At 71.2% G+C, this 115343-nt stretch carries 96 protein-coding genes, 3 pseudogenes and 1 riboswitch (1 of these 100 running past the window's edge); of the genes and pseudogenes, 44 read left to right on the top strand and 55 right to left on the bottom strand.

What is annotated here, in order from left to right; all coding sequences use genetic code 11:
- Together AB0E85_RS16395 and AB0E85_RS16390 are read left to right on the top strand one after the other, a co-directional pair.
- Positions 1-173, top strand: a pseudogene (locus AB0E85_RS16395) (RHS repeat-associated core domain-containing protein); its annotated part reaches 1660 nt to the left of the window's first position; the annotation flags it as partial.
- Positions 174-689: 516 nt separating this feature from the next.
- On the top strand, positions 690-1019 hold the full coding sequence (locus AB0E85_RS16390; protein WP_053674111.1) for a hypothetical protein: 330 nt from the start codon (positions 690-692) through the stop codon (positions 1017-1019).
- Positions 1020-1111: 92 nt separating this feature from the next.
- Here AB0E85_RS16390 and AB0E85_RS16385 read toward each other — a convergent pair.
- A pseudogene (locus AB0E85_RS16385) lies at positions 1112-1224 on the bottom strand (YjbQ family protein); the annotation flags it as partial.
- A gap of 426 nt (positions 1225-1650) precedes the next feature.
- Between AB0E85_RS16385 and AB0E85_RS16380 the strand changes: the two are divergent.
- Positions 1651-1884, top strand: a pseudogene (locus tag AB0E85_RS16380) (polymorphic toxin type 30 domain-containing protein); the annotation flags it as partial.
- Between the two features lie 20 nt (positions 1885-1904).
- Positions 1905-2225: a hypothetical protein gene (locus AB0E85_RS16375; RefSeq protein WP_361927041.1), complete on the top strand. Its 321-nt coding sequence runs from the start codon at positions 1905-1907 to the stop codon at positions 2223-2225.
- A 538-nt stretch (positions 2226-2763) separates the two neighbouring features.
- Here AB0E85_RS16375 and AB0E85_RS16370 read toward each other — a convergent pair.
- Both AB0E85_RS16370 and AB0E85_RS16365 read right to left on the bottom strand, forming a co-directional pair.
- Positions 2764-4092, bottom strand: a complete 1329-nt coding sequence (locus AB0E85_RS16370) for a class I SAM-dependent RNA methyltransferase (RefSeq protein WP_361927038.1) — start codon at positions 4090-4092, stop codon at positions 2764-2766.
- A gap of 121 nt (positions 4093-4213) precedes the next feature.
- Positions 4214-6265 carry an APC family permease gene (locus AB0E85_RS16365; protein ID WP_361927035.1) on the bottom strand — a complete coding sequence of 684 codons (2052 nt, stop codon included), beginning with the start codon at positions 6263-6265 and terminating at the stop codon, positions 4214-4216.
- Positions 6266-6448: 183 nt separating this feature from the next.
- Between AB0E85_RS16365 and AB0E85_RS16360 the strand changes: the two genes are divergently transcribed.
- Positions 6449-6586, top strand: coding sequence for a hypothetical protein (locus AB0E85_RS16360; protein WP_361927075.1), 138 nt, complete (start codon positions 6449-6451; stop codon positions 6584-6586).
- Here the strand turns inward: AB0E85_RS16360 and AB0E85_RS16355 are convergent.
- Entirely contained in the window at positions 6583-7503 is a 921-nt protein-coding gene (locus AB0E85_RS16355) for a PfkB family carbohydrate kinase (RefSeq protein WP_361927033.1), read from the bottom strand. The genes AB0E85_RS16360 and AB0E85_RS16355 overlap by 4 nt on opposite strands.
- 97 nt (positions 7504-7600) lie before the next feature.
- Positions 7601-8290, bottom strand: a complete 690-nt coding sequence (locus AB0E85_RS16350; protein WP_361927069.1) for a TetR/AcrR family transcriptional regulator C-terminal domain-containing protein — start codon at positions 8288-8290, stop codon at positions 7601-7603.
- Positions 8291-8579: 289 nt separating this feature from the next.
- Here AB0E85_RS16350 and AB0E85_RS16345 point away from each other — a divergent pair, with 289 nt between their 5' ends.
- From AB0E85_RS16345 to AB0E85_RS16320, 6 genes are all read left to right on the top strand, one after another.
- Positions 8580-10073 carry an MFS transporter gene (locus AB0E85_RS16345; protein ID WP_361927031.1) on the top strand — a complete coding sequence of 498 codons (1494 nt, stop codon included), beginning with the start codon at positions 8580-8582 and terminating at the stop codon, positions 10071-10073.
- A 34-nt stretch (positions 10074-10107) separates the two neighbouring features.
- A complete protein-coding gene (locus tag AB0E85_RS16340) occupies positions 10108-11121 on the top strand; it encodes a 2-oxoglutarate and iron-dependent oxygenase domain-containing protein (RefSeq protein WP_361927029.1) in 1014 nt (337 codons plus the stop codon).
- A gap of 167 nt (positions 11122-11288) precedes the next feature.
- Complete coding sequence (locus AB0E85_RS16335) at positions 11289-12410, top strand: 2-oxoglutarate and iron-dependent oxygenase domain-containing protein (protein WP_361927026.1); 1122 nt, start codon at positions 11289-11291, stop codon at positions 12408-12410.
- Positions 12411-12443: 33 nt separating this feature from the next.
- The gene (locus tag AB0E85_RS16330; protein WP_361927024.1) at positions 12444-13205 is read left to right on the top strand and encodes a class I SAM-dependent methyltransferase; all 762 of its coding nucleotides are present in this window, start codon (positions 12444-12446) and stop codon (positions 13203-13205) included.
- A 75-nt stretch (positions 13206-13280) separates the two neighbouring features.
- Positions 13281-13997, top strand: a complete 717-nt coding sequence (locus AB0E85_RS16325) for an NAD(P)H-binding protein (RefSeq protein WP_361927066.1) — start codon at positions 13281-13283, stop codon at positions 13995-13997.
- A gap of 372 nt (positions 13998-14369) precedes the next feature.
- Positions 14370-15368: a hypothetical protein gene (locus tag AB0E85_RS16320; RefSeq protein ID WP_361927022.1), complete on the top strand. Its 999-nt coding sequence runs from the start codon at positions 14370-14372 to the stop codon at positions 15366-15368.
- Positions 15369-15561: 193 nt separating this feature from the next.
- Here the strand turns inward: AB0E85_RS16320 and AB0E85_RS16315 are convergent, their stop codons facing one another.
- From AB0E85_RS16315 to AB0E85_RS16300, 4 genes are read right to left on the bottom strand one after another with little or no spacing between them, the layout of a single operon-like run.
- Entirely contained in the window at positions 15562-17238 is a 1677-nt protein-coding gene (locus tag AB0E85_RS16315; RefSeq protein ID WP_361927019.1) for an FAD-dependent monooxygenase, read from the bottom strand.
- Entirely contained in the window at positions 17235-18827 is a 1593-nt protein-coding gene (locus AB0E85_RS16310; RefSeq protein WP_361927017.1) for a class I adenylate-forming enzyme family protein, read from the bottom strand. The genes AB0E85_RS16315 and AB0E85_RS16310 overlap by 4 nt, the downstream gene beginning before the upstream one ends.
- 45 nt (positions 18828-18872) lie before the next feature.
- Complete coding sequence (locus AB0E85_RS16305; protein WP_361927014.1) at positions 18873-19427, bottom strand: SRPBCC family protein; 555 nt, start codon at positions 19425-19427, stop codon at positions 18873-18875.
- A 56-nt stretch (positions 19428-19483) separates the two neighbouring features.
- Positions 19484-20524: a beta-ketoacyl-ACP synthase 3 gene (locus tag AB0E85_RS16300; protein ID WP_361927012.1), complete on the bottom strand. Its 1041-nt coding sequence runs from the start codon at positions 20522-20524 to the stop codon at positions 19484-19486.
- Positions 20525-20746: 222 nt separating this feature from the next.
- On the opposite strand from AB0E85_RS16300, the gene AB0E85_RS16295 reads away from it, so the two are divergent.
- Both AB0E85_RS16295 and AB0E85_RS16290 read left to right on the top strand, forming a co-directional pair.
- Positions 20747-21736, top strand: a complete 990-nt coding sequence (locus tag AB0E85_RS16295; protein WP_361927010.1) for an amidohydrolase family protein — start codon at positions 20747-20749, stop codon at positions 21734-21736.
- A gap of 13 nt (positions 21737-21749) precedes the next feature.
- The gene (locus AB0E85_RS16290) at positions 21750-22550 is read left to right on the top strand and encodes an arylamine N-acetyltransferase (protein WP_361927008.1); all 801 of its coding nucleotides are present in this window, start codon (positions 21750-21752) and stop codon (positions 22548-22550) included.
- A gap of 54 nt (positions 22551-22604) precedes the next feature.
- Here the strand turns inward: AB0E85_RS16290 and AB0E85_RS16285 are convergent, their stop codons facing one another.
- Positions 22605-23000: a nuclear transport factor 2 family protein gene (locus tag AB0E85_RS16285; RefSeq protein ID WP_361927004.1), complete on the bottom strand. Its 396-nt coding sequence runs from the start codon at positions 22998-23000 to the stop codon at positions 22605-22607.
- Positions 23001-23198: 198 nt separating this feature from the next.
- Here AB0E85_RS16285 and AB0E85_RS16280 point away from each other — a divergent pair, with 198 nt between their 5' ends.
- On the top strand, positions 23199-23867 hold the full coding sequence (locus AB0E85_RS16280) for an NAD(P)H-dependent oxidoreductase (protein ID WP_361927001.1): 669 nt from the start codon (positions 23199-23201) through the stop codon (positions 23865-23867).
- Positions 23867-24667, top strand: a complete 801-nt coding sequence (locus AB0E85_RS16275) for a VOC family protein (protein WP_361926999.1) — start codon at positions 23867-23869, stop codon at positions 24665-24667. Before AB0E85_RS16280 ends, AB0E85_RS16275 begins: the two co-directional genes overlap by 1 nt.
- Before the next feature lie 21 nt (positions 24668-24688).
- On the opposite strand, the gene AB0E85_RS16270 is transcribed toward AB0E85_RS16275, so the two are convergent.
- Complete coding sequence (locus AB0E85_RS16270) at positions 24689-26308, bottom strand: carboxylesterase family protein (protein ID WP_361926997.1); 1620 nt, start codon at positions 26306-26308, stop codon at positions 24689-24691.
- A gap of 285 nt (positions 26309-26593) precedes the next feature.
- Between AB0E85_RS16270 and AB0E85_RS16265 the strand changes: the two genes are divergently transcribed.
- Genes AB0E85_RS16265 through AB0E85_RS16250 form a run of 4 tightly spaced genes read left to right on the top strand, consistent with a single transcriptional unit; the run spans position 26594 to position 31215 of the window.
- Entirely contained in the window at positions 26594-27811 is a 1218-nt protein-coding gene (locus tag AB0E85_RS16265; RefSeq protein ID WP_361926995.1) for a 3-deoxy-7-phosphoheptulonate synthase, read from the top strand.
- Positions 27812-27815: 4 nt separating this feature from the next.
- Positions 27816-28604, top strand: a complete 789-nt coding sequence (locus AB0E85_RS16260) for a 2,3-dihydro-2,3-dihydroxybenzoate dehydrogenase (RefSeq protein WP_361926992.1) — start codon at positions 27816-27818, stop codon at positions 28602-28604.
- A 14-nt stretch (positions 28605-28618) separates the two neighbouring features.
- The gene (locus AB0E85_RS16255) at positions 28619-29299 is read left to right on the top strand and encodes an isochorismatase family protein (RefSeq protein WP_361926990.1); all 681 of its coding nucleotides are present in this window, start codon (positions 28619-28621) and stop codon (positions 29297-29299) included.
- A complete protein-coding gene (locus AB0E85_RS16250; protein ID WP_361926987.1) occupies positions 29296-31215 on the top strand; it encodes an anthranilate synthase family protein in 1920 nt (639 codons plus the stop codon). Before AB0E85_RS16255 ends, AB0E85_RS16250 begins: the two co-directional genes overlap by 4 nt.
- A gap of 35 nt (positions 31216-31250) precedes the next feature.
- On the opposite strand, the gene AB0E85_RS16245 is transcribed toward AB0E85_RS16250, so the two are convergent.
- Positions 31251-32228, bottom strand: a complete 978-nt coding sequence (locus tag AB0E85_RS16245) for an NADPH:quinone reductase (RefSeq protein WP_361926985.1) — start codon at positions 32226-32228, stop codon at positions 31251-31253.
- Between the two features lie 189 nt (positions 32229-32417).
- Here AB0E85_RS16245 and AB0E85_RS16240 point away from each other — a divergent pair, with 189 nt between their 5' ends.
- From AB0E85_RS16240 to AB0E85_RS16220, 5 genes are all read left to right on the top strand, one after another.
- Entirely contained in the window at positions 32418-34403 is a 1986-nt protein-coding gene (locus AB0E85_RS16240) for an FAD/NAD(P)-binding protein (protein ID WP_361926982.1), read from the top strand.
- Entirely contained in the window at positions 34400-35818 is a 1419-nt protein-coding gene (gene pcaB / locus AB0E85_RS16235) for a 3-carboxy-cis,cis-muconate cycloisomerase (protein WP_361926980.1), read from the top strand. The genes AB0E85_RS16240 and pcaB overlap by 4 nt, the downstream gene beginning before the upstream one ends.
- A 620-nt stretch (positions 35819-36438) precedes the next feature.
- Positions 36439-37662, top strand: coding sequence for a transposase (locus AB0E85_RS16230; protein ID WP_361926978.1), 1224 nt, complete (start codon positions 36439-36441; stop codon positions 37660-37662).
- A 300-nt stretch (positions 37663-37962) separates the two neighbouring features.
- A complete protein-coding gene (locus AB0E85_RS16225; RefSeq protein WP_033308364.1) occupies positions 37963-38634 on the top strand; it encodes a TrkA family potassium uptake protein in 672 nt (223 codons plus the stop codon).
- Positions 38634-39308 (top strand): TrkA family potassium uptake protein, encoded by a 675-nt coding sequence (locus AB0E85_RS16220; protein ID WP_107459969.1) that lies wholly within the window; start codon positions 38634-38636, stop codon positions 39306-39308. Before AB0E85_RS16225 ends, AB0E85_RS16220 begins: the two co-directional genes overlap by 1 nt.
- 76 nt (positions 39309-39384) lie before the next feature.
- On the opposite strand, the gene AB0E85_RS16215 is transcribed toward AB0E85_RS16220, so the two are convergent.
- From AB0E85_RS16215 to AB0E85_RS16180, 8 genes are all read right to left on the bottom strand, one after another.
- Entirely contained in the window at positions 39385-40116 is a 732-nt protein-coding gene (locus AB0E85_RS16215) for a DUF3159 domain-containing protein (protein WP_161361303.1), read from the bottom strand.
- Between the two features lie 3 nt (positions 40117-40119).
- Positions 40120-40518 (bottom strand): OB-fold nucleic acid binding domain-containing protein, encoded by a 399-nt coding sequence (locus AB0E85_RS16210; RefSeq protein ID WP_361926973.1) that lies wholly within the window; start codon positions 40516-40518, stop codon positions 40120-40122.
- Positions 40519-40582: 64 nt separating this feature from the next.
- Positions 40583-41266, bottom strand: a complete 684-nt coding sequence (locus AB0E85_RS16205; RefSeq protein ID WP_361926971.1) for a response regulator — start codon at positions 41264-41266, stop codon at positions 40583-40585.
- Positions 41263-43806 carry an ATP-binding protein gene (locus AB0E85_RS16200; RefSeq protein ID WP_361926969.1) on the bottom strand — a complete coding sequence of 848 codons (2544 nt, stop codon included), beginning with the start codon at positions 43804-43806 and terminating at the stop codon, positions 41263-41265. Before AB0E85_RS16200 ends, AB0E85_RS16205 begins: the two co-directional genes overlap by 4 nt.
- 177 nt (positions 43807-43983) lie before the next feature.
- Positions 43984-45159, bottom strand: a complete 1176-nt coding sequence (locus AB0E85_RS16195; RefSeq protein WP_361926967.1) for an alginate lyase family protein — start codon at positions 45157-45159, stop codon at positions 43984-43986.
- Positions 45160-45319: 160 nt separating this feature from the next.
- Positions 45320-46069, bottom strand: a complete 750-nt coding sequence (locus AB0E85_RS16190; RefSeq protein WP_361926964.1) for a DUF3710 domain-containing protein — start codon at positions 46067-46069, stop codon at positions 45320-45322.
- 1 nt (position 46070) lies between these two features.
- Complete coding sequence (dut, locus tag AB0E85_RS16185) at positions 46071-46649, bottom strand: dUTP diphosphatase (protein ID WP_361926961.1); 579 nt, start codon at positions 46647-46649, stop codon at positions 46071-46073.
- Between the two features lie 59 nt (positions 46650-46708).
- Entirely contained in the window at positions 46709-47293 is a 585-nt protein-coding gene (locus AB0E85_RS16180; protein ID WP_361926958.1) for a hotdog fold domain-containing protein, read from the bottom strand.
- Positions 47294-47351: 58 nt separating this feature from the next.
- Here AB0E85_RS16180 and AB0E85_RS16175 point away from each other — a divergent pair, with 58 nt between their 5' ends.
- Positions 47352-47810 carry a DUF3093 domain-containing protein gene (locus tag AB0E85_RS16175; RefSeq protein WP_361926955.1) on the top strand — a complete coding sequence of 153 codons (459 nt, stop codon included), beginning with the start codon at positions 47352-47354 and terminating at the stop codon, positions 47808-47810.
- Positions 47811-47854: 44 nt separating this feature from the next.
- On the opposite strand, the gene AB0E85_RS16170 is transcribed toward AB0E85_RS16175, so the two are convergent.
- The 4 genes from AB0E85_RS16170 to AB0E85_RS16155 all read right to left on the bottom strand — a co-directional run bounded on the left by AB0E85_RS16170 (position 47855) and on the right by AB0E85_RS16155 (position 51423).
- Positions 47855-48814, bottom strand: a complete 960-nt coding sequence (locus tag AB0E85_RS16170; protein ID WP_361926952.1) for a hypothetical protein — start codon at positions 48812-48814, stop codon at positions 47855-47857.
- Positions 48815-48827: 13 nt separating this feature from the next.
- Complete coding sequence (locus tag AB0E85_RS16165) at positions 48828-49124, bottom strand: DUF4193 domain-containing protein (protein ID WP_003993510.1); 297 nt, start codon at positions 49122-49124, stop codon at positions 48828-48830.
- Positions 49125-49530: 406 nt separating this feature from the next.
- On the bottom strand, positions 49531-50763 hold the full coding sequence (locus AB0E85_RS16160) for a HAMP domain-containing sensor histidine kinase (RefSeq protein ID WP_161361320.1): 1233 nt from the start codon (positions 50761-50763) through the stop codon (positions 49531-49533).
- Between the two features lie 6 nt (positions 50764-50769).
- On the bottom strand, positions 50770-51423 hold the full coding sequence (locus AB0E85_RS16155; RefSeq protein WP_003993508.1) for a response regulator transcription factor: 654 nt from the start codon (positions 51421-51423) through the stop codon (positions 50770-50772).
- 415 nt (positions 51424-51838) lie between these two features.
- Between AB0E85_RS16155 and AB0E85_RS16150 the strand changes: the two genes are divergently transcribed.
- Entirely contained in the window at positions 51839-52009 is a 171-nt protein-coding gene (locus AB0E85_RS16150) for a hypothetical protein (RefSeq protein ID WP_184565584.1), read from the top strand.
- Positions 52010-52164: 155 nt separating this feature from the next.
- Here AB0E85_RS16150 and AB0E85_RS16145 read toward each other — a convergent pair whose 3' ends face one another.
- Together AB0E85_RS16145 and AB0E85_RS16140 are read right to left on the bottom strand one after the other, a co-directional pair.
- On the bottom strand, positions 52165-52980 hold the full coding sequence (locus tag AB0E85_RS16145; RefSeq protein ID WP_361926948.1) for an inositol monophosphatase family protein: 816 nt from the start codon (positions 52978-52980) through the stop codon (positions 52165-52167).
- Between the two features lie 8 nt (positions 52981-52988).
- A complete protein-coding gene (locus AB0E85_RS16140) occupies positions 52989-54116 on the bottom strand; it encodes a ferrochelatase (RefSeq protein WP_361926945.1) in 1128 nt (375 codons plus the stop codon).
- Positions 54117-54271: 155 nt separating this feature from the next.
- On the opposite strand from AB0E85_RS16140, the gene AB0E85_RS16135 reads away from it, so the two are divergent.
- The 3 genes from AB0E85_RS16135 to sepH all read left to right on the top strand — a co-directional run bounded on the left by AB0E85_RS16135 (position 54272) and on the right by sepH (position 58326).
- Positions 54272-55510: an MFS transporter gene (locus AB0E85_RS16135; protein WP_361926942.1), complete on the top strand. Its 1239-nt coding sequence runs from the start codon at positions 54272-54274 to the stop codon at positions 55508-55510.
- A complete protein-coding gene (locus AB0E85_RS16130) occupies positions 55470-56789 on the top strand; it encodes a D-arabinono-1,4-lactone oxidase (RefSeq protein WP_361926940.1) in 1320 nt (439 codons plus the stop codon). Before AB0E85_RS16135 ends, AB0E85_RS16130 begins: the two co-directional genes overlap by 41 nt.
- 505 nt (positions 56790-57294) lie before the next feature.
- Positions 57295-58326: a septation protein SepH gene (gene sepH / locus AB0E85_RS16125; protein WP_361926937.1), complete on the top strand. Its 1032-nt coding sequence runs from the start codon at positions 57295-57297 to the stop codon at positions 58324-58326.
- A gap of 63 nt (positions 58327-58389) precedes the next feature.
- Here sepH and AB0E85_RS16120 read toward each other — a convergent pair whose 3' ends face one another.
- Positions 58390-59241 (bottom strand): sulfurtransferase, encoded by an 852-nt coding sequence (locus AB0E85_RS16120; protein WP_361926935.1) that lies wholly within the window; start codon positions 59239-59241, stop codon positions 58390-58392.
- Positions 59242-59491: 250 nt separating this feature from the next.
- Between AB0E85_RS16120 and AB0E85_RS16115 the strand changes: the two genes are divergently transcribed.
- Positions 59492-60295, top strand: coding sequence for a VOC family protein (locus AB0E85_RS16115; RefSeq protein ID WP_361926932.1), 804 nt, complete (start codon positions 59492-59494; stop codon positions 60293-60295).
- A gap of 22 nt (positions 60296-60317) precedes the next feature.
- Here AB0E85_RS16115 and AB0E85_RS16110 read toward each other — a convergent pair whose 3' ends face one another.
- The 4 genes from AB0E85_RS16110 to AB0E85_RS16095 are packed head-to-tail and all read right to left on the bottom strand — an operon-like array spanning position 60318 to position 65720.
- Positions 60318-60968: a thymidine kinase gene (locus tag AB0E85_RS16110; protein WP_361926930.1), complete on the bottom strand. Its 651-nt coding sequence runs from the start codon at positions 60966-60968 to the stop codon at positions 60318-60320.
- 46 nt (positions 60969-61014) lie between these two features.
- Positions 61015-62211 carry a nucleotide pyrophosphatase/phosphodiesterase family protein gene (locus AB0E85_RS16105; protein ID WP_361926927.1) on the bottom strand — a complete coding sequence of 399 codons (1197 nt, stop codon included), beginning with the start codon at positions 62209-62211 and terminating at the stop codon, positions 61015-61017.
- Entirely contained in the window at positions 62211-62798 is a 588-nt protein-coding gene (locus AB0E85_RS16100; RefSeq protein WP_181361612.1) for a DUF5998 family protein, read from the bottom strand. Before AB0E85_RS16100 ends, AB0E85_RS16105 begins: the two co-directional genes overlap by 1 nt.
- Before the next feature lie 51 nt (positions 62799-62849).
- Positions 62850-65720 (bottom strand): GNAT family N-acetyltransferase, encoded by a 2871-nt coding sequence (locus AB0E85_RS16095; protein ID WP_361926922.1) that lies wholly within the window; start codon positions 65718-65720, stop codon positions 62850-62852.
- A 179-nt stretch (positions 65721-65899) separates the two neighbouring features.
- Between AB0E85_RS16095 and AB0E85_RS16090 the strand changes: the two genes are divergently transcribed.
- Positions 65900-66181, top strand: coding sequence for an HPr family phosphocarrier protein (locus AB0E85_RS16090; protein WP_003993478.1), 282 nt, complete (start codon positions 65900-65902; stop codon positions 66179-66181).
- 168 nt (positions 66182-66349) lie between these two features.
- Here AB0E85_RS16090 and AB0E85_RS16085 read toward each other — a convergent pair whose 3' ends face one another.
- The 4 genes from AB0E85_RS16085 to AB0E85_RS16070 form a co-directional block, all read right to left on the bottom strand.
- Entirely contained in the window at positions 66350-67045 is a 696-nt protein-coding gene (locus tag AB0E85_RS16085) for a GntR family transcriptional regulator (protein ID WP_361926918.1), read from the bottom strand.
- Positions 67046-67233: 188 nt separating this feature from the next.
- Positions 67234-68022 (bottom strand): M23 family metallopeptidase, encoded by a 789-nt coding sequence (locus tag AB0E85_RS16080; protein WP_361926916.1) that lies wholly within the window; start codon positions 68020-68022, stop codon positions 67234-67236.
- A 12-nt stretch (positions 68023-68034) separates the two neighbouring features.
- Positions 68035-68199, bottom strand: a riboswitch (cyclic di-AMP (ydaO/yuaA leader).
- Between the two features lie 190 nt (positions 68200-68389).
- Positions 68390-69778: a pitrilysin family protein gene (locus tag AB0E85_RS16075; RefSeq protein ID WP_361926914.1), complete on the bottom strand. Its 1389-nt coding sequence runs from the start codon at positions 69776-69778 to the stop codon at positions 68390-68392.
- The gene (locus AB0E85_RS16070) at positions 69775-71118 is read right to left on the bottom strand and encodes a pitrilysin family protein (protein WP_361927063.1); all 1344 of its coding nucleotides are present in this window, start codon (positions 71116-71118) and stop codon (positions 69775-69777) included. The genes AB0E85_RS16075 and AB0E85_RS16070 overlap by 4 nt, the downstream gene beginning before the upstream one ends.
- A 381-nt stretch (positions 71119-71499) precedes the next feature.
- Between AB0E85_RS16070 and AB0E85_RS16065 the strand changes: the two genes are divergently transcribed.
- Positions 71500-73953, top strand: a complete 2454-nt coding sequence (locus tag AB0E85_RS16065) for a DNA topoisomerase IV subunit A (protein ID WP_361926911.1) — start codon at positions 71500-71502, stop codon at positions 73951-73953.
- Here the strand turns inward: AB0E85_RS16065 and AB0E85_RS16060 are convergent.
- Entirely contained in the window at positions 73950-75014 is a 1065-nt protein-coding gene (locus tag AB0E85_RS16060; protein ID WP_361926908.1) for a GTP-binding protein, read from the bottom strand. The genes AB0E85_RS16065 and AB0E85_RS16060 overlap by 4 nt on opposite strands.
- Positions 75015-75333: 319 nt before the next feature.
- Between AB0E85_RS16060 and AB0E85_RS16055 the strand changes: the two genes are divergently transcribed.
- Positions 75334-75648, top strand: coding sequence for a DUF6082 family protein (locus AB0E85_RS16055; protein WP_361926905.1), 315 nt, complete (start codon positions 75334-75336; stop codon positions 75646-75648).
- 251 nt (positions 75649-75899) lie between these two features.
- Positions 75900-76061 (top strand): hypothetical protein, encoded by a 162-nt coding sequence (locus AB0E85_RS16050; protein WP_361926903.1) that lies wholly within the window; start codon positions 75900-75902, stop codon positions 76059-76061.
- An 82-nt stretch (positions 76062-76143) separates the two neighbouring features.
- Here AB0E85_RS16050 and AB0E85_RS16045 read toward each other — a convergent pair whose 3' ends face one another.
- Entirely contained in the window at positions 76144-77304 is a 1161-nt protein-coding gene (locus tag AB0E85_RS16045) for a citrate synthase (RefSeq protein WP_361926900.1), read from the bottom strand.
- Between the two features lie 110 nt (positions 77305-77414).
- Here AB0E85_RS16045 and AB0E85_RS16040 point away from each other — a divergent pair, with 110 nt between their 5' ends.
- The 4 genes from AB0E85_RS16040 (at position 77415) to AB0E85_RS16025 (ending at position 82137) form a co-directional block, all read left to right on the top strand.
- The gene (locus tag AB0E85_RS16040) at positions 77415-78674 is read left to right on the top strand and encodes a citrate synthase (protein WP_361926897.1); all 1260 of its coding nucleotides are present in this window, start codon (positions 77415-77417) and stop codon (positions 78672-78674) included.
- Positions 78675-78727: 53 nt separating this feature from the next.
- Entirely contained in the window at positions 78728-79672 is a 945-nt protein-coding gene (locus tag AB0E85_RS16035) for a sucrase ferredoxin (protein WP_361926894.1), read from the top strand.
- Positions 79673-79783: 111 nt separating this feature from the next.
- Complete coding sequence (locus tag AB0E85_RS16030; RefSeq protein ID WP_361926891.1) at positions 79784-81457, top strand: sensor histidine kinase; 1674 nt, start codon at positions 79784-79786, stop codon at positions 81455-81457.
- Positions 81457-82137 carry a response regulator gene (locus tag AB0E85_RS16025; RefSeq protein WP_361927060.1) on the top strand — a complete coding sequence of 227 codons (681 nt, stop codon included), beginning with the start codon at positions 81457-81459 and terminating at the stop codon, positions 82135-82137. Before AB0E85_RS16030 ends, AB0E85_RS16025 begins: the two co-directional genes overlap by 1 nt.
- A gap of 73 nt (positions 82138-82210) precedes the next feature.
- Here the strand turns inward: AB0E85_RS16025 and AB0E85_RS16020 are convergent, their stop codons facing one another.
- From AB0E85_RS16020 to AB0E85_RS16010, 3 genes are all read right to left on the bottom strand, one after another.
- Positions 82211-83803, bottom strand: coding sequence for a cation acetate symporter (locus AB0E85_RS16020; RefSeq protein WP_361926888.1), 1593 nt, complete (start codon positions 83801-83803; stop codon positions 82211-82213).
- A complete protein-coding gene (locus AB0E85_RS16015; protein WP_361926885.1) occupies positions 83800-84360 on the bottom strand; it encodes a DUF485 domain-containing protein in 561 nt (186 codons plus the stop codon). The genes AB0E85_RS16020 and AB0E85_RS16015 overlap by 4 nt, the downstream gene beginning before the upstream one ends.
- Positions 84361-84698: 338 nt before the next feature.
- On the bottom strand, positions 84699-86822 hold the full coding sequence (locus AB0E85_RS16010; protein WP_361926883.1) for a DNA topoisomerase IV subunit B: 2124 nt from the start codon (positions 86820-86822) through the stop codon (positions 84699-84701).
- Between the two features lie 441 nt (positions 86823-87263).
- Here AB0E85_RS16010 and AB0E85_RS16005 point away from each other — a divergent pair, with 441 nt between their 5' ends.
- Positions 87264-87494, top strand: a complete 231-nt coding sequence (locus AB0E85_RS16005) for a hypothetical protein (RefSeq protein ID WP_053671005.1) — start codon at positions 87264-87266, stop codon at positions 87492-87494.
- Between the two features lie 120 nt (positions 87495-87614).
- On the opposite strand, the gene AB0E85_RS16000 is transcribed toward AB0E85_RS16005, so the two are convergent.
- The 7 genes from AB0E85_RS16000 to AB0E85_RS15970 all read right to left on the bottom strand — a co-directional run bounded on the left by AB0E85_RS16000 (position 87615) and on the right by AB0E85_RS15970 (position 99183).
- On the bottom strand, positions 87615-88463 hold the full coding sequence (locus tag AB0E85_RS16000; RefSeq protein WP_361926879.1) for a serine protease: 849 nt from the start codon (positions 88461-88463) through the stop codon (positions 87615-87617).
- A gap of 137 nt (positions 88464-88600) precedes the next feature.
- Entirely contained in the window at positions 88601-90142 is a 1542-nt protein-coding gene (locus tag AB0E85_RS15995; RefSeq protein WP_361926876.1) for an RNA polymerase sigma factor, read from the bottom strand.
- Between the two features lie 427 nt (positions 90143-90569).
- The gene (locus tag AB0E85_RS15990; protein WP_361926874.1) at positions 90570-91457 is read right to left on the bottom strand and encodes a FadR/GntR family transcriptional regulator; all 888 of its coding nucleotides are present in this window, start codon (positions 91455-91457) and stop codon (positions 90570-90572) included.
- Between the two features lie 161 nt (positions 91458-91618).
- Entirely contained in the window at positions 91619-93943 is a 2325-nt protein-coding gene (locus AB0E85_RS15985; RefSeq protein ID WP_361926872.1) for an ATP-binding cassette domain-containing protein, read from the bottom strand.
- A 130-nt stretch (positions 93944-94073) separates the two neighbouring features.
- Positions 94074-94832, bottom strand: a complete 759-nt coding sequence (locus tag AB0E85_RS15980) for an NUDIX hydrolase (RefSeq protein WP_361926869.1) — start codon at positions 94830-94832, stop codon at positions 94074-94076.
- 129 nt (positions 94833-94961) lie between these two features.
- Positions 94962-96881 (bottom strand): glycogen debranching N-terminal domain-containing protein, encoded by a 1920-nt coding sequence (locus AB0E85_RS15975; RefSeq protein WP_361926867.1) that lies wholly within the window; start codon positions 96879-96881, stop codon positions 94962-94964.
- 622 nt (positions 96882-97503) lie between these two features.
- A complete protein-coding gene (locus tag AB0E85_RS15970; RefSeq protein ID WP_361926865.1) occupies positions 97504-99183 on the bottom strand; it encodes a DUF4192 domain-containing protein in 1680 nt (559 codons plus the stop codon).
- Between the two features lie 141 nt (positions 99184-99324).
- Here AB0E85_RS15970 and AB0E85_RS15965 point away from each other — a divergent pair, with 141 nt between their 5' ends.
- Positions 99325-101490, top strand: coding sequence for a RecQ family ATP-dependent DNA helicase (locus AB0E85_RS15965; RefSeq protein ID WP_361926862.1), 2166 nt, complete (start codon positions 99325-99327; stop codon positions 101488-101490).
- A gap of 311 nt (positions 101491-101801) precedes the next feature.
- A complete protein-coding gene (locus AB0E85_RS15960; protein WP_361926860.1) occupies positions 101802-102413 on the top strand; it encodes a hypothetical protein in 612 nt (203 codons plus the stop codon).
- 314 nt (positions 102414-102727) lie between these two features.
- On the opposite strand, the gene AB0E85_RS15955 is transcribed toward AB0E85_RS15960, so the two are convergent.
- The 3 genes from AB0E85_RS15955 to AB0E85_RS15945 all read right to left on the bottom strand — a co-directional run bounded on the left by AB0E85_RS15955 (position 102728) and on the right by AB0E85_RS15945 (position 104886).
- Positions 102728-103357: a hypothetical protein gene (locus AB0E85_RS15955; protein ID WP_361926857.1), complete on the bottom strand. Its 630-nt coding sequence runs from the start codon at positions 103355-103357 to the stop codon at positions 102728-102730.
- Between the two features lie 68 nt (positions 103358-103425).
- A complete protein-coding gene (locus tag AB0E85_RS15950) occupies positions 103426-104127 on the bottom strand; it encodes a ribonuclease HII (RefSeq protein WP_361926855.1) in 702 nt (233 codons plus the stop codon).
- A gap of 138 nt (positions 104128-104265) precedes the next feature.
- Positions 104266-104886 (bottom strand): TetR/AcrR family transcriptional regulator, encoded by a 621-nt coding sequence (locus AB0E85_RS15945; protein ID WP_361926853.1) that lies wholly within the window; start codon positions 104884-104886, stop codon positions 104266-104268.
- A gap of 188 nt (positions 104887-105074) precedes the next feature.
- Here AB0E85_RS15945 and AB0E85_RS15940 point away from each other — a divergent pair, with 188 nt between their 5' ends.
- Complete coding sequence (locus AB0E85_RS15940) at positions 105075-106622, top strand: MFS transporter (protein ID WP_361926851.1); 1548 nt, start codon at positions 105075-105077, stop codon at positions 106620-106622.
- A 289-nt stretch (positions 106623-106911) separates the two neighbouring features.
- On the opposite strand, the gene AB0E85_RS15935 is transcribed toward AB0E85_RS15940, so the two are convergent.
- The 3 genes from AB0E85_RS15935 to AB0E85_RS15925 form a co-directional block, all read right to left on the bottom strand.
- The gene (locus AB0E85_RS15935) at positions 106912-107817 is read right to left on the bottom strand and encodes an ADP-ribosylglycohydrolase family protein (protein ID WP_361926848.1); all 906 of its coding nucleotides are present in this window, start codon (positions 107815-107817) and stop codon (positions 106912-106914) included.
- A gap of 12 nt (positions 107818-107829) precedes the next feature.
- Entirely contained in the window at positions 107830-108489 is a 660-nt protein-coding gene (locus tag AB0E85_RS15930; RefSeq protein ID WP_361926846.1) for a histidine phosphatase family protein, read from the bottom strand.
- 205 nt (positions 108490-108694) lie between these two features.
- The gene (locus AB0E85_RS15925) at positions 108695-109300 is read right to left on the bottom strand and encodes a YdbC family protein (protein ID WP_361926843.1); all 606 of its coding nucleotides are present in this window, start codon (positions 109298-109300) and stop codon (positions 108695-108697) included.
- Positions 109301-109455: 155 nt separating this feature from the next.
- Here AB0E85_RS15925 and AB0E85_RS15920 point away from each other — a divergent pair, with 155 nt between their 5' ends.
- The gene (locus tag AB0E85_RS15920; RefSeq protein WP_361926841.1) at positions 109456-109989 is read left to right on the top strand and encodes a TerD family protein; all 534 of its coding nucleotides are present in this window, start codon (positions 109456-109458) and stop codon (positions 109987-109989) included.
- 103 nt (positions 109990-110092) lie between these two features.
- Here AB0E85_RS15920 and AB0E85_RS15915 read toward each other — a convergent pair whose 3' ends face one another.
- Positions 110093-112984, bottom strand: a complete 2892-nt coding sequence (locus AB0E85_RS15915; RefSeq protein ID WP_361926838.1) for a vitamin B12-dependent ribonucleotide reductase — start codon at positions 112982-112984, stop codon at positions 110093-110095.
- Between the two features lie 160 nt (positions 112985-113144).
- On the bottom strand, positions 113145-113705 hold the full coding sequence (gene nrdR / locus AB0E85_RS15910; protein WP_361926835.1) for a transcriptional regulator NrdR: 561 nt from the start codon (positions 113703-113705) through the stop codon (positions 113145-113147).
- A 621-nt stretch (positions 113706-114326) separates the two neighbouring features.
- On the opposite strand from nrdR, the gene lexA reads away from it, so the two are divergent.
- Positions 114327-115106 carry a transcriptional repressor LexA gene (gene lexA, locus AB0E85_RS15905; RefSeq protein ID WP_031108030.1) on the top strand — a complete coding sequence of 260 codons (780 nt, stop codon included), beginning with the start codon at positions 114327-114329 and terminating at the stop codon, positions 115104-115106.
- The last annotated feature ends 237 nt before the right edge of the window (positions 115107-115343 follow it).

Raw genomic sequence — 115343 nt, 5'->3', positions numbered from 1 at the left:
GGTCCCGCTCCAGCACGACCTACACCCCCCTTCGCTTCCCCGGCCAGTACTACGACCCAGAGACCGGCCGGTACACGTCTCCGGACCCTCTGGGGCTCTCGCCGGCGCCGAACCCGGTCGCCTACGTGACCAACCCGCACACCGTTTGCGACCCAGTCGGCCTGTCGCCGTACCCGAACGGCGACGGCCCGGCCATCGGCGAGTACACCTCCAAAGGCGAGGGACAGGATCTCAAACGCTCCGCCATGGTGGGCGACGACCAGTGGCACTTCAACACCGGCCACGGCTACGACCGAGCCCACACCGGCCCGGACGGAACCACGAACGATCTGCGGACCACCAACTTGAAACCCAACCAGATTGAACAAGCAATTGTCTCCGATGTGTACGCGTACATGAGGGACGGCGGGGTCGTTCCCCGCGCCAGGACCCCCGAGTTCAGCGGCCCGCTCGACAGGTCGGTGCAGATCGACGGGCACGACGTCGGCTACCGGGTCATTCAGCGGCCCGACGGCGCCTACCAACTGTCCACCTACTGGCTAAATCCGTAGGGACGGGGTCCCCCGAGCTCGGCACCGCACGGGCTGCCCGGGCAGCGCCGGGATCGACTGCTAGGGTCTGGGCGCCCATTCCGTCCACCACCACGGCGCTCCGGGGCGCCGAAAGTAATCCGTCTGGAGAAGCGCGCCATGCCCGATCCGACCCCTGCGGCCAGGAGTCTCAGCCAGGCGATCGACGGCGGTGACAGCCAGCAGGTCAACGAAACGACCCGTGAGTTCATCGAGAAGCTCACCTTCGCGACGGCGGACGAAATCCTCGCCATGCTCGAGGACGTCCTCACCGAGGACTGGATGGCCCTGCCGCCCTGGGCCCGGAACCTCGCCTACCGTCTGGCCTGCCTGCAACGTCCCGACGACCCGCAATTGCTCCGGGAAGCAGCCTCAGATCTGCTGTCCTTCGGACCCGACTGGGACACGTTCGCCGAGGACCTCAAGAGGCGCGCGGCGGAACTGGAATAGAGCCTGGATTCCGGAGAGGCCTTGCCAGATGCACTGTCCGAGCCCATCCGTGGCGCCACGAATGCGGCCCCGCAGTTGTGGCGTGCCCTGGACTACCCGAGGAACGACAGCCGGACCCGGCGGCAGGAGTTGTCGACACGGTGGTCCACCAGACACACCGACCGCCAGTACCGAGTTCCAGGCGGCTGCCGCCGACCGAGGGAAGAAGATCGACCGCGGTTCTTCGCCATAGCCCCCGCCCTGATCGATAGACCCACCGAACTGATCGGCGAGTCCGACGACATCGCGTGACGCTCCCGGATCACGGCACGGCTCCTCCGACCTGGAGATTTCGCAGAAGCCGGAGGCGGAGTCCCAGCCGACGGGCACGTCCGTCTCATTTTCCGGCACCGCGAGGACGTCGTCGTGACCAAGGGGTCGGCTCCCAAGTCGGCCAGGGCATCACGGCGTACGGGCCGTCGGGGATCTGGGGCGGCCACTCCGGTGTGACGGCAATCGGCGGCAAGCCCACGGACCCCGGGGGGCCGACCAGCACCTGTTCTACGAAGGCGGCTGAATGCCGTGGGGTCCGACGAAAGGTCCGGAATCATGAACGACCGGCAGGCGCCGGAGTGGCTGGTGGGAAGACCCCAAAACGGGCAATATGGTTCGCCTTCGAGTGCACGACAAGGACGGAACCGCCCCCGTCGGCTCCAACGCGGCAAATGGGGATATCTACCGCATATCGGTCGGCGGGAAATACCAGGACGACGCGGGGAACCTGTATCACCGACAGGTCCACAACCCGAACAGTCCCCATTACAATCCGGACGCGGCCCATGCCACACACATCCCCTGGCCGGCTCAATTTCCACTTCCGTACTAGTGACGAACGGGTGTTTCGCATTGAAGTCTCACGACTTCATCGGTATCGCGCGAATGATTTCGGAGGCAGATGCACAGACACGAGAACGCGCGGCCGACGAAGTGACCGACCACCTGGGTGCGTACACACCCGCCCAGGCGTCAGCTCTGGCGACACTGCTGGCGGCAGCCGCTGTCTGCGAAAAAGAAAACTCCGCCCTAGAAGCCGAACTGCACGCTCTCATCGAACTGACGTCCACCGGCCATGTCGGCCTTGAGCACATCGCACCTCTGCGGGAGATCGTTCTCGCCGACCTTCCTCCTCAACTCCGCGACTATGTCAGCGACCTACTGGAAGGATGAAGACCCAGGACGGGCAGGCACAGCTACCGGCATGGACCTGGTCCAGCACGGCGGTGTAGTGGGCTGAAGCCTCACCGACGCCGCGCACCCCGTGCCCACGGCTTTCGCCGCTCGACATCGCACCTGCGTCCGAGGCCGCGCGTCAACTGCTCACCGAGCACCAACCAAATCGGTTGGCGCCGCTCGAGGCCGAGCAGGACGCAGGGCTTGCCGCTCGGCGACGTCATCTCCTTCACTCACGACGAGCCGGGCCGTGCCACCTTCAGGAAGCCGCCGGACGGACGACCAGAGGCGGGGCCGGGCGAGGCGACTGACCGTTCCCCTTTGACACATCATCAGGTACAGCGTCAGCCGAGCGTCAAGACAATGCACCACGAGCTGCTCCTGGCGTGCCCGATCCAGGAGAGCCAACTGCTGGACGTGACGAAACCGCAGGTCACCGATGCCGCGAGCTGGAATTGCCAGCTCCATGTGATGTATTCCGGGAAACAGGTCGAGCCCACCTGGCAGTGCCTGAGCAACTCAGAAGAACCGCAGGTCAGAGTCCTTTCTCAGCAGGCTCAAGAATCGCCACGCACTCCACATGATGCGTCATCGGAAACAGATCGAACGCCCGAAGCGTCCGCACCCGGTACCCGCCGTCCCGGAAATACCCCAAGTCCCGCGCCAGCGCGGCCGGATCGCACGCCACGTACGCGATCCGCCGTGCGCCCAGCGCGGCCAGCTGGTGGACCGTCTTCCGGCCCGCCCCCGCCCGCGGCGGGTCCAGGACGATCAGGTCGACCTCCGTGATGCCCGTGCGGGGCAGCACGCTCTCGACCTTGCCCTGCTCGATCCGTACGCGCTCGAAGTCGGCGAGGTTGTGCCGTGCGTCCTCCACCGCGCGCTTGCCGGACTCGATGCCGAGGACCGCGCCCTGGTCGCCGACGCGGTCGGCGAGGGCGCCGGCGAAGAGGCCGACGCCGCAGTAGAGGTCGAGGGCCATGTCGCCCTTGCGCGGGAGCAGGCCCTGCATCACGGCCGTCACGAGTGTGTCGGCCGCCTTCGGGTGGACCTGCCAGAAGCCGCCGTTCCCGACCCGGTGCGTGCGGCCGTCCGCCCGCTCGCGGACGAAGGGGCGGCCGTGGACGCGGTGGACACCGCCGGAGCGCTCGTCCACGCGCAGGACGGAGACGGGGCGGTCGAGTTCGACCAGCGGGAGGCGCGCGCCCGGCTTGGGGGTGAGGATCACCTGGCGGTCCTGGGAGCCCGTCGCCGCGATCGCCTCGACGGAGTCCATGCCGGTCCAGGACCGCTTCTCGATGCCCAGCTCGCTGACGCCCTCCGCGGCGATCATGCAGTGGTCGATCGGCTCCACCTCGTGCGAGCGGTGCCGGCGCAGGCCCGCCCGGCCGTCGGCGGTGACGGCGTACTGGACGCGCGTGCGCCACGCGGGGACCTGGCCCGCGGGCACCTTGTCGCCCTCGGCGGGCAGCACCGTGCCGTCCCAGCCGGCCTCCTCGGGGGTGAGCCCGGCGAGGTGCTGGAGCTGTTCGGCGATGACGTCGGCCTTCAGACGCCGCTGCGCGCCCGGCTTGGCGTGCTGCCAGTCACAACCGCCGCAGCGGCCGGGGCCCGCGAACGGGCAGGGCTCGTCGATCCGGTCCTTGGAGGCGTCCAGGACCGTCACGGCGTCCGCGCGCAGGAACCGCGCGCCCTCCTCGCCCTCCGTCACCCGCGCCACGACCCGCTCACCGGGCAACGCGTGCCGTACGAAGAGCACCTGGCCCTCGGAGGTGCGGGCGATGCAGTGACCGCCGTGGGCGACGGGGCCGACCTCGACCTCGTACTCCTCCCCCACCAGCGACTTCCTCGGTTCTGCCTGCATGGCGGGGTGACTCCAAAACGCGTGAGGGGGAAGGGCCGAACAAAAACGGCCGGACAACAGCCCACCAGTCTACGTGGCTGCCGCCCGGCCGTTTCACACGAGCCGTCGCCCAGGGGAATCCTCAGGACTTGTGCTCGGAGGACTCCTTCGACCGCACCTGCGCGGGACCACGCCGCACCGACCCCGGCGCGTTCCAGTCCTGCTGCCTGCGGGCCCGCCTCTTGGCCGCCTCGGAGGACTGGAGCTGGTACGGCACCGAGGTCACCATGATGCCGGGCGTGAACAGCAGCCGGCCCTTCAGCCGCAGGGCGCTCTGGTTGTGCAGCAGGTGCTCGTACCAGTGGCCGACGACGTATTCGGGGATGATCACGGACACCGCGTCGCGCGGCGACTCCTTGCGCAGGCTCTTGACGTACTCGATGATCGGCCGCGTGATCTCGCGGTAGGGCGAGTCCAGGACCTTCAGCGGTACGTCGATGCCGCGCCGTTCCCACTCCTCGCGCAGGGCCTTGGTCTCCGCCGGGTCGACGTTGACGCAGAGGGCCTCCAGTGTGTCCGAACGCATCAGCTTGGCGTAGGCCAGGGCGCGCAGGGCGGGGCGGTGGATCTTGGAGATCAGCACGACCGAGTGGACGCGGGAGGGCCGCACGCTGTCGTCGCTCGGGCCCTCGGGGGCGGCGATCTCTGCGGCGACGCGGTCGTAGTGCTTACGGATGGCCGTCATCGTCGCGTAGAAGATCACCATGCCGAGCAGGGCGACCCAGGCACCGTGCGTGAACTTGGTGAGGAGGACGACGACGAGCACGAGGCCGGTGAAGAAGGCGCCGAAGGCGTTGATCGCGCGGGAGCGGATCATGTGGCGGCGCTTGGCCTGGTCCCTCTCGGTGGCCAGGTGGCGGTTCCAGTGCCGGACCATGCCGGTCTGGCTGAGCGTGAAGGACACGAACACGCCGACGATGTAGAGCTGGATCAGGCGGGTGGAGTCGGCGCCGTAGATCCACACCAGCAGTCCGGCGGCGCCCGCGAGGAGCACGATGCCGTTGGAGAAGGCCAGCCGGTCGCCGCGGGTGTGCAGCTGGCGTGGCAGGTAGCGGTCCTGGGCGAGGATCGAGCCGAGCAGCGGGAAGCCGTTGTAGGCGGTGTTGGCGGCGAGGAACAGCACCAGCGCGGTGGCGGCGGCCAGGACGATGAACAGGATGCTGTCCGCGCCGAAGACGGCCTCGGCGACCTGCGCGATCACCGGGTGCTGCACGTAGTCCGGTCCGAGCGGGACGCCGTTGTGGACGAGGTCCTTGGCCGGGTTCTCGGCCATGCGGACGTCGGTCGCGGCGGCCAGCGCGATGATGCCGCAGAACATGGTGACGGCCAGCAGGCCCATCATCGCGAGGGTGGTCGCGGCGTTCTTCGACTTGGGCTTGCGGAAGGCCGGAACGCCGTTGGAGATCGCCTCGACGCCGGTGAGGGCGGCGCAGCCGGAGGAGAAGGCGCGCAGCAGGAGGAAGACGAGGGCGAAGCCGGCCAGGCCCTGGTGCTCGGGCTTGATGACGTAGTCGGCGGTCGGCGCCCGCATCGTGTCGTCCAGGACCAGTCCGCGGAAGGCGCCCCACGCGATCATGGTGAAGACGCCGAAGACGAAGACGTACGTCGGGATCGCGAACAGCGAGCCGGACTCCTTCACCCCGCGCAGGTTCATCAACGTCAGCAGCACGATCACGCCGATCGCGCAGAGCACCTTGTGCTCGACGACGAACGGGATCGCGGAGCCGAGGTTCTCGATGCCGGAGGAGATCGACACGGCCACGGTGAGGACGTAGTCGACGAGCAGCGCGCTCGCGACCGTCAGGCCGGCCTTGGGGCCGAGGTTGGTGGTCGCCACCTCGTAGTCGCCGCCGCCGCTCGGGTAGGCGTGCACGTTCTGCCGGTACGACGCCACCACGGTGAACATCAGCACGACGACCGCGACGGCGATCCAGGGGCTGAAGTGGTACGCCGTCACGCCCGCGATCGACAGGACCAGCAGGACCTCGCCGGGCGCGTACGCCACGGAGGAGAGCGGGTCGGAGGCGAAGACGGGGAGTGCGATGCGCTTCGGCAGGAGCGTTTCGCCCAGCCGGTCGCTGCGCAGTGCGCGCCCGATCAGGATCCGTTTGGGCACGTCGGTCAGTTTGGACACAACAGAGGATCGTAGGCGTTCGATTGCGGGGGCGCCCACCCGCCACCCCCCATCGGCGTTCCCTCTGCTCTCCGAGTGAATTCAGAGGCCAGTGCGGCTGGGGATTCCGCAGGTCACCCGTTTCCCATGCCTATATGACTGAGCCCCGTCCGTCTCCCGGCCGTCGCCGCCCCTGGAGGTCCCATGCACACGCCCGCCCAGCTGATCGGCGCCGCGGCCACCCTCGTCGCCCTCGGGATCCTGACGCTGGCGAGCGTCCGCAGCATCAGCCGCCGCAAGGACGTGTCGCCGGTCACCGACGGCCCGGGGCGACACACCTAGGGGGTTTCAGGCCGCCCAAGCCGCGCCACCCCCGCGCTCAGTTCCTCGCGTCCGATGGCGGCGGCCCGGGTCGAGGGGATCGTGCAGGCGAAGGCGCCGGCCACCGCGCCGTGCAGGGCGCTGCGGCGGGGCGGGGTGCCGTCGAGCCAGGCGTGGAGGAACGCGGCGGCGAAGGCGTCGCCCGCGCCGTTGGAGTCGACGACCGGGGCCGGGGGCGGGGCGGCGGGTACGTGGGTGAGCTCACCGTCGGCCAGCAGGAACGCCCCCTCCGCCCCGGCCGTGGCGACGACGATCCGGGCCCTGCCCCGCTCGGTGATCCGCCGCATGGTCCGCTCCGGGTCGCTCAGGGCCGTGCTGGACAGGAAGACCAGGTCCGCCTGGTGGGCGAAGGGCTCGTGGTAGGGGTTGGAGCCGTCCCAGTCGTGCAGGTCGGTGGAGATCGTGACGCCGGTCTCGCGCAGGGCGGGCAGTGCCTGGGCGCACGGCTGGGTGATGACGACGTGGGCGTGCCGGCTGACGGCGGCGAGTGTGCGCACCGTGTCCTCGGGCAGCCGGTCCGTGTCGGCGGCGCGGGTGGCGTCGTAGAGGGAGGAGCGCCTGCCGTCGGGGCCGACGAGGTTGACCGCGCGTTTGGTGCCGAGGGGCTGCGGGACGGCGGTGAGCCCGATGCCGTGCTCCCGGTGCAGCGCGCGGACGAGGTCGCCCTCGGGGTCGTCGCCGAGCAGGTCGAGGTGGTGTGTGCGCAGGCCCAGCGCGCTCGTGCCGAGCGCCACGAAGTCCCCGCTCTGTCCCGCCCGCGTGACGATCCCGGGGCGGATCATGTGGCTGTCCGCGAACGGCACGGGCAGTTCGGGCACGTGCACGATCGTGTCCACGCCCGCGCCGCCCAGGACGAGGACGTCGATCTCATGAGTCATGCCGGTCCGTTCCCTCGTACGTCGTGGGCCGAGAGCCGCCGAAGGCTCATGGCCTGATTGCACCGGTGCCCCGGGAGGTGCCCCGGGGCGCCCGGCCTCAGCTCCCGGTCTGCGCGTCGATGCCGTCGAGCAGCAGTTCCAGTCCGACGGTGAAGCTGGTGTCCCAGTCGACGTCGGAGATGTAGTTGTTCGCCGCGACGGTCGGGTACTGGTCGCGCCGGCTCTCCAGGTACTCCTGCCCGAGCCTCGCCTCATCGGCGGAGAGCTGGAGGCTGGACTGTGTGGCGGTGGCGCCCATCACGTGGTTGTACAGCGCCCACGTCGCCGCGTTGAGCCGCTTGTCGGTCAGTCCGGCCCGCGCCAGACCGGACTGGAGGAACTCCATCCAGGCCAGGAAGTTGGGGCCCATCAGGGGGCGTTGCCGCGCGGGCAGGGTGGCCGCCCAGGGGTGCCGCAGCATCGCCTGCCGCCAGGTGTTGACCAGGACCACGATGTCGTCCCGGGGATTGTCGGCACGCTGGTCCGGGAGCGAGGTCTCGCCGAAGATGGCGTCGACGGCCAGATCGATGACGTCGGCCTTCGTCGCCACGTGCCAGTACAGGGTCGTGGCACCCACCTGAAGCCGTTCGGCCAGGTGGCGCATGGTGAGCCGGTCCATCCCCTCCTCGTCCAGCAGGGCGACGGCCGCCTGGACGATGCGCTCCCGCGTCAGCGGGGGTTCTCCCTTGTTGCCCCGCGCGGAGCGCAGCCAGACGTTGCCGATCCCGGCACCGGCCTGCCCCCTCATGCGTTCCTTGCCCGCTATGACGTCCACCTCCGGATCCATGCGGCTCACCCCCGAGGGTGCACATCGCGTCACTGAGTGTTCGGGGCGAGTCTCGCACGCCCGGGCCCGCTCCCCGCGGCGAGGCCGTCGGGGCCGTCGTCGCCGTCTTTCATTTTTCTACCAACTCCCCTTTGTCATAGGCCACTTGAGGCTCCTCGGGCTGGTGCGGCCGGTGCTTCCGTAATGGCACGGCTGCACAGAGTTGTAGTAGGGTCGTCCACTAGACCAACGTTCGAGTCACCCGACCATAGTGCGAGTAGACGTGACAGACATCAAGCAAGAAGCCCCGCCACCCACTCGGTCCACCAAGCGCTGGTGGACCCTCCCGGTCGTGAGCCTTGCCCAGTTGATGGTCGTGCTGGACGCGACCATCGTGAACATCGCGCTCCCCTCGGCCCAGGAGACCCTGGGCATGACCGACACCGACCGCCACTGGGTGATCACGGCCTACGCCCTCGCCTTCGGCGGTCTCCTGCTCGTGGGCGGACGCGTGTGCAGCGCGATCGGCCACCGGCGGGCCTTCACCATCGGCCTGGCCGGTTTCGCGCTGGCCTCGGCGCTCGGCGGCGCCGCGGGCAACGCCGGCACCCTCTTCGCGGCGCGAGCCGGGCAGGGCGTCTTCGCCGCGCTGCTGGCACCGGCGGCGCTGTCCCTGCTGATCCTCACGTTCACCGACGGGCGCGAGCGCGGAAAGGCCTTCGGCGTCTTCGCCGGTGTCGGCGCGGGCGGAGCGGCCCTCGGCGTCGTGGCGGGCGGGCTGCTGACCGAGTACGCCAACTGGCGCTGGTGCCTCTACATCAACATCCCCATGACCGCGATCGCCCTGCTGGGCGTCCCGCTCATCCTGCGCGACCGCCCGGGCGGCAGCCTGCGCAATCTGGACGTCCCCGGGGTGCTGCTGAGCGCCGCCGGCCTCGTCTCACTGGTCTACGGCTTCACCCAGGCCGAACCCCACGGCTGGGGTGACCCGACGGTGCTGGCCCTGCTCATCGGCGGTGTGCTGTTACTCGCCTTGTTCGTGCTGGTGGAGGCCAGGACACGGCATCCGCTGCTGCCGCTGCGGATCCTGCTCCACCGCGTCCGCGGCACCGCGTTCGTCTCCGTGTGCCTGATGTTCGCGGCGATGTTCGGCTTCTACCTGTTCGTGAGCTACTACACGCAGACCATCCTCGGCTACTCGCCGGTCAAGGCGGGCATGACGCTGCTGGTGAACGCGGTGAGCACGACCGTCGGCGCGATGCTCATCGCCGGCAAGCTGCACCGCCGGGTCGCCCCCCACGTACTGATCGCGGGCAGCCTGCTGTCGTCGGCCGCCGGGATGCTGATCCTCACGCAGCTGGAAGTGGACAGCTCCCATGTCTTCCCGGCCTATCTCACGCCGTCCATGATCCTCACCGGCATCGGACTCGGCTGCCTGCTCGCCACGGCGACGAACACGGCGACGGTCCAGCTCGACCCCGCCGAGGCGGGTGTCGCGTCGGCGGCGTACAACACGGTGCAGCAGGTGGGGGCCGCGTTCGGCACCGCGCTGCTCAACTCCATCGCCACGAGTGTCACCGCGTCCTACCTCAAGGACCACGGCAACGGCACGGACGCCGTCAACACCGGGACGGTGCAGGGCTACACCGTGGCGCTCTGGGTGGCCTTCGGCATCCTCGTGGGCGGCGCGCTCCTGGTGGGCCTGCTCTCACGAGGCGGACAGCGAACTCCCCGTCCGGAAGCGGTAGTCGAGGCGACCGGCTGAGTCCGGCCCCGCCACGAATGAGGAGGGATCAGTCATGCACATCGACCGAGCGGCCGCCACCGTCGCCGAGGGGTTCGTCCCCGTCATCGACCTGTCGTCGAGAAGCACGGCCGAAGGGCGCGCGGCCCTCGCCCGGGCCATCGACGCCGCCTGCACGGACTCCGGGTTCTTCGTCATCGTCGGTCACGGAGTTCCCCAGGAACTCATCGACCGCATGTTCAAGGTGACGTACGCGTTCTTCAGGCTGCCGGACGAGGAGAAGGACCTGGTCGCACACGGCCCGGGTGTCTCCGGTTACCGCCGGACCGGCGGGTCGACCGCCCACAGCCTCGATCAGCAGACTCCCCCGGACCTGTGCGAGGCCTTCTCCGTCCATGCGACCGGCGAACTGAGTGACGAGGAGCGCCGGGCACTCGGCAACGAGTGGGCGACCTGGACGCTGGCCAACATCTGGCCGGAGAATCCGCCGGAGTTCCGGGAGGTCTGGCAGGAGTACATGGCGGCCATGGGCGAACTCGCCGCCGACCTCATGCACCTGTTCGCCATCGCCCTCGACCTCGACGAGAAGTTCTTCGACGACAAGTTCGACCACCACGGCTCATCCATCGCCGTCAACTACTACCCGCCCCAGCTCACCCCGCCCCTGCCCGGCCAGTGGCGACGAGGACCCCACACCGACTTCGGCAGCCTCACCATCCTCTACCAGGAGGACAACCGCGGCGGCCTCCAAGTCCTCCAGGACGAAGACCACTGGCGCGACGTCAGCGCCATCCCCGGCAGCTTCGTCGTCAACATCGGCGACCTCATGGCCCTGTGGACCGGCGGACGCTGGGTCTCCACCATGCACCGCGTCGTCACCCCCCACCCCGACGACACCTCCTCCCGCCTCACCATCCCCTACTTCTACCTCCCCAACCACGACGCCTCCATCGAACCCCTGCGCCCCTTCACCGACTCCCCCACCGTGCAGCGGTACGACAACGGCGTGATCGCCGGGGATTGGATGTCGCGCAAGATAGAGAAGCTGTTCACCGGAGCCACCTCGTAGCAGGGAGCCCGGCACCCGTCTCGGCCGATCCACCGCCGGCCCGCCTCCCCCCGTGCGGCGCGCGGTCGGTGGATCGGCCGTTCTCCTGCGCCGCCTGCCGCACGGACGTGGGAAATCCATGAGATATGCGCTCGAATACGGTGAGTTGACAGATTCCTTCACAGAGCATGGAAACCGCCCTTCGGCCACACTTAGTGTCGGGGCGAGGCGCCGCTGAACTGGACGAACATTCCAGCGGATACTCACCGCCCAACAGATCCCCGAAGAACTTCGGGGAGAGAGGGAAAGCCGTGAGCAGCGATCAGTCCACCGTCATGGTGACCGATGATTTCGTACCGGTCATCGATCTTTCCGCCAGAAAAGAACCGGGCAAGCGCACAGAAATCGCGAAGGCGATCGGAACCGCGTTACGCCGGTCCGGCTTTTTCATCATCGTCGGTCACGGAATACCGAAAGACCTCACGGACCGCATGTTCACGGTGACCAACGGCTTCTTCAAACTGCCGGAACCGGAGAAGGACCTCGTCGCGTCCCGTCCGGGTGTGTCCGGGTACCGCAGGGCCGGCGGCACCCTCGCCCGCAGTCTCGACCAGAAGACTCCCCCGGACCTGTGCGAGACGTTCGCCGCTCATGTGACGGGCGAGATGGACGACGAGGAGCGCCTCAAACTCGGCAACGAGTGGGCCAGCTGGACCCACAAGAACATCTGGCCGGAGAACCCGCCGGAGTTCCGGAAGGTCTGGCAGGAGTACATGGCGGCCATGGGCGAACTCGCCGCCGACCTCATGCACCTGTTCGCCATCGCCCTCGACCTCGACGAGAAGTTCTTCGACGACAAGTTCGACCACCACGGCTCATCCATCGCCGTCAACTACTACCCGCCCCAGCTCACCCCGCCCCTGCCCGGCCAGTGGCGACGAGGACCCCACACCGACTTCGGCAGCCTCACCATCCTCTACCAGGAGGACAACCGCGGCGGCCTCCAAGTCCTCCAGGACGAAGACCACTGGCGCGACGTCAGCGCCATCCCCGGCAGCTTCGTCGTCAACATCGGCGACCTCATGGCCCTGTGGACCGGCGGACGCTGGGTCTCCACCATGCACCGCGTCGTCACCCCCCACCCCGACGACACCTCCTCCCGCCTCACCATCCCCTACTTCTACCTCCCCAACCACGACGCCTCCATCGAACCCCTGCGCCCCTTCACCGACTCCCCCACCGTGGAGCGATACGACACGGTGACGGTCAGCGAGTGGGTCTCGCGCAAGGTGCAGAAGATTTTCAGCTGAGTCCGCCCCTGCTCCGGAGAAAGGCACCTGATCATGCAGAAGAGCGTCCATCACGACAGGATCAGTGAGCAGTACCAGGCCTCGAGCACGCAGTACGACAACGTGAAGAACCTCCCTTACGCGTTCGTCGAACGGGAGACCCTGCTGTCCGGCATGCCCGACCTCACCGGGAAGCGGGTCCTGGACGTGGCCTGCGGTACGGGGTTCTACTCGCGCATCTTCAAGCGCCTCGGCGCCGAGGCGGTCGTCGGCATCGACATCGAGTCGAGCATGGTGGACGTGGCCCGCCAGATAGAGGCGGAGCAGCCGCTCGGCATCACCTACGAAGTGGGGGACGCGGCCGAGCTCCCGGTGCTCGGGACGTTCGACGTGGTCGCGCCCATCTGGGCGTTCGTGCACGCCAAGGACACCGCCGAGTACCACGAGATGGTGGCGCGCTGTGCCGCCAATCTGGTCTCCGGCGGGACCATGGTCGCCCTGTGCTCCAACCCGGACATCGACCTGGAGCGGATGTCCGTCTATCCGCGCTACGGCCTCTCCATCACCCCCAAGGAGAAGCACGGTGAGCGCCAGGTCATCCACATCGAGATGGACGTCGAGCCGCATGTCGGTTTCGACGGCTTCTTCTGGCCGGCGGGCACCACGGAGGCGGCGATGGATAAGGCCGGTCTCACCGACGTCCGCCGGCTGCCGAACCGTGCCCCCGGGCACGCGGCCGGACTGTCGGAGAAGGGCTACTGGGCCGACTTCGTGGCGAACCCGCCGTTCGCCCTCTACACGGCCACGAAGCCGTAGCCGCAGCCGCAGCCGCAAGCAGCCGGAACAGCACGGTGGTAACTGTCGAGACGGAGAAGTCCATTGAAGCTCGCTGTGTTCGGAGCGAACAGCTCTACCGGACGGCATCTCACTGACCAGGCGCTCGCCGCCGGGCATACGGTGACCGCGGTCGTGCGGCGGCCCGGGGAGTTCCCCCTGTCCGATGCGCACCTTCGGACCTGCGGTGCGGACGTGACCGACCGGGACGCGGTCGAGCGGGCGATCGCCGGGCAGGACGCGGTGGTGTCCATCCTGGGCGTGCCGTACGGGCGCCGGCCGGTGACCGTGCTCTCCCGCGGCATCACCCACATCACGGACGCGATGGCCCTGCACGGCGTCAAGCGACTGGTCACGGTGACCTCACGGCTGCTCGCCGTGCATGCCGACCGTGCGGCCGGAGAAGAGCCGCTCCGCGAACGGTTCATGTACCGCAGGGTGATCTACCCGTTCCTCACCACCCTCGGCCGGACGCTGTACGACGACATGGTGCGCATGGAGCAGATCGTGCGCGCGACGGATCTCGACTGGACGATCGTCCGCCCCTCGGCGCTCTTCAACACCGACACCGTGAGCCCTTACCACTTCGGTCCGCCGCAGTCTCCGGGGCTTTATACCTCGCGCATCGATCTGGCCCATTCCCTGCTGACGGAAGTGAACGGGAACGAACACGTCCGCTCCGTCGTCGCGGTCTTCACCACGCAGGGAGTCCCGACCTTCGGCGACGTGCTGAAGAAGGAGGTCATGCGCATCGGCTCCTGGGACCACAAGTAGCGTCTTCAGGCCATGTCCGATTGGCGACACCACCCGTAATGGGCGGTGTCGCCATCGGCGCGTTTTCGTATGCACTCACAAAACCCCGATCCCGCGATCGTCTCAATCTGGACGCAGCAGTTTTGCATAGTGGAGATGCCGGAACAGGTGTGACAATCTGAATTCAGCGAGACACCCGCCCCGATACTCGAAGGGGAGCTCCAAGGGGGAGATGCACCCGTGCACAAAGGTTCGCAGCTCGCAGTATTCCTCGAAAACCTGCGTTGGTCGCCCGAGCGGCTGGCACGTGAAATCAATCGACGATACGGCGAGGGCACGGTCAGTCTGAAAGCTCCGTACGGCTGGACGAAGGGGGCCTACCCGCGCGGAAAAGTGCCTGGTTTCGTCGCCTCGATACTCTCCGACCAGCTGGGCAGACCGATCGAAATAGGCCAGATATGGCCGGAGCGCTCGTCCGGCGCCGAGCACGGTGCCGACGGACCGGCCATCGGGGTTCCCTGGTCCGAGGAACACATCGACCACGTCCTGCAGCTCCTTCTCGACCAGGAGGAGCACGGCAGTGGACCGTCTCCGCGCTCCGGGGAACCGGTGTCCGGACTCGAGCTGGTGTCGCTGACCGTCGACTGGCTCACAGCCGACACCAAGATGGCCTCGGCGCGTTCGGGCGGTCCCGAGCTCTCCCCGGACATGGTGGAGGTGCTGGTCGGCCGGATCACGCGACTGCGCGGGCTGAGCGCCTCGCACAACAGCGCCCTGATCAGGAAGTGGGTGGTGCACGAGCTGCACTGGGCCCGTGACCTGGCCAGGAACACCGCGTACGACGCACCGACCGGCAGACGGCTGTACGGCGCGATCGCGGAACTGGCCCAGCTCGCCGGCTGGCTGGCGCAGGAGAAGGGCCGGTACGCCCAGGGGCAGCAGTACCTCCTGGTGGCCCTGCATGCCTCAGGTCTCGCGGGCGACCGCAATCTGGGCGCGTACGTCCTGTCCTGCCTCAGCTATCACCTCACGAAGTGCGGCAACGGACGGGACGCCCTGCGTCTGATCAAGCTCGCCGACATCGGCATGGAGGACGCCGGGCCCGGCGTTCTGCGCTCGCTCCAGGCCTCACGCGAGGCGGTGACGCGCACCGAGTCCGACGACCGGTCGAAGCGGGTGGATCCGGCGGCCCCGGACGACGGCACGGTCCGCCTCCTCGCGCTGGAGGAACGTATCGCCGCGGCGTTGCTCAGCCAGGAGGACGACAGCCTTCTGCCGGGGCGGGCCGAGCGCCCGCGGTCCCGGGCGGACCTGCGCACGGCCGCCTCACGGACCGAGTTGAGCTGTTGCGGCGGACCCGCCGGAGTCCGTGGGCTGGGCCGGAGCGGGTGATCCGGGAACCCGGGCCCGGCCCGGGCCGGGCGCGGAGCTCTGGTCCGCCGCCCGGGCCAGGCCACCGGGCCCGCTCACCGCGGCCGCTCCGGCGGAGCCGGACAGCTCCGCTCAGCCAGGCCACCGGGTCAGCTCACCGCGGCCGCTCGGGCGGAGCCGGACAGCTCCGCCCGGGCCAGGCCACCGAGCCCGCTCACCGCGGCCGCTCGGGCAGAGCCAGATAGCCGCCCAGGGTGTAGGCCCCGGGCGGCGCGCCCCGGAGGTCGCCGGAGCCGGTGCCGGCGGCATCCAGGACACCGGCCAAGGTGTACGTGTCCACCGAGCCAGAAACCGCGGGGTCCGGCGGCACCGGGCCCGGCAGCGCGTCGGGGCCTGGCCGCACCGCGGGCTCCGGCAGCGCGTCGGGGCCCGGCGGCAGCGCCTCGGGATCCGGCAGCACCGCGGGGCCCGGCAGCACCGCGGGGCCCGGCAGCGCGTCGGGGCCCGGCGGCAGCGCCTCGGGATCCGGCAGCACCGGGGGGCCCGACCGCGGGTCCCGCAGCGCCTCGGCATCCGGCAGCACCGGGCCCGGCAGCACCGCGGGGCCCGGCCACACCTCGGGGCCCGGCCGCACCGCGGGATCCGGCCGCACCGCGGAGCCCGGCCGCACCGCGGAATCCGGCGGCACCGCGGAGCCCGGCCGCACCGCGGAGCCCGGCGCGGCGAAGTCCCGCGCACCGTGCAGCCAGGCCACGTGGTCGTGGAGCTCGGTGAGCGACATGGCGGTCAGCGCCTTGTCGCGGGCGACGGCCGCCGGACCCGCGGCGTGCCACAGGCCGATGCTGTCCCGGGCCAGCCGGTGCACCCTCGTGGTGCGTTCCCTGCGCGCCGCGTTGTACCGGCGCAGCCGCTCGGCGAACTCGGCGGACGTGCAGTCCAGCAGGTCCCCGAGCACCACCGCGTCCTCCAGCGCCATGCAGGCGCCCTGCGCCGCGTAGTGGAGCATCGGGTGGGCCGCGTCACCGAGCAGGGCGACCCGGTCGTCGGTCCAGGTGTCCACGGGGGCGCGGTCGACCAGCACCCATGCCTTCCACTCCGTGGCCAGTTCCAGGAGCCGTTGTGCGGTGTCGCAGAGCACGGCGAACTGCTCACGGACCTCAGGGGCGGCCACCGGCACGCCGGAGAAGGTCTCGGCGGGCTGGTTCTCGACGCTGGGGGCGAGGTTGAGGCTGCGTCCGCCGGCGATCGGATAGTGCACGAAGTGCCGGCCGGGGCCCGCCCACCACGTGACCGACCGGTGCCGCAGGTCCGGGGGCACGCGGTCCATGGGCACGATCGAGCGGTAGACGGTGATGCCCGCGTTGCGCGGGCTGCCGTCGCCGACGAGCCGGGCACGCACGGCGGAGTGCAGCCCGTCGGCGCCCACCAGGGCGTCGGCGGTCAGCGTCCGGCCTCCCGCGAGCAGCACCCGCACGGCCCGCCCGGCGTGTTCGTAGCCGACGACCTCGCTGGAGGGCCGCAGCTCGATCCGGTCGCCGGCCTTGCACGCCTTCAGCAGCAGCCGGTGGAGCTCGCCGCGGTGCACGACGACGTAGGCGTTGCGGAAGCGGGCGCGGTAGCGCTCCCCCAAGGACATGCTCACGACGTGTTCGCCGGACACGCCGTCCATGAAGCGCAGTTCGCGGACCGGTACGGCGATCCGGCGTACGGCCCCCGCCAGTCCGAGCCGGTCGAGCGCGTGCATGCCGTTCGGGGCGAGCTGGATGCCCGCTCCGAGTTCGGCGAACTCGCTGTTCCGCTCGCACAGCACCACCCGGTGCCCCCGGGCGGAAACGCTCAGTGCCGCGGCGAGACCGCCGATGCCGCCGCCGGCGATGACCACCGTCGTCATGCCGGTGCTCCCGCCCGGCCCTGGTCCGGGTGCTCCGTCCGGGCCAGCAGGCGGGCGAGTTCGAGCCGTTTGATCTTGGCGGTGGCCGTCTGGGGCAGATCGGCCTGGCGCCACTGCACCGGGGCCGCCATGTCCGGCAGGTCCGCCACCGCCGCCCGCCAGGCCCGCTGGTCCAAGGGCCGGTCGTCCCGGGTGCAGACCACCGGGCGGGGAAGCCCGTTCTCCGAGGGAACGATCACGACCTCGGTGATGTCGGTGAGGCGCGAGAACAGCCGGTCCTCCACCGACAGGGTGCTGCCGAAGCCGGGGATCTCGTCCACTTCCCGGTCCATCAGGTGCAGGCAGCCCCAGCGTGTGCGGTATCCCAGGTCGCCCATGCGCCACCAGCCCTCGTCCGCCTGCCGGTCGAAGCGCTCCTGCTCGCCGAGGTAGGTGCGGATCCGGCCGTCGCTGCTGACCTCGATGTACCCCGGCGAGGACGACGTGGGCCGCTTGCCGTCGCGGCTCACCACGCGCACCCCGGTCATGCCCGGGAACGGTATGCCCACACAGCGTCCGTCCGCCTCCGGCGAGCGGTGCCGTCCGTACGAGCGGGCGACGGTCGGTCCGATCTCGCTCTGCCCGTAGATCTGGCCGAACTTCGGGGAGCGGCGGCGGGAGGCACCGATGAGGGTGCGTACCGTGCGCGGGTGCAGAGCGTCGAAGGTGCTGCTGAAGAGCTTGACGTTGGCCAGGGGCCGGAGGGGTTCGCGGGCGAGCTGCTCCCAGCTCATGTACGTGTTCGGGTGTGCTTCGAGGACGGCGGGGCGCAGCCGGGCGAACAGCCGCGCCACCCGCTGCGGATCGGCGTCGGCGAGGACCGCCACCGGGAAGCCCCGCAGCAGCGCGATGGCGAGCGCCGTGAAGAGCCGGGAGTGCACGAACGAGACGTGGATGGCGACCGGTTCCCGCCGCCGCATCATCGCGGTGGCCAGCGCCTGCGGCCGGTACCTGGCCTGGAGGCTGAACGCCGTGTGGACGGCCAGCTTGGGGATGCCCGTGGTGCCGGAGGTGTGCGTGACGAGGGTCGGGTGATCGGCGGGCAGTTCCAGCGCGGGTATGCGCGGGGCGCCGGCGAGTTCGGCCAGGGTGGTGGCGCGGTCGTGGGTGCCGGACGCCAGCAGCACGCGCCGGGAGAGGGCGAAGACCGCGTCCGGCAGGGAATCGGTGAGCCGGGCCGCGTCGGTGATGAGGTACGGCCGGTCGACCCGGCGCAGGAGGGCGGTGACGGTTTCGCCGTCCAACTGCGGTGACAGCAGGACCGGTACCGCGCCGATCCGGGTGGCCGCGACAGCGAGCAGGGTGATGTCGAACGCGTTGCTCTTGTGGATCACCACGTGATCGCCGGGCCGGAGCCCCGCCCTCCACAGGCGCGAGCCGAAGTCGCCGACGAGATCGGCGACGTCCGTCATCGTCATGGTCCGGCCGCGGTCCGGTGCGATGTCCAGGTCGTGGTCCAGGAGCAGGACGTTCGTCGGGTAGCGGGCGGCCGCCCGGTCGAACAGCGCACCCAGCCTGATGCCGCGATTTCCTACGCGCTGGAGAAACATGCGTCAACCTCGATCTGCTCGGATGTCCAGGAACGGAACGCCGTGTCAGTCGCTTTCGATGATCTTCTTGAGCCGTCCGAGAGTGGCGGCCATATCGCTTTCCACCTTGGCCCCCCACTCGTGGAAGAACCTTTTCCGCTCGTCCTCGTCCATCTCCGCGGTGATCTTCCGGATTCCCTCGGTGGCGGTGCCCATCCGGAAGTGGTGGACGAGCTCGGTGGTACCGCCTCCGGCGGCACGCAGGGTGAAGCCCCAGACGCTGTCCTGGGCCCGGCCGGACAGGGTGCGCATGGCCCAGGCGAAGCGGTGGGCCGGTTCGGCGGTCACGATCTCGGCCGTGGTGGTCCAGGAGCCGCGGACCACCGGTGCCCATGCCACGACGTCGTCGGGCCGGACGTTGTGCCCGCGGAAGACCGAGCCCGGGGCTCCGGGTTCGCCCTCGATCCATTCACCGCCCGTGCATTCCTCGCTCCACTGGTGGCTGCGCGGCAGATCGCTGACCATCGCGTAGACGAATTCGGGAGGCCGGGCGACATGGGTTTCCACCGCGACGTCGAAGAGGGGGGTCTTTTCGTTGTCCGTATTCTTTTCCACGTCCATGGGGACATGGTCGTCACGCGGCTGAGGGCCGGGCAATGCGACCGCTGCCGGATTCGTCAGGTCGCGTCCGGCTGCGTTCGCCGCCCTTGCGGTGGCTGCCATTCGACGAGTGCCAGCCCGGCCGCCATGCCGCCGCCGAATCCGGCCAGGACCACCAGGTCGCCGGGGGCGATCCGGCCGGCGGCCCGGTCCAGCGTGATGGGGACGGACGCCGCTCCCGTGTTGCCGAACGAGGTGACGGTCGTGTGCGTGTGCTCGGGTGGGAATCCGAGGTCCGCGGCGAGCGTCTCGATCATCCGGCCGTTCGCCTGATGGGGGACGAAGTGCAACGGCCTTGTGCGGTCCGGAAGATGGGCGTCGAGGAAGGACCGGATCAGCGGTGCGACACGGCTCTGGACGAAGTGTCGTACCGCCGGCCCGTCCATCGTGAAGTAGTGCAGGCCCTGCTCGACGGAGGCCGGCGAGGCGGGGATCCGGGAGCCGCCCGCGGGCACCCGGATGAGGCCGCGTTCCTCGGGAAAGGTGGCGAGGCGCGTCGCGAGCACACCCTCACGGCGGGTGGGCCCCAGGACCACGGCGCCTGCACCGTCGCCGAAGAGGATGACCGTGCGCCGGTCGTGCGGGTCGAGCGAGCGGGAGTAGATGTCGGCGCCGATCACCACGGCGTGGCCGCCGGTACCGCGGATCATGCGTTCCGCGGTGGCCAGCGCGAAGACGAATCCGCTGCACACCGCGTTGATGTCGAAAGCCGGCGTTCCGGCGGCGACGCCCAGTTCCGCGGCGACGGCCGTGGCGGTGGGGGGCTGGGGCGAGTCGGGTGTCGACGTGGCCAGGACGATCAGCGTGACGTCCTCGGCCCGCACCCCGGCGTCGTGGAGCGCCATGCGCGCGGCTGCCGCCGCCAAGTCCGACGTGGCCTCGTCGGACTTGGCCCAGCGACGTTCCCGGATGGCGGTCTTCCGCCTGATCCATTCGTCCGTCACGCCGGCGGGGGGCCCGACGTCGTCGTTGGTGACGACGTTGCCGGGGAGGCACGAACCCGTGCCCAGGATTCCGACCGCACCGGTGTCACGGACCGCTGTTGCACGACTGGCCATGGTGACTCATTTCAGGTCGTCCGCTACTTGAGTTCCCGTCGGAAGATAGCCAGTTCGGAAGAGGGGCCCCAGATTCCGGGACAATGAGTGTCACCTTCGACGTGCACGCACCGGGCGAGCGCAGGGGAGTTGACAGACTTCGGGCCCGGTTCGTCGACGCCCCCGGTCGGAAATCGTAGCGTTGGGCCGCGATATGCCTGTCCGTCCGACAAGGGACACCGCATGGGGAGAAGCGACCCGGCACCGCGAGAATCGCCTTGGTCCAATGCCATCGACGTACATCACCACATCATTCCGGACTTCTATGTGGAGGAACTCCGGAAAATCGGATTCGCCTCCACTCTGCCCGGTGTCGACAAACCCGAATGGCGGGTGGAGACCAGCCTGTCGATGATGGACCGGCAGGGCATACGGGCGGCCGTGGTCAACGTGTGGCCCGGCGTACCGGCCGTCGACGCCGTCACCGGTGCGCGGTTCGCCCGCCGCGTCAACGAGTACCTCGCGGAGCTCGTCGCGGCGCACCCGGGCCGCCTCGGGGCGTTCGCCGTGCTGCCGCTGCCGCACCTGGACGCCTCGCTGGAGGAACTCGCCTACAGCACGGACGTCCTCGGTCTCGACGGGGCGGGCCTGGTCACCAACTACGGCGGCGTGTACGTGGGGGACCCGTCACTCGACGCGTTCCACGCCGAGGCGGCCCGGCGCGAGATCCCGCTGTTCGTCCATCCGACGGCGCCCCCGGTCGACCAGCCGGCCTTCGGTCTGCCGGTCTCGCTCTGCGAGTTCCCCTTCGAGACGGTGCGGCTGGCGGCCCAGCTGCTGTACAACCGCACCCTGGACCGCCATCCGGGGCTGCGCATGATCCTGTCCCACGGCGGCGGCGGTATGGCGTACTACGCCGCCCGGCTCGCGTGCGGGCCGCTGATCCGGGCCGATCTCGCCGAGCGGCTGCCCGCCGACCCGATCGCGTATCTGCGACGTCTCTACAGTGACACCGCCATGATCGGTGACCCGCATGCCTTCCCCGCGGTGCGTTCCTTGGCCTCGCCGGACCGGATTCTGGTCGGTTCGGACTTTCCTTTCATGCCGGAGTCGTTCAGCGGTCAGGGCAGCCGCTACATCGCCGATCACGGCGGGTTCTCCGCGGAAGAACTGGAACGCATCGAGGCCGGTAACGCCTCGGACCTTTTCCCTCGATTGGCGAAGTACCAGTAGAAGGGCTGTCAGCGTGCTCGAAGAACCTGTGATCGCCGCGTATCTGGACCGCATTTCCGCCGCGCGCCCCGCTCGGGCCGACCTGGATTCCCTGCGGGACCTGCAGATGCGTCATCTCCTCTCGGTGCCCTTCGAGAACCTGGGTTACCACCTGGGCGAAGAGATCCACATGGACGAGAGGGTCGTACAGAAGATCGTCAGGGAGCGGCGCGGGGGCGGCTGCTACGAGGTCAACCCCGGGCTCGCCTATCTGCTGCGCGGCCTCGGCTACGACGTCTCGTTCATGCCGGGCCGGGTGTGGATCAAGGACGAACTCACCGCTCCCCTGTGCCACCTGGCGCTCAAGGTCCGGGTCGACGGGCACGCGTGGCTGGTCGACGTCGGGTTCGGGCGCAACAGCCGCTACCCGCTGTCGATGGAGACGGACGGCGTTCAGCCGGACCCGCACGGCGCCTACCGGCTGGAGACCGCCGACGACGGCGGCATCGACGTGCGCGTGGACGACTCGCTCCTGTACCGGGTGTACGACGTGCCCTGCCTCGTCACCGACTTCGGGCCCACCCTGTGGTGGTACCGCACGGCACCGGACTCGCCCTTCCTCCAGAACCTGTTCTGTTCGCTGCCGACGGAGAACGGCCGCGTCACGCTGAAAGAGGACCAGCTGACGCACATCACCGGCGGCGAGCGCGAGAGCCGGCAGCTGACGAGCGACGACGAGATCCGCGCCGCGTACGACAAATGGTTCGGCATCAGGCTGGAGCGGCTGCCGGTGAAGGCGGACGGGGGCACGAGCGTGCCGATGTCGTTCGACTGAGCCCGGCCGGGACGGGGCGGGCGGACCGGCTCGTGAGGCGGTCCGCCCGCGGCGTCAGGCCGTACCGGACGGATTGGAGATGAGGTATCTCCAGTGCCCGTCCGGGCCCCGGCGGGCGATGTCCGTGGCCGTGCCCTCGGCGTGCACGGGGGTGCCGTCGGGCCCGACGCCCTCGTGCACGTAGTCGTTGATGAGGAGCGCGGTGTCGCCCACGACGTAGACCTGGCGCAGCGAGACGGTGATCGGGACCCGGTCGCGCACCACCGTCGGCAGTGCCGCACGCCGCCGCGCGCCCGAGGACATCAGGCCGGGCCGCACCACGTGCGCCGCCTCCGGTTCGAACAGGGCGTCCAGCAGCTCCAGATTCCGCGCGTTGAAGGCGTCGGCGAAGACATAGGGAAGGTCGGCCGGATCGACGGGCAGACCGGTGCTGTCAGGTGTCTCGGACATGGGACCGAGTACAGCAGCCGGGAATGCGGGCGGGCAGTCCGCGGAGCGGATATCTGTCACCTCCGCCTGCGGTGCGAGGAGAAGGAGGGGACCTGACAGATCACGGCGGCAGACGTGGTCGGGCGTCTTCGGACACTGACACGATGCCGATGGAATGCGCAGCCATGAACCCGCATGAGCCGGCAAGGAGCATTTCCTTTGACGAACCTCACCATTGTCTTCCATTCCCGCAGCGGCAACACCTATCAGCTGGTGGAAAGGGCGGCGAAAGCAGCGCTCGACGCGGGTGCCGACGTCCGCGTGCGCAAGACGCCCGAGCTCCCCGACCCCATGGTCCTGGACCAGGACGCCTACGCCGACCTGGCGGCGGCCACCCAGGACGTACCCGCGGCGGACCTCGACGACCTGGTCTGGGCCGACGCGATCATGGTCGGGACCCCGGTCCACTACGGCCTCCCCGCCCCGCAGATCCTGAACTTCATCGACCACACCGGTCCTGTCGCCATCCCGGGCAAGCTGATGAACAAGGCGGTGTCCGCGTTCGCCTCCGGCTCGATGCCGCACGCGGGGCAGCAGGCGGCGATCCTGGCGCTGCACAACGCGTTCTGCCACTGGGGCGCGGTCATCGTGCCCAACGGCTCCGCGGCGGCCGTGCTGCACCAGCCGGGCAACGGCGCTCCCTACGGCACGGGGACCATTTCACGCCACCGGGCGAACAGCGTGACCGAGGACAACTTCGACGCGATCGAGTACCAGACGCTGCGCACCCTCCAGGTCGCCCGGGCGCTCTGCGAGGGCCTGCGGCCCGAGCCGAAGATCGCCCTGGTGAGCGAGGAGCGGCTGCGTACGTTCGGCCTGGACATCTGATGCGCCCCGAGAAGGTGTTGCGTGACTCGCCCTGGCCGCACGGCCACCCGTGCTGGGTCGAGGTACAGGTCGAACACGTCAGACGGGCGTCCGTCTTCTACGGGCAGCTGTTCGGCTGGACCTACCTCGACCACGGCCCCGACTACCAGCACTATCTGACGGCACGACTCGGTGGCCGGGCCGTCGCCGACATCGGGCCGCGGCCCGCCACGGACACCACGGGAGAGCCCTCCGCGTGGCTCGTCTGCTTCGCGGTCGACAGCACCGACGCGGCGGCGGAGCAGATCACCCGGGCGGGAGGCACCGTGCTGCTCCCCCCGCTCGACGTCGGTACGCACGGCCGGTTCGCGGTCGCCGCCGATCCGGCCGGCGCCGTCTTCGCCGTCTGGCAGGCCCGGGCCTACGCCGGCACCCAGATCGCCGGCGTCGCCGGTTCGGTGGTGTGGCACCACTGCCTGAGCACGGACCTGGAAGCATCCCTGGCCTTCTACGCCGACGTGTTCGGCCACAGCGTGAGCCGGTCCTCCGGGCCGGACGGCGAGAAGCACCTCCTGCTGGAGCTCGACGGGCGACCGGTGGCCGGCATCGGCGAGGCCGGCGCGGACGGATCCGCCGAGCAGTCCTCGCACTGGCGGGTCCGGTTCGGCGTCGCCGATCTGGACGCCGCGCTGAAGACAGTCGCGGAACTCGGCGGCACCCTGCGCGAGGGCCCCTTCGGCACTGGGCAGGGGCGCTGCGCCCGCGTCGCCGACGAACAGGGCACGCCGTTCGAGGTGCTGGAGGTCGGTGAGCCGGCCTGACCCCGCCGTGTGCGGCCCCGGTCACCGGCCGGGGCCGCTGCGGGCGTCCGGGGCCGGATGCCATCCGGCCGTGTCCCAGAACTCCAGCTGGGCCGCCTTGGGCAGGGCGGCGATCCGCGGCCCCGCCGGGCTCCCCAGGCACAGGACCCGCGGATCCGCGGGTGTGAAGGCGGGCCAGTACGGGACTGCCTCGCTTCGGGGGACCGAGTCACGCGCAAACGACGACACCAGGTCCATGAGGGTGTGCGAGACCTCCCGCTCGACCGGTCCGTCGCCGAAGATCTCCCGGTGCCAGGGGATGCCATGGGTGCCGAACAACAACGGTGCGGTCGCCTCGTGGGGGGTGCCGAAAGCCGGCGGGCGCACGGCGTACTCGAAGTGCATGAAGAACCTCGGCGTCCCGCTCCGTACGGCACCCCGCTCGGTCAGGCGCACGATCTGATGGCGGAACAGGCTGTCCCCGACGATCTCCGCGTAGAGCGAGACGGCGTCGTCCGCGCGTCCCTCCTCGCGGGCCCGGGCGCGGTAGTGCCGGACGGCCGCGGCGGCGGTCCGCTCGGGGTCGCCGGCCCGCCCGTGGAGCAGGTGGGCGCGGACCATGCCGAGCAGTTCCGTGTCGTCGGCAGGGTGCGGCAGCGCACCGGCGGTGTAGAACGAACCCTCGGTGTCGGTCGTCACGGTCAGCGTCGGCAGGTCCGGCACGGGCCGGTGGACGTCGTATCCGGGCACCAGGTCGCCGTCCGGGACGGGCCCCCGGTAACAGCGGCCGGAGGCCACCGGCCTTCGGTCCGGGCTGCCGCCGAAGTACTCCTCCCAGGCGGCCAGCAGCTTGTCGGCGTCCACGGTGCGCAGGCCCGGGACGTCGACGCCGAGCCGGTCGGCGAGGGCGTCGAACGCCGTGCGGGCGTCGTCCGGTTCCAGGGCGTAGGCGGGGGCCCAGAGGTGTGCCGCGCTGACCAGGACCAGGCGGCGGACCGTGCCGCGCAGCCGGGGGAGGAGCGCGAGCTGCCAGACGGCGGCACCGCCCGCGGACGTACCGCAGAGGGTGATGTTCTCCGGGTCCCCGCCGAAGGCGGCGACGGCGGAGCGCACCCACTCCACGAGCGCGGCCTGGTCCTGGAGGCCCCAGTTGGCGCACCGTCCGGTGTCCGGATCGGCCAGCTGCTCGTGCCGCCCGTACCCGAACGGCCCGAGCCGGTGGTTGAAGGTGACGACGACGAGGTCCCCGCGGCCGGCGAGTCGGGCACCGTCGAAGGTCGGGCTGGAGGCGGAGCCCGCCCGCCAGCCGCCGCCGTGCACATAGACCAGGACCGGGCGGGAGCCGTGGACGTCCGGCGTCCAGATGTTGGCGTGGACAGCGTGCTCGGCGGAGACCGGGGCAGGGGCCGGTGCGCCGATCGGTCCCGGGCCCTCGGGCTGGAGGAAGGCCGGTGGCGTCACGGCCGCCGGCCGGACACCGGTCCACGGCCGGGCGGGGCGCGGCGAGGCGAACCGGAGCGGCCCGACCGGCGGGGCCATGAAGGGCACTCCCAGGAACGCGTGGACGGGTGCGGCCCCGCCCGCCGGACCGGCCGCCGTTCCCCGCAGCGCACCGGCCGGGATCCGTACCACCGGCGGCCGGGTCTGCCACGTCTGCGCCATCGGAACCCCTCTGCCGCTCTGCCGGTGTGCGCAGCACGTTCGCAGACCCGGCCCAACGCCGCCAAGGGGCGGGGAAAGCATCTGTCAAGTGCGTCCAATTGACAGACTTCGACCGACATGACGAACCGGACCGGCGCATGTTGGCCACCTTCCGGGGAGGCGCGAGGGTGGTGGCGTGCCTCCTTTACTCATTTCGGATCGATATCCAGATGACTTTCCACGCCGGGCCATTGTTTCGAGCACCTTCGACCGTCCCGGATCGGCATGTGAGGGATGGAGTCGGAATTGACTGGCGATTTGGTTTCCGTTCCGTTGGAAAGGGCGGGGCAGCAGCCGGCCTGGGAGGACCTGTCGCGCCTTCAGCGTGCGCGGGAGACCCTGGCCGGCCGCCCCGGGCTCGTCGAGGTGCACGACGTCGAGGTGCTGCGCGGGCAGCTGGCGCGGGTGAGCGCGGGTGCGGCGGAGGTCGTTCAGGCCGGTGACTGCGCCGAGGACCCGGCCGAGTGCTCGGCTTCGGACGTCGCCCGCAAGGTCGCGGTGCTCGATCTGCTGGCGGGTGCGATGAAGCTGGCCGGTCGGCGCCCGGTGTTGCGTGCGGGCCGGATCGCGGGTCAGTTCGCCAAACCCCGGTCACGGCCGACCGAGCGCCTCGGCGACCTGGAACTTCCCGTGTACCGCGGCCACTTGGTGAACGGTCCGGCTCCGGAACCGGAGGAGCGCAGCCCGGACCCGCTGCGGCTGGTCACCGGTTACATGGCCGCCGCTGACATCGTGGGCCACCTCGGCTGGGGCCGCACCGGCCATATGGAGCACCCGGTGTGGACGAGCCACGAGGCGCTGGTCCTCGACTACGAGCTTCCTCTGCTGCGCCGCACCGCCGACGGCAGGCTGCTGCTCGCCTCGACGCACTGGCCGTGGATCGGGGAGCGCACCCGCCAGGCCGACGGCCCCCATGTCGCCCTGCTCGCCCAGGTGCTCAACCCGGTGGCCGTCAAGGTGGGGCCGGGCATCGGCACGGACGAACTCCTCACGCTGTGCGGGCTGCTGGATCCCGAGCACCGTCCGGGCCGGCTCACCCTCATCGTCCGGATGGGGGCGCGGACCGTGGCCGAGCGCCTGCCCGCGCTGGTCCGCGCGGTCCGCTCGGCCGGGCACCCCGTGGTGTGGCTGGTCGATCCCATGCATGGCAACACGGTCGTCACGCGCGGTGGTTACAAGACCCGTTACGTACGGACGATGCAGCGTGAGGTCCGTGAGTTCCGCGCCGTTCTGGCCCAGGAGGGCGCGTTCCCCGGCGGCGTCCATCTGGAGACGACGCCCGACCAGGTCACCGAGTGCGTGCTCGACGAGTGGGAGGCCGACCGGGTCGGCAAGGTGTACACGAGTTTCTGTGACCCCCGGCTCACCGTGGACCAGGCACTGGAAGTGCTGGAGGCGTGGACGGGAGTCCCCCCGCCCGCGATGACGACCGCGGCCGGCCGGCGGCCCACGACAGGAGGATGACGCGATGTCGGAAGTGACCGGGCAGCGGGGCGCAGTCGCCCTTGTCACCGGAGCCGCCGGCGGAATCGGCCGGGCCGTGGTCCGCGCGCTCGCCGAGCAGGGCACGGTGGTGGCGGCCGTCGACCGCGACGAGGGCGCCCTGCACCGTTGTGCCGCGGAGCTGAGCGGTTCGGGACTGCCCGTGACGGCGTGTCCCGCCGATGTCACCGACGCCGACGAGGTCGAGGCGGCGGTGGCGACGGCGGAGGAGCGGCTGGGACCGGTGGAGTACCTGGTCAACGCCGCCGGGCTGCTGCGCATGGGCCCGGTCCGCGAACTGAGCCCGCGGGACTGGGCGGAGATGTTCGCGGTCAACGCCGCGGGCGTCTTCCACGTGTCCCGTGCCGTGGTGGACCGCATGGTGCCGCGGGGCCGGGGCGCCGTGGTCACCGTGGCCTCGAACGCCGCCGCCACGCCCCGGGCGAGCATGGCCGGTTACGCCGCGTCCAAGGCCGCGGCCACGATGTTCACCAAGTCGCTGGGCCTGGAGGTCGCCCGTCACGGCATTCGCTGCAACGTCGTGGCACCGGGGTCGACCGAGACACCGATGCTCTGGTCCATGTGGGCGGACGACAGCGGACGCGCCCGCACGCTCCACGGCAGCGCCGCCGACTTCCGCGTCGGCATCCCGCTGGGCAGGATCGCCCGGCCCGAGGATGTCACCGCCGCGGTGCTCTTCCTGCTGTCCGAGCAGGCCCGGCACATCACGTTGCACGACCTCACGGTCGACGGCGGCGCCTCGCTCGGCGCCTGAGAGGACACCTGACCATGCCCGGGATCCCCGACATAGCCGCGTACCCCCTGCCAGGCGAGGACGACCTGCCGGCCAACACCGCGCGGTGGACGGTGCGTGCGGACCGCGCCGTGCTGCTCGTGCACGACATGCAGCGGTACTTCCTCAGACCCTTCGCCGAGGACCAGCGCCGTGCGCTGATCGGCAACGTCGCCCTGCTCCGGGAGCGGTGCGCGCGCCTCGGCATTCCTGTCGCGTTCACGGCGCAGCCCGGCAGCATGACCAGGCAGCAGCGCGGGCTCCTCATGGACTTCTGGGGCCCGGGGATGCGGCCGGCCCCCGAGGACCGTGCCGTGACCGAGGAGTTGGCCCCGCGCCCGGGCGACTGGTCGCTCACCAAGTGGCGTTACAGCGCCTTCGTGCGCTCCGGCCTGCTGGAGCGGCTCCGCGAGAGCGGCCGCGACCAGCTGATTCTCTGCGGGGTCTACGCCCATATCGGTGTCCTCGCCACCGCCGTCGACGCGTTCGCGCACGACATCCGGACGTTCCTCGTCGCCGACGCCGTCGCCGACTTCTCCGCCGAGGAGCACCGGCTCGCCCTCACGTACGCGGCCCGCCGCTGCGCGTTCGTGACCACCGCGCGGCGCCTCCCCGTCGAGGGCGGCACGCTGCTCGGCGGGGACCGCGCCGAGCCCGGGAAGCGAGCCGTCGCATGAGCGCCGAGCCGATGGCGGCAGGGACGGCCGAGGCCCTCCTGGACCGCGTCCTGTCCTCCCCCACGACCGAGCCGTTCGCCCTGCTCTACCGCCCTTCGGTCACCGGCACCGACCGGGTGGAGGTCCTGACCGGCCCGGTCGCCCCTGTGGACCGGGTCGCCGATCTGCCGCTGCCCGGCTCCCCGCAGGGGCCCGCCGGTGCGGACGTCCTGGCCCTGCTGCCGTACCGGCAACTGGCCGAGCGAGGGTTCCCCGTGCCCGACGACGGGCGGCCGCTGCTCGCCATGACCGTGCGGGAGCAGGCCTCGCTGAGCCGGGCCGCGGTGCTCGACCGCGTCCCGGACGTGCCGATCCGGATGACGGGCGAACACTTCGACATCGGCGACGACGCGTACGCGGACCTGGTGCGCCGCGTGCTCGCCGACGAGATCGGCGTCGGCGAGGGCGCGAACTTCGTCATCAAGCGCCGGTTCCTCGCGGACATCGCGGACTACTCACCGGCGACGGCCGCCGCGCTCTTCCGGCGGCTGCTGGCGCGGGAGTCCGGTGTCTACTGGACGTTCCTGGTGCACACCGGCGAGCGCACCCTGGTGGGGGCCACGCCGGAGCGGCACGTCAGCCTGCGGGACGGCACCGCCGTGATGAACCCGATCAGCGGCACGTACCGCTACCCCGCGTCCGGGCCGACCCTGTCCGGCGTCATGGACTTCCTGGGGGACCGCAAGGAGAAGTACGAGCTGTTCATGGTGGTGGACGAGGAGCTCAAGATGATGTCCCGGGTCTGCGACCGGGACGTGCGCGTGGTGGGCCCGTTCCTCAAGGAGATGGCCCGTCTCGCGCACACCGAGTACGTCATCGAGGGGCGCACGGAGCGCGACGTGCGGGAGATCCTGCACGGCACCCTGTTCGCCCCGACCGTCACGGGCAGCCCGCTGGAGAACGCGAGCCGCGTCATCAACCGGTACGAGCCGGAGGGCCGCGGCTACTACAGCGGCGTGGTCGCGCTGGTCGGCAGGGACGGCCGGGGCCGCCGCACCCTGGACTCGTCGATCCTCATCCGCACCGCCGACATCGACTCCTCGGGCCGGCTGGCGATCGGGGTGGGCGCCACCCTGGTGCGCGACTCCGACCCGGCGGCGGAAGTGGCGGAGACCCGGGCGAAGGCGACCGGCCTGCTCACCGCGCTGCGGGCCGAACCGCAAGGACCACTGGGCCGTCATCCGTCGGTGCTGTCCGCGCTGCGCGCCCGCAACGAGGACATCGCGCACTTCTGGCTGCACGGCCCCGGCCCCGCCGCGACGGCCGGCGCGGTGCCGGCCGGGCGGCGGGTCCTGGTCGTCGACGCCGAGGACACGTTCACCTCGATGATCGCCCATCAGCTGGGGGCGGCCGGGCTGAGGGTGACCACCCGCCGTCACGACGAGCCCTACTCCTTCGCCGAGCACGACCTGGTGGTGATGGGCCCCGGCCCGGGCGACCCGCTGAACACGGACGAGCACCGGATCGCGCGGCTGCATGACGGCATCGGCAGGCTGCTCGCCGAGCGCCGGCCCTTCCTGGCCGTGTGCCTGAGCCACCAGGTGCTCTGCCATCGGCTCGGTCTGCCCGTGCACCGCCGGGCCACACCGCACCAAGGGGTGCAGCTGGACATCGACCTCTTCGGACGCCGCGAACGCGTCGGTTTCTACAACAGCTTCGTGGCACGGAGCGGGTCGGACCGGGTCGGTGCGCCGGACGTCGGTGAGGTGGAGGTCAGCCGGGACGCCGTCACCGGCGACGTCCACGCCGTGCGCGGCCCGTGGTTCGCCGGGGTGCAGTTCCACGCCGAGTCGGTGCTCACCCGGGACGGGGTGCGCATCCTCGGCACGCTCCTTGCCGGCGTACTCGAGGAGACCCAGCGCCCCGTCCGGTCCTGATCCCCGCCCGCCCCCGGCTTCCGGTACCCGGCCTCTCAGGCCGTGGCCAACGCCACCCGCCGGCCGTGCAGTCGGTTCGCCTCCAGCATGCGGTGGACCTCGGCGGTGGCACTGAGCGGCAGGACGCGCACCTCCCGGGGCCGCAGGCGGCCCTCCGCCAGCAGGTCGTTGACGCAGCGCGCCGCTTCGGCGAGTTCGGCGGCGGGGGCCCCGGTGATGGCGAAGCCGACGACGGAGCGGTCCCGCACGTAGAGCGGCCCGGCCGGCAGCACCGGTGTGGTGCGCAGCCCGGCGAGCAGGACGATCCGGCCCCGCCAGGCGAGCAGATCCACCGCGGTGGACAGGTCGTTGACGCCCGCGGCGTCCGCGTAGAGGTCGACACCGTCGGGGCAGGCCCGGGCCAGCCGCGTCCCGAGGTCGGCGCCCCTGCGGTCGACCACGGTGTGGGCGCCCAGGGCGCGGCAGTGGGCGGCGTCGCGTTCGTGGGCCACGGCGACGACACGGGCCCCCGCCCGGGCCGCGACGGTCACCATGGCGGAGCCGACGTTGCCGGCGGCCCCGATCACGACCACGGTCGCCCCCGCACGCAGTCCCCCGTGGGTCACCAGGCCCAGGTAGGCCGTGGCCGCGGGATGCAGCTGGGTCACCGCGGTCTCGGGGGCGACGCCGTCCGGGAGCCGGTAGAGCCGCTCGGCCGGCACCACCGCGCGCTCGGCCGCCGCGCCCTGCCGGCCGTCGTGGCCGAGGCTGTTGCACCACACCCGGTCGCCCACCCCGAAGCCCGTCACCCCCGTCCCCAGGGCGGCGACCCGGCCGACCAGATCGCGGCCGACGACGAAGGGGAACTCCACGGCGGTGCGTACCGCACCGGCGCGGATGAAGGTGTCGACGTGGTTGGCGGTCGTCATCTCGACGTCCACCAGCACCTCGTGCGTGCCCGGCCGGGGGTCGGGCAGCACGCCGAAGCGTATGGAGTGCGCAGGGCCGAACTCGTCGATATAGGCAGCACGCATACCGAACTCTTGCCCCGCGGGACCCCGGCCCGGCCGGCTTCCCGGCCGACCGGCCACGGAGTGTGTCAACTTCGGGCCGGATCCGCCGCTTTCCACAGCCGCACCTGACGGACTGTCGGAACCGCCGTTGCCCGCGCGAGGCCCCCGTCCGACGATCGGAGCGTCCGGAGTGGAGAAGGGGTGCTCGGCTTGAACAGGACAGCGCACGAGATCGCGGTCATCGGTGCCGGCCCGCGGGGACTGGCGGTGCTGGAGCGGCTGTGCGCGCACGAGCGGGCGCGGCCGTCGCACCCACGGGTGCTCATCCACGTCGTCGACGACTCACCGCCCGGCGCGGGTGCCGTGTGGCGCACCGGCCAGTCGCGGTTCCTGCTCGCCAACACCGTCGCTTCCCAGATCACCGTCTACTCCGACGCGGCATCCCGCATCGACGGGCCCGTCGAGCCGGGGCCCAGCCTGTACGAGTGGGCGGTGTCGCTCTCCGGCCGGTCCGCCCGGGACGGGGCCGAGGGCCCGGTGCCCGACGCCGCGACACTGGCCGAGGCACGTTCGCTGGGACCGGACTGCTACCCGTCCCGCGCCCTGTGCGGCCAGTACTACGCCGACTGTTTCCGTCGCGTCCTGGCCGGCGCCCCCGGCCACGTCCGGATCCGGGTGCACCGCTCGCGTGCCGTGGCCATGGCCGACACCCACGGATTCCCGGGCGGGCCGCAGGGGGTCCGGCTGGCGGACGGTACGCGGCTGAACCGTCTGGACGGCATCGTCCTGGCCCAGGGACACGTGCCCACCCGGCCGTCACCGCAGGAGGAACGCACGGCGAGCCTGTCCCGGATCCACCACCTGACCTACCTGCCGCCCGGCAACCCGGCCGACGCGGACCTGGACGGCGTCCCGGCCGGGCAGCCGGTGCTGCTGCGCGGCCTGGGGCTGTGCTTCTTCGACTACATGGCGCTGTTCACCCTCGGCCGGGGCGGCCGGTTCGAGTCCGCCGGCGACGGGCTGGTGTACCGCCCCGGCGGCGACGAACCGGTGCTGTACGCCAGTTCACGGCGAGGGGTGCCGTTCCATTCCCGCGGCGCGAACGAGAAGGGCGCGCACGGCCGTCACCTGCCGCGTCTGCTCACCGCCGAGCGGGTGTCGGCCCTGCGCCGGCGGGCCGCGGCGGGCGGCCCGCCGCTGTCCTTCACGAAGGACCTGTGGCCGCTCATCGCCCGCGAGGTGGAGACCGTCTACTACGAGACGCTGCTGGCGGGCCGCCGGGGGGACACCGTGCGGGCGGAGTTCGCCGAGCGGTACCTGGCGTGCGCGGATCCCGCCGGGTGCGACGCCGTGCTGACCGCCTTCGGCGTCCCGGCCGGAGACCGCTGGGACTGGGAGGCGGTCGCCGACCCAGCGGGGCAGCGGACCTTCGCTGACCGTGACGCCTTCCGGGCGTGGCTGCTCGGCTGGCTGCGCGACGACGTCCGGCACGCACGGCAGGGCAACGTGAGCGGTCCGCTCAAAGCCGCCCTGGACGTACTGCGGGACCTGCGCAACGAAGTGCGGCTCGCGGTCGACCACGGTGGGCTGGACGGAGCGTCGCACCGCGACGAACTGGAGCGCTGGTACACCCCGCTCAACGCGTTCCTCTCCATCGGTCCCCCACCCCGGCGCACGCAGGAGATGATCGCGCTGATCGAAGCGGGGGTCCTGCACCTCACCGGGCCGGGCACCCGGATCCGGATCGACACGGGGAGCGGTTCGTTCGTCGCCGGCTCCGACACCGTTCCGGGACCCACCGTGCGGGCGCGGACCCTCATCGAGGCGCGGCTGCCGGTGTCCGACCTGCGGCGTACCGCCGATCCGTTGCTGCGGCACCTGCTGAGCACCGAGGCCTGCACCGCCTACCGCGTCCCCGCCGGGGAAGGCGACACGTACGAGACCGGCGGCCTGGCGGTGACGCCACGGCCCTACCGCCTGGTCGACGCCCACGGGCGGGCCCACCCGCGGCGCTTCGCCTACGGCGTGCCGACCGAGGCGGTCCACTGGGTGACGGCGGCGGGGATCCGGCCGGGGGTCGACTCGGTGACCATCGCCGACGCCGACGCGATCGCCCACGCGGTGCTCGCCCTGGGCTCCAGCCGGGCGCACCCGGACGAGGCCGCCGAGCACACCCCGGTCGAGGTGACGGTATGACCGCCTCTCCCCCACAGGGCGGCGCCGGGGCGCACACGACGGACGCCGGTCTGCTGTCCCCGGTCCGCGCCGGCGCACCCGTCGAGCGGGCCGTGTCCGACCACGCGTGGCTCCAGGCGATGCTGGACGCGGAGGCCGCGCTGGCGCGCGCTCAGGCGGCGATCGGGGTCGTGCCGCCGTCGGCGGCGGAGGTCGTCCGGCGGGCCGCGCGGGCCGACCGGCTGGATCTGCGGGCCCTGGCCGTGGACGCGCGGGAGAGCGCCAACCCGGTGGTCGCGCTGGTCCGGGAGTTGACCCGGGCCGTGGCCGCCCTGGACCCCGCAGCGGCCGAGTACGTGCACCTGGGGTCGACCAGTCAGGACATCTTCGACACCGCCGCGATGCTCGTCGCCCGGGACGCGCTGGGCCTGCTGCGCACGGACCTCGCGCGGGTCGCGGGCGCGTTCGCGGTGCTCGCACGCGAGCACCGCGACACCGTGCTCCCGGGCCGCACCCTGGCGCTGCACGCCGTTCCCACCACCTTCGGGCTGAAGGCCGCCGGCTGGCGCGGACTGGTGCTCGACGCGGACGCCCGCGTGGCCGGAGTGCTCGCGGCCCTGCCCGTCTCCCTGGGCGGGGCCGCGGGGACCCTGGCCGGGTATGTCGAGCACGGCGCCGACGCCGGACGTCTCCTGGCGGCGTTCGCGGCCGAGACGGGCCTGCGCGCGCCCGTCCTGCCCTGGCACTGCCTGCGGACGCCGGTGGCCGATCTCGGCGCCGCCCTGGCACACACCACCGGTGCCCTCGGCAAGGTGGCGGTCGACGTACTGTCGCTGACCCGGACCGAAGTCGGTGAGGTCGTCGAGCCGGGTCCTCCCGGGCGCGGCAGTTCCTCCGCCATGCCGCAGAAGCGCAATCCGGTGCTGGCGACGCTGATCCGCAGCGCCGCGCTCCAGGTGCCGGCGCTGGCCGCCGTGCTCACGCAGTGCCTGGTCACGGAGGACGAGCGGTCGGCCGGGGTGTGGCATGCGGAGTGGCAGCCGTTGCGTGAGTGCCTGCGCCTGGCCGGGGGCGCCGCCCACACGGCGGTGGAGCTGGCCGAGGGCCTGGTGGTGCGGCCGGAGCGGATGAGCGCCGGTCTCCGGCTCACCGGCGGGCGGATCGTCTCCGAACGCCTCGCGGCCTTCCTCGCTCCGCTCGTGGGCAAGGGCACCGCGCGTGAGGTTCTGGCACGGGCCGCCGAGGCGTCGGACCGGCTCGGCAGGCCGCTGGCCGAGCAACTCGGTGAGGAACCCGAGCTCGCGGGTCGGATCACACCGGCCCAGATCGCGCAGCTGTGCGATCCGGGTGCCTATGTGGGCGCCGCCGCCGAGCTGGTGGAGCGGTCCCTGCGGGAGGACGCGGGACCGGTCCTGACCGCTGACGGACAGCGCTGACCAACCTGACCTTGCTCATGACGAGCTGACCCCTCGACGACCTTGCGCGGCGCGGGGGCCCTGGGCTTGAATTCAGAAAGTCCGAGACCACTGAGGGGCAAAAAAGCCACTTGAAATATCGGTGGCACTTCGACCCCAGTTCATGGGTGCTCGAAAAAGGGGGACGTGATGGATGGTCCATGCGTGACACGGAGAAACCGCCTCACGATGTGCGCCGCCGCTCCAAGAAGGACCTACTGAGCCAGCGGCCACCGGCGCTGTGATCTGTTCGGGAGCTCTGCGCCGTTCCCTTTCGCCCTGACACCCAGGGGTTCGCCGCGAGCACGCGGCCGGGTGCCCCTCATCCCCGTGGACCGACGCGCCCTGCTGCGCCGTGCGGCCCGGCTCCCGCAGCCGTGCACCGGCACGCTGGCCGTCGCCCGCCACTCCGACCCCCTTCCCATGCCGTGCGGTGATGGCACGTGCCACCGCGCCCTCTGCGGCTCCGCATGCGCGTCGCGGGGTGGGCGGCACGCCCCGCACGGCCGTCGCGCGGCGGGGCACCCGCCCCGGCCGGACGCATGCCCGCCACGCGAGGCGAAAAGCCGCCCGCTGCCACCACACCCAGCGAGGAGACCGGTATGACCATGATGAGCGGTGTACCCGACGACACCCGGATCCGGCACCCGTTCGCGGACCGGCCCGACCCGGACGCAATGCGCAGAGCAGCCCTCGACAGGACGGTGGCCGAATTATCTCCCATCGTTTTCTCGTCACTTCCGCGGGCCGATCAACGGCGTAAAGGGATGATGTATCTGCGGGGTTTGCTGGGAGCCACCGGACGGAAATCGATAAGGAATATCGCGTCCTTCCTCGGGGATCAGGTCAACGACCAGGGCCTGCACCACTTCATCAACGACTCGACCTGGGAGTGGGCTCCCATGCGCGAGACCCTCGGCCGCTACCTGGTCCATCACCTGCCGCTCCAGGCATGCGTGCTGCATCTCATGGTCATACCGAAGTCCGGGCCCCACTCCGTCGGTGTCGCCCGGACCTTCTCGTGGGAGCGCGGCCAAGCCGTCACCGCTCAGCAGGTGATAGGCGTCTGGGGAGTGTCCGCGCGCACGGCGAGTCCGCTCAACTGGTGGATCCACCTGCCGCCGGAGGGGGCCCGGGGCGCTCCCCGGGACAGCCGGGCTCCGTCCGCCCCGGAGGGACCGGGTCCGGCGACACCCGAGGACTCGATGGTGAGCGCCTATCTGGAGACGGTGTCGCGTCTGCGCCTGCCGCACTGCCCGGTGACCCTCAACGCCGAGCGGCTGGACGCCATCAGGATCAGCTCCAGGCTCAGCGCCGCGGGCCTGAACCACATCTCCCGGATCGCCGGCGACACCTGGCTGCTGCCCGACGACCCCGCACTGCCCGGCTGGGGGGAGAGCCCGTTGCAGGCGAGCCAGATCGCCCACCTGGCCAAGGCGGGCCGCAGACGTGTGGCGGTGTTCCCCACGGGCGCACCGGGCGCCATGGAACTCGTCGCCGCGGTGCGGGTCCGCCTCCCGACCGTGCTCGACCCTGCCCACCGCGGCCGGGGCCGTCCGGAGTTCCTGCTGCTCGCGGTCGGCCGCGGCGGATCCCGCTGGCCCGAGGAGCTGTGGCTGACCGATGTGCGGGCGGCCGATCCGGCTGCCCTGCTGCGGCTCGTGGGGCACAGCCGGCGCGTGGAGGGCCGCGGTGTGCCGCGCGCCGAGCGCGTGGGCATCCGGGACTTCGTCGGCCGTTCCTTCGCCGGCTGGCACCGCCACGCCACCCTCGCGTCCGTCGCGCACGCGGCCACGGAACTGGCGGAGCGCAGACTGGTGGCATAGCCGCCGCCCGCGTCCGCACGAGGCGGCCGGTGCACACGCCGTTCGGCGACGCCCACCGGACCTCGGCCCGCACGCACCCGAGGGTCCTGGTGGGCTCCGCCGGCCTTGCCGATACGTTGGACACAGGCGATCGGCCGGGCGGGTGGACACCGAAGGGGATCACACCCGGCGTTCCCCGGCATGATGGTGCCTGGCGGCCCGCACAGAAGGCCGCGAAGTGCTGCCCGGCGAGCCGAGAGAGAGACATGAGCAGAACACTGACGCAGGCCGGAAGGTCTGCGGGAAGCGTGGTGTGAGGCCATGCACATCGTCATCATGGGTTGCGGAAGGGTGGGTTCCGCGCTGGCCCAGAACCTGGAGCAACAGGGGCACACGGTCGCCGTGGTCGACCAGGACCCCACCGCCTTCCGCCGGCTGGGCTCCGGGTTCGGCGGCCGCCGCGTCACGGGAGTCGGCTTCGACCAGGACACCCTGCGCGAGGCGGGCATCGAGGAGGCCGGCGCCTTCGCCGCCGTCTCCAGCGGTGACAACTCCAACATCATCGCCGCTCGCGTGGCCCGCGAGATGTTCGGCATCGAGAACGTCGCCGCCCGCATCTACGACCCCCGCCGAGCGGAGGTCTACCAGCGCCTGGGCATCCCCACCGTCGCGACCGTCCGCTGGACGGCCGACCAGATGCTGCGCCGGCTGCTCCCCTCGGGCGCGGAGCCGCTGTGGCGCGACCCCACCGGTGGGGTCCAGCTCGCCGAGGTGCACACCTCCACCGCCTGGGTCGGCCACAAGATCAGCCGCATCCAGGAGGAGACGGGCGTGCGCGTCGCGTTCCTGACCCGGCTCGGCGAGGCGGTCCTGCCCACGTCGCAGACGGTGTTGCAGGAGGGCGATCTGGTGCACGTGATGATGCGCACCGACGAGGTCGACAAGGTCGAGGCGGCGTTCGCCAAGGGTCCCGAAGAGGAGGGCGGTCACTGATGAGGGTCGCCATTGCCGGAGCCGGCGCCGTCGGCCGCTCGATCGCGGGCGAACTGCTGGAGAACGGCCACGAGGTCCTGCTGATCGACAAGGCACCGACCGCCATCTCGGTCGAACGCGTCCCGCAGGCCGAGTGGCTGCTCGCCGACGCCTGTGAGATCACCTCCCTGGACGAGGCGGCGCTCCAGCGCTGCAACGTCGTGATCGCCGCGACCGGCGACGACAAGGTGAACCTGGTCGTCTCGCTCCTCGCCAAGACGGAGTACGGCGTCCCGCGCGTCGTCGCCCGCGTGAACAACCCCAAGAACGAGTGGCTGTTCAACGAGTCCTGGGGCGTCGACGTGGCCGTCTCCACCCCGCGTCTGATGTCGGCCCTGGTCGAGGAGGCGGTGAGCGTGGGCGACCTCGTCCGCCTGCTCCGCTTCAGCCACGGCGACGCCAACCTGGTCGAGCTGACCCTGCCGGAGGAGTCGGCCCTGGCCGGTACGCAGGTCGGCGACGTGGAGTGGCCGCAGGACACGTCCCTGGTGACGATCATCCGCGGCAACCGCGTGCTGACGCCCTCGCGGGAGGACTCGCTGGAGGCCGGCGACGAACTCCTCTTCGTGGCGGCGCAGGCCCGTGAGGAGCAGCTGGAGGACCTGCTGTCGGTGCGGCGGACCGCGGCGAGCTGAGCCGTCTTTCGAATGAGCGGAAGGGGGCGTCCCGAGTGCTCGGGACGCCCCCTTCCGTTTCCGTCAGCGCCGGAGGCTACTGCTCCGCGGACCGGGCGGCAGCCTGCCGCTCGCGTTCCTCGGCCGCCTTCTCCTCGGCCTCCATCTCGGCGAACACGTCGATGGGCGCGGGCGCCTTCGCGAGGAACACCCACGTCAGGTACACCGCGAGCAGGAACGGCGGGATCTTCAGGGCGACCAGGACCCAGCCCAGCTGGGTGGTGTCGGCCCACCAGTACAGCGGGAAGAGGATCGCGCACTTGGCGAGCAGGATCGCTCCCCACGCGTAGCTGGCCTTCGCGTAGGCCTTCTTGCGGCCGGGGTTGCGCGTGCGCCAGGAGAGGTTCTCCTTGAAGACCGGGCCGAGGATCAGCCCGATCAGCGGCACCCCGCAGAGCGTGGTGATGATGTAGGCCAGGCCCAGCCCCAGCGTGTAGAGCATGCCGGGCAGGTAGAAGTCCTTGGCGTTGCCGGTCATCATCGCGAAGACGACGCCGAAGGCCACGCCGAAGACACCGCTGAAGGCGTGCTTGACGGTGTCCTTCATCACCAGCCGGACCACGACCAGCACCAGCGACACGGCCAGCGCCGCGATCGCCGAGAGGTGCAGGTCCTTGTTGATCGTGTAGATGGTGACGAAGAGGAGGCCGGGCAGCACCGTCTCCACCATGCCCCGCACGCCGCCGAACGCCTCGAACAGGGCGGCCTCGGTCACCGCCCGGGCGTCGTCCGCAGATGTCTCTTCGGTCGGCTTGTCGAGCGACGTCACCGGCTACTCCCGTCCGAGGGGTCTCAGTTCGTACTTGGGATTGAACAGCACCCGGCGGCCCCGGCTCATCGAGACCCGGCCCGACGCGATCAGTCTGCGTCCCGGCTCTATCCCCACGATGGAGCGCCTGCCGAGCCAGACCACGTCCAGCGCGGCGGAGCCGTCGAACAGCTCGGCCTCCAGGGCCGGGACTCCCGCACGCGGCCGAAGGGTGACCGTGCGCAAGGTACCAGTAACCGTCACTATCTGGCGGTCCTGGCAGTCTCCGATCCGGATGCAGCCGGCCGTCTCGCTGTCTTCGCGCAGTTCCTCGGACTCCAGGTCCTCCTGCGACGAGGAGAGCCGGTCGAGCATGCGCCGGAAACGGCCCGCCGGCTTTTCGGAACGAGGGACAGCACTCATATCTGAAGCGTACCGGGGCCCGCTGACGAAGGGCGAGGAGCCTGTTTGCCGGGCGCGACTCCCCTCACTTCTCGAAGCGGTAGCCCATCCCCGGCTCGGTGACGAAGTGCTTCGGGTGCGAGGGGTCCGCTTCCAGCTTCCGCCGCAACTGCGCCATGTACACGCGCAGATAGTTCGTCTCCGTCCCGTACGACGGCCCCCACACCTCCTGGAGCAGCTGCTTCTGCCCGACCAGGCGTCCGCTGTTGCGCACGAGGACCTCCAGCAGGTGCCACTCCGTGGGGGTCAGCCGTACGTCCTTGCCGGCCCGGTTGACCTTCTTCGCTGCCAGGTCGACGGTGAACCCGCCGGTGTCGACGATCACGTCGCCCGGGCCGTCGCCGGCCGGTTCGGCCCGGCGTACGGCGGCCCGCAGCCGGGCCAGCAGCTCGTCCATGCCGAAGGGTTTGGTGACGTAGTCGTCGGCGCCCGCGTCCAGCGCCTCGACCTTCTCGTCGGAGGTGTGCCGGGCGGACAGCACCAGGATCGGAACCCGGGTCCAGCCGCGCAGGCCCCTGATCACCTCGACGCCGTCCATGTCGGGCAGCCCGAGGTCGAGGACGACCACGTGGGGGTGGCGGGCGGCGGCGAGGCGCAGGGCGGTGGCGCCGTCGTGGGCCGTGTCGACCTCGTACGCGCGTGCCTTCAGGTTGATCACGAGGGCGCGCACGATCTGCGGCTCGTCGTCGACCACGAGGACGCGGGTCATGTGGCCTGCCTTTCCGGTTCTGCCGCTCGGTGGTGCTCCGGGCGGGTTCCCGCCGCGCGGAGGGTGAGGACCATGGTGAGCCCGCCGCCGGGGGTGTCCTCCGCGTCCAGGGTGCCGCCCATGGCCTCGGCGAAGCCGCGTGCCACCGCCAGGCCCAGGCCCACGCCCGCGCCGCGCGGTGCGTCGCCGTGGCGCTGGAAGGGCTCGAAGATGCGCTCCTTGGCCTCGTCGGGCACGCCCGGCCCCCGGTCGACGACCCGCACCTCGACCCGGTCGGCGAGCGCGCTGCCGGCGACCAGCACGGGCGCGCCCGGCGGACTGTACTTGACGGCGTTCTCCACGAGGTTGGCCATCGCCCGTTCCAGCAGCCCGGGGTCGACGGCGACCATGGGCAGCGTCTCGGGCACGTCCAGGCAGGCACTGCCGTCGGGCACGCCGCCGAGCGCCATCGGCACCACCTCGTCGAGGTCGATCTCACGGATCAGCGGGGTGACGGTGCCCGTCTGGAGCCGGGACATGTCGAGCAGGTTGCCGACGAGGTGGTCGAGCCGGTCGGCGCCCTCCTCGATGCCCGCCAGCAGTTCGGCCCGGTCCTCCTCGGACCACTCGACGTCCTCGGAGCGCAGGGAGGTCACCGCCGCCTTGATCCCCGCGAGCGGGGTGCGCAGATCGTGGCTGACGGCGGCCAGCAGGGCCGTACGGATGCGGTTGCCCTCGGCGAGCGTGCGGGCCCGGTCGGCCTCCTCCCGGAGCCGGCGGCGGTCCAGGACGACGGCGGCCTGGGCGGCGAAGGCGGCCAGCACCCGGCGGTCCTCGGCCGGCAGCACGCGGCCGGTGAGGGCCAGGGCCATGTGGTCGCCGACGGGCATGTCCACGTCCGCCTGATCGGGCCGGTCGACCGGGTGTCCCCGGCCGACGCGGCCGGCGCAGGTCCAGGGCTCGACGTCGCTCGCCCGTTCCAGCAGTGCCGCCGACTCCATGCCGAAGGTCTCCCGGACCCGTTCCAGCAGGTCCTCCAGGCCGGTCTCGCCGCGCAGCACGTTGCCGGCGAGGAAGGACAGGATCTCGGACTCGGCGCGCAGCCGGGCCGCCTGATGCGTCCGGCGGGCGGCGAGGTCGACGACGGAGGCCACCGCCACACCGACCGCGACGAAGATCACGATGGCGACGATGTCCTTCGGGTCGGCGATGGTCCAGCGGTGCAGGGGCGGTGTGTAGAAGTAGTTCAGCAGCATGGATCCCACCGCCGCCGAGGCCAGGGCGGGCAGCAGTCCGCCGAGCAGGGCCGCCGCCACCGTCAGCGCCAGGAACAGCAGCATGTCGTTGGCGAGGCCGAGGTCGACGGCGTTGAGCAGCGCGGCGAGCAACGGTGGTCCGGCGACACCGGTGATCCAGCCCCACACCCGCCGGGAGCGTCCGAGCCGCGCGCCCCGGGCGACCGGCAGCCCACGGCCCCTGGCGACCTCGTCGTGGGTGACGATGTGCACGTCGAGGTCGGGTCCGGAGTCGCGGGCGACCGTCGCTCCGACGCCGGGCCCGAAGACGTACTGCCAGGTCTTGCGGCGCGAGGAGCCCAGCACGATCTGGGTGGCGTTGACGCCGCGGGCGAAGGCGAGCAGCGCAGCCGGTATGTCGTCGCCGACGACATGGTGGAACGTTCCGCCAAGGTCCTCGACCAGAGTGCGCTGGAGCGCCAGCTCCTTCGGCGAGGCGGAGGTCAGCCCATCGCTGCGGGCTATGTAGACGGCCAGCACCTCGCCTCCGGCGCCCTTCTCGGCCAGCCGGGCGCCCCGGCGGATGAGCGTGCGGCCCTCGGGGCCACCGGTCAGGCCGACCACGATCCGCTCGCGCGAGCCCCAGATCTTCGACACCCGGTGCTCGCTGCGGTACTGCGTGAGGTAGGCGTCGGCCCGGTCGGCCACCCACAGCAGCGCCAGTTCGCGCAGGGCGGTCAGGTTGCCGGGGCGGAAGTGGTTCGACAGGGCGGCGTCGATCTTGTCGGGCCGGTAGATGTTGCCGTGCGCCATCCGCCGCCGCAGCGCCTGGGGCGTCATGTCGACCAGCTCGACCTGGTCGGCCCGGCGTACCACCTCGTCCGGCACGGTCTCCTGCTGCCGCACCCCGGTGATCGACTCGACGACGTCGCCGAGGGACTCCAGGTGCTGGATGTTGACGGTCGAGATCACGTCGATCCCGGCCGCGAGCAGTTCCTCCACGTCCTGCCAGCGCTTGGCGTTGCGGGAGCCGGGGATGTTGGTGTGGGCGAGTTCGTCCACCAGGGCGACCCGGGGACGGCGGGCGAGGACGGCGTCGAGGTCCATCTCGGGAAAGGCGCCGCCGCGGTACGCCAGTTCCCGGCGCGGCACCTGCTCCAGGCCGTGCAGCAGCACTTCGGTGCGGGGCCGTCCGTGGTGCTCGACGAAGGCCACCACGCAGTCGGTCCCCCGCTCGACGCGGCGGTGCGCCTCGGCCAGCATCGCGTACGTCTTGCCGACGCCCGGTGCCGCACCGAGGTGGATCCGAAGCTTGCCGCGTGCCATGGCCTCATTGTCTTCCGGTGGTCTGCCGACTGCGCAGCGTCGACCCTACGGCCGGAAGCCGGGGTATCCGGGCGCCGGGCACGCTCCGGGGCGCACTTTGACGGAACCCTGACGCGACCGGCCCGCCGGGGGGGCCGGGCGCCGGGGTCCCCACCCGACGTCCGGCCGGTCAGGAGGTCAGGCGGGGTTGTCGCCGTGGGTGAGGGTCTCCCAGGCGACGAAGAGGTTGTTGGTCCCGGCGGGGCGGGCCCGCAGGGTCAGTGTCCCGGTGTTGGTCATGGCGTGTCCGAGCCGGTTGGCCAGGGCGTTGTGCCCGACCTCGGAGACCGGCCCGAGCCCGAGTTTCAGCGAGCCGCCGCACAGCCAGCCCTCGGCTCCGGAGCCGAGCTGGTACCTGGCGTGGAAGCCGAGCCCGTGCCGCAGCCGCTCGCCCACGTCGGTGCCGTAGAGGTCCTGCCCCTGGATGCGGCTGGTCTCGGCGACGTGCGAGATGGCCGAGAGGCCGTAGCCGGTGTGCGTGAAGTCGCGGCAGGTCTCCTGGCTGAGTCCGTCGACGAAGGTCGTCTGCCCCTGCCAGTACGTGACGATCTTCTCGCGGGTGTTCAGGTTCTGGCTCGGCACGGTCTTCGGCAGGGCCCCGTCGGACTCCAGGTAGACGTAGGCGGCCGTCCGGGTCCGGAACTTCGCCATGGCCTTGTCGTACGACGCCTTGTCCTCCAGGAAGACGGAGATGCCGACGGCGGCCTCCATCATCGACAGCTCCCAGTTCCCGTTGGAGTGGGAGCCGTTGATGATCTCGGGCAGGTAGACGGTGCGGAGCATGGTGGCGAAGCGGCCGGAGTTCGCCCAGTTCCCCGGGTAGGTGTGCTTGATGATCTCGGCGGCCCGGGGCCAGGAGGAGCCGGCCCAGCCGGTCTGCAGGGGCGCGTTGCTGTTGGTGTGGTCGCGGATCACGGCGGACCAGGCGTCCATCAGCTCGATCGCCTTGCGGGCGTGCCGTTCGTCGCGGGTGATGTACCAGGCGAGCGCGTGGGTGTACGCGGCGATGGCGTCCTCGCGCTCGTCCGTGCAGCCGTGGTCGGGATTGGAGTACGAACCGCATTCGACGACCGCCCGGGGCCTGGGCGTGCGGTTCAGGTCGGCGTACTTGCTCGCCGTCATCTGGTCGAAGGCGCTTTTCCAGGGCTGGGCGCCGGCGTTGACCTTGGACCGGGTGAAGTCCAACTGGCTCTTGGAGACGGTGACTCCGGGGTGGGCGAAGGCTGCGGGGGCGCTGGGAGCGGCGTCGGCGGGCCAGGCGAGGGCACCGGCGACGAGCGCGGCCGAAGCCGCGAGGAGAGCGGTTCTGCGCATGCGTGGGGGGCCTTCCGTTCTCGTATGTGAACGTGAAGCGCCTTTGTGAACAGACGCGTTGGACGGAGACGGTAGGTACAGACCAATGTGTCGTCAAGGTTCCACGCACGAGAAAGGGCCGCACCCCCGGCGGGGTACGGCCCTGGTGTCTCTGCGAGGGTCAGCGGACCTCGGTGATCTCCGGTCCGCGCTGGAGCTGGCCCATTCCGCCGGCGAAACGGGAGCCCTCCTCCTGCTGGACGCCCTCGGGGACCATCTGGGCGTCGTTCGGCAGCTTCAGGACGATCGGGTCACGGGGCGCCATCGGGCCCTCTCCGCGGACCACGACCGTGTCCCGGAAGATCTGCTCCAGCAGCCCGGCGGCCTGCGGCTGCACCGCGCCCTGGCCCGAGATGACCCCGCGCAGGAACCAGCGGGGGCCGTCCACACCGACGAACCGCACGACCTGGAAGCCGCCGGTGCCGTCCGGCAGCTGTACGGGCACCTGGGCGCGCAGCTCCCAGCCCAGCGGCCCCTCGACTTCGTCGACGATGCCGCCCTGCTGGGTGATGCCGGTGCCGATCTCCTCGCGCACCTCGCCCCAGATGCCCTCGCGCTTGGGCGCTGCGAAGCCCTGCAACTGGATGGCGCTGTCGCGCAGCACGACCGTCGCGGCGACGATCGCGTCGCCCGCGACCTCGACCCTCAGCTCCATGCCGTCGACGCCCGGCACGAACAGGCCGCCCAGGTCGACTCGGCCCTCGCTCGGGTCACGCACCTCGGAGCTGTCCCAGGGCCCGTCGGGACGCGGCGCCGGTTCGAGCCTCAGGCGCTCGCGCTCTTCCGCATCGGTGTCGACACCGTCGACGACCTGCTCGGCCTCGCCGGCCGCGTCCTCGGCGGCATCCCTCTTCTTGCGACGTCCGAACACGTCACTGTCCTTCCCGGTCGGATACGACCGAAGCGTATCGATTCCCACCCGCCCGACCGCCGACGGCGGCCTGACCGCTTGTGCCGCTTGTGCCGCTCGTCCCGTCCACCGCCGCATGGCCTCCGGTGGACCCGAAGCCCCCCTCGGCCCGCGCGGAGCCGGGAAGCTCCGCCACCTCCTGGAAGCGGACCCTCTCGACCTGCTGGACTACCAGTTGGGCAATCCGGTCGAAGCGCTCGAACCGCACGGCCTCGCGCGGGTCGAGATTCACCACGATCACCTTGATCTCCCCACGGTACCCGGCATCCACCGTCCCCGGGGCATTCACCAGGGCGACGCCGCAGCGGGCGGCCAGACCGGATCGCGGGTGCACGAAGGCCGCGTACCCCTCCGGCAGCGCCACAGACACCCCCGTGGGCAGCACGGCCCGCTCGCCCGGCCCCAGTCGGCACGCCTCCGTGGTGCGCAGATCGGCCCCCGCGTCACCGGGCTGCGCGTACGACGGAAGCGGCACATCGGGGTCGACGCGCCGGATCAGCACGTCCAGCGGCTGCCGGCTCACGGGGCTCGTGGGAGTCATGGGGCTTTCCGTGCTGACGGGACCGGTGGGGCCTGCGGGTTGCAACGGGCGTTCCGTGCTCACGGGTTCACCTCGAAGGCACGGGCCCGCCGGACCTGGTCCGGGTCGTTCATGGCGGCCTGGATCTCCTCCTGGCGGCCGTGGTCGACGAAGTGGTCGACCTTCACCTCGATGAAGAGCGCGTCCGCGCGCACGGCGACGGGCCCGTCGGGGCCGCCGACGCGTCCGGTCGCGGTGGAGTAGATCTTCCGCCCGGCGACCGCCGTCACCTCCGCCTCCAGGTGCAGCGTGGTGCCGACGGGCACGGGCCGCTCGAAGTCGGTCTCCAGCCGCCCGGTCACCGCGATCGTGCGCAGCAGCCAGTTCAGCGAGCCGAGGGTCTCGTCCAGGGCGGAGGTGAGCACGCCTCCGTGCGCGAGGCCCGGAGCGCCCTGGTGGGCGGGCTGCACGGTGAACTCGGCGGTGAGCGACACGCCCTCGCCGCCCCGCGCCTGGAGGTGCAGCCCGTGCGGCTGGTCCTCGCCACAGCCGAAACACGCGCCGTAGTGCGCGCCGAGGAGCTCACCGGGCGCGGGCGCGTCCGGGTGCCGCACCGGCTGCACGGCGTCGGCCGGAGGCTGAAGAGCTGCGGAAGTACGACTCACAGCCGGAGACCTTACCCGCGCGTCGGCCTCTTCCGGACACCGTGTCAAGCTTGGCTCCATGCAGCTCTCCGCCGCCCCGTACGAAGAACGCCTCACCGCCCCGCGGACCTGGTGGCTGATCTCGTTCCTCGTGGGCCTCTCCATGGCCCTGGTCCTGCTCCCGTTCGGCACGCTCCCGATGCTCGGCGGCCTGGCCGGGGGCACCGCGGTGGCTGCCGTCGCCGCGAGCTCGTACGGCTCGGTCCGCATCCGCGTGGTCGGTGACTCCCTGATCGCGGGAGAGGCGAAGATCCCGTTGGCGGCCCTGGGCGAGGCGGAGGTGCTGGACGCGGAGGAGGCCCGCGCCTGGCGCACCTACAAGGCCGATCCGCGCGCCTTCCTCCTGCTGCGGGCGTACATCCCCACGGCTCTGCGGGTGGAGGTCACCGACCCGCAGGACCCGACTCCGTACCTGTACCTGTCCACGCGCGAGCCGGAGCGCCTGGCGGAGGCACTGCGGACGGCGAAGCCGGCGTAGCACACCTGAGCGGGACGTCACCCGGCCGCTGACCGGCCCCGGCCTCAGGGCCCGTCGCCGCCGGGCCGCTCGTCGCCGCCATGGCCGTGACGGCCCAGCGGGTCATGGGTGATCTCGTCCATCTCCAGGGCGTCCGCCGGACGTTCGAGGCCGGGGAGTGCCTCCAGGGCCTCCCAGGACACCTGGATCGTGCGCAGGTCCCGGCGGATCCGGCCGGCGAGCTTTCTCGTCTCGCCGCGGTTCATCACCGCGCCCACGGCGGCGCCCACCAGGAACGGCATCAGGTTCGGCATGCTGCGGACCATGCGCTTCATGATCCGCTGCCGCAGTTCGCGCTTCATGCGGCTGTTCAGCGCCGCGCTGAGCGTCGACGGCTTGGACGCGTCGATCCCGCGCTCCCCCGACCACGAGTCGAGGTACGCGGTGCTGCGCTGCTTGAGGTTGCCGGGCGGCCGTACGCCGTAGACCTCGTGGAGTTCGGCGATCAGCTTCAGTTCGATCACCGCGACGCCGGTGATCTCGGCGGCCAGTTCCGTCGGCATCGCCGGGGGGACGGGGAGCATCGCGGCCGCGCCGACACCCGCTCCGACCGTCGCTGTCGCGTTCGCGGCGCCCGCCACGAGCTTGTCGGCCAGCTCCTCGGGCCCGAGGCCCGGGAACTGCCTGCGCAGCGTCGCGAGGTCCCGCACGGGCACGCGCGGGGCCAGCTCGATGATGCGGTCGGCCAAGTAGGAAAGTCCGGCACGGGCCCGGTCACCGCCCTTGCGGGCGCCTTCCCTGGCCCGCTCCCGGAGCGCCCCCGCCCGCCGTCTCGCGACGGGTGCGGGGACGTCCACGGACGCCGGGAGGTCACCCCGGTCCGCTGCCGGTTCGAGCGAGGCCGCCCCCGTACCGGATGAGCCTCGCTCGTCTTCACGCGCGCCGTACCGCGGGCCGTCCGCCGGCCCTTCGTCCGCTTTCCGCTTGGAGAAGCGGCGCTTCCAGGGAGGGGTCGAGCCGGTCACGGCCGACCCGCCCTCAGTCGCAGTCGCGGCAGATCGGCTGACCGTTCTTCTCCCGGGCCAGCTGGCTGCGGTGGTGCACCAGGAAGCAGCTCATGCACGTGAACTCGTCCTGCTGCTTCGGGAGCACCCGGACGGCCAGTTCCTCGTTCGAGAGGTCGGCTCCGGGCAGTTCGAGGCCTTCTGCGGCCTCGAACTCGTCGACGTCCACGGCGGAGGCCGACTTGTCGTTCCTCCGAGCCTTCAGCTCTTCGAGGCTGTCCGAGTCGACGTCGTCGTCGGTCTTGCGTGGAGTGTCGTAATCGGTTGCCATGGTCGCTCTCCCCCTCTGGGTGTCTGCGGTGTCTCCAGCGCACGTAACGCGTGAGAGGCCGGACTTGTGCCCGACCTGAGGCGGAGATTTTGCCTCACATCAAGGTCTGTTACTCAATCGACACCCAACCGGACTCCTCAAGAGTGATCGGCTTGGATGGCGATGGGGACCGTACACGGTCCGAATGCTGCACGCCAAAGGCGTCTCACCGTGTACTTCCCGTGATCAAGACCCCCGAAAACCGGGATTTTCCCGGCTTTCCGACAACAGGCATGATCACGGAGAGTAGATGGCCGGAAAGGCGTCCCTGTGATCGATCACACACGGTGCACGCGCGGTGAAGCCTCAGAAATTCCGCGCAAAGCGAACATCCCCGTGTGCCGCCGAGTGGATCGGCGACATGATCTCAGATCGGCAGCGTGACGCGCATGACGAGTCCACCTCCCTCACGCGGCTGGGCGTAGATGTGCCCGCCGTGTGCCCGGGCCACGGACCGGACGATGGACAGTCCGAGCCCCACGCCCTTGTCGCTGCCCGTCCGCTCCGTACGCAGCCGCCGGAAGGGCTCGAAGAGGTTGTCGATCTCGTACGCCGGCACCACCGGGCCCGTGTTGGCGACGACCAGGACCGCCTGGCCGTGCTGGACGTCGGTGGTGACCTCGACCCAGCCGTCCTCCGCCACGTTGTAGCGCACGGCGTTCTGCACGAGGTTGAGCGCGATCCGCTCCAGCAGCACGCCGTTGCCCTGGACGACCGCGGGCTTCTGCTCGCCGCGGATGCTCACGCCCTTGCCGGCGGCCTCCCCGCGGACCTGGTCGATGGCCTGCTCGGCGACCTCGGCGAGGTCCACCGGCCCCCGCTCGACGATCTGGTTGTCGCTGCGGGCGAGCAGCAGCAGGCCCTCGACCAGCTGCTCACTGCGCTCGTTGGTGGCCAGCAGCGTCTTGCCGAGCTGCTGGAGTTCGGTGGGGGCGCCCGGGTCGGACAGGTGCACCTCGAGGAGCGTGCGGTTGATCGCCAACGGCGTTCTCAGCTCGTGCGAGGCGTTGCCGACGAAGCGCTGCTGGGCGGTGAAGGCGCGCTGGAGGCGCTCCAGCATGTCGTCGAAGGTGTCCGCCAGCTCCTTCAGCTCGTCGTCCGGGCCGTCCAGCTCGATCCGCCGGGAGAGGTCGGAGCCGGCCACCGCACGGGCGGTGCGGGTGATCCGGCCCAGCGGCGACAGGACGCGGCCGGCCATGGCGTAGCCGAAGGCGAACGCGATGACCGCCAGGCCGAGCAGGGCCAGCAGCGAGCGGCTGAGCAGGTTGTCCAGGGCGTTCTGGCGCTGCTCGTTGACGCAGTGGTTCATCGCGTTGTTGAACTCGCTGGGCGAGGCCTGGTCGGGCAGGTTGCAGATGTCGCTGGTGACCTTGCCCTCGACGATCTTGAACGGCAGCTCGCTGCCCACGTTCAGGGCCTGGGCGGCCAGCAGGTAGATGATCGACAGCAGCAGGATGCCCGCGATCAGGAACATGCCGCCGTAGAGCAGCGTGAGCCGTATGCGGATGGTCGGGCGCAGCCAGGGGAAGGGCGGCACCGGCCTTCTGGGATCCCAGGTGGGCTTGGGGGGCGCCTGCGGGGGCGCGGGGGTCGTTGCCACGGGGTATCAGATCCGGTAGCCGGAGCCGGGGACGGTGACGATGACGGGCGGCTCCCCCAGCTTGCGGCGCAGGGTCATGACCGTCACGCGCACCACGTTGGTGAACGGGTCGGTGTTCTCGTCCCAGGCCTTCTCCAGGAGCTGCTCGGCGGAGACGACGGCGCCCTCGCTGCGCATCAGCACCTCCAGGACGGCGAACTCCTTGGGCGCGAGCTGGACCTCCTTGCCGTCGCGGAAGACCTCGCGGCGGTTGGGGTCGAGCTTGATCCCGGCGCGCTCCAGAACGGGTGGCAGGGGCACGCTGGTGCGCCGGCCGAGGGCGCGCACGCGAGCGATGAGCTCACTGAACGCGAACGGCTTGGGCAGGTAGTCGTCGGCGCCGATCTCCAGCCCTTCGACCCGGTCGCTGACGTCACCGGAGGCCGTCAGCATCAGCACGCGCGTGGGCATGCCCAGTTCGACGATCTTGCGGCAGACGTCGTCGCCGTGCACGAGGGGCAGGTCGCGGTCGAGGACGACCACGTCGTAGTCGTTGACCCCGATGCGCTCCAGGGCGGCCGCGCCGTCGTACACGACGTCGACGGCCATGGCCTCCCGGCGCAGTCCGGTGGCCACCGCATCGGCGAGCAGCTGCTCGTCCTCGACGACGAGTACGCGCACGTTCCTGGTCCTTCCTCATGTCCACCCGCGCAGCCCTTCACCGGGCGCACGCGGGCAGGGGTCTTCGACGGTGCCTTGGTGTGTTGCCCTCCATCCTGCCCTTTTCGGCCATAAGTCGGAGGTAAGGCGGGTGAGAGGGCGGTGACCCGAGGGGGAATACGAGATTTTCTCCTCCGGTTAGGTTTCCACGGAAGGGAGCTTGGGGAGGACGGCTTTACATCCCACGATCACGCTCTGCTGGCGCCGCACCACCATGCGGTGCGCATCAATCCGCTTTCCGCAGGGCGGGCGTGGGTGTCCGGCACCGTCGCCGCCCGGCCGAGCGGCGCTGGGCATCCACATGCGGCGTGATCGTCCCTTCCGAACGGCACACCCCCGTGCCATCGACCCACGACCCAGGACGAGGGGGCGCAGCATGGACGCATTCACCGCAGGACTTCTGCAGCGCATAAGGGCGACCGAGTCCGATCTGTCCCGGGCTCGCGACGAGGGCGACGACTTCCTCGTCGATGTGGAGCAGGGCGAGCTCGACGACCTGCGCCGGCTCGCCGCGGAGCACGGTGTGGAGGTCGCGACGAGCGTCTGAACAGGCCGTACGGAGCGGGCCCCGGCGAATCCAGCGCCGGGGCCCGCTCCGTTGCCGTAGGGCGCGTCACCCCGGCGCTCGGCGCACGTCGGGGGACCGGTGCTCGGCGCACGTCGGGGGCCCGGCGCTCGGCGCACGTCGGGGGCCCGGCGCCTTCAGTCGTGCCAGGCTCCGAAGTCCTCCAGGAGGCGCTGGAGGGGCTCGAACACGCCGGGGGTCCCCGCCACTGCCAGATCACCCGACGGGCGCTCTCCGGGGCGTCCACCGGTCAGCGCGCCCGCCTCCCGGGCGATGAGGTCCCCCGCCGCGAGGTCCCAGGGGTGCAGACCGCGCTCGTAGTAGCCGTCGAGGCGTCCGGCGGCCACGTCGCACAGGTCGACCGCGGCCGAGCCGCCGCGCCGGATGTCGCGCAGCAACGGGATCAGCCGCTGAGCCACGTCGGCCTGGTGGGCGCGGACGTCGGCGACGTAGTTGAAGCCCGTCGAGACCAGCGCCTGGTCCAGGGGCGGCGCCGGGCGGCAGGCGAGCGCGCGCTCGCCGTCCCAGGCGCCGGTGGCCCACGCACCCCGGCCGCGCACGGCGTGGAACGTCTCGCCGCGCATCGGGGCCGCGACGACGCCGACGACGGTCCCGCCGTCCTGCTCCGCGGCGATGGAGACGGCCCAGGTGGGCAGCCCGTACAGGTAGTTCACCGTGCCGTCGAGCGGGTCGATCACCCAGCGGACGCCGCTCGTGCCCTCCGTGGCGGCGCCCTCCTCTCCGAGGATCCCGTCGTCCGGGCGGCGCTCGGCGATCAGGCCCGTGATCAGCTTCTCCGCAGCGATGTCCATCTCGGTGACGACGTCGATGGGGCTGGACTTGGTCGCCGCGACCGCGAGGTCGGCCGGACGTCCGTCCCGCAGCAGCGCCCCGGCGCGGCGGGCGGCCTCCTGGGCCAGTTCGAGCAGGTCCGTGTGCAGGGGGTCGGTCACGGGGCTCCTCACGCGTAGGTGCTGTCGGCGCCCGCGGCGGCGGGCCGGGGGGCGCGGGCCGGGCAGCAGCCGACCGGGCAGAGGTTGTGGCTCGCCCCGAGGGCGCCCAGGGCGCACGGTGTGACGTCCTGGCCGCGCTCGGCGGCGGCGCGCTCCACGACCAGTTCACGGATCGCGGCGGCGAACCTCGGATCGGCGCCGACGGTGGCCGAGCGCCGCATCGGCAGTCCGAGCTCCTCGGCCCTCGCCTTCGCCTCCGTGTCGAGGTCGTAGAGGACCTCCATGTGGTCGGAGACGAAGCCGATGGGGGCGATGACGACGGCCGGTACGCCGGCCGCGTGCCGCTCGTCGAGGTGGTCGCAGATGTCGGGCTCCAGCCACGGGATGTGCGGCGCGCCGGAGCGGGACTGGTAGACGAGCTGCCAGGGGTGGTCGACGCCGGTGCGCTCCCGGACGGCGTCGGCGATCTGCTGCGCCACGTCCAGGTGCTGCTTCACGTAGGCACCGCCGTCGCCGTGCTCCTCGACGGGGCCGGAGGTGTCGGCGGAGGCCGTCGGGATCGAGTGCGTCGAGAAGGCGAGGTGCGCCCCGTCCCGGACGTCCTCGGGAAGCTCGGCGAGGGACTGGAGCACCCCGTCGATCATGGGCTCCAGGAAGCCGGGGTGGTTGAAGTAGTGCCGCAGTTTGTCGACCTTCGGCAGCTCCAGGCCTTCCGCCCGAAGGGCAGCGAGCGCGTCGGCGAGGTTCTCGCGGTACTGGCGGCAGCCCGAGTACGAGGCGTATGCGCTGGTGGCGAGGACCAGGACGCGGCGGCGGCCGTCGTGGACCATGTCGCGCAGCGTGTCCGTCAGGTACGGCGCCCAGTTGCGGTTGCCCCAGTAGACGGGCAGGTCCAGGCCGTGGTCGGCGAAGTCCTTGCGCAGGGCGTCCAGCAGGGCGCGGTTCTGGTCGTTGATCGGGCTGACGCCGCCGAAGAGGAAGTAGTGCTGCCCGACCTCTTTGAGGCGTTCCTTGGGGATGCCGCGCCCGCGCGTCACGTTCTCCAGGAACGGGACCACGTCGTCCGGGCCTTCCGGGCCGCCGAACGAGAGCAGGAGCAGGGCGTCGTAGGGGCTGGCATCGCGCGCGTCTGGCATGAGTCGATCCTGCCACCCGGCACTGACAGCCGGGAAACGGCGGGTGGCCCCCGCGCGGCGACCGGATCCGGGGCAGGGCGAACGGGTACGGCCCGGCCTTTCAGGCGTAAGCTGTGTCGACTGCGTTCGCAGCTTACTGAGCCCTCGGAGACCTCGTGCCCAGCCCCTACCGCGCCCTGTTCGCAGCTCCCGGCTCCAAGGGTTTCTCCGTCGCGGGCTTCTTCGGTCGCATCCCCATCTCGATGATGGGCATCGGCGTGGTCACGATGATCTCCCAGCTCACCGGGAGGTACGGCCTGGCCGGCGCTCTGTCGGCCACCATCGCGCTGTCGGCCGCGGTGGCCGGACCGCAGGTCTCGCGACTGGTCGACCAGTACGGGCAGCGGCGGGTGCTGCGCCCGGCGACGCTGATCTCGCTGGCGGCGGCGGCCCTCCTGCTGTGCGCGGCGCACTACCGGTGGCCCGACTGGGTGCTGTTCGCGGCGTGCGTGGGCATCGGCTGCGTCCCGAGCGTCGGCGCGATGATCCGGGCCCGCTGGGCGGCCCTGTACCGGGGGACGCCGCAGCTGCACACCGCGTACTCCTTCGAGTCCGTGGTCGACGAGGTGTGCTTCATCTTCGGGCCGATCATCTCCATCGGCCTGTCCACGGCCTGGTTCCCGGAGGCCGGTCCGCTGCTCGCCGCCTGTTTCCTGGCGGTCGGCGTCTTCTCGCTGACCGCCCAGCGCGCCACCGAGCCCGAACCCCACCCGCGCGAACGGCGGGGCGGCGGCACGGCGATGCGTTCGCGGGGCCTTCAGGTCCTGGTGGCCACCTTCGTGGCGACCGGGGCGATCTTCGGTGCGGTCGACGTGGTCACCGTGGCCTTCGCCGAGGAGCAGGGGCACAAGGCAGCCGCCAGCGTCGTCCTCGCGGTGTACGCGGCGGGCTCCTGTGTGGCGGGCATGGTCTACGGGCTGCTGCACTTCGCCGGGCCGCCGGAACGCCGGTGGCTGCTGGGCGTATGTGCCATGGCCGTGAGTATGATCCCCCTCCTACTGGTCGGAAACTTGCCGTTTCTGGCCGTGGCGCTGTTCGTTGCGGGTCTGTCCATCGCTCCGACGATGATCACGACCATGTCCCTCATCGAAGAGCACGTACCACGCGCGCAGCTCACCGAGGGCATGACCTGGGTGAGCACCGGGCTCGCGGCGGGTGTCGCACTCGGCTCCTCCGCGGCCGGCTGGGTGATCGACGCGGCCGGGGCGCGTGCCGGGTACGGGGTTCCGGCGGTGGCCGGGGCCGTCGCGGTCGCGGTGGGTTTCCTCGGGTTCCGCCGGCTCAAGCGACCGGCACCGGGTCGGGGAGGCTCCGTTGAGCAGCACAGCGAACGGAAAGAACGGCACGTGGCGTAACTGGGGCGGCAACGTCTCGGCCCGGCCCGCGCGGGAGGTCACTCCCGCTTCCGTCGATGAGCTGGCCGCCGCGGTGCGGCGGGCCGCCGAGGACGGTCTGAAGGTGAAGGCCGTCGGCGCCGGGCACTCCTTCACCTCCATAGCCGCGACGGACGGCATGGTGATCCGCCCTCAACTGCTGACCGGCATACGCAAGGTCGACCGCGAGAACATGACGGTCACGGTGGAGGCCGGCACCCCGCTCAAGAGGCTCAACATGGCCCTCGCCCGCGAGGGCCTGTCGCTCACGAACATGGGCGACATCATGGAGCAGACGGTCTCCGGCGCCACCAGCACCGGCACGCACGGCACGGGCCGCGACTCCGGCTCGATCGCCGCCCAGATCACGGGCCTGGAGCTGGTCACCGCCGACGGTTCCGTCCTGACCTGCTCCGAGAAGGAGAACCCGGAGGTCTTCGCCGCAGCCCGCATCGGCCTCGGCGCCCTGGGCATCGTCACCGCGATCACCTTCGCCGTCGAGCCGGTCTTCCTGCTCACGGCCCGCGAGGAGCCGATGCCGTTCGACAAGGTCCTCTCCGACTTCGAGGAACTCTGGGCCGAGAACGAGCACTTCGAGTTCTACTGGTTCCCGCACACCGGCAGCACCAACACCAAGCGCAACAACCGCAGCGCGGGTCCGGAGAAGCCCGTGCCGCAGCTCAAGAGCTGGTTCGAGGACGAGTTCCTCTCCAACGGCGTCTTCCAGGTGGCCAACTGGGTCGGCCGCGCGGTGCCCGCCACGATCCCCGCGATCGCCCGGATCTCCAGCAAGGCCCTGTCCGCACGGACCTACACGGACATCCCTTACAAGGTCTTCACGTCCCCGCGCCGGGTGCGTTTCGTGGAGATGGAGTACGCCGTTCCGCGCGCGGCCGTCGTCGAGACGCTTCGCGAGCTGAAGGCGATGGTCGACCGCTCCGGCCTCCGGGTCAGCTTCCCGGTCGAGGTGCGCACGGCCCCCGCCGACGACATCGCGTTGTCCACCGCCTCCGGCCGGGACAGCGCGTACATCGCCGTCCACATGTTCCAGGGCACCCCCTACCAGCGGTACTTCACCGCGGCCGAGCGCATCTTCACGGCCCACGAGGGCCGTCCGCACTGGGGCAAGGTCCACACACGGGACGCCGAGTACTTCTCCCGGGTGTATCCGCGCTTCGGTGAGTTCACGGCGCTGCGGGACCGGCTCGACCCTGATCGGCTGTTCCAGAACGACTACTTGCGGAGGGTTCTGGGGGCGTAGGCAACGCTTGGGGGTGGTGTGCCGGACGCCCTCACGCCCGTCGGCGCTCGGGGTGGGGCTGCCGCTCTCGCCCGAGCACGTCGATCCGCCGCGGCTTCTCCGTAACCCTTGGTTCCGATTCTGGTGATGAGGTGAAGTTCCCCACGTTCAAGATCACAGAACGGGGGAAGGGGCGCCCAAGTCCCACCCCTTGCGAGAAGTTGGGCGGCGCGCCAATCCACGCAGGTGGCCCGAATGGAGTACTGTTGCGAGCCCTGGGTCCGGTCTCCCATGTGGGTGTACAGGGCCTTGAGGACCGCCGGGAGGGGGCTAGTTGCACAGGGTGATGGAGTTCGTCACTTAGCGTTGCGAATAGGTAACCGTGCCATAACGGCGATCCAGGGCCCGCGCCCGACACGCCGGGCAACTCGGCAAGGTTGTGGCAGGCTGCACCCGGGCAGGCCACACTCGACTAGCGGAAGCAGCGACGCACGTGACGTCGGCAGGCACCACCCGGGAGGTCCCCATGCCCGAACTGCGTGTCGTGGCCGTCTCGAATGACGGCACACGGCTGGTGCTGAAGGCTGCCGACTCTACGGAGTACACGCTTCCGATCGACGAACGCCTGCGCGCCGCCGTGCGCGGCGACCGTCCCCGCCTCGGCCAGATCGAGATCGAGGTCGAGAGCCACCTCCGCCCCCGCGACATCCAGGCGCGTATACGTGCGGGCGCGACCGCGGAAGAGGTCGCGCAGATGGCCGGCATCCCCGTCGACCGGGTGCGCCGCTTCGAGGGCCCCGTGCTCGCCGAGCGCGCCTTCATGGCCGAGCGCGCCCGTAAGACCCCGGTCCGCCGCCCCGGCGAGAACTCCGGTCCGCCCCTGGGCGAGGCCGTGCAGGAACGACTGCTGCTGCGCGGGGCCGACAAGGACACCGTCCAGTGGGACTCATGGCGCCGCGACGACGGCACGTGGGAAGTGCTGCTGGTCTACCGCGTCGCGGGCGAGCCGCACTCGGCGAGCTGGACGTACGACCCGCCCCGGCGGCTCGTCCAGGCCGTCGACGACGAGGCGCGCTCCCTGATCGGCGAGTCCGACGACTTGGCCGCCCCGGAGCCCAGCTTCCCGTTCGTCCCCCGGATCGCCCGGCTGCCGCGCGACAGACCGCTGGACCGCCCCGAGCGGCCCAGCCTGCCCGCGCAGGCGTCCGAACCGGACGAGGAGACGACGGGCGAGCGGGATTCCCTGACCAGCCTGCTGGAGGCGGTGCCGAGCTTCCGCGGCGACCTCGTCGTCCCGGAACTGCCCCCGGCGGCGGAGCCCGAGGAGGAGCCCGTCGTCGCCGAGGTCGAGGAGGAGGAGCCCCCGGCTCCCGCCGCCTCGGCCGGATCGGCCTACGCGGACGTCCTCATGCCGCGATCGGTGGGCAGCCACCGTGACCGCCTCATCGGTGCCACCGACCGCCAGGCCGAGGCGGACGGCGTACGCCCGGGCCGCAGAGCGGCCGTTCCGAGCTGGGACGAGATCGTCTTCGGGACGCGGCGCAAGAAGCAGGAGTAGCCGGGTCCGCCGTCGGACGGCGAGGGCCGTGCCTTCCGGGCCCGGCCCTCTCCTCGCGTCAGGTCACTGCGGGTCCGGCCCGACGGCGACCGGCCGGTCCGGGTCCGAGGACCACTCCGACCACGACCCCACGTACAGCTCGGCCGGAATGCCCGCGGCCGCCAGCGCCAGGACCTCGTGCGCGGCGGAGACCCCCGATCCGCAGTACACGCCGACCCGCGCCCCCTCCCGCACACCAAGTGCCCCGAACCGTGCCCGCAGTTCCCCGGCCGGCAGGAAGCGCCCGTCGGCCCCCACGTTCTGCGTGGTGGGTGCCGACACCGCGCCCGGGATGTGCCCGGCCACCGGGTCGATCGGCTCCACCTCACCCCGGTACCGCTCCCCCGCCCGCGCGTCCAGCAGCACACCGGACCGCGCCAGAGCCGCGGCGGCATCCGCGTCGAGCAGTCCCGTCACCCCCGGCTCGGGCACGAAGTCGCCCTCGGCCGGGTCCGGTACGGACGTCTCCAACGGCCCCTCCCAGGACGGCAACCCGCCGTCGAGGACCCGCACATCCGGGTGACCCGTCCAGCGCAGCAGCCACCACGCCCGGGCCGCTGCCCAGCCCTGGCCACCGTCGTAGGCGACCACCGGTGTGCCGGCCGAGACGCCCGCCCGGCGCATCGCGGCACCGAAGTGCGCGAGGTCCGGCAGCGGATGCCGGCCGCCCGCGCCCGGCGCGGAGGCCAACTCCCGGTCCAGGTCGACGTAGACGGCCCCGGGCAGGTGCCCTGCCTCGTACGCGGCCCGGCCGTCGAACGGCGGCTCGCCGGCCGCCTTGGCCGCGGTGAGCTGCCAGCGGACGTCGAGCAGGACCGGCGGGTGGGCGCTGTCGAGGTCCTTCGCGAGGTCGGATGCGGAGATGATGGCGTTCATGGTCCCCATCCTCGCGCACGGGGGTGGCCGAGCCGTCCGTGTCCGGCTACTCTGCTCGGCCGGAGCGGAACGATCACACGGTGTACGGGAACAAGCACATGCTGTACAGCTGAACGACACCTGCCGACAAGCGCGCCGCGAGGGACGAGGCCCGCAGATCGGGCATTCTCCCGGACAGGGGACGCCCCACAGGGCTGACCCACCAGGCTGCGGAGAGCACGGCCACCGCGAGGCCGAGAAGAGAGTGACGATGACCGACGCACGGGGGTCCGCCGGGCCGAACGGTGACACACCCGCCCGGCACGCGCCCGGCGCGCCCTGCTGGGTGAGCCTGATGGTGCACGGCCTGGACGCGACCGAGGAGTTCTACGGGACGCTGTTCGGCTGGGAGTTCCAGCCGGGCCCCCAGCAGCTCGGCCCGTATGTGCGCGCGCTGCTCGACGGGCGCGAGGTGGCCGGCCTCGGCCGGCTGCCACCGGACCGCCATCTGCCCATCGCATGGACGCCCTACTTCGCCTCACGGAACGCGGATCTGACAGCCGAAACGGTGCGCAGCCGCGGCGGAACGATCGGCGTCGGTCCGCTGGACGCCTCCGACGCCGGCCGTCTGGCGATCTGCTCCGACCCCGCGGGCGCGGTCTTCGGCATCTGGCAGGCGGCCACGCACCTGGGCACCGCCGTCTCGGGCGTGCCCGGGACACCCGCCTGGAACGAGCTGCTGACCTTCGAGTCGGCGAGCGTGGCCAAGTTCTACCGGACGGTGTTCGGCTACGAGGAGGAGCCGGTGGTCTCCGCCGACTTCGACTACGTGACCCTGCACCTGGACGGCGAACCCGTCGCCGGCATCCATGGTGTGGGGCACGCCCTGCCCCGGGACCAGGGGCCGCACTGGATCACGTACTTCCAGGTCGCCGACGTTGACGACGCCGTGGACCATCTCGTCCACCTGGGCGGGCAGGTCCTCAAACCGGTGCACGACACCGCCCACGGGCGGGTGGCGAGGGTGGCGGACCCGGAAGGCGCGCGGTTCGCCCTGCTCCAGCGGCCGGACTGACGGCCGCAGCGCCGGACGCTGGTCAGGCGGAATTAACCGGCAGCACGTCCGGTGACAGGGCCGCCGCATGGGAGACCGCCGCGGTCATCCGGCGGCGGTGGTGACGGCGGCACAGCACCTCGTACCCGACCTCGTCGGCGGAGTGGGTGACGTCGCCGACGACCACCTGGGCGCCCTCGACGACCATCACCCCGCCTATCGTGCGGGCGTTGTGCGTGGCGCGGGCTCCGCACCAGCACAGGGCCTCCACCTGGAGCACCTCCACCCGGTCGGCCAGTTCCACCAGCCGCTGCGAGCCGGGGAACAGCTTGGAGCGGAAGTCGGTCGTGATGCCGAAGGCGTAGACGTCCAGGCTCAGGTCGTCGACCACGCGCGCGAGTTGGTCGATCTGCTCGGGCGCGAGGAACTGCGCCTCGTCGGCGATCACGTAGTCGGCGCGGCCGCCCTGCGAGAGATGGTCGACGAGGTAGGCGTAGAGGTCCTGCCCGTCGCCGACCTCCACCGCGTCCGTCACCAGGCCGAGGCGCGAGGACAGTTTGCCCTCGCCGGCCCGGTCGTCGCGCGAGAAGATCATGCCCTGTAGGCCGCGCGCCGAGCGGTTGTGCTCGATCTGGAGAGCCAGCGTCGACTTCCCGCAGTCCATGGTTCCGCAGAAGAACACCAGCTCGGGCATGTGGAGTTGAGCACCTTTCGGCATGGGAGGTCGGCGTGGGGCTGTGTCAGGAGCGTACTTCGAGCAGGGGGACCAGCTGCTCGGCGGGGGTCATCGAACCGTGGTTGCCGACCATGGCCGACTCCTTGGGCTCCCGCTCGGAGGCGATGAGCAGGACGTCGTCCCGCGCGGCCGCGACCACGTCACCGATCCTGCCGTACACCCGTTCGTCGATCTGCGGGCCGAACCAGCCCGCCGCGATGGCCTCGTCGCGAGAGGCCACCCAGAACTGCTCGCCGAGCACCTCGCGCCAGCAGGTCAGGACGTCGTTCGCCGCGCCGGGCACCGCGTAGACGTGGCGGGCACGGCCCTCGCCGCCGAGCAGGGCGACCCCGGCGCTCAGCTCCCAGTCCTCGTCGAAGTCGATGCGGTGCTGCTCGTCGAACGGCACGTCGATCATGCCGTGGTCGGCGGTGACGTAGAGGGCGGTGCGCGGCGGCAGTTGCTCGGCCAGGCGCTGGACCAGGCGGTCGGCGTACATGAGCTGGCCGCGCCAGGCGTCGGAGTCGACGCCGAAGCGGTGACCGGCGCCGTCGACCTCGGCGAAGTACGTGTACACCAGGGAGCGGTCGCCCGCGGCCAGTTGCTCGGCCGCCAGGTCCATGCGGTCCTCGCCGGTCAGTCGCCCCAGGAACGTTCCGCCACTGAGGGCGACCCTGGTCAGGGGGGTGTTCTGGAAGGTCGGGGACGACACCTGCGCGGCGTGCACCCCGGCCGCGTGCGCCAGCTGGAAGACCGTGGGGTACGGCTGCCACGCGCCGGGCTGCGTCCACGGCTGCCAGCGCAGCTGGTTCATCAGCTCGCCGGTGTCCGGGTTGCGGACGGTGTAGCCCGGCAGGCCGTGCGCGCCGGGCGGCAGGCCGGTGCCGACGGAGGCCAGGGAGGTCGCCGTGGTCGCCGGGTACCCGGCGGTGAGCGGACGTCCGGTGCCACCGCGGGAGGTGGCGAGCAGGGACGTCATGAAGGGTGCGTCCTCGGGGTGCGCCTTCAGCTGTTCCCAGCCGAGACCGTCGATCAGGAACACGCAGTTCCGGTCGGCGGGTGTCAGCTCGGTGATCGCGGCGCTCATGCCCGGGACGCCGAGGCCGGCGGCCAGGGTGGGCAGGAGGTCGGCCAGCGATCCGCTGCCGTACTCGGGGGCCGGCGCGGAAGCGACGGTCAGCGGTTCGGGGTGGGGGTCCCAGGCCGTCTCGGGCTGTGCCATCAGCGGGTCGTGTCCGCGGTCGCCTCGGAGAGGGCCTGCGCGAACGCGAGCGCCTCACGCACGGTCTCCGGTCCGTCCCCGGCCTCGCTGACGCGCAGGCTGAGGTCGTCCGCCGTCGAGTTGCCGGTGTAGCCGTGGTCCGCCTCGCAGTTGGGGTCGCCGCAGGCGGCCGGCTCCAGGTCGATGCGGGAGACGGCGCCCCAGCCGATGGTGAGGACGACCTCACGGGGCAGGGTGCCCGGCTTGTAGGACTCGGGGTTGGCGACGACGCGGCTGACCACGATCGACGAGATGCGGCCGATCTTCACGGACTCCGTAGACGTCGTGGCGTACGGCGTCGGGGAGGTGCTGTCGGCGGCCTGTTCGTCGGTGTGGCTGACGATGAAGCGGTTGTCCGTGAGGACGAGCACGGTCACGTGCCGCCGCACCTCGTTCTGGTCGAACGTCGTCTCCTGGTGGACCAGGTACGACCGCATGGGCTCACCGCCCACGGCGGCCTCCACCGCCTCGGCCACGAGGGCCGGGTAGTAGCCGCTGCGCTCGATCGCCGCCCGCAGCCCCTGGGTCGTCGTACTGGTCTTGGCCATGACGCCCATCCTACGGGGGACCACTGACTGCGAGGGACAGGTCGCCCCCCGTCAGTAGGCGGGGAGGGTCCGCGGGCCGAGGTCGTCGCGGGCGGGCGGGGGCGCGAGGCGGACGGAGGCACCGAGGACGCTGAGGCCGTGCGAGGCGACGACGACCGGCTCCAGGGTGACCGCGACGACCTCCGGATGGTCGTCGACCAGCCGGGACACCCGCAGCAGCAACTCCTCCAGGGCCCGGGTGTCCGCCGGCGCGGAGCCGCGCCAGCCGAACAGCAGGGGGGCGGTACGGATCGAGCGCACCAGGGAGGTCGCCTCCCGGTCGGTGACCGGGATCAGCCGGTGCGCGGTGTCCCCGAGCAGCTGCGAGGCGGCCCCGGCGAGCCCGAAGGAGAGCACCGCTCCGGCCGCGGGATCGATGACGGCCCGTACGACGACGTCAACGCCGCGCGGTGCCATCCGCTGCACCACCGGCCGCAGCTCCTCCGGCGCGCCGAACAGCTCGGTCAACTCGGCGTACGACCGGCGCAGTTGGTCCTCGTCGGCGAGGTCGAGGCGAACGCCTCCCAGGTCGGCGCGGTGCCTGAGGTGCGGGGCGGTGGCCTTAAGCGCGACGGGGTAGCCGAGGGTGCGGGCGGCTTCGGCGGCGGCGTCGGGGGTCGGGGCGGGCAGGGCGCGGTGGACCTGGACGCCGTAGTGGCCGAGGAGGTCGCAGGTCTCGTCCGTGCCGAGGGTGAGTCCCTGCCCGCGCGCGAGCAGGCCGTCGATCAGCGCGGCGGCGCCCTTCTCGTCGATGTCCTCGTACTCGGGCACCTTGCCGGGGTCGGCGGCCTCGCGCCGCCACTGCGCGTAGGCGACGGCCTGGCCGAGGGCTCGGACGGCACGCTCGGCTGCGGGGTAGGCGGGAATGAGGTGGGCGCCTTCGGGGGCCTCGGTGGCGGGGAGGTGTTCCTCGCCAGGTGTCGCGTCGTGCACGACCTGCGGCTGTTCGCCCGATTCGGCAGGCGACGTGCGGGCGGGAGTCGACGGCGCAGTTCCGCCCGCACCGGGCTGCGGTGCCGTGCTCGCCGCCGCCGACAGGGCTTCCGCCAGGCCGCCGAGCTCCACGTGGACCACCAGGACCGGCTTGCCCGGGGCCGCGGCCGAGGCGGAGCGCAGGGCCTGCGCGAGGGCCGCGTCGCCGACCGAGCCCTCCCCCACCGCCGGTATGGCGGTGACGACGACGGCGTCGCACCGGTCGTCGGCGAGTGCGCGGGACAGGGCGGCGTGGAAGTCCGCCGCGGAAGCCGCGGTGGTGAGGTCCTGCGGGGGGTGCGGCCGCAGGCCCTCGGCGAGGCAGGCGTCGTACGTCAGCAGGCCCAGCGACTCCGAGTTGCCCAGGATCGCCACCCTGGGGCCGGGAGGCAGGGGCTGGCGGGCGAGCAGCAACCCCGCGTCCACCAGCTCGGTGATGGTGTCGACGCGGATGACGCCGGCCTGGCGCAGCAGCGCCGACACGGTCGCGTGCGGCAGGCGGGTCGCCCGCACGGCGTGCCCCTGGGGAGCGGCGCCGTGCCGCGCACCCTGGACGACGACCAGGGGCTTGGCCGCGGCGGTCCGGCGGGCGAGGCGGGTGAACTTGCGGGGATTGCCGATGGACTCCAGGTACATGAGGACGACGTCGGTGTCGGGGTCCTCGTACCAGTACTGAAGGACATCGTTGCCGGAGACGTCGGCGCGGTTGCCGGAGGAGACGAAGGTGGAGACGCCGGTCACGCCCGTGACGCCGCCGCCGCGCCGGTGCAGCCGGGACAGCAGGGCGATGCCGATGGCGCCGGACTGGGCGAACAGGCCGATCCGGCCGGGGCGCGGCACCTCGGGGGCGAGGGAGGCGTTGAGCCGTACCTGCGGGGAGGTGTTGATGATGCCGAAGGCGTTGGGGCCGATGATGCGCATGCCGTACGTGCGTGCGTGCCGCACGAGGGCGCGCTGGCGTTCGCGCCCCTCGTGGCCGCTCTCGGCGTACCCCGCGGAGACCACGACGAGCCCCTGTACGCCGTGTTCGCCGCACTCGGTGACGACCTCGGTGACCTGCTCGGCCGGCACGGCGACGACGGCGAGGTCGACCGGGCCGTCGATGTCCCGCACCGAGCGGTGCGCGGGCACGCCGTCGAGCTCCTTCTGCCCTTCGGGAAGGGCCTTGTTCACGGCATGGAGGCGGCCGGTGAACCCGGCGTCGCGGATGTTGCCGAGGACGCTGCGGCCCACGCCGCCGGGGGTGCGCCCGGCGCCGATGACGGCGACCGAGCCGGGGGCGAGGAGCCGCTGCACGGAGCGCGCCTCGGCGCGGTGTTCGCGGGCGTACTGCACGGCGAGGGAGCGGTCGGTGGGTTCGAGGTCGAACTCCAGACGGACGACGCCGTCCTCGAAGCTGCGTTTCTGGGTGTAGCCGGCGTCCGTGAACACCTTGATCATCTTGGTGTTGGCGGGCAGCACCTCGGCGGCGAAGCGGCGGATGCCGCGCTCACGGGCGACGGCCCCGATGTGTTCGAGCAGGGCGGAGGCGACCCCGCGGCCCTGGTGGGCGTCCTGCACGAGGAAGGCGACCTCGGCCTCGTCGGCGGGTGCGGACGCGGGCGTTCCGTCCGCGCCGATCCGGTCGTAGCGTACGGTGGCGATGAACTCGCCGCCGATGGTGGCCGCGAGTCCCACCCGGTCCACAAAGTCGTGGTGCGTGAAGCGGTGGACGTCCTTGGCGGACAGGCGAGGGTACGGCGCGAAGAAGCGGTAGTACTTCGACTCGTCGGAGACCTGCTCGTAGAAGCTGACCAGGCGATCGGCGTCATCAACGGTGATGGGCCGGATGCGCGCGGTGCCCCCGTCGCGCAGCACCACGTCGGCTTCCCAGTGGGCGGGATACTCGTGCCGGTCCGGCGAGGTCTGCATGGGCCCCAGAGTACGGCTAGCGTCCGACAGCGGCGCGACGCAGTCTGTGGAGGGCGTCAGTCGGGTCGAGGCCGCGATCCGACGGCACCCCTGGAGTGGAACGCGAGGACCGCTCCTGGTGGGCTTCACGATATGGGAAACTGGTCTAGACAACCCTGAACACCGAAGGGCAGCAACACATGGCTGAGCGCCGCGTCAACGTCGGCTGGGCCGAGGGTCTCCACGCCCGCCCCGCCTCCATCTTCGTCCGAGCCGCCACGGCCGCAGGCGTCCCGGTGACGATCGCCAAGGCTGACGGCAACCCCGTCAACGCGGCCTCGATGCTGGCCGTCCTGGGCCTCGGCGCCCAGGGGGGCGAGGAGATCGTCCTGGCCTCCGACGCCGAGGGCGCGGACGCCGCCCTGGACCGGCTGGCCAAGCTGGTCTCCGAGGGTCTCGAGGAACTGCCCGAGACCGTCTGATGTCCCGTGCGCCGTTCCGGCGCACAGCGAAGGGCCCGCCCTGATTCACCGGGGCGGGCCCTTCGCCATTCCCGGCGGACAAGGAGCGGGACATTCTGGAATTCCCCGTTTCCGGGCACGGAAAATAGGCCTTCATGAATTGGCTGCTCTTTGTATACGGCCGCCGTGTTAATGCCGCAGGCTCGCCGTGTTTACGGGATGTTGCGAGTTCCTCACACGGTCGGCGGACTCCCTGCCGGAGCCGAAGCGCAGGCGGTGCGCGCCCGTCGCGCGCTCGGCGTGCAGCGCCGTGACCGCCCGCGCGCGCTCGCCGTCCCCGCGCGCCACCGCGTCCACGATCGCGCCGTGCTCCGTCCAGGACTCCACCGGGCTGGCCGGCGCGTCCACGGCGTACATCCACGCGATCTTGTGGCGGAGCTGGGTGAGCATCGAGGTCAGTGCGGGGCTGCCGGAGGCCTGGGCGAGCGTTTCGTGGAACCAGCCGCCGAGGGAGCGCAGGTCGTCGCTGTTGCCGCGGCGGGCCCGCTCCTGGCCCAGCCGGACCAAGCCGCGCAGGACTTTCAGATGCGCCTCGGTGCGGCGCTGGGCCGCGCGGGCCGCACCGAGCGGCTCCAGGAGCATGCGCATCTCCAGCAGGTCGCCCGCCTCCTGCTCGGTGGGTTCGGCCACGCACGCGCCCGCGTGCCGCCGGGTCACCACGAAGCCCTCGGCCTCCAGGGTGCGCAGCGCCTCCCGGACGGGTACCCGCGAGACGCCGTAGCGGCGCGCGAGGAGTTCCTCGGTGAGCCGGCTGCCGCGTGCGTGGACGCCCGCGACGATGTCGTCCCGGATGGCCGTGCACACCGAGTGCGCGGGAATACGCATGACCGACCTCCCCTTAATCCCCGTGAAACGCCAGCGAGTGGCGTCCGTTCCGTGACTCTATTGCAATGAGCCGGAATTTCCGACGGCCATCGGGAATCCAGGGATATTTTTTGGACAAGCCGCCGCTGTAAACGCCGAAAGCCCCGGCTCGGGGAGCCGGGGCTTCGGGAACAGCGCGGAGGTTCCGGTCAGACGTTCACGCCGTGCGAGCGGAGGTAGGCGACCGGGTCGATGTCCGAGCCGTACTCCTGGCTCGTACGGGCCTCGAAGTGCAGGTGCGGGCCGGTGACGTTGCCGGTCGCGCCGGACAGGCCGATCTGCTGGCCGGGGGTGACCCGCTGGCCCACCGAGACGCCGGTCGAGGACAGGTGGCCGTACTGGGTGTACGTCCCGTCGTTCATCTTGATCACGACCTGGTTGCCGTACGAGCCGCCCCAGCCGGCCTCGACGACGGTGCCCGCGCCGACCGCGTGGACGGAGGTGCCGCTGGCGGCGTGGAAGTCGACACCGGTGTGGCTGCCGGAGGACCACAGGCCGCTGCTGGCCTTGTAGCTGGTGGAGACGTACGAGCCGGAGATCGGGGCCACGTAGGCGTTGAGGCGCTTGCGCTCGGCCTCGCGGGCGGCGCGCTCCTTGGCCTCGCGGGCCTTCTCGGCGGCTTCCTTGGCCCTCTCGGCCAGCTCGGCGGCCCGCTTGCGCGCGGCCTCCTCGGCCTTCTGCTTGGCGGCGGCCTCGTCGGCGGCCTGCTGCTGCGCGATCGCCTGGGCGTCGATCTGCTGGGCCACGGTGTCGCCCATGGTGACGACCGGGGTGAGGCCGGTCTGCTCGGGGCTGGGCTCGGCGGCGAAGGCCGCAGGGGCCGCCACGGTGCCGATCACGCCGGTGGTGGCGAGGGCCGCGACGCCCGCCGCCCGGGCGGTGCCGCGCTGGATCCTGCTGGGACGACGGTGCTTCCCGGTGGCGCGAGTGAACGCCATGTAGTGGCTGGTCCTTTCCTTCCCTCTCGCCTACCGGGTTAGCTGACGGGTTCGGAGCAGGAAGGTCTCCTACGGACTCCCTCGCGACTCGCGCGGGCGCCCGATTCACCCCAGGGACTGCGGTGGGTCCCCGGCTCCCCTGGCTCGCGCCGTACGGGGACTCGGCGATGACTGTCCGGTGCCGCGGGTGCGGCGCACTGCCTGACGAACAGCCCGGACGACGCTAAGCGGCGCCACTTTCAATTCCCAAACGAATCCCGGTGTTTGTAGCGCATCCCACAGGGCAGACAGGCAACCTCCGTACCAATTCGGGCATAAAGGAGCCCTGGTGCCTCGAAAGACAACCAGGGCCCCTGCGCGCGTGCCGCTACTCGGCCGCGACCACGGTGACTTCGCCGATGCCCAGGGCCTCGACAGGCGCCTTGATCTGCGCCGCGTCGCCGACGAGGACGGTCACCAGGCGGTCCACCGGGAAGGCGCTCACGGCCGCCGCGGTGGCCTCCACCGTTCCGGTCGCGGCGAGCCGGCGGTACAGCGCGGCCTGGTAGTCGTCGGGCAGGTGCTGCTCGACCTGGTCGGCCAGCGTGCTCGCGACCGCCGCGGCCGTCTCGTACTTCAGCGGAGCCACACCCACCAGGTTCTGCACGGCGACGTCCCGCTCGGCGTCGGTCAGCCCTCCGGCAGCGAGGGCGCGCAGCACCGTCCAGAGGTCCTCCAGGGCGGGGCCGGTGTTGGGCGTGTCGACGGAGCCGCTGATGGCGAGCATCGCGGCGCCCGTGCCGTCCGGGGCGGACCTGAGGACCTGGCCGAACGCCCGTACGCCGTAGGTGTAGCCCTTCTCCTCACGCAGGACGCGGTCCAGGCGTGAGGTGAGGGTGCCGCCGAGGCAGTACGTGCCGAGCACCTGCGCGGGCCACACGCGGTCGTGCCGGTCCGGGCCGACCCGGCCGATCAGCAACTGCGTCTGGACGGCGCCGGGGCGGTCCACGATGACGACCCGGCCGGTGTCGTCGGCGGTCACCGGCGACACCGGGCGCGGCTCGGCCGAGGAGCCCGTCCAGGCCCCCAGGGTGTCCCCGAGCAGGGCGTCGAGGTCGATGCCGGTGAGGTCGCCGACGACCACGGCGGTGGCCGTGGCGGGGCGGACGTGCTTCTCGTAGAAGCCGCGGACGGCCGCGGAGTCGATCGCGGCGACCGTCTCCTCGGTGCCCTGCCGGGGCCGCGACATGCGCGCGTCCGAGGGGAACAGCTCCTTGGAGAGCTCCTTGGCGGCGCGGCGGGAGGGGTTGGCCAGTTCGTGCGGGATCTCGTCGAGGCGGTTGGTGACCAGCCGCTCGACCTCGCTGTCGGCGAACGCGGGCGCCCTCAGCGCGTCGGCGATCAGGTTCAGCCCCTTGGCGAGCCGGGAGGCCGGCACCTCCAGGCTGAGCCGGACGCCGGGGTGGTCGGCGTGCGCGTCGAGGGTGGCGCCCGCGCGTTCCAGCTCGGCGGCGAACTCCTCGGCGGAGTGCTTGTCGGTGCCCTCGGAGAAGGCCCGGGCCATGATCGTGGCCACACCGTCCAGGCCGGCGGGTTCGGCGTCCAGGGGGGCGTCGAGCAGCACCTCCACGGCGACGACCTGCTGGCCGGGGCGGTGGCAGCGCAGCACCGTCAGGCCGTTGTCGAGCGTGCCGCGCTCGGGGGCGGGGAAGGCCCAGGGCTTGGCGTCGCCCGACTGCGGCCGGGGGTGGAAGTCCATCGTGGCGAGCTCGGTCACCGGGCCGCCTCCTCGTTCTCGTCCTGGTCGGCGGGGGCTTCGGGGGCGGTCGGCTCGTAGACGAGCACCGCGCGGTTGTCGGGCCGCAGGCGGGCCTTGGCGACCTCCTGGACCTCCTGCGCCGTGATCTCCAGCACACGCTGGACGGCGGTCAGGGCGAGCTGCGGGTCGCCGAACAGCACGGCGTACCGGCACAGTTCGTCGGCGCGGCCGGCGACCGTGCCGAGCCGGTCCAGCCATTCGCGCTCCAGCTGGGCCTGGGCGCGCTCCATCTCCTCGGCCGTGGGGCCCTCCTCGGCGAACCGGGCGAGCTCTTCGTCGATGGCGGTCTCGATGACCGGGACCTCCACGTCACCGGATGTCTTCACGTCCAGCCAGCCCAGGGAGGGCGCACCGGCGAGCCGCAGCAGGCCGAAGCCGGCCGCCACGGCCGTACGGTCGCGCCGCACCAGCCGGTTGTAGAGGCGGGAGGACTCGCCGCCGCCGAGGACGGTGAGGGCCAGGTCGGCCGCGTCGCACGCGCGCGTGCCGTCGTGCGGCAGCCGGTAGGCGGCCATCAGGGCGCGCGCCGGGACCTCCTCCTCGACGACCTCGCGCAGCTGCCCGCCGATGGTCTCCGGCAGCGAGCCGTCGCGCGGGGCGGGCTTGCCGTCGTGGCCGGGGATGGAGCCGAAGTACTTCTCGACCCAGGCGAGGGTCTGCTCCGGGTCGATGTCGCCGACCACGGAGAGCACGGCGTTGTTCGGCGCGTAGTAGGTGCGGAAGAACGCGCGCGCGTCCTCCAGGGTCGCCGCGTCCAGGTCGGCCATGGAGCCGATCGGGGTGTGGTGGTAGGGGTGGCCCTCCGGGTAGGCGAGCGCGGTCAGCTTCTCGAAGGCGGTGCCGTACGGGACGTTGTCGTAGCGCTGGCGGCGCTCGTTCTTGACGACGTCCCGCTGGTTCTCCATCGACTCGTCGTCGAGGGCGGTCAGCAGCGAGCCCATGCGGTCGGCCTCCAGCCAGAGGGCGAGCTCCAGCTCGTGGGCGGGCATGGTCTCGAAGTAGTTGGTCCGCTCGAAGCTGGTCGTGCCGTTCAGCGAGCCGCCCGCGCCCTGGACGAGCTCGAAGTGGCCGTTGCCCTTGACCTGGGCGGAACCCTGGAACATCAGGTGCTCGAAAAGGTGAGCCAGACCGGTGCGCCCCTTGACTTCGTGGCGCGAGCCGACGTCGTACCAGAGGCACACCGCCGCGACCGGGGTCAGGTGGTCCTCGGAGAGCACCACGCGCAGGCCGTTGGCCAGGCGGTGCTCGGTCGCTGTCAGGCCCCCGGAGCCTGCCTGCGCTGTGGCCGTGTGACCCATGGGCATGTACGTCCCTTCGATCGCGGAGCGGTCTTCACAACCGCCGATTCCTGCCGGTCCTGCCACTGTATGCAAGCGTGCGAAGCCCTGGTGGAGTTCCCGGGCGGCGTACGCCGAGAGCGAGCACGGGCGACCGTTCCCGCCGGGCTCCGGACGGCCCGGCGGGCGCCGGAGACCGGGTCCTGGTCCCGCTTGTCAGTGCGGCGGTCCACAATGGTCGGCGTCAGATCCGGATCGCAGCAGCATGAGCGAGCCGCAGGGGCGGCCGGTGACGAGTGGGCGAGCGCGCGCAGGGCCCGAAGGGCCGGGCACGGTCGGCGTCTCCTCACCGGCAGGAAAGCCCCGTAGGCGAGCGACCAGTAACAGGAGGAGCCGGCAGCGATGGCCCGCCGCAGCACGAAGACGCCGCCCGACGACTCGTACGAGGAGCGGATCCTCGACATCGACGTCGTCGACGAGATGCAGGGCTCCTTCCTCGAGTACGCGTACTCGGTCATCTACTCCCGCGCTCTGCCGGACGCGCGCGACGGACTCAAGCCCGTGCACCGCCGCATCGTGTACCAGATGAGCGAGATGGGCCTGCGCCCCGAGCGCGGGTACGTCAAGTGCGCCCGTGTCGTGGGCGAGGTGATGGGCAAGCTGCACCCGCACGGCGACGCGTCGATCTACGACGCCCTCGTGCGCATGGCCCAGCCCTTCTCGATGCGAGTCCCGCTGGTCGACGGCCACGGCAACTTCGGCTCGCTGGGCAACGACGACCCGCCGGCGGCCATGCGGTACACCGAGTGCCGGATGGCCGAGGCGACGAGCCTGATGACAGAGTCGATCGACGAGGACACCGTCGACTTCAACCCCAACTACGACGGCCAGGAGCAGGAACCGGTGGCCCTGCCCGCCGCCTTCCCGAACCTCCTGGTCAACGGCGCCTCGGGCATCGCGGTCGGCATGGCGACGAACATGGCGCCGCACAACCTGCGCGAGGTCATCGCCGCCGCCCGCCACCTGATCAGGCACCCGAACGCCGATCTCGACGCCCTGATGAAGCACGTTCCGGGCCCCGACCTGCCCACCGGCGGGCGCATCGTCGGCCTGTCGGGCATCCGGGACGCCTACGAGTCCGGCCGCGGCACGTTCAAGATCCGGGCGACGGTGTCGGTGGAGCCCGTGACGACCCGACGCAAGGGCCTCGTGGTCACGGAGCTGCCCTTCACGGTCGGCCCCGAGAAGGTCATCGCCAAGATCAAGGACCTGGTCGGTTCGAAGAAGCTCCAGGGCATCGCCGACGTCAAGGACCTGACCGACCGCGAGCACGGGCTGCGCCTGGTCATCGAGATCAAGAACGGCTTCGTGCCGGAGGCGGTCCTGGAGCAGCTCTACAAGCTGACGCCGATGGAGGAGTCCTTCGGCATCAACAACGTGGCCCTGGTCGACGGCCAGCCGCTCACCCTGGGTCTCAAGGAGCTCCTCGAGGTCTACCTCGACCACCGCTTCAACGTCGTCCGGCGACGCTCGGAGTTCCGCCGCGGCAAGAAGCGCGACCGGCTGCACCTCGTCGAGGGCCTGCTGACGGCCCTGCTGGACATCGACGAGGTCATCCGCCTGATCCGCTCCAGCGAGAACTCCGCGCAGGCCAAGCAGCGCCTGATGGAGCAGTTCTCGCTGAGCGAGGTGCAGACGCAGTACATCCTCGACACGCCGCTGCGCCGTCTGACCAAGTTCGACCGCATCGAGCTGGAGTCCGAGAAGGACCGGCTCAACGCGGAGATCGAGGAGCTGACCCGGATCCTCGACTCGGACGCGGAGCTGCGCAAACTGGTCTCCTCCGAACTGGCCACGGTCGCCAAGAAGTTCGGCACCGACCGGCGTACGGTCCTGCTGGAGTCGGGCGGTGCCCCGGTCTCCGCGGTGCCGCTCCAGGTCGCCGACGACCCGTGCCGGGTGCTGCTGTCCTCGACGGGCCTGCTGGCCCGTACGGCGAACGGCGAGCCGTTCGCCGAGGACGCCGGTGCCCAGCGCGTGAAGCACGACGTGATCGTCTCGGCGGTGCCGGCCACCGCCCGCGGTGAGGTGGGCGTGGTCACCTCGGCGGGCAGGCTGCTGCGGCTGAACGTGATCGACCTGCCCCAGCTGCCGGAGTCGCTGACGGTCCCGAACCTCGCGGGGGGCGCGCCGCTGGCGGAGTTCGTCTCCCTGGAGGACGACGAGACGGTGGTCTGCCTGACCACGCTCGACGAGTCGTCGCCGGGCCTGGCCCTCGGCACGGCACAGGGCGTCGTCAAGCGCGTGGTGCCGGACTATCCGGCCAACAAGGACGAGCTGGAGGTGATCACCCTCAAGGAGGGTGACCGGATCGTCGGCGCGGTCGAGCTGCGCACCGGCGAGGAGGACCTGGTCTTCGTCACCGACGACGCGCAGCTGCTGCGCTTCCAGGCGTCCCAGGTCCGCGCGCAGGGCCGCCCGGCCGGGGGCGTGGCGGGCATCAAGCTCGCCGAGGGAGCGAAGGTCATCTCCTTCACCGCGGTGGACCCGGCGGTGGACGCCGTGGTCTTCACCGTCGCGGGCTCGCGGGGCACGCTGGACGACTCCGTCCAGACGACGGCCAAGCTGACCCCGTTCGACCAGTACCCGCGCAAGGGCCGCGCAACCGGCGGCGTCCGCTGCCAGCGGTTCCTGAAGGGCGAGGACTGCCTGTCCCTGGCCTGGGCGGGCCCCGTTCCCGCCCTCGCGGCGCAGAAGAACGGCACCCCGGCCGACCTCCCGGACATCGACCCGCGCCGCGACGGCTCGGGAGTGTCCCTGGCGAAGACGGTGGCTGTGGTGGCCGGGCCGGTCTAGGCCGGTTCCGCGAGATCCGCCGCGGGATCGCGCACGTACCGCAGGACGCCCCACATGCCGTGCTCGTCGGCGTGTGGGGCCTCGCTCCTGCACGCCTCCAGCTCCTTGCCGAGGGTGGGGGCGTCGATCCCGGAGCCGATGAGGACCAGCTGGGTGAGGCGTTCGCCGCCGCCCGGCCAGGGTTCGGGGTAGAAGCGCAGGAACCGCCCGACGGCGTGGACGGCGTAACGGTTGCGGACGTCGTGCGGGCCGAAGTCGATGTACCCCTTGATCCGGTACAGCCCCTCGGGCCTGCTGTCCAGGAACGTCATCAGCCGGCGGGGGTCGAGGGGCTCCCGGGAGACGAACGACAGGCTGTCGTAAGCGGCGTGCAGGTGGCCGGCATGGCCGTCGTGGTCCCCACCGTGCTCGTGCAGGTCGTCGAAGGAGAGCTGCCCGATGCGCTCCTCACTCGGGCGGCAGTCGAAGAGGAACTCGGGGTCGATCCGGCCGTAGGTGGCCGGGACGACGGCGGCGCGGTCGACGAGGGACCGGACCAGCCCGAGGACGCGTTCGCCGTCCGCCGCCCGGTCGAGCTTGTTGACGACGACGAGGTCGGCCAGCGCGAGATGCCGGTCGATCTCGGGATGCCGGGCACGGGTGTCGTCGAACTCGACGGCGTCGACGACCTCGACGAGCCCGCCGTACACGACCCCGGGGTGCTCGCTGGCCAGCAGCATCCGCACGAGTTCCTGCGGCTCGGCGAGACCGCTGGCCTCGATGACGATGACGTCGATGCCGAGGGAGGGCTCCGCGAGCCGCTCCAGGTACTGGTCCAGTTCGCTCGCGTCGACGGCACAGCACAGGCAGCCGTTGCCGAGGGAGACCGTCGAGTCGCCCAGCGCTCCCGCGACGGCCATCGCGTCGATCTCGATCGCCCCGAAGTCGTTGACGACGGCGCCGATACGGCTGCCGCCGCTGCGGTGCAGGAGGTGGTTGAGCAGGGTGGTCTTTCCCGAGCCGAGGAATCCGGCCAGGACGACAACCGGGATCTGCTGCGGTTTCGGGCTCGGCTGGCTCACCGTGCGACCTCTCTCGCGCCGACGCGTGCACCGGCTCGCGTTCCCGGCACACGTGGGGGATGGGGATGCCGCCCCAGGATACGAGCCGGGAGATCCACGCCGAAGTGAACGATCGTTAGCCGCACTGGCGGGGCAGACGTTGGGCATGGCGCCGGTTTGTGCGACCCTCGCTTCCCTCCGTGCGTCTCCTCTGGGCATGGCGGCGGGTGCCGCCACCGCCCTGGCCCTGCAATGGCCCGCGTTCCACGCGTTGCGCACCCGGACCGAGCACCTGGAGGAGGCCGCGCAGTCGCAGCGCCCGATCTAGAAACTGGCCGAGGTGCTCGACACCTACGACGGAACCGTCTGCCCGAGAAGCAGCGCCAGTACCTCTTCGCCAACGCCCTGGGAAGCAACACCCAGTGCTGCAATCGCATGGGCAACTCGGCCAAGGCGCCACCCTCGGCTTCGCCCGACCATGCTGCAGAACCTCCTCTACAGGAAGTACTGGTACGCCACCCGCCCGCACCGGGCGCCCCTCATCGACACCTCCGACGAGGCCGGCTTGGGCCGCATGGTCGACGATTCGCTCGTGCAGCTGGAGGAGGCGGACATCGACGAGTGGTGGGTGGTAGGGGACCCGCCGGGCGAGTAGTCCCACGCGCCGGCCATAAGCACCGCACTTCGCGGATCACCCTCTGGAACGGATCACACGGCCGGGCGGTAACGAACCCATAAACCGACGTGGTTCCCCACGTGCCCGCAAGGTTGACTCCGGTCATCCTGCGGACCGGACCCACCATCGTTGAACCGGTGCTCCTTGCCGCCCGGCCATCGGCGGCCCTACAGGTCCGCATCGCACCGCCTCGCACAGAGGGCACAGAAGATCTTGCGGAGGGAACACACATGAAAAGCGACCGCGCCGAGGAGATGCATGAGCAGGCCCCGGCCCTGGACATCCGCATCGGCGGGTTCCGCCTGACGGTCCAACGCATGCCGGTGCGGTTGTTGACGGTCCTGATGACATGCGGCGGATCTGCTCTCGCAGCATGGTTCACATCGAGGTGACCGGATGGCAGCTTCACTTGCGCCACGCCGGAGGGCAGTCGACACATGACGCCACCCCCTCCCCACCCTGCTGCGGCTTCGCTCAGACAGGCAACGGCGCCGGCGCCTCCGGCCCCACGTACCTCGCCACCGGCCTGATGATCTTCGTGTCCTCCGCCTGCTCCAGGATGTTGGCGCTCCAGCCCACCGCCCGGCCGGCGGCGAAGGTCGGGGTGAACATCTCGCGGGGCAGACCGCAGAGTTCCATGACCACACCCGCGTAGTACTCGACGTTCGTGTGCAGCTCCCGCCCGGGCTTCAGCTCGGCCAGAATCGCCTCGATGTGACGCTCGACCTCGACGGCGAAGTCCACCCGCGGCCCGCCGAACCCCTGGGCGACCTCGCGCAGCATCCGGGACCGCGGGTCCTCCGTGCGGTAGATCGCGTGTCCGAACCCCATGATGCGTTCACCGGCGAGCACCCGCTGACGCACCCAGGGATCGATGCGGTCCGGGCTGCCGATCGCGTCCAGGGTGTCCAGAGCGCGGCTGGGCGCGCCCCCGTGCAGCGGACCAGACAGCGCGGCCACCGCCCCGGCCAGGCAAGCAGCCACGTCCGCGCCCGTCGACGCGATGACCCGGGCCGTGAAAGTGGATGCGTTGAATCCGTGATCAATGGTTGAGATCAAGTATTGCTCGATCGCCCGGGCATGCCGCTCGGTCGGCACCGAACCGGTCAGCATGTACAGGTAGTTGGCCGCGTAGGTCAGATCCTCCCGCGGCTCCACCGGGTCCAGCCCCTTGCCCAGTCGGTGCAGCGCGGTGAGCAGCGTCGGTACGGCCGCTGCCGCCTCGATCGTGTCCCTCCGGCGCCGGTCGGCGTCGATGTCGTACACGGGACGGAATCCCTTCGCCGCACCCAGCAGCGACAGTGCGGTACGCATCCCGGCCAGCGGCCCGGAGCGCCCACCGGCCGCGGCGATGGCCGGCAGCGCCGCTCGCACCTCGTCGGGCAGGCGCCGCAGCGCGGCGGTCTCGGCCGCGAAGGCCGCACTCCGCTCGGCGTCCGGCAGTTCGCCGTGCACGAGCAGGTGCCAGACGTCCTCGAAGCCGCGGGTCCTCGCGAGGTCGACGGCGGAGTACTGGCGGTAGTGGTAGAAGCCCTCCAGACCGCGGACATCACCGATCCGGGTGTCGGTGACGACGACACCGGCAAGCCCCCGAGGCGCTTCGACAAGAGTGGCTGCTGACCTGTTCACGGACATGACTTCCTCCCTGGACTTGATTCGACTGTCCATGATTGACTGAAGTCCTGTCAATATTGATTGAATCAATACTACAGTCAATGGTCTGCCAGACGGATACGGTGACCCCCATGCGCGATCAAGAACCCGCCCCCCAGGCCACGGAACGGCGGCTGAGCACCAAGGAGGCCGCCGAGCTGCTCGGCGTGAAGCCGGAGACGGTGTACGCGTACGTGAGCCGCGGCCAGCTCAGCAGCCGGCGCGTGAGCGGCGGCCGGGGCAGCACCTTCGACGCCGGGGAGGTCGAGGCCCTCGCCCGGCGCAACAGGCGGGAGGGCGCCGGAGGTTCCGGCTCCGGCGGCGAGCTGTCCGTCCGCACCCGCATCACGCTCATCGAGAGCGACCGTTACTTCTTCCGCGGGGTCGACGCGGTCGATCTGGCCACACGGCACACCTACGAGGAGGTCGCCGAGTGGCTCTGGACGGGCCGCATGCTCCCCGGCAGCACCTTCACCGCACCTTCCGCTTCCGTCGCCGTAGCCCGCCGCGCCGTCGAGGCCTTGCCCGAACACGCCGCTCCCGCGGACCTGTTGAGGGTCGCGACAATCGCCGCCGCGACCGCCGATCCCCTGCGGTTCGACCTCTCCGAGGATGCCGTACTCGGCACCGCGCGCACCCTCATCCCCACGCTCGTGGCCGCTCTGCCCCCGGCGGGCCACCGGCGCCGCGACGAGGGCCCCCTGGCCCACCGCCTGTGGTCACGGCTGTCGGTGCGCAGGGATCCCGACGAGGCCTCCCTGCGCGCCCTGGACACCGCCCTCGCCCTCCTCGTCGACCACGACCTGGCCGCCTCCACCCTCGCGGTGCGCGTCGCCGCGTCCGCCCGTGCCCACGCCTACGCCGCGGTCTCCGCCGGACTCGGCGTGATCGAGGGCCCGCTGCACGGCGCGGCCAGCGGGCTCGCCCACCGGCTGTTGCAGGACGTGCTCGACCAGGGCGACGCGGCACCCGTGATCGCGGACGAGCTGCGTGCCGGCCGCCGCATCCCGGGCCTCGGGCACCGGCTCTACCCCGGTGAGGACCCACGCGCGCGTGCCCTGTTCGCCCTCCTGGAGCAGATCCCGCGCGCGGAGCCCGCTCTCCTCGCGGCCCACGACATCGTCGAGACCACCGCCCGCCACGCCCCCCTGCACGCCAACGTGGACCTGGCCCTGGCCGTGCTCACCGCGTCCTGCGGCATGGCCCCGACCGCCGGCGAGACGATCTTCGCCGTGGCCCGGACGGCGGGCTGGATCGCCCATGCCCTGGAGGAGTACGGCGAGCGCCCGCTGCGGATGCGCCCGAGCGGTCTCTACACCGGTCCGAAACCGCCGCAGCCACTGCCGGAGTAGTGCGGGCGGGCCCCGGGAGTCGCCGCGGCGGAAGTCAGGTTAGGCTCACCTCTGTGAGTACGTGCTCAAGCGTCTCCCGGGACCTCGCCGAGCCCGTTTCGGGAACCGCGGCCACCGCGAGGACCTGGCTGTTGCTGGAACAGCCCGGTCCGTGGGGTGCCAAGGCGCTCACCTCGAGCCACCTGGACCCCGCCCTGGGCCGTGCCCTGGAGACGGCCGCCAAGGACACGGGCGTACGGATCGCGCTCATCCGCCGCCCCGGGCGCCACGCGGACCGCCACATGCCCGCGGCGCGCCGGGTGTACGCCGCGCACGTCGTCCCGGGCAACGTATGGCTGCACAGCGCCTCGACCGCGGACCCCGGGGAGCTGCTCGGCCTCGACTTCGCCGCACTCGGCCGGGGCGACCACCGCTCGTTCGACGCGCTGCTCGGCGGCCGGCCCCACGACGGTGACCCGCTCGCCCTCGTCTGCACCAACGGCAAGCGCGACCGCTGCTGCGCCCTCCTGGGCCGGCCTCTCGCGGCCGAGCTGGCGACCTCGGGGGCCGAAGGTGTCTGGGAGGTCACCCATCTGGGTGGTCACCGCTTCTCCCCCACGGTGCTCGTCCTGCCGTACGGCTACGCGTACGGCAGGGCCGAGGCCCATTCCCTCAAGGAGGTCCTGCACGGCGCCCGTGAGGGGCGGATCGTCGTGGAGGGGTGCCGGGGCAGCTCGGCCTGGGACCGGCCCGGTCAGGCTGCCGAGCTCGCCGTGCGCACCAGGGCCGGCGAGTACGACGCCCAGGCTCTGCGGGTCGTCCGGACGTCGGGCGCGGCCCCGCGCTGGGAGGTGACCGTCGCCCACGCCGACGGACGCTGCTGGCAGGTCGACGTGGCCCAGAACGCGGCCCTGCCGGCCCGCCCCGAGAGCTGCGGGGCGTCCGTCCTGGGTACCCCCGCACGCATGGACGTGGTGGCGGTGCGCGAGGTGAGGGTGACCACCTCACTGGCCAGCTGACCGTCCGGCCCGCCGCGGGCACACGTTGATGCCGCCTCCGTACACATTGATCTGGAGATCCACGCCACACCCGTCTAGGGCCGGCGGCCGGCCGCACGTACGGTCTTGGGTATGAGCCCCACTCCCCCCGCACGCCGCCTGCGCCTCGGCCTGCCCCGGCGGGTGTTCTCGCAGGTGCTGCTGATGCAGGTGGCGATCGCCGCGGGAGTCGCGGTCCTCGCGACCGGATTGTTCCTCGCTCCCCTCAGCAACCAGCTCGACGACCAGGCCATGCGCCGCGCGCTCGCCATCGCGCAGACGACCGCGCAGCTGCCGGATCTCGCGAAGGACCTGCGGGACACACCGCCCTCGCCGGACGGCCCGGTGCAGCGGGAGGCGGAGCGGATCCGAAAGGCCACCAAGGCCGAGTACATCGTGGTGATGGACTGGCGTGGCGTGCGCTGGTCGCACACGGATCCGCAGCAGATCGGCGGCATCGTCTCCACCGACCCCGGCCAGGCCCTGGCCGGCAGGGAGGTCATGGAGATCGACAGCGGCACCCTGGGCCGCTCCGCCCGGGGCAAGGTGCCGCTGCGCGACAGCGACGGCACCGTCATCGGCGCGGTCTCGGTCGGCATCGCCTACGACAGCGTCCGGGCCCGGCTGATCCACGCGATCCCGGGGCTGCTCGCCTACGCCGGCGGTGCCCTGGCCGTGGGCGCGCTGGCGGCCTGGCTCATCTCCCGGCGGGTCCACCGGCAGACCAGGGACCTTGCCTTCTCGGACATCGCGGCGCTGCTGTCGGAACGCGAGGCGATGCTGCACGGCATCCGTGAAGGGGTCGTCGCCCTGGACCGCACCGGCCGCATCCGTCTCCTGAACGACGAGGCACAGCGCCTGCTGGGCATCGGGGAAGCAGTGGTGGGCCGTTCACCCGACGAGGCGCTCGGCGCGGGCCGTACGGCCGATGTCCTGGCCGGGCGCGTCGCCGGCACGGATCTGCTCACCGTGCGCGGCCAGCGGGTGCTGGTCGCCAACCGCATGCCCACCGACGACGGCGGCGCCGTGGCCACCCTGCGTGACCGCACCGAGCTGGAGCAGCTGGGGCGCGAACTGGACTCCACCCGCGGTCTGATCGACGCCCTGCGCGCCCAGGATCACGAGCACGCCAACCGCATGCACACCCTTCTGGGGCTGCTCGAACTGGAGATGTACGACGACGCCGTCGAGTTCGTCGGCGAGGTCGTCGGTGACCACCGGGCCACGGCGGAGCAGGTCACCGAGCGGATCGAGGACCCGCTGCTCGCCGCTCTGCTGGTCGGCAAGGCGACCGTCGCGGCCGAGCGGGGCGTCGCCCTGGGGGTGTCGGACCGGACCCGGCTGCCCGACCGGCTGGTCGACCCGCAGGGGCTCGTCACCGTCGTGGGGAACCTGGTGGACAATGCCCTCGACGCCGTCGCCGGCACGCCGCACGCGCGCGTGGAGGTCGAACTGCGCGCCGAGGGCCGTACGGCGATCCTCAGAGTGCGCGACACGGGGCCGGGAATCCCACCGGAGCACCGGGAGTTGATCTTCACCACGGGATGGTCCACGAAGACGCCGCCCGCTCACCGCGAGCGGGGCATCGGACTCTCCCTGGTGCGCAGGCTGGCGGAGCGGCAGGGTGGCAGCGCTACGGTCGGCGAGGCGCACGGCGGTGGCGCGGAGTTCACCGTCGTCCTGCCCGAGGCGCTGGCCGGGCCGGGGCCCGCAGCGGCCGTATCGACCGTGCCGTCCGCACCGCAGACCGCCGAGGAGGGGTCGTGATGATCGAAGTCCTGGTCGTGGACGACGACATGAGAGTCGCGCGGGTCAACGCCGCCTACGTCGAGAAGGTGCCGGGCTTCCATGTCGCCGGAGAGGCCCACAACGCCGCGGAGGCGCTGCACCGGCTGGAGTTGCTGCCCCGACTGGACCTGGTGCTCCTGGACCACTACCTGCCGGACGCGACGGGGCTCGAAGTCGTCCAGGAGATGCGGCGGCGCGGCGACCAGACCGACGTGATCATGGTGACGGCCGCTCGGGACGTCTCCACCGTGCAGGCGGCCATGCGGCACGGCGCGCTGCAATACCTGGTCAAGCCGTTCGCCTTCGCCGGCCTGCGCGCCAAGCTGGAGGCCTACGCGGAACTGCGCCGCACCCTGGACGGCGGTGGAGAGGCGGAACAGGCCGAGGTGGACCGCATCTTCGGGGCCCTGTCGGCGTCGTCGGAACCCGACCTGCCCAAAGGCCACTCCCCCACCACCGCGGAGCTGGTCCGCCAGTCCCTGATGCACGCGGACGGGCCCCTGTCCGCCCAGGAGATCGCCGAGCGGACCGGAGTGAGCCGCCAGACCGCGCAGCGCTACCTGAAGCTCCTGGAACGCACGGGACGGGCCAGGCTGACCCTCAAGTACGGCGACGCGGGCCGCCCGGAACACCGCTACGTGTGGGCGACCCGCGGCTGAGGCGACAGCCCGCCGGCGTTTTCCACGCACCGGCGACGGCTTCGCCCCGGCCGTGGCAGCGACGGCACCGCCGCTACGCCGCTCCCGCACCCGTCAGCGACCGCACCTCTGTCTCCGCGTGCTTGACCTCGTCCGGTGCCTCCGCCGAGGTGACCGTGCCCAGCCAGCCCGCGAGGAACCCGAGGGGGATCGAGACCAGACCCGGGTTCTGCAGGGGGAAGTACTGGAGGTCGATGCCCGGGAACAGCGAGTCGGGGCTGCCCGAGACCACCGGGGAGAGCACCACGAGCACCACCGCCGGGACCAGACCGCCGTAGACCGCCCAGACGGCACCCCGTGTGGTGAAGCCGCGCCAGAACAGCGAGTAGAGCAGCACCGGCAGGTTCGCCGACGCGGCGACGGCGAATGCCAGGCCCACCAGGAACGCCACGTTGAGATCCCGCGCCAGCAGACCGAGCCCGATCGCCACCGCACCGACGCCGACGGCCGCGATACGGGCCACCGTCACCTCGCTGCGCGGCTTCCCGCCCCGGCGCCGCAGGGACGCGTACAGGTCGTGGGCCACGGACGCCGAGGACGCGAGCGTGATGCCGGCGACCACGGCGAGGATCGTGGCGAAGGCGACCGCGGCGACGATCGCGAAGAGGACCGTCCCGCCGGTGGACCCCGCACCACCGCCCAGATCGAGCGCCAGCAGCGGAACCGCCGTGTTCCCGGCCGCGTTCGAAGCGCGCACGGCGTCCGGCCCCAGGATGGCGGCCGCGCCGAACCCGAGCACGATCGTCATCAGGTAGAAGCCGCCGATGAGCCCGACGGCCCAGACGACCGAGCGGCGCGCGGCGCGGGCGGTGGGCACGGTGTAGAAGCGGGACAGGATGTGCGGCAGTCCTGCCGTGCCCAGCACCAGGGCCAGCCCCAGGCTGATGAAGTCGAAGCGGGCGGTCCAGTCCGCGCCGTACTTCAGTCCCGGCGCCAGGAACGCCGCGCCGTGCCCGCTGCGCTCGGCTGCCGTGAGCAGCAGCCGGTTCAGGTCGCCGTGGAAGCGCATCAGGACGAGCACCGTCAGTGCGATGGTGCCGCCGAGCAGCAGAACGGCCTTGACGATCTGGATCCACGTGGTCGCGCGCATCCCGCCCAGCGACACATAGATCACCATGAGCGCGCCCACACCGATGACGGTCCAGGCGCGGGCCGCGTCGCTCGTGCCCCCGAGCAGCAGCGCCACCAGGCTGCCCGCGCCGACCATCTGAGCCACCAGGTACAGAACGGACACCGTGACCGAGGAGGTTCCCGCCGCGATCCGGACCGGCCGTTCCCTCATCCGGGCCGCCACGACGTCGGCGAGCGTGAACCGGCCGCAGTTGCGGACCAGTTCGGCGACCAGGAACAGCACCACCAGCCACGCCACGAGGAAGCCCACGACATACAGCAGCCCGTCGTAGCCGAACAGTGCGATGAGCCCGGTCACTCCCAGGAAGGAGGCGGCCGACATGTAGTCGCCCGCGATGGCAAAACCATTCTCCATGGGGGAGAAGAGCCGCCCTCCCGCGTAGAACTCCTCCGCCGAGCCACGCCGGTTGCGGCTGACCCAGGTGGTGATCCCCAGCGTGACAGCGACGAACGCGCTGAAGAGCAGCAACGCGAGTGTCTGGTGTTCTTCCGTCACGACGCACCGCCGCTCATGCCACGCGTCAGTTCCTGTGTGTCCCACCGCAGTTCGAGGGCGGCCCGGTCCCTGCGCAGCCGCGCGTGCCGCGCGTAGGCCCACGTGAGGAGGAAGGTGGACAGGAACTGCCCGAGCCCCGCCACCATTGCCACGTTCACCGCTCCCGCCACGGGCCGGGCCATCAGCTCCGGTGCCGTCGTGGCGGTCACGACGTAGCCCACGTACCAGGCGAAGAACGTCACGGACGCCGGCACCACGAACTTCCGGTACCGCCGCCGCACCTCTTGAAAGGCCGCACTGCGCTGCACTTCCAGGTACACGTCGGCCGCCCCGGCCCCCGTGTCGCCCTCCGTCCGTGCCGACGGAACCGTCGGTTGAGTGTGCGCCCCGTCGTCGGACGACTCGCCCCAGCCGGAGGCGAGGGCGTCGTACCAGGGATCGTCGTACCTGAGCTGTCCGGCCTCCTCGGCCGGGACCGGGTCATGAACGTCGAGAGGCTCGACCCGGCTCTCCTGGTCGGCCCCGCCGCCACGGGGACGGCCCTTGCTTGGCTGCATGCCCAAGGATGGACAGAACGGGAAGATCCCCGACTCTTCTTCCCTCCACACTTCACCCCATCAGGTGACTGACCCGCTGGTGGCCGCACGAGTCCCTTTCCGTAGGCGTAACGCACCGCCTGCGCGCGCAACGAGGCGCCGGGGCGGAGGGTTTCGCCGGTTCCGGGATCGGCGCCTGAGTGGATCACGGGTGGATCCCCGACCGTGTGTCTCTCCACCCGGGAGTGGAGAGACGTCCCGGCACGGCCGGGGCGGTACCCGGGCGACGCGGGAAGGCGCTACCGCTGCCGACCGGGGGCGTGACCCCGGCCGTGCCCGGCAGCAGCCCGGTGCTCCGGCTACGCGTCGATCCTCGACCGGTCCAGCGTCGCCGCCGAGTTGGAGATGAACTCCTTGCGCGGCGCCACGTCGTTGCCCATGAGCAGATCGAAGACCTGCTCGGCGGCCTCCAGGTCGGAGAGGTTGATCCGGCGCAGGGTGCGGTGGCGCGGGTCCATCGTCGTCTCGGCCAGCTGGTCGGCGTCCATCTCGCCGAGGCCCTTGTAGCGCTGGATCGAGTCCTTGTAGCGGATGCCCTTGCTCTGGAACTCCATGAGCGTGTCGCGCAGTTCGCGGTCCGAGTACGTGTAGACGTACTTGTCCTGCCCCTTCTTCGGTTGGACGATCTCGATGCGGTGCAGCGGCGGCACCGCCGCGAAGACCCGGCCGGCCTCGACCATGGGCCGCATGTAGCGGTGGAACAGCGTCAGCAGCAGGGTGCGGATGTGCGAACCGTCGACATCGGCGTCGGTCATCATGATGATCTTGCCGTAGCGGGCGGTGTCGATGTCGAAGGTCCGGCCCGATCCGGCTCCTATGACCTGGATGATCGCGCCGCACTCCGCGTTCTTCAGCATGTCCGTGACGGACGACTTCTGGACGTTGAGGATCTTGCCCCGGATCGGCAGCAGTGCCTGGAACTCGGAGTTCCGGGCGAGCTTCGCCGTGCCGAGCGCGGAGTCTCCCTCGACGATGAACAGCTCGCTGCGGTCGACGTCGTCGCTGCGGCAGTCGGCCAGCTTGGCGGGCAGCGAGGAGGACTCCAGGGCCGTCTTGCGGCGCTGCGCGTCCTTGTGCTGCCGGGCGGCGATACGCGTGCGCGCCGCGGCCACGGCCTTCTCCAGCACGACCCGGGCCTGCTGAGCGGCGTCCCGCTTGGTGGACGTCAGGAACGCCTTGAGTTCCTTCGTGACCACGTTGTTCACGATGCGGCGGGCCGCCGAGGTGCCGAGGACCTCCTTGGTCTGGCCTTCGAACTGCGGCTCGGCGAGACGCACGGTGACGACCGCGGTCAGGCCCTCCAGGGCGTCGTCCTTGACGATGTCGTCCTCGGCGACGCGCAGGAGCTTCTTGGCGCGCAGCACCTCGTTCATCGTCTTGGCCACGGCCTGCTCGAAGCCCGCGACGTGGGTGCCGCCCTTGGGCGTGGCGATGATGTTGACGAAGGACCGGAGGGTCGTGTCGTAGCCCGTCCCCCAGCGCAGTGCGACGTCGACGCCGAGCTCACGGGTGACCTCGGTGGGCGTCATCTGGCCGTGGTCGTCCAGGACGGGGACGGTCTCCTTGAAGACGCCCTGCCCGGAGAAGCGGAGGACGTCGCAGACCGGCTTGTCGTTCGCCAGGTACTCGCAGAACTCGCTGATTCCGCCGTCGAAGCGGAAGGACTCCTCGCCCTTGCTGCCACCCTCGCCGAGCCCGTACTCGTCGCGCACGACGATGGTCAGGCCGGGCACCAGGAAGGCGGTCTGGCGGGCACGCTGGTGCAGCGTCTCCAGGTTGAGCTTGGCGTCCTTGAGGAAGATCTGGCGATCGGCCCAGTACCGCACGCGCGTGCCGGTGCGGGTCTTCGGGATCTTCTTGGCCTTGCGCAGACCGCTCCTGGCCTCGAACTTCGCCTCGGAGCCGTTCCCGGCGAAGGCGCCGGGGACACCGCGCCGGAAGCTGATGGCGTGGGTGTGCCCACCGCGGTCCACCTCGACGTCCAGCCGGGCGGACAGGGCGTTCACCACGGAGGCGCCGACGCCGTGCAGACCGCCGGAGGCGGCGTAGGAGCCGCCGCCGAACTTGCCGCCGGCGTGCAGCTTGGTCATGACGACCTCGACACCGGAGAGGCCGGTCTTGGGCTCGACGTCGATCGGGATGCCCCGGCCGTTGTCCCGGACCTCGACGGAGCCGTCGTCCTGGAGGATCACCTCGATGTGGTCGCAGTACCCGCCCAGGGCCTCGTCGACGGAGTTGTCGATGATCTCCCAGACGCAGTGCATCAAGCCACGGCTGTCGGTCGACCCGATGTACATACCCGGGCGCTTGCGCACGGCCTCGAGCCCCTCGAGGACGAGCAGGTGCCGCGCGGTGTAGTTGGAACCGTCCCGGTCGGCTCCTGCCAGCAGAGCTGTGGACGGCACGGACGTCTCGGCGGTCACGCGGTTCGCTCCTCGCTGAATTTCAGATGGGGCCCTCGTGGGTAAGGGCGCGGCTTCGGTCACCGGTGAGAGGGTACCGAGGCCTGGTAGAGCCGTTGTAACGCCACCCTCGTCGGAAACTCAGACTAGTCCACACTCGCATGCGTGTTCGATCCCTCGATGGAGTGAAGTACACATCACGTTCCCTTCCAGGCATGAACCATTTAGGCTCCGGGCACGTCCTCATGAACAACCGGCAACCCAGCCGGGAGGACCGACCACCGATACAACGCGAAGCCCCGTAAGACACATAGACACGCAATACGGCACATTCGCCGCCAACCGGCAGCAGACAGCCGCCTCGCAAGATTCTTTCGAGGAAAAGCCACGAGCGGGAACGTTTTGGGGCTGGTTGGATGTTGACCCTGGTACGACAGCTCGTCGAGCTAGAGAAGAGGCGACGTGACTACTGTTCTGACCCCCGCGAGCCCGCTGACGGCCGCTGATCGCTGCGACCGCTGCGGCGCCCAGGCGTACCTGCGCGTGGTCCTGCTCAGCGGCGGAGAACTGCTCTTCTGCGCCCACCACGGCCGCAAGTTCGAGCCGGAACTCAAGAAGATCGCCGCTGAGATACAGGACGAGACGGAGCGGCTCACGTCCGTTCCCGCGAACGCCGCCGAAGAAGAGCGCTGACACCTCGCGTCCGACGACGAGCCAGCCCGGCACAGGCCGGTGAACGGGCGGCTGCTTCTGGTCACCAGAGGCAGCCGCCCGTCCTCGTCCCCCGGGCCGGTCCGAAGTCCGCCGGACGCCTCACACACCTTCCGAGGCTGGTGTCCAGCCAAGTGTCCGCATGAGGTGGGACACCCGCATGTACACACCGGGGTTGCCGGCCCGGCCACAGCCGATCCCCCAGGACACGAGCCCGATCAGCCGCCCCTGGGCCACCAGCGGCCCTCCGCTGTCGCCCTGGCAGGCGTCCCGGCCCCCCTCGGCCTCCCCGGCGCACAGCATGCTCGTGGCGTCGTAGGTGCCGTCCATGCCGCCCGGATACGCCTCCTCGCACAGCGCGTCGGCAAGCACGCGCACGCGTGCCGCCCGCAGACCGTCCGGGTACTCCCCGGTGCCCGAGGTGTCGCCCCACCCGTACACCATCGCGGTCTCACCGGCCGTGTACGCGGGGTCACCGTCGGCCGCCATGCCGATGACCGACTCGCCCTGGAGCGGTTCGGCCAGGGTGAGCACGGCGAAGTCCCCGGCGTTGCTGACCCCGTCGTAGTCCGGGTTCACCCATGTACGGCTCACGGCGACCTCCTGGCCCCCGCCTGCCGCCAGCAGGTCTGTGCGTCCGGCTATGACCTTCAGGTCCCGTACGCGCTCCGGTGGCCCGCCGAGGACGTCCTCGTCGAGGCAGTGGGCCGCGGTGAGCACGGTGGTACGGCCGACCACCGCTCCTCCGCAGAACTGCCCCGCGCGCGTACCCCCGAACCGGTCACGACTGGACAGGGCCACCGTCCACGGGCTCTGGGACGCCTCGACGGGAAAGCCACCTATGACCCCGCTGTCGGCGGCCACAGGGGCGCTGAAGCCCATGGACAGCGCAGGCACCGCGGCCGCCAGGGCCAGCGGCAGAACCAGAGCTCGAGCCAGTCGACGACGCATAGACACTCCTCACTCCGTGGTGTCGGTGGGACACCCAGAGTGATCCACCCAGCGGAACCCCGCACCCGCGCCGGCCCAGCACAGCGAAGACCCGGCCCCCTTCCGGGAACCGGGCCTTCCGTGTCGTACGGCCTCGCTCAGTCGAGGTAGTCGCGCAGCACCTGCGAGCGGGACGGGTGGCGCAGCTTCGACATGGTCTTGGACTCGATCTGGCGGATCCGCTCACGCGTGACGCCGTAGACCTTGCCGATCTCGTCGAGGGTCTTCGGCTGACCGTCGGTGAGACCGAAGCGCATCGAGACGACGCCCGCCTCGCGCTCGGACAGGGTGTCGAGCACGGAGTGCAGCTGCTCCTGCAGGAGCGTGAAGCTGACCGCGTCGGCCGGGACGACCGCCTCGGAGTCCTCGATGAGGTCACCGAACTCGCTGTCGCCGTCCTCGCCCAGCGGGGTGTGCAGCGAGATGGGCTCACGGCCGTACTTCTGGACCTCGATGACCTTCTCGGGGGTCATGTCGAGCTCCTTGGCCAGCTCCTCCGGGGTGGGCTCGCGGCCCAGGTCCTGGAGCATCTGGCGCTGCACGCGCGCGAGCTTGTTGATGACCTCGACCATGTGCACCGGGATACGGATGGTGCGGGCCTGGTCGGCCATGGCGCGGGTGATCGCCTGACGGATCCACCAGGTGGCGTACGTGGAGAACTTGTAGCCCTTGGTGTAGTCGAACTTCTCGACCGCGCGGATCAGACCGAGGTTGCCCTCCTGGATGAGGTCCAGGAAGAGCATGCCGCGGCCGGTGTAGCGCTTGGCCAGGGAGACCACCAGACGGAGGTTGGCCTCCAGGAGGTGGTTCTTGGCGCGGCGGCCGTCCTCGGCGATGATCTCCAGCTCGCGCTTGAGCTTCGGGGCCAGCTTGTCGGCGTTGGACAGCTTGTCCTCGGCGAACAGGCCCGCCTCGATGCGCTTGGCGAGCTCGACCTCCTGCTCGGCGTTGAGCAGGGGGACCTTGCCGATCTGCTTGAGGTAGTCCTTGACCGGGTCGGCGGTGGCACCGGCGGCCGCGACCTGCTGGGCGGGCGCGTCGTCCTCGTCCTCGTCGGAGAGCACGAAGCCAGCGTTCTCGGTGGTGCCCTCGGGCTCCTCACCGGCCTTGCCGGGCGCTGCCTCCTCGAGCACCTCCTCCTCGAGGATCTCGGCGTCGTCCTTCTTGGCGCCGGTCTTCTTGGCCGCCGTCTTCTTGGCGACGGTCTTCTTCGTGGCCGCCTTCTTGGCGGTGGTCTTCTTGGCAGCCGCCTTCTTGGCCGGTGCCTCCTCCTCGACAGCGGGCTCGGCGGCGGGCGCCGCCGGCGTGGCGGTGGCGGTGGCCTTCCGGGTGGTCACCGCCTTGGCCGCGACCGTCTTGGTGGCGGTGCGCTTGGCGGGACTCTTCGCTGCGACGCTCTTTCGGGTGCGCTTGGGCTCTGCGGCACTGACCATCAGCGTCACACCCTCTTCCTCGAGGATCTGGTTGAGGCTGCGCAGTACGTTCTTCCACTGAGTGGCCGGAATCTGGTCAGCTTCGAAGGCCCGACGCACGTCATCGCCGGCGATCTGCCCCTCAGCCTTTCCCCGCTCAATGAGCGCCATGACAGAGACGGACTCGGCGATCTCCGGCGGGAGCGTACGGGATGTGCTGGCCGACACGAACAACCTCTCGGAACGTTGGAAAACGGCTTCCGGCCCCGTCCACAGTGGACAGGAGCCGACCGCCGGCTTGGGGATGGGCCGACGGCGCGGGCGGGGGCCGGGAAAGATGCACAGCGCCGTGAACGGCGTCCGTATTCCCTCCGCGGCTGTCACCTCTTAGGTCATCGCGTTCTTCCCGCGAGCGTTACGCCCAATCTGCGTGGCCCGAGTCACACCCCGTAAGCGAACGAAAACGGTCAGACGCTGACAGAAGAGGTCACATGCGGTACCGACGCGGCCACCCCGCCAGGACTCGCCCCCTTCGCGCCGTCGGACCCCGCAGGATCACTGGGATCCCGCGAGGTCCGACGGGAGGCGGATCACCGATCAGGCGCTGCCACAGGAGGGGGGTGGCACACCCGGCCGCGCCGCCCGCGGAACTCGGTCAGTGCTCGCGCGGGGCGGGCACGACCCGTTCCACCTCGGGATGGACCGTGAGGAGTTGGCGCATGGCCGCCTCGGCCGCCGCCCCGTCGCCGGTGGCGAGGGCGTCGCAGATCCGGCCGTGGTGCGCCAGGGATGCCTCGTTCGGCCGGTCACAGCCCGTGACCGGGCCGCCCGAGACCTGAAGGGCCGCGGACACGATCCCGGAGAGGTGCTCCAGCATGCGGTTGCCCGCGACCTGGATGAGCAGCGAGTGGAACTCCGAGTCGGCGCGGGAGAAGGTGAGCGCATCACCCTGGGCCATCGCGTGCCCCATGATCTCGACCATGTCCGCAAGGCGCTGCTGGACGTCTTCGCGCCCGTGCCCGGCCGCGAGGCGGGCGGCGAGCGGCTCGATCGTCCACCGCAGCTCGCTCAGCTCGCGGCGCTGGTCGTCGCGCTGCGGCCCGAAGGCCCGCCACTCGATGATGTCCGGGTCGAGGAGGTTCCAGTCGCTGACGGGGCGCACGCGCGTGCCGACGTTCGGGCGGGCGCTCACCAGGCCCTTGGCCTCCAGGACGCGGAGCGACTCGCGGACGACGGTGCGCGAGACCTCGAAGCGCTGGCCGATCTCCTCGGGCACGAGCGGGCGGTCGGCACCCAGGTCGCCGGAGACGATCATCTGACCGAGTTGCTGAACGAGTTGGCCGTGCAGCCCGCGTCCGCGGCTGCCCGCGGCGCGCCGGCCCACACGGCCCAGCTCGGGGTCCCCGCCGTCCCAGGCAGGGATCCCGACACGGTCGACGGCGGGCGCCTCGGCGTACGGGTAGCGGTCGAGTTCGCCCGGGCTCGCGAGGCCGGAGTCAGCGGAGCGGGCGGCGGTCATCATGGTGTGCGCAAGGGTACTCACGCATCCTTTGTCGGCCTCGTCTCCAACTCCCTTGAGGTCTTTGGTGAAAAGCACACGAAAGGGTGATCGCTCACCCCGTCGCAATTGACGCCTTATCGGAAAGAAATGGGCGTTCTGCGGGGAGTTGTGGGCATGGCCGGACCAAGGGTTACGGACAGTCGTCACCGCAAGCGGCTGCGCAGGCCGGTCAGCAGATACGCGCAGAGCAGCGCTGCCAGCGACAACGTCAGTGCCCCGCCCACGGGTTGGGAGATCACCGTGAGTGCGGCTTCCAGGTAGCGCTCTCCCCCGAAGGGCCATCGCGGCAGGAGAGCCTCTCGCAGCCGCATGGGCAGTCCGGCCGCGGTTCGCACGGACGGTCCGTTCACGAGCTGGTGCACGACGGGTACGACGAGGATGGGAACGGCGGCGACGGCGGCGAGTCCGGCGGTGGTGGACCGGAAGACACCGGCGGCGAGCACGCCGGCCCAGGCGCAGCCGACCACGAGTCCGATCCAACTCGCACTCATGGGGAGCCAGTCGGCGGGAACCCGGGCGAGCTCCCGTCCGTAGACGAGATAGAGCACTTCGGCGTCGCAGCCGACGGTCAGAACGGCCAGCACCAGCGCGATGACCGAGGAGACGAGCAGTTTGGCGGCCAGCAGCCCCAGCCGGCGGGGCACGGTGCCGCGGTCGGCCGCCAGGGCGGGATGGCGGAATTCGTCGCCGAAGGCCAGCGCACCGAGCAGTCCCGCGCCGAGCGCCGCGGGCGGCAGGGGGAGCTCCCGCGGCCATCCGGCCAGCAGGCGCGGCTGAGGCGTGTGGCCGATGCGGGCGAGCAGGACGGCGGTCACCGCGGACACGACGAGAACGACGGCCCCGGTCAGGAACCCCGTGCCGATCCCGGCGGCACGGCGGATCTCGTAGCGGAGGGGGCGGAGGGGGCTCGGGGCGGGGCGGACGGAGATGGGGGGTGGCAAGGGGGGCAGCGCGTCGAGCGGGCGAACTGGGCGGGTGCCGGTGGGGAGCAGCGTGCGGGGCGGGGAGGGCGCGGTCTCCGACAGAGGTCCGTTGATCGACTGGCGGATCGAGGGGGCGTCCAGGAGTTCTGGCGGCTCGGCGGCGGCAGGGTGGGGGTGCCCGGAGGGAGGCGACGACTCGTCCGTGCCCGGTTCCGGCGCGGCGGTGCCGGGGCGCGGCTCCAGCGCGGGTTGCGGCTCGGTGGACCCGACCGCAGGGTCTGCGGAGGAGACCGACGGCTCTGCGGCTTGCCCGGGAGCGGTCTGCTCTGCCGCACCTTGTTCTCGGGCACCCTGCTCCGGCGCACCCTGCTGTAGTGCGCCCTGCGGTAGTCCGCGCTGCTCTGGTGCGCGCTGCTCTGGTGCGCGCTGCTCTGGTGCGCGCTGCTCCGGCGCACCTTGCTCTAGTGCGCCCGGCAAAGATCCCGGCTCAAGTGGGAACCGCGACCCGGTCGTAAGGGCCGTGGGATCGGTCACGAACGGTCTCGACGGGTCGAGAGACGTCGCTGCTGCCGGCCCCGGCGCACGGCCCTCCCGGTGCGTTCCGGTGACGAGCCCCGATGCGGCGCGACTGCGGGCACTCGGCCCACTGGTCCGAGGGGAGCCGGCCCCGGGCCCCATGTCTCCGATCTCGTCCGCGAGTTGGTGAACCACGATGCCGTGGCGGAAGGCGATCTCGCCGATGTCCGCGCAGGTACCGCCGTACACCGAGAGACGGTTGCCGCCCTCGCGGACGACCTCGACCGAACGCCGCGAGGTGCGGGCCTGCTTGGCCAGGAGAGCTGCCAGACGGGCCGCGTGCGGGCTGCGTACGGCGACCCGGGGCCGGAGGCGGGTGCGCGAGAACTCCGCGACGTCCTGGTCGGCCACGAGCCTGCCCCGCTCGAGGGTGACGACGTGATCGGCGGTGCGCGCGGCCTCCTTGGGGTCGGCCGTGGTGAAAAGGACCGTGCCGCCCTGGGCGGCGTGGGCGCGCAGCATGTCGTGCAGCCAGGTGCTCTCGCGAGTGGACAGGCCTCCGGCCGGATCGTCGAGGACGAGGGTGTGCGGGTCGGCCAGGAGGACGCAGGCCAGGCCCAGACGGCGGTCCATGCCGCGGGAGAGAGTGCCGAGGCGTTCGTCGCGCAGGCTCACGAGTCCGACCGTCTCGAGAACTTCATCGGCCCGCCGGCCCGGTACCCCGGCGGCGGCGCACAGCATGCGCAGATGGCCGCGGACCGTGCGGGCGGGGTGCCCCGGCACCTCCCCGAGCAGCACGCCCACCTCGCGCGATGGATGAGCGATGCGGTGCAGGGGGCGGCCCCGGAAATGGGTGATGCCGCGCCCCTGTTGCAGTTCGAGCATGAGTCGGAGAACCGTCGTCTTGCCGGCACCCGGCGCTCCGAGCAGCGCGGTGGTGCGGCCCGCGCGCGCCTCGAAGGAGACGTCGTCGGCTGCGGGCGGAAGCTCCTTGCGGGGGTTGCTGGTCAGTCCGAAGGCCTGGATCACCCGCAGCAAGATAGCGCGCTATGTCCGGTTTTTCGGGCACCGCAAGCCTGCCTCAGGCATGACCCTCACCATGACCGGGCTGCGGACGGGTCGAGTTCCGGGCCGGCTCCGCACGCGCCCGGCCCGCCGCTCACACCTCGGGGCGCAGCATCGGGGGGTTGAGCAGCGTCGCGCCCCCGGCTCGGAAGAGCTGGGCCGGGCGTCCGCCCTGGCGGGTGGTCGTCCCACCAGTGGGAACGAGGAATCCGGGTGTGCCCGTGACCTTGCGGTGGAAGTTGCGCGGGTCGAGCGCCACGCCCCACACCGCCTCGTAGACACGGCGCAGTTCCCCGACGGTGAACTCGGGCGGGCAGAAGGCGGTGGCCAGCGACGAGTACTCGATCTTGGAGCGGGCTCGCTCCACTCCGTCCGCGAGGATCAGAGCGTGGTCGAAGGCGAGCGGCGCGACCGGCTCGGTGTCACGCCCGTAGCCGCCCTGCTGCAACAGTTCCTCGACCGGGGCCCACCGCGCGTTGCTGGCGTCCCCGCCCGCTCTGGGCGCGGGCAGGTCGGGGGCGAGCGCGAGATGCGCGACGCTGACGACCCGCATCCGGGGGTCCCGCTTGGGATCTCCGTAGGTGGCGAGCTGCTCCAGATGTGCACCGTTGTCCTGCGCCGGGACGGACGGGTCGTGGACGCGCAGTCCCGTCTCCTCGGCCAGCTCGCGCTCTGCGGCCTGCGCCAGGTCCTCATCGGCCCGTACGAAACCGCCGGGCAGCGCCCAACGCCCCTGGAACGGCGGTTCGCCCCTCCGTACCGCCAGCGCACACAGCGCATGGCGGCGCACGGTCAGCACGACCAGGTCCACAGTGACGGCGAAGGGAGGAAACGCTGACGGGTCGTAGGGCATGCGGCGATCATAGTCGTCTGCCTGACGATAAACACTCCCTTCGCCGGTCCCGTCGCTGACTGATCCGCTTGGGTCCGGCAGGGACCGCACCGCCTGCCCTACGGCCCTCGAATGCCACGTCGTCGCACGTCACACCCCCAGTTGCAGTTGATCGGCCGCCTCCTCGACCATGGCGAGCCCCAGTCGGCTGACCCGGACGGAGAACGGGGCGCCCGCCACGCGCAGTCCCGTGAAGCCGATCTCCCCGAGGGGCGCACTGCGCACGGGACGCAGGGTGACCGTCCCGGCCGGGGCATCGGGGCGGATACCGACGAGGGTGGTCAGCAGCAGGACTCCGGCAGCCGCCGCTGTGGCTGCCGGGCGGCACGCTGCCGGATGCGGGAGCGGAGCACCACCTTCCGTGCGCTGCTCACCCGCGTACATCTCGGGCAGCCGGTAGGAGAAGGTCTCGGCAGCCACGAGGACGCCGCGCAGGAGTGAGCTCGCTTCCTTCTCGTAGCCGGCCGCGGCCAGTCCCGCTACGGCGATTGCCGTCTCCTGGATCCGTACGGCTCCCGCGCGGTGGCCGAACGGATTGAATCCCGGTTCCCTCGCGCCCAGTCCGCGCAAGCCCCACCCCGAGTCCATGACCGGGCTGCCGAGCAACCGGGCGAGGTGCTCGGTCCGGACCTTGTCGAGCAGCCCTGGTGCCGGCTCGCCCCCGCCCAGCAGACCGGTGTCGAGGAGGTGCACGGCGGCCGCGCCCAAGTGGGGCATCAGGCTGCCGTCCGGTCTGCGGGCTGCCGCGGGCCGGCCGCCCCCGCGGTCCTCGACCCAGAAGTCCTCCCGGAACGCGGTCCGCAGGGTTTCGGCCCACTGCCGGAGTGCCGTTCCCCCTTCCCTGCCGCAGGCGTCGAGGAGGTCCGCGCCGAGCACCGCGGAACGGTGGGCGTGGGCCTGTGTCTCGCAGCGGACGGACCCGCCTTCGCTCGCGTCGCGCAGGTACGGGCCGTCGCCCACGGCGGCCCGCAGCCAGGCCAGGCAGCGTTCGGCGGAGGGCAGCAACTCTTCCGTCTCCTGGTCGGGGAGGCCCCAGCGGCGGGCCTCGGCGAGCAGGGCGGGGAAGAGCAGCGTGGCCTCTGTTCCTGTGCACTGCGGCTGTAGGTGCGGTCCGGCGTCCCGTCGGGGGCCTGGGATCATTCCGGACTGTGCTCCGGGGCCGGGGAGTTGGGTCCGGGCGAGGATCCTCAGCGTTCCCGCGGCGAGGCCGGTGCCGAGCGGCAGGGCCATCCGGGCGGCGACGAGCGCGTCAGCGGGCGCCAGGCCGCAGCGCCAGGGCGCTCCGGCCGCGAGGTGGGTGTCGGCGGGGTTCGCCGAGTCACGCAGGAGGAGGGCCTGGAGGTCCTCGATGCTCGTCCGCAGGAGGGCGGGGACTCTCAGGTCGTCGCCCTCCGCGTGCGCAGCGGCCAGCGGGCTGGTCGCCGCTCGTCCCACGGCTCGGAGGGGCCCTGCGCCGTCCGGCCGCACCCGCAGTTCCACGGTTCTGCTGCCGCCGGGCGGCAGGTCGAGCTCCCACCGCAGCAGCCCGGTCGAGGCCAGGGCGTCCGCGGGGGGCGGTTCGGCGGTGACGGACGCGTTGCCGGTCGGGCAGGACCAGCGCAGGCCGGAGCCGTGGACACTGGCGGGGAGTGCGGGCCCTGCCCTCCCGGAGACGATCGCCCCGAGATCGGCGAGGTCCGTGCCCAGGACGATCTCGACCGGCAGTCGCAGGGGGCGGGAAGCCGCACTGTGCAGGGTGATCCGCTCCGTGCCGTCCGCGAAGCGGTTGCGTTCCACGATCACGTCCGGGTCCGGGCCGGCCTGGGGTGATGTGCGGAGAGTGCCCACGAATCTGGCGCGGTCGGCCGAGGCCATCCGCGCCTGTACCGCGAGGGGTTCTCGTCCGGCGACGCGGATCTCGCACCGGGAGAGCACGCGCCGGCCGGCCCGGTAGAACCCCTCCAGGCCGCGGCCGGTCAACTGCCCTGACTCGGTCGAGATGGCGAGGCCGGGAAGGGCGACACAGATCATCGCGGTGTGGGCGGCGGGCAGGTCGGCCGACCAGCGCAGTCCGGGGATCGTGGCTCCCCGGGGCGGGGCCGCGGACGAGAGCCTTCCGGGTGAGGGAGTCCGTCCCTGGGCGAAAGGCGGTGGGACTGAGCCATGTCCAGTCCCCGCACCCGGGCGCCGGTTCTGGCCCGCCCACCGGGGAGACGATCGGCCCGGGCCCGGCGACGAGGGCGGGCGCGAGTCGGGTCCGGTGGGTGCGGAGGGATATGACGTGCTGCCGGGGAACCGAGGCCCGTATCCGTCGAGACGGGTCGCCGGCCGCGGAGGCACGACCTGGTCCCCCGCCCGCGGCGCCCCGGCCCCCGGCGGGCCGAGATCCGGCCCGAGCGGTGGTGGCGGGCCGCCCTGGGGGCGGCGGTCGTCGGCGGCGGAGGGCGGAGTCGGCTGTTGCATGGGGTGGCTTCCTCTGCGCTCGGTGCGCCTCGCTCGGTTCGGCGCCGGTGCCGGAGGGGTCCGGCGGGGCAGGGGCGGTGCGGCGTCATGGCCCGTCCGGCCGTTCCGCCACTCAGGTGAACGCCGGGACCGTCCTCCGAGTCACGCCCCGGCCCCGGCCCCAAGCACCTCGAACGCTCCCGGCGAGAGCTCACTTCTCGTCCTCGCCGTGGACGGGCCGTGGACCTTCCTGGCCCGTGTCACGGCCTCGCAGGGCTGCCTTCTTCGACGTACGCGCACGCGTGCCGCTGGTCCGCACGCCTCCCGGTCGCGCGGTACCCGCCCTGGTCGCACGGCCGGGGTGAGGACCGGTTTCGGTGCCACCGGCGGGGTGTGTTGTGCCCGAGGACGGACGCCTCCGGGGAGCCCGGGCGCCCGTGTCACGGTCATCCACGCCGGCGCTGTCCGAGACTGAGCCGTTGGTATCGGCGGGGAGAGAGCGGCGACGACGGCGCGACGGCATCGCTGCCGGTGAGGTCTCGTCGTGGGGCTCTACATCGCGTGCCACGGTCGTCTCGCGTTCGTCGGACTCGTCACCGTCCGCGCCTGTCGCCAAGAGATCGGCCACCGCGGATCCACGGCCTTTCCGCTCCGCTCGCAGGCAGCTGCGGATCGACTCCGGGTCGAGACCTTCGTTGCAGGCCTGGTGCAGAAGCCGGGCGAAGAGATAGTCGGGATCGGCGCCCAGGGCCATGGCGAGGGCTTCGCGGGCCTCCAGCTCATCGCCGGTGGACCAGGCGACCCACCCGGCGAGGGTGAGCGGTGCAGCGGCGTGCTCCCCGTAGGGTCCGACGCAGCGCCGAGCCAGTGCCCGCCAGAGGCGGAGGGCGTGTCCGGCTTCGTCGCCCTCCATCCACTCGGCCGCGCGGTCGCGGGTCGCCCGGTCCTGGAGGCCGAGGATCAGCCGGGCGGCCTCGTCGGGACCGAGCAGTTCGTCGTCGCGGAGATCCTCCAGGAGCATGCCGGTCACGGGCGGTGCCTCGGCGAATCGGCGCAGAGCCCTCCGGGCCAGTTCCAGCGTCTCGTCGGCCACCGCGGCACGGCCCGTGTCGTCGAGGATTTTCGGCACCAGCGCCATGCTGGCGGTGTCCAGGGCGGCCTCCTGCTCAAGGGCCGCGGCGTTCTCCCAGGGCAGCAGCCGGGCCCGGAGCTCCCGCAGTGTGCCGCGCACCTGGATTCCGGCGTAGGTGGCCGCAGCGGCCAGCACGGACGTGCCGGGCAGGCCCATGGCGGCTCCCTCGGGGGAGCAGCACGTCGCGTTGTCACAGCAGTACGACCAGTACCGGCCCTCCGAGATGCACAACGCCTCGACCACCACCACGTCGAGGGAACCGCACTCGACGCGCAGCCTCTGGGCCAGTGGCCTCAGCCGCTCCATCACCTGCCGGCCGGTCTGGCCCTTCTCCGGTTCCTGGCACAGGAAGGCCACCATCGACTCGGGCCGTGCCCCTCGGCGCTCGCTGCCCGTCACCAGGCCGTGGGACAGTTGCCGTGCTGCGGAGGGCCAGTCGTCGGCGTTCGCGGGGATACCGAGACGGGCCCGGCCTCCGAACCGCCCGCGTCCGTCGCTGTCGTGCAGAGCGACCAGGACGATGCTGTCCTCGGGGCGGTATCCGAGCAGGTACGGCAGAGCGTCGGCCAGTTCGGCCGGGGTGCGCAAGGTGACCTGGTGCTCGCTCCCGTGACTGTCGTACGCGGGGCTGGAGGCGTGCGGCCGGGACGCGTCGCTCGCCTTCCCCTCCTGTTCACCGTTCTGCCGCCCGCCCGGCCCTTCGGGCCCGGTGATGTCGCCGTTCTCGGGGGATCCGGTCGTTTCGCTGTGGTTCGTCATGCGAAGACGATCTCGCGGAACGCAAACCTCCGCTTGACCCTGTGGATAAGTTCGATCAGGAACACGTCATCCCAGGCCGGCGCATCCACAGCTCTCGGTGCGCCGCCACGGATGTCAGTGCAGTCCTGTTGTATGGAACGCATGGAGCACACGAGCAACGCGGAACTCCGGGCGGCGGCCGACACGGTCCTGGCCCGTCTCGTCGGAGACGTCTCGGGGGAAGCCCGGCTGCGCGAGGACCAGTGGCGTGCGATCGAGGCGCTGGTCGCCGACAGACGCCGGGCCCTGGTCATCCAGCGCACGGGCTGGGGCAAGTCCGCGGTCTACTTCGTGGCGACCTCGCTGCTGCGGGCCCGGGGCAGCGGCCCGACCGTGATCGTGTCCCCGCTGCTCGCGCTCATGCGGAACCAGGTCGAGGCGGCGGCTCGGGCCGGTATCCACGCCCGGACCATCAACTCCTCCAACACCGAGGAGTGGGAAGCCGTTCAGGGCGAGATCACCGCGGGCGAGGTGGACGTCCTGCTGGTGAGTCCCGAACGGCTCAACAACCCGGACTTCCGGGACCAGGTCCTCCCCCGGCTCGCGGCAGCCACCGGTCTGCTGGTGGTGGACGAGGCGCATTGCATCTCGGACTGGGGCCACGACTTCCGGCCGGACTACCGCCGGCTGCGCACCATGCTCGCCGATCTCCCACCGGGCGTTCCGGTGCTCGCGACCACCGCCACGGCCAACGCGCGCGTGACGGCCGACGTCGCGGAACAACTCGGCACCGGCGGCAGCTCGGACGCCCTCGTGCTCCGGGGGCCGCTGGACCGGGACAGCCTGAGCCTGAGTGTCCTGCGGCTGCCGGATGCCGCGCACCGTATGGCCTGGCTGGCCGGGCACCTCGACGAACTGCCGGGGTCCGGAATCATCTACACCCTCACCGTGGCCGCCGCCGAGGAGGTCACCGCCTTCCTGCGACAGCGGGGGCACACGGTCGCGTCGTACACGGGCAAGACGGAGAACGCCGACCGCCAGCAGGCCGAGGAGGACCTGCTCGGCAACAAGGTGAAGGCGCTGGTCGCCACGTCAGCGCTCGGCATGGGCTTCGACAAACCCGACCTGGGCTTCGTGGTGCACATGGGTTCGCCCTCCTCCCCCATCGCCTACTACCAGCAGGTGGGCCGCGCGGGACGAGGCGTGAAGCACGCCGAGGTGCTCCTGCTCCCGGGCCAGGAGGACGAGGCGATCTGGAAGTACTTCGCCTCGCTCGCCTTCCCCTCGGAAGACCTGGTGCGCCGCACGCTCGACATCCTGGCGCACGCCGGGAAGCCCCTGTCCCTGCCCGCCCTGGAACCCCTGGTGGAGCTGCGCCGCTCCCGCCTGGAGACCATGCTCAAGGTCCTCGACGTCGACGGGGCGGTCAAGCGCGTCAAGGGCGGCTGGATGGCGACCGGGCAGCCGTGGACGTACGACGCCGAGCGATACGCGTGGGTGGCTCGTCAGCGCGACACCGAGCAGCAGGCCATGCGCGCGTACGCGTCGACAACCGACTGCCGTATGGAGTTCCTTCAGCGCCAGCTGGACGACGAGGCCGCCAGACCGTGCGGTCGTTGCGACAACTGCGCCGGTCCGCGCTTCACCGCCGACACGTCCGAGGAGGCGCTCGACGCCGCGCGCGTGGACCTCGGCCGGGCAGGTGTCGAAGTGGAGCCCCGACGCATGTGGCCCACCGGATTGCCGGCGATCGGTGTGGACCTCAAGGGCCGCATCCCGGCCGGCGAACAGGCCGCGTCCGGACGCGCGCTGGGACGGCTGTCGGACATCGGGTGGGGGAACCGGCTGCGGCCCATGCTCGCGCCCCAGGCTCCCGACGGGCCCGTGCCCGACGACGTGGCGAAGGCCGTGGTGGACGTACTGGCCGCCTGGGCCCGGGGCCCAGGCGGCTGGGCCCCCGGCGCCCCGGAGGCCGGGCCTCGCCCCGCAGGCGTCGTCACCGTCGCCTCACGCACGCGACCGCAGCTGATCGGCTCGCTCGGGGCGCGCATCGCCGAGATCGGACGGCTGCCGCTGCTGGGCGCCGTCGAGTACACCGGCGACGCGCACTCGGGCTCCCGGAGCAACAGCGCCCAGCGGCTGAAGGCACTGGACGGTGCCCTGGCCGTGCCGCCCGCCCTCGCCGCCGCTCTTGCCGAGGCACCGGGCCCGGTCCTCCTCGTGGACGACTACACGGAGACCGGCTGGACCCTCGCAGTCGCGGCGCGCATGCTCCGACGCTCCGGCGCGCAGGGGGTGTTGCCCCTGGTGCTGGCCGTGCAGGGCTGACGGCGACACCGGGCCGGGGCGGCTGCCCGGCGCACGCCTCTGGACGCCGCCCACCCCGATGACGTACGAACGTGTCGTGCTCGAACGCCCCATGGGTGGTCCGTCGACACAGACGGTGGGGATATTAGCGGCGCATCATCTGATAACGGTCGGCTGCCTCAATTGCTCGTTGCCGCATTCAAGTTCGACAGGAAGAATTGAGGTCTGCTCCCGCACGGCTCGCCGGCCGCTCCGGTAGGGCCTCGCTGCGGTGCGCGCTCCCAGGAATCCGACCCCGCCCGCAGTGTGGGCGCGTAGCCGAAGGGAGGACCGTGACCTTCGGATTCGCTCCGGCCTCGGCAGCGGCGTCGACGTCCGCTGCTTCCGCCAACCGCTTGCTCGAACCCGCGGAATGGGCCGCCGCCGGGATCCCACTCCTGCGCAACCCTCGTGAGATCGTCAGCGGACTGCACGCCCGTCACCACCCGCAGCCCGCGACCGCTGTCGTCGCCGTGCTCGACCCGGACGAGCGGCTGCGGGCGAGCGCCTCGTTCGTGCGCCGTCCGGCCCCGGCCGACGGCTGGATGTTCCGCAACACGCTCCTCGCGCAGTTGCGCCGGGTCATCCCGCACGACCTGCGCCGCCGCACGCCGGTGCGCACCGCGGTGCTGCTCTACTGCCGTGAGGGCGACGCCCGTTGGACGGAGGAGGACGGCGCGTGGATGTGGGGGCTGCGCGACGCGTGCACCCTGCACGGTCTGCGCTGCGGGGCGTACATCACGCTGACCCGCGACGGCTGGCAGGTCCTGGGCGAGGGCCGCGGCGGACGCCGCCCCCACTCGGCCTCGGCACCGGAGCCGTTCGCCACGTCGGAGGCACCGCCACCCATACCGCGCACCGGCGGCGCCTCCGAGGTACTGCGCCGCGCAGCGGCGGCACGCTGAGTCCCGGGCGGACTGTTCCCTGGCCATCCGGGCGGTCGGCCGGTCGGCCGCGGCCCCTCGCACGGCACACGACGACGGCTCGCACGGCACACGACAACGGCTGGGCGGGCAGCCTGAACAGCACCCGAACCTTGCCCTGGCCGAACCGTCCGCACGGCGGTCTGCCGCGGCAGCGGATCCGCTCCCCCGACCGCCGGGCCTCACGCGAGCGCGGTCTCCCGCCCTCCGGGCACGATGAACAGCCCGCCGTGCGGCGCCGCCGCAGCGGCGTCCGTAGTCACCCCCAGCGCCCTACCGGGCGCCGCGGCATCGCCTCAAACGCCCGCGCCCAGCACCGAGTTGATCCGCTGCGGGTCACCGCAGACGATCAGCAGGGCGCCGGCTCGGGAGTGAGCCGTGGACAGGGCACTCGCGGCTGCGTCCTCGGGACCGCCGTTGACGGCGACCACGACCACCGGACGCGACGCGGCACGGGCCGCGATGGTCACATCCGTGTAGAAGACGTCGTCACCGGCGTCGTGCTGGGCCCAGTAGGAGGTTTCACCGAAGGACAGCTCGTGGGCGGCCCACGGGTGCTGCTCCCCGGTCGTGATCACCAGCACGTCGCCGGGGGCACGACCGGAGTCCAGCAGCAGGTCCACAGCTTCCTCGGCGGCGTCGAGCGCCCCCTCCACGGAAGCCGGAATCAGCTGGATCTGCGGCGTGACCGGAGCGGCGGCACCGGCGGCGGGACCCGACGGAGCGGGCTTGGCGGCCACGTCGCGCGGCGTACGTTGCATCGGCGGCGCCGGCCGGAGAGGGCCGGGGCGACCGGGACGCGACGGAGCCGCGGGACGGGGGCCGGGTACGGGACGGGGGGTCGGCGCGGTGCGGCCGCTGGCCGGCGTGGCGCGGGGACCCTGGGCACTCTCGTGAATCTGAGGCTCCTCGGGAATGAGAGGCATGAGTTGATATTTATCAAACGTTGGTACGGCCCGCGTCGGCGGGTGGCGCATGTGTGCGAACGAAACCGTCAGAAATCGAAGCCGAGCTGACCCTCGATCTCCGGAACACTTCCGTCCGCCCAGTTGCGGACCTTCTTGAGGTGCCGCCACTGGGGCAGCGCATCAAGATACGCCCACGACAACCGGTGGTAGGGGGTGGGGCCCCGCTCCGCCAGTGCGGCCTTGTGCACGGGTGATGGATACCCGGCGTTGTCCGCAAAACCGAAGTCTGCATGGTCGATACCCAGTTCGGCCATCATTTTGTCGCGCTGGACCTTGGCGATCACCGAGGCCGCGGCGACCGCCACGCAGGACTGGTCGCCCTTGATCACCGTACGGACCCGCCAGGGCGCACCGAGGTAGTCGTGCTTGCCGTCGAGGATGACCGCGTCGGGACGGACCGGCAGTGCGTCCAGTGCACGCCCCGCCGCGAGCCGCAGCGCGGCCGTCATCCCCATGGCGTCTATCTCCTCGGGGGAGGCATGCCCGAGTGCGTACGACGTCACCCAGGTCCGCAGTTCCTCGGCGAGGACGGTACGTCGCTTGATGGTGAGCAGCTTCGAGTCCGTGAGCCCTTCGGGGGGACGGCGCAGTCCGGTGATCGCCGCGCAGACGGTGACGGGACCGGCCCACGCACCGCGCCCCACCTCGTCGATACCTGCAACGATCTTCGCTCCGGTCGTGGCTCGAAGGGAGCGCTCGACGGTGTGAGTAGGCGGTTCGTACGGCATGGCGCCCCTAGATTACGCCGCCCGGAACCGCCCGCGACACCCCAGTCCGCCGCGGCCCGCGAACAACCCGGCCCGGCATCGGCAGACCGGGGCGTCGGGCATCGTCCCGCCGCGGCGCGAAGCCCCCCGGCCACAGCCTCAGGAGCTGTGCGGCCGCAGCAGCGGAACCATCAACTGGTCGATCATCTCCTCGACTTCACGATCCTCCCATTCACAGCCGCACATTTTCGAGCGGTACATCATCATCGCCGGCACGGCGTCGAAGACATAAGAGTTCGCAGCCTCGGGGCGCACCTCACCACGCTCGATCCCCCGCTCGACGACCTCCCGCAACATCCTCATGGTCGGCTCCACGACGCCCTCGAAGATCACGCCGTGGAAGCGTTCGGCCTGCGTCGTGTCGCACTCGTGAATCACCGAGCGAAGTGCATGGCCAGGACGGGAGAACATGGCGTCACGAGCTCGCAGACACAGCGCCAGGAGATCCTCGCGCACGCCCCCTTCGTCCGGGGTGGCGTCGAACTGTGGCAGACCGGCGCGCAGGGCATCGGCGACAAGGTCCTCCTTGGACGGCCAACGCCGGTAGACCGCGGCCTTGCCGGTCTGGGCGCCGGCAGCGACACCCTCCATCGTCAAGCCGCTCCAGCCGACCGTGCTGAGTTGGTCCAGGGCGGCCTCGAGAATGGCGCGTTCGAGAACCGCGCCTCGGCGGCGGGCGACTGTCTGAGCGGGGGCGTCCGCCCAGCTGGGGGTAACCATCTGACTCTCTCCAACGAGCAGAGGAAGCGGGCATTCCGGGGATGGGGACACCGTCGGACGGCCACACAAGGGGGACGTGCCGCACGACGGCGTTGCGAGTGAACGCTTGCGTTCACTGTCGGGGACTCACTACCGTTGACGCGGCAGTGAACGCCAGCGTTCACTAACGCACTCGTGGGGGACCCATAGTGACAACCTCTCCATTGCTCCAAGATCAGAAGCCAGGTGCGGCACGTCGGGAGGGGCGCCCCGGCATCGCACTCACCGTCATCGCGGCCTGCCAACTCATGGTGGTACTCGACGCGACGATTGTGAACATCGCACTCCCGCATATTCAAGACGCGCTCAAGTTCAGCACCACCGACCTCACCTGGGTCGTCAGCTCCTACACCCTCACCTTCGGCGGCCTGCTGCTCCTCGGCGGCCGCGCCGGTGACATCCTCGGACGGCGCCGGGTCTTCATGACCGGCATCCTGCTTTTCACGTTCGCCTCGCTGCTCGGCGGTCTGGCCCAGGAGCCCTGGCAGTTGCTGGCCGCCCGGGTCCTGCAGGGCGTGGGAGGCGCGATCGCCTCGCCCACCTCGCTGGCACTCATCACCACCACGTTCCCCGAGGGCCCGGAGCGCAACCGGGCCTTCGGTGTCTTCGCCGCGGTCTCGGCGGGCGGTGGCGCCATCGGCCTGCTCGCGGGCGGCATGCTCACCGAGTGGCTCGACTGGCGCTGGGTGCTCTTCGTGAACGTGCCGATCGGCGTGCTGATAGCCGTGCTCACCCCGCTCTACATCAGCGAGTCCGAACGTCACACCGGCCGCTTCGACATCGCTGGTGCGGTGACCTCGACGGCGGGCATGGCGTCCCTGGTCTACGGCTTCATCCGCTCTGCGGACGAAGGCTGGCGGGACAGCCTCACCATCGGGTCCTTCGCCGCCGCTGTGGTACTGCTGCTGGCCTTCGCGATCATCGAGTCCCGGGCCAAGGAACCGATCACCCCGCTGCGGATGTTCGCCGACCGCAACCGCTCGGGCACGTATGTGATCATGCTGAGCCTGGCCGCGGCGATGTTCGGCATGTTCTTCTACATCGTGCTGTTCGTGCAGAACGTGCTCGGGTACAGCCCGATCGAGGCCGGGCTGGCCTTCCTGCCCGTCACGGTGGTGATCGCCCTCGGAGCGGGTCTGTCGCAGCGCTTCCTGCCGGTGCTGGGCCCCAAGCCGTTCATGCTCGTGGGCTCCGCGCTCGCGATGATCGGACTGGCCTGGCAGGCGCTCATCAGCTCCGACAGCACGTACGTCGGCGGGGTCCTCGGCCCGATGCTGGTGTTCGGCTTCGGCATGGGGCTGAACTTCGTCACGCTCACGCTCACCGCCGTTTCCGGTGTCGCTCCGCACGAGGCGGGTGCCGCGTCCGGGCTGCTCAACACGACACAGCAGGTGGGCGGATCGCTGGGCCTGTCCATCCTGACGACGGTCTTCGGCACGGCCACCAAGGACGAGGCGGAGAAACAGCTTCCGCAGTTCATGGCCGACGGGTCCGCGGAAGAGAAGGCGGAGTTCGCCAGGACCCAGCAGCTGCCCGCGCCGTGGGGGCACGAGGTGCTGGCCCAGGGCATCTCGACGGCCTTCATCCCGGCCGCCGCGATGGCCGTACTCGCCCTGGTCACGGCTTGGCTGGTCATCCGGGTCCGCAAGAGCGACCTGGAGGCACTCTCCGGCTCGGCCGGACCGGGGCTCGGCTGACGCGAGAGCGCCGCGAACCGGCCCCGGCGGTTCGTCTGCGGGCACGATGCAGGCCCGCCGGCGAGCACCGGGCCGGTTCGCCGCCGACTGCGGATGGCCAGGCAGCAGCAGGGAACGCACCAGCATGGGTGCCAGCGTGATCACCCATGCCCGTCCGGCAGCTCGCCGTTCTGGTCCGCTGGTGGGGCGCTGTTGCAGCGGATATCCGATACCAGCACAACGGGCGGCCGGTCACGGAGAGTTCCCGATGCGCACGGAGAGTTCCTGAAGGGGCGGTGAGCCCTGATCGTCAGACGGACGTGGGCACCCAGCCCGGAAGCCGCTCCGTCCGGTCCACCCACTCGGTGGGCGGTGTCCCCGCTTTCCCCGCGGCGACCACGCCGCCGACGATGGCGCACGTGGTGTCGACATCTCCGCCCACCTGGGCGGTCGTCCAGAATGCCTGCTCGTAGTCGCCGAGACTTCTCGCGGCCGACCAGAGCGCGAAGGGCACCGTGTCATGGGCGGTCGTACGCCGACCGCAGCCCAGTACGGCCGCGACCGTGCCGGGGTCGCCGTAGTCGAGCATGTCCCGGGCCCGGCGAAGCCCCGCGCCGACGGCGCTCTTGGGGACCAGGTCGATGACACCGTCGAGGAGGGCTTCGGCGGCGGGCGGTCCGTTGGGAGCGGCGGCGAAGGCGGCAGCCGCGGCGACGGCCATGGCCCCGACGACGCCCTCGCGGTGCTGGTGGGTGGTGTACGCCGAGATCTCCGCCTGATGGGTCGCCTGCTCCGGATCGTCCGCGTACCAGGCGCCCAGCGGGGCGATCCGCATCGCCGCGCCGTTGCCCCAGGAACCCTGCCCCTTGAAGAGCGCCGCGGCCAGTTCCCGCCAGTCGCCGCCCTCCCGGACGAGGCGCAGGAGGCGGTTGACCGCGGGGCCGTAGCCCCGGTCGAAGTCGTGGTGCTCTGCGAAGGACCGGGCCAAGGCGTCCTGGTCGATGCGCTGGTGGGCGGCCAGGACGGCGACGACCGAGCCGGCCATCTCCGTGTCGTCCGTCCACTGCCAAGGCCCGGGCGGCACCTCGCGGCGCTTCAGCAGCGGGTAGTTCACCGGCACGAAGTACTGGGAGCCGAGGGCGTCCCCGACGGACAGTCCGCGCAGGCAGGCCAGGGCGCGGTCCAAGCGCACGTCGGGGGAGGAATCAGCGGTCATCGCCCTGCCACTCTATCCGGTGATCCCGTACGGCTCGGGATCTCGCCAACGATCGAACGGCCGGTCGAGGGTGTACTTGCCGTCGTCCCCCAGAACGAGCATCCGCACCTCGCCGTTCCCGGGGTTCGACAATGACTCGAACTCCGACACCGTCCAGTGGAACCACCGCATGCAGAAGAGCCGCATGGCCAGGCCGTGGGTGACGATGAGGACGTTCGGCGGGTGGTCGGGGTCCTCGAAGCTGCGGAACAGGCTCTCCAGGAAGCCGCCGACCCGGTCGTAGACATCGGCGCCGGACTCGCCCTGGGCGAAGCGGTAGAAGAAGTGGCCGTACGCGTCCCGGTAGGCCTTCTGAAGGCGGACCTCGTCCCGGTCCTGCCAGTTGCCCCAGTCCTGCTCGCGCAGCCGGGGTTCCTCGCGCACCCGTATGAGTCCCGGTTCGAGGTGGAACGCTCGCAAGGTCTCGTGCGTACGACGGTACGGGGAGACGTACACGCTGACGTGCTCGTCGCCGAAGATCTCGCGCAACTGCTCGCCCGTGGCCTCCGCCTGCCGCCGGCCGCGCTCGGTCAGCGCCAGGGCGTGGTCGGGCTCACGCTCGTAGACGGAGTCATCAACATTGCCCGTCGACTCGCCGTGCCGGACAAGGACGATGCGCCGTGGTCGTGCCATGCCAAGACCCTAGATCGGGTGAGGGCCGGCAGAGCACTCCGGCCGCACCCATACAGCGTAGGTCACACCATTCCTGCACCACAGGTCACACTGATCGCACACCTGTCCGAGTCGGAACGGTCCGTCCGGGCCGTACGGCTGCACACAGCACCGCACCTCTGCGGCCACCCGCCCGCACCGTCGGGGCGCCCGACTGCGCGCGAGCTCAGACCGTCCAGCTCGGCTCCATGTCCACGACGTCCCCGGTGAGCGCCGCCACGTCCGCCTCCGTCTGAGCCCTCAGAGCGAGCCGCTCCACGCGTTCGGTGCGGTACTTGCCGTGTTCAGCGGCCGAGCGCCACATCGACAGCACCAGGAATTCGTTCCCCGGCGCCTCACCGAACAGCCCGCGCACCATGCCCGGCGAGCCGGCCATCGCCGGGTTCCAGACCTTCTCCTGCATCAGCACGAAGTGTTCGGCCCGCTCCTCGTGGATACGGCAGAGCGCCACCCGGAGCAGGTCGGCGTCGGTGAAGCGCGGTTCGAAACCGGTCTTCACGTCGAAGCGATAGTCGAACAGCCTCACCTGGGCGTCCTTGAACGTTCCCACCTGGGCCGACGCGAGCCGGTCGTGCGACCGTGCCATGAAGGAGTCGTAGAAGGCGCGGCTCTCCCAGAACGCGAAGATGTGCGCCACGTCCGGCCGTCCCCGGCTCCAGCCACCCCCCTGCCCGCGAAATCCCGGCTCCCCCAGAAGCCCCGCCCACTTCCGCTGCCCCCGCTCGAAACCGCGGCGGTCCACCACGGTGCAGCGAATCCACTTGACCAGCACCGCGCCATGGTAAGGCCCACGAGCGTGGCGTCGGTCACTCTCGGGTGGACCACTCCCCCACACGCGCACCCCCGTGCGTGGCAGGATGGACAAACGGTCATGAGGGCCCGGCAGTTGGGTCCGGCGGACGGGTCGGTACGGGGAAGGGGACTCTGGTGGACGGGCTCAACAAGGGGCTTCGCAAGGTCGAGATCGCGGTGCGGTGGGATCCGAGTCCGACGGGGCAGCCGTCCACCGACCTGGACCTGGTCGCGGCGACCTACCTGGCGGACGCTCCGCACGGCGACCCCGCGTACGTGGTGCACTTCGACAGCCGCTCGCCTGACGGCACCATCACCCTCAACAGGGACAGCAAGGACGGCCAGGGCTTCGGCTACGACGAAGTCATGACGCTGGAACTCGACCGGCTCGACGTCCGCTACGCGCGCGTGGTGGTCGGTGTCGTCATCCAGCAGCGTCCGGCGGAGCGCACCTTCGTCAGTGTGAGCAACCCCGGATTGCGTATCCGCGAGGGGTACACCGTCCTCACGGAGGACGACTTCGGGGGCGCCCTCGGGGCGACGGCGGCGACGGTCGCGGAGTTCACCCGGGAGGGCTCCGGCCCGTGGGACTTCCGGTCCGGCGTGCGTGGGTTCGAGGGCGATCCCGTGGACTTCACCAGCACGATGGGCGCGGCGCAGCGCCCCTGAGCCCGACACCGACGAGGCAGACAGAACGGCAGGGGCGCCGCCCGCGGGCGGCGCCCCTGCCGTCATCGGTTCAGGCGCCAGGCGTCAGCTCAGTCGCCAAGCGTCAGCTGCAACCGCTGGTCGAGCCGCAACCCTCGCAGATGTAGCAGGAACCGGCGCGCTGCATCTTCGTGCCGCAGGAGAAGCACAGCGGGGCGTCGGCCTGGATGCCCAGCTGCATCTCCACCAGTTCGGCACTGGTGTGGGCCTGCTGCGGGGCGGGCTTGACCGCCTCTTCGGCCTTCGGAGCGGTGACGGCCTTCAGCTCCTGGGCGCGCGGCGCCGACTGGGCCAGGCCCTCGACGTCGACCTCGTCCTCGGACGGCTCGTACGAACCGGTCTCCAGGTGACGCTGACGCTCCTCGGCGGAGTGGATGCCGAGCGCGGAGCGCGTCTCGAAGGGCAGGAAGTCCAGCGCCAGGCGGCGGAAGATGTAGTCGACGATCGACTGCGCCATCCGCACGTCCGGGTCGTCCGTCATGCCGGCCGGCTCGAAGCGCATGTTGGTGAACTTCGAGACGTACGTCTCCAGCGGCACGCCGTACTGGAGACCGACGGAGACCGCGATGGAGAAGGCGTCCATCATGCCCGCGAGGGTCGAGCCCTGCTTGGACATCTTGAGGAAGACCTCGCCGAGACCGTCGTCCGGGTAGCTGTTGGCCGTCATGTAGCCCTCGGCACCGCCGACGGTGAAGGACGTGGTGATGCCGGGACGTCCCTTCGGCAGGCGCTTGCGGACCGGGCGGTACTCGACGACCTTCTCGACCGCGGTGCGGATCGTGTCCTCGGTCTTCTCGGTGATCTCCGCCTTCTCCTTCTCCTTGGTCTTGGCGGAGAGGGGCTGGCCGACCTTGCAGTTGTCGCGGTAGATCGCGAGCGCCTTGACGCCGAGCTTCCAGGCCTCGAAGTAGATCTCCTCGACCTCCTCGACGGTCGCCGACTCAGGCATGTTGACCGTCTTGGAGATGGCACCGGAGATCCACGGCTGGATCGCGGCCATCATGCGGACGTGGCCCATCGGGGAGATGGCCCGCTCGCCCATGGCGCAGTCGAACACCTCGTAGTGCTCGGGCTTGAGGCCCGGGGCGTCGATCACATTGCCGTTATCGGCGATGTGGGCGACGATCGCCTCAATCTGCTCTTCCAGGTAGCCCAGGCGGCGCAGGGCCTGCGGCACGGTGCCGTTGACGATCTGCATCGAGCCGCCGCCGACCAGCTTCTTGAACTTGACCAGCGCGAGGTCGGGCTCGACACCGGTGGTGTCGCAGGACATCGCCAGGCCGATGGTGCCGGTCGGCGCGAGCACGGACGCCTGCGAGTTACGGAAACCGTTCTTCTCACCGATGCGGAGCACGTCGCCCCAGGCCTCGCTGGCTGCGGCCCACACCGGGGTGTCCAGGTCGTCCATGCGGACGGCCTTGTCGTTGGCGTCCGAGTGCTGCTTCATGACGCGCTTGTGGGCGTCGGCGTTGCGGGCGTAGCCGTCGTACGGGCCGACGACCGAGGCGAGTTCGGCGGAGCGCCGGTACGCCGTGCCCGTCATCAGGGACGTGATGGCACCGGCGAGGGCGCGGCCGCCGTCGGAGTCGTAGGCGTGGCCGGTGGCCATCAGCAGGGCGCCGAGGTTGGCGTAGCCGATGCCGAGCTGGCGGAACGCCCGCGTGTTCTCGCCGATCTTCTGCGTCGGGAAGTCCGCGAAGCAGATCGAGATGTCCATCGCGGTGATGACCAGCTCGACGACCTTCTGGAAGCGCTCGGCCTCGAAGGACTGGTTGCCCTTGCCGTCGTCCTTCAGGAACTTCATCAGGTTCAGCGAGGCCAGGTTGCAGGACGTGTTGTCCAGGTGCATGTACTCGCTGCACGGGTTCGACGCGGTGATCCGGCCGGACTCGGGGCAGGTGTGCCAGTTGTTGATGACGCCGTCGTACTGGATGCCGGGGTCGGCGCAGGCCCAGGCGGCCTCGGCGATCCGGCGGAAGAGCGCCTTGGCGTCGACCTCCTCGATCACCTCGCCCGTCATCCGCCCGCGCAGGCCGAACTTGCCGCCCTGCTCGACGGCCTGCATGAACTCGTCGTTCACCCGGACCGAGTTGTTGGCGTTCTGGTACTGGACGGACGTGATGTCGTCGCCGCCCAGGTCCATGTCGTAGCCGGCGTCGCGCAGGACGCGGATCTTTTCCTCTTCCTTGACCTTGGTCTCGATGAAGTCCTCGATGTCCGGGTGGTCCACATCGAGGACGACCATCTTGGCGGCGCGGCGGGTGGCGCCACCGGACTTGATCGTTCCTGCGGAGGCGTCGGCGCCGCGCATGAAGGAGACCGGGCCGGAGGCATTGCCGCCGGAGGACAGCAGCTCCTTGGAGGAGCGGATCCGGGAGAGGTTCAGGCCGGCACCGGAGCCGCCCTTGAAGATCATGCCCTCTTCCTTGTACCAGTCGAGGATCGACTCCATGGAGTCGTCGACGGACAGGATGAAGCAGGCGGAGACCTGCTGGGGCTGCGGCGTGCCCACGTTGAACCACACGGGGCTGTTGAAGCTGAAGATCTGGTGCAGGAGGGCGTAGGCCAGCTCGTGCTCGAAGATCTCGGCGTCGGCGGGCGAGGCGAAGTACTTGTAGTCCTCGCCGGCCTTCCGGTACGTCTTCACGATGCGGTCGATCAGCTGCTTGAGGCTGGTCTCGCGCTGCGGGGTGCCCACGGCACCGCGGAAGTACTTGCTGGTGACGATGTTGACCGCGTTCACCGACCAGAAGTCGGGGAACTCGACGCCGCGCTGCTCGAAGTTGACCGAGCCGTCGCGCCAGTTGGTCATGACGACGTCACGACGCTCCCAGGCCACCTCGTCGTAGGGGTGGACCCCAGGGGTGGTGTGGATGCGCTCGACACGCAGGCCCTTGCTCGCCTTGGGGCTCTTGGCGCGGGAACTCCGTGCCGGACCGCTCGCCGTCTCTGTCATGCCGCCTCCCTGTACGGGCGAAAACGCCCTGAAGTGCCCCGTTGTTCCCGTGGCACGGTGTTCTGTCTGGTGTTGCGGGCAGCCACTCAGTCGCCCGCAACAGGTCTTCTCGCCGCCGCCCGGCCGGGCCCGGAGCTGCCTTCCGGGTCCGGCCCACCGGTCAGTCGGCGGCGCCGGCGGGCTGGGGGACCTGTTCCGCCCCTCCGGACCCGCGGTCGTCTTCCTGGCTCCCCGCAGCCGTGTCCTCGCGGTCGCCGTCGTCCGCGCCGGGGTGCCCCGTCTGCGTCCTGAGCTCCTCGATGGCCGCCTCGAAGTCGTCCAGAGAATCAAAGGCCCGGTAGACGGAGGCGAAGCGCAGGTAGGCGACGAGGTCGAGCTCCTGCAACGGGCCGAGTATGGCCAGCCCCACGTCGTGGGTGGTCAGCTCGGCGCTTCCGGTCGCTCGCACCGCCTCCTCGACCCGCTGGCCGAGCTGGGCCAGCGCGTCCTCGGTGACGGGCCGCCCCTGGCACGCTTTGCGCACGCCATTGATGATCTTCGTGCGACTGAAGGGCTCGGTGACTCCGGACCGCTTCACCACCATGAGCGAGCACGTCTCCACGGTCGTGAAACGACGGGAGCAGTCAGGGCACTGGCGGCGCCTGCGGATCGACGTGCCGTCGTCGGTCGTACGACTGTCGACGACACGGCTGTCGGGGTGCCTGCAGAAGGGGCAGTGCATGAATTCCCAACCCTCCTCACAGCAGACTCAATAGCCTCGCTGGGCGTCTTGCGCCCCACGAAGCAGCCCCAAGCATAGGCGATGACCATGAGCCTCGAGACCCGGGGGACCACAACTTCTGGGCTGCTGCCGCAATCCAACCACTAGATGTGGGGATTGGCTCATACATCCAGGCCGTTGCCGCGTGTCGCGCGCGTAGGCGCAGGTGACGTGCGGCGGTCGAGTCGCACCGACCCCGCGGACCTCCGGAGGCACAGCCGTCGACGGCTCCGTCCGGGACCCATCCGCATCCGTTCAGGCACAGCCGTATCGCCGCGGCACATGCGGAGATACCGTGGGCGCCGCGGGGAGGGGACGTGGGACTCCCGCACAGATGAGGGCTGGTCCCAGGGCAGGGGTATGCCGGATGGCAGACTGGGGCACCAGTCCACGAGGCGATCACCCCGGCGGTGAAGAGTACAGCAATGGGCCCTTTTGCCCGCCAGGTGGCGCGGCCGCCAATACACCCGGACACATGATCGCGTCCGGTGATTCGCGATTTTTCACTCGAACGTGTGTTTGGCGCAACCTTTCGAAAGCAACTACCGTTGTCCAGCAGGGAGACCATCGAGAGGGGCCGACGTGACCACCACCGCAGACAGTGCCGCCATCGCTGCCCAGGACCGCTCCCAGGGCCGACTGGAGCCGGTGCATGCGATGAACGAAGCCACGAACCCTGAGGGGCACAAGCGCTCCCTGCCGGGCCGACCTCCGGGCATCCGGGCGGACAGCTCCGGACTCACCGATCGCCAACGCCGCGTGATCGAGGTCATCAGGGACTCCGTGCAGCGACGGGGATACCCGCCGTCGATGCGAGAGATCGGGCAGGCCGTCGGCCTCTCCAGCACCTCCTCCGTCGCGCACCAGCTGATGGCCCTGGAGCGCAAGGGCTTCCTGCGCCGGGACCCGCACCGCCCGCGCGCCTACGAGGTGCGCGGTTCCGACCAGGCCGCCTCGGTACAGCCCACGGACACGGCGGGCAAGCCGGCCGCGTCGTACGTGCCGCTGGTCGGCCGGATCGCCGCCGGTGGCCCCATCCTCGCCGAGGAATCCGTCGAGGACGTCTTCCCTCTCCCCCGCCAGCTCGTCGGCGACGGTGAGCTGTTCGTCCTGAAGGTCGTCGGTGACTCGATGATCGAGGCCGCGATCTGCGACGGCGACTGGGTCACGGTGCGCCGCCAGCCAGTCGCCGAGAACGGCGACATCGTGGCCGCGATGCTCGACGGCGAAGCCACCGTCAAGCGCTTCAAGCGCGAGGACGGCCACGTCTGGCTCCTGCCGCACAACGCGGCCTACGAGCCGATCCCCGGCGACGACGCGACCATCCTGGGCAAGGTGGTGGCCGTACTGCGGCGCGTCTGACACCGCGCACCGCGTCGGGTGGGCCCTTCGGGCCCGCCCCCTGACCGGGCCCCGGGACCTCTGCGCCGGTTCCGGGGCCCTGCGCTGTCCGGGGCCGGTTGTCGGACCCGGGTGGGCTTCGCCAGAGGCGTGAGTTGTGGGGGCGGGCGCTCCACGCGGTCCTGGATCCACTTGCGCTGCTTGGGGTCCTGGATGTGCATGAACTCGATGCCGGTGGTGCGGCAGTACGAGTCGCGC

It is taken from the genome of Streptomyces sp. NPDC029044 (assembly GCF_040637495.1).
Lineage (GTDB): Bacteria > Actinomycetota > Actinomycetes > Streptomycetales > Streptomycetaceae > Streptomyces.
The sequence above is the reverse complement of the archived record's forward strand: the minus strand, read 5'-3'. Positions and strand labels throughout refer to the sequence as shown.

Coding starts and splice junctions, on each gene's coding strand:
- AB0E85_RS16390 (WP_053674111.1), top strand. CDS start 690: ATGCCCGATCCGACCCCTGCGGCCAGGAGTCTCAGCCAGGCGATCGAC.
- AB0E85_RS16370 (WP_361927038.1), bottom strand. CDS start 4,092: ATGCAGGCAGAACCGAGGAAGTCGCTGGTGGGGGAGGAGTACGAGGTC.
- AB0E85_RS16360 (WP_361927075.1), top strand. CDS start 6,449: ATGCACACGCCCGCCCAGCTGATCGGCGCCGCGGCCACCCTCGTCGCC.
- AB0E85_RS16355 (WP_361927033.1), bottom strand. CDS start 7,503: ATGACTCATGAGATCGACGTCCTCGTCCTGGGCGGCGCGGGCGTGGAC.
- AB0E85_RS16350 (WP_361927069.1), bottom strand. CDS start 8,290: ATGAGGGGGCAGGCCGGTGCCGGGATCGGCAACGTCTGGCTGCGCTCC.
- AB0E85_RS16340 (WP_361927029.1), top strand. CDS start 10,108: ATGCACATCGACCGAGCGGCCGCCACCGTCGCCGAGGGGTTCGTCCCC.
- AB0E85_RS16335 (WP_361927026.1), top strand. CDS start 11,289: ATGGAAACCGCCCTTCGGCCACACTTAGTGTCGGGGCGAGGCGCCGCT.
- AB0E85_RS16330 (WP_361927024.1), top strand. CDS start 12,444: ATGCAGAAGAGCGTCCATCACGACAGGATCAGTGAGCAGTACCAGGCC.
- AB0E85_RS16315 (WP_361927019.1), bottom strand. CDS start 17,238: ATGACGACGGTGGTCATCGCCGGCGGCGGCATCGGCGGTCTCGCCGCG.
- AB0E85_RS16310 (WP_361927017.1), bottom strand. CDS start 18,827: ATGTTTCTCCAGCGCGTAGGAAATCGCGGCATCAGGCTGGGTGCGCTG.
- AB0E85_RS16305 (WP_361927014.1), bottom strand. CDS start 19,427: ATGGACGTGGAAAAGAATACGGACAACGAAAAGACCCCCCTCTTCGAC.
- AB0E85_RS16300 (WP_361927012.1), bottom strand. CDS start 20,524: ATGGCCAGTCGTGCAACAGCGGTCCGTGACACCGGTGCGGTCGGAATC.
- AB0E85_RS16295 (WP_361927010.1), top strand. CDS start 20,747: ATGGGGAGAAGCGACCCGGCACCGCGAGAATCGCCTTGGTCCAATGCC.
- AB0E85_RS16285 (WP_361927004.1), bottom strand. CDS start 23,000: ATGTCCGAGACACCTGACAGCACCGGTCTGCCCGTCGATCCGGCCGAC.
- AB0E85_RS16275 (WP_361926999.1), top strand. CDS start 23,867: ATGCGCCCCGAGAAGGTGTTGCGTGACTCGCCCTGGCCGCACGGCCAC.
- AB0E85_RS16270 (WP_361926997.1), bottom strand. CDS start 26,308: ATGGCGCAGACGTGGCAGACCCGGCCGCCGGTGGTACGGATCCCGGCC.
- AB0E85_RS16260 (WP_361926992.1), top strand. CDS start 27,816: ATGTCGGAAGTGACCGGGCAGCGGGGCGCAGTCGCCCTTGTCACCGGA.
- AB0E85_RS16255 (WP_361926990.1), top strand. CDS start 28,619: ATGCCCGGGATCCCCGACATAGCCGCGTACCCCCTGCCAGGCGAGGAC.
- AB0E85_RS16250 (WP_361926987.1), top strand. CDS start 29,296: ATGAGCGCCGAGCCGATGGCGGCAGGGACGGCCGAGGCCCTCCTGGAC.
- AB0E85_RS16245 (WP_361926985.1), bottom strand. CDS start 32,228: ATGCGTGCTGCCTATATCGACGAGTTCGGCCCTGCGCACTCCATACGC.
- pcaB (WP_361926980.1), top strand. CDS start 34,400: ATGACCGCCTCTCCCCCACAGGGCGGCGCCGGGGCGCACACGACGGAC.
- AB0E85_RS16230 (WP_361926978.1), top strand. CDS start 36,439: ATGACCATGATGAGCGGTGTACCCGACGACACCCGGATCCGGCACCCG.
- AB0E85_RS16225 (WP_033308364.1), top strand. CDS start 37,963: ATGCACATCGTCATCATGGGTTGCGGAAGGGTGGGTTCCGCGCTGGCC.
- AB0E85_RS16220 (WP_107459969.1), top strand. CDS start 38,634: ATGAGGGTCGCCATTGCCGGAGCCGGCGCCGTCGGCCGCTCGATCGCG.
- AB0E85_RS16210 (WP_361926973.1), bottom strand. CDS start 40,518: ATGAGTGCTGTCCCTCGTTCCGAAAAGCCGGCGGGCCGTTTCCGGCGC.
- AB0E85_RS16205 (WP_361926971.1), bottom strand. CDS start 41,266: ATGACCCGCGTCCTCGTGGTCGACGACGAGCCGCAGATCGTGCGCGCC.
- AB0E85_RS16200 (WP_361926969.1), bottom strand. CDS start 43,806: ATGGCACGCGGCAAGCTTCGGATCCACCTCGGTGCGGCACCGGGCGTC.
- AB0E85_RS16195 (WP_361926967.1), bottom strand. CDS start 45,159: ATGCGCAGAACCGCTCTCCTCGCGGCTTCGGCCGCGCTCGTCGCCGGT.
- dut (WP_361926961.1), bottom strand. CDS start 46,649: ATGACTCCCACGAGCCCCGTGAGCCGGCAGCCGCTGGACGTGCTGATC.
- AB0E85_RS16175 (WP_361926955.1), top strand. CDS start 47,352: ATGCAGCTCTCCGCCGCCCCGTACGAAGAACGCCTCACCGCCCCGCGG.
- AB0E85_RS16165 (WP_003993510.1), bottom strand. CDS start 49,124: ATGGCAACCGATTACGACACTCCACGCAAGACCGACGACGACGTCGAC.
- AB0E85_RS16150 (WP_184565584.1), top strand. CDS start 51,839: ATGGACGCATTCACCGCAGGACTTCTGCAGCGCATAAGGGCGACCGAG.
- AB0E85_RS16140 (WP_361926945.1), bottom strand. CDS start 54,116: ATGCCAGACGCGCGCGATGCCAGCCCCTACGACGCCCTGCTCCTGCTC.
- sepH (WP_361926937.1), top strand. CDS start 57,295: ATGCCCGAACTGCGTGTCGTGGCCGTCTCGAATGACGGCACACGGCTG.
- AB0E85_RS16120 (WP_361926935.1), bottom strand. CDS start 59,241: ATGAACGCCATCATCTCCGCATCCGACCTCGCGAAGGACCTCGACAGC.
- AB0E85_RS16115 (WP_361926932.1), top strand. CDS start 59,492: ATGACCGACGCACGGGGGTCCGCCGGGCCGAACGGTGACACACCCGCC.
- AB0E85_RS16110 (WP_361926930.1), bottom strand. CDS start 60,968: ATGCCCGAGCTGGTGTTCTTCTGCGGAACCATGGACTGCGGGAAGTCG.
- AB0E85_RS16105 (WP_361926927.1), bottom strand. CDS start 62,211: ATGGCACAGCCCGAGACGGCCTGGGACCCCCACCCCGAACCGCTGACC.
- AB0E85_RS16100 (WP_181361612.1), bottom strand. CDS start 62,798: ATGGCCAAGACCAGTACGACGACCCAGGGGCTGCGGGCGGCGATCGAG.
- AB0E85_RS16095 (WP_361926922.1), bottom strand. CDS start 65,720: ATGCAGACCTCGCCGGACCGGCACGAGTATCCCGCCCACTGGGAAGCC.
- AB0E85_RS16090 (WP_003993478.1), top strand. CDS start 65,900: ATGGCTGAGCGCCGCGTCAACGTCGGCTGGGCCGAGGGTCTCCACGCC.
- AB0E85_RS16085 (WP_361926918.1), bottom strand. CDS start 67,045: ATGCGTATTCCCGCGCACTCGGTGTGCACGGCCATCCGGGACGACATC.
- AB0E85_RS16080 (WP_361926916.1), bottom strand. CDS start 68,022: ATGGCGTTCACTCGCGCCACCGGGAAGCACCGTCGTCCCAGCAGGATC.
- AB0E85_RS16070 (WP_361927063.1), bottom strand. CDS start 71,118: ATGGGTCACACGGCCACAGCGCAGGCAGGCTCCGGGGGCCTGACAGCG.
- AB0E85_RS16065 (WP_361926911.1), top strand. CDS start 71,500: ATGGCCCGCCGCAGCACGAAGACGCCGCCCGACGACTCGTACGAGGAG.
- AB0E85_RS16050 (WP_361926903.1), top strand. CDS start 75,900: ATGAAAAGCGACCGCGCCGAGGAGATGCATGAGCAGGCCCCGGCCCTG.
- AB0E85_RS16045 (WP_361926900.1), bottom strand. CDS start 77,304: ATGTCCGTGAACAGGTCAGCAGCCACTCTTGTCGAAGCGCCTCGGGGG.
- AB0E85_RS16040 (WP_361926897.1), top strand. CDS start 77,415: ATGCGCGATCAAGAACCCGCCCCCCAGGCCACGGAACGGCGGCTGAGC.
- AB0E85_RS16030 (WP_361926891.1), top strand. CDS start 79,784: ATGAGCCCCACTCCCCCCGCACGCCGCCTGCGCCTCGGCCTGCCCCGG.
- AB0E85_RS16025 (WP_361927060.1), top strand. CDS start 81,457: ATGATCGAAGTCCTGGTCGTGGACGACGACATGAGAGTCGCGCGGGTC.
- AB0E85_RS16015 (WP_361926885.1), bottom strand. CDS start 84,360: ATGCAGCCAAGCAAGGGCCGTCCCCGTGGCGGCGGGGCCGACCAGGAG.
- AB0E85_RS16000 (WP_361926879.1), bottom strand. CDS start 88,463: ATGCGTCGTCGACTGGCTCGAGCTCTGGTTCTGCCGCTGGCCCTGGCG.
- AB0E85_RS15980 (WP_361926869.1), bottom strand. CDS start 94,832: ATGCCCTACGACCCGTCAGCGTTTCCTCCCTTCGCCGTCACTGTGGAC.
- AB0E85_RS15975 (WP_361926867.1), bottom strand. CDS start 96,881: ATGATCTGTGTCGCCCTTCCCGGCCTCGCCATCTCGACCGAGTCAGGG.
- AB0E85_RS15970 (WP_361926865.1), bottom strand. CDS start 99,183: ATGACGAACCACAGCGAAACGACCGGATCCCCCGAGAACGGCGACATC.
- AB0E85_RS15965 (WP_361926862.1), top strand. CDS start 99,325: ATGGAGCACACGAGCAACGCGGAACTCCGGGCGGCGGCCGACACGGTC.
- AB0E85_RS15955 (WP_361926857.1), bottom strand. CDS start 103,357: ATGCCTCTCATTCCCGAGGAGCCTCAGATTCACGAGAGTGCCCAGGGT.
- AB0E85_RS15950 (WP_361926855.1), bottom strand. CDS start 104,127: ATGCCGTACGAACCGCCTACTCACACCGTCGAGCGCTCCCTTCGAGCC.
- AB0E85_RS15945 (WP_361926853.1), bottom strand. CDS start 104,886: ATGGTTACCCCCAGCTGGGCGGACGCCCCCGCTCAGACAGTCGCCCGC.
- AB0E85_RS15935 (WP_361926848.1), bottom strand. CDS start 107,817: ATGACCGCTGATTCCTCCCCCGACGTGCGCTTGGACCGCGCCCTGGCC.
- AB0E85_RS15930 (WP_361926846.1), bottom strand. CDS start 108,489: ATGGCACGACCACGGCGCATCGTCCTTGTCCGGCACGGCGAGTCGACG.
- AB0E85_RS15915 (WP_361926838.1), bottom strand. CDS start 112,984: ATGACAGAGACGGCGAGCGGTCCGGCACGGAGTTCCCGCGCCAAGAGC.
- nrdR (WP_361926835.1), bottom strand. CDS start 113,705: ATGCACTGCCCCTTCTGCAGGCACCCCGACAGCCGTGTCGTCGACAGT.